The sequence below is a fragment of the Stutzerimonas marianensis genome (genome assembly GCF_022810315.1).
Taxonomy (GTDB): Bacteria; Pseudomonadota; Gammaproteobacteria; order Pseudomonadales; family Pseudomonadaceae; genus Stutzerimonas; species Stutzerimonas marianensis.
The window spans coordinates 342,280-447,230 of sequence record NZ_JALGRD010000003.1; the positions used below are offsets into that span (position 1 = coordinate 342,280).

General features: G+C 61.2%; 102 protein-coding genes and 3 pseudogenes (1 of these 105 running past the window's edge). 51 read left to right on the forward strand and 54 right to left on the reverse strand.

All coding sequences use genetic code 11. The features are described from left to right. A protein-coding gene (locus MST27_RS07235) for an AEC family transporter (RefSeq protein WP_243605326.1) crosses the window boundary here: on the forward strand, positions 1-676 show its 3' portion. Its footprint begins 254 nt before the window's first position; the window shows 676 of its 930 coding nt (coding positions 255-930); its start codon lies beyond the left edge, outside the window; the stop codon is at positions 674-676. A 48-nt stretch (positions 677-724) separates the two neighbouring features. Here the strand turns inward: MST27_RS07235 and MST27_RS07240 are convergent, their stop codons facing one another. From MST27_RS07240 to MST27_RS07250, 3 genes are read right to left on the reverse strand one after another with little or no spacing between them, the layout of a single operon-like run. Continuing rightward, positions 725-1,624 (reverse strand): helix-turn-helix transcriptional regulator, encoded by a 900-nt coding sequence (locus MST27_RS07240; protein WP_243605327.1) that lies wholly within the window; start codon positions 1,622-1,624, stop codon positions 725-727. A 2-nt stretch (positions 1,625-1,626) separates the two neighbouring features. Continuing rightward, positions 1,627-2,250, reverse strand: a complete 624-nt coding sequence (locus MST27_RS07245; RefSeq protein WP_243605328.1) for a nucleotidyltransferase family protein — start codon at positions 2,248-2,250, stop codon at positions 1,627-1,629. Continuing rightward, positions 2,240-3,205 (reverse strand): XdhC family protein, encoded by a 966-nt coding sequence (locus MST27_RS07250; RefSeq protein WP_243605329.1) that lies wholly within the window; start codon positions 3,203-3,205, stop codon positions 2,240-2,242. The genes MST27_RS07245 and MST27_RS07250 overlap by 11 nt, the downstream gene beginning before the upstream one ends. Positions 3,206-3,296: 91 nt before the next feature. On the opposite strand from MST27_RS07250, the gene MST27_RS07255 reads away from it, so the two are divergent. Further along, positions 3,297-4,076, forward strand: coding sequence for an alpha/beta fold hydrolase (locus MST27_RS07255; protein ID WP_243605330.1), 780 nt, complete (start codon positions 3,297-3,299; stop codon positions 4,074-4,076). A gap of 35 nt (positions 4,077-4,111) precedes the next feature. Here MST27_RS07255 and MST27_RS07260 read toward each other — a convergent pair whose 3' ends face one another. The 4 genes from MST27_RS07260 to MST27_RS07275 all read right to left on the reverse strand — a co-directional run bounded on the left by MST27_RS07260 (position 4,112) and on the right by MST27_RS07275 (position 8,800). Further along, a complete protein-coding gene (locus MST27_RS07260) occupies positions 4,112-4,744 on the reverse strand; it encodes a UbiX family flavin prenyltransferase (RefSeq protein WP_243605331.1) in 633 nt (210 codons plus the stop codon). After that, on the reverse strand, positions 4,731-5,681 hold the full coding sequence (locus MST27_RS07265) for a LysR family transcriptional regulator (protein ID WP_243605332.1): 951 nt from the start codon (positions 5,679-5,681) through the stop codon (positions 4,731-4,733). The genes MST27_RS07260 and MST27_RS07265 overlap by 14 nt, the downstream gene beginning before the upstream one ends. A 20-nt stretch (positions 5,682-5,701) precedes the next feature. Next, positions 5,702-7,144 carry an aldehyde dehydrogenase family protein gene (locus MST27_RS07270; RefSeq protein ID WP_243605333.1) on the reverse strand — a complete coding sequence of 481 codons (1,443 nt, stop codon included), beginning with the start codon at positions 7,142-7,144 and terminating at the stop codon, positions 5,702-5,704. A gap of 219 nt (positions 7,145-7,363) precedes the next feature. Beyond that, positions 7,364-8,800, reverse strand: coding sequence for a UbiD family decarboxylase (locus MST27_RS07275; RefSeq protein ID WP_243605334.1), 1,437 nt, complete (start codon positions 8,798-8,800; stop codon positions 7,364-7,366). 449 nt (positions 8,801-9,249) lie between these two features. On the opposite strand from MST27_RS07275, the gene MST27_RS07280 reads away from it, so the two are divergent. From MST27_RS07280 to MST27_RS07295, 4 genes are read left to right on the forward strand one after another with little or no spacing between them, the layout of a single operon-like run. Then, a complete protein-coding gene (locus tag MST27_RS07280) occupies positions 9,250-10,233 on the forward strand; it encodes a TRAP transporter substrate-binding protein (RefSeq protein WP_243605335.1) in 984 nt (327 codons plus the stop codon). A 52-nt stretch (positions 10,234-10,285) separates the two neighbouring features. Next, complete coding sequence (locus tag MST27_RS07285) at positions 10,286-10,858, forward strand: TRAP transporter small permease (protein WP_243605336.1); 573 nt, start codon at positions 10,286-10,288, stop codon at positions 10,856-10,858. Positions 10,859-10,861: 3 nt separating this feature from the next. After that, positions 10,862-12,124, forward strand: coding sequence for a TRAP transporter large permease (locus tag MST27_RS07290; RefSeq protein WP_243605337.1), 1,263 nt, complete (start codon positions 10,862-10,864; stop codon positions 12,122-12,124). A gap of 57 nt (positions 12,125-12,181) precedes the next feature. Beyond that, entirely contained in the window at positions 12,182-12,940 is a 759-nt protein-coding gene (locus MST27_RS07295; protein WP_243605338.1) for an SDR family NAD(P)-dependent oxidoreductase, read from the forward strand. Positions 12,941-13,378: 438 nt separating this feature from the next. Here the strand turns inward: MST27_RS07295 and MST27_RS07300 are convergent, their stop codons facing one another. The 13 genes from MST27_RS07300 to pdxR form a co-directional block, all read right to left on the reverse strand. Then, positions 13,379-15,013, reverse strand: coding sequence for a thiamine pyrophosphate-binding protein (locus tag MST27_RS07300; RefSeq protein WP_243605339.1), 1,635 nt, complete (start codon positions 15,011-15,013; stop codon positions 13,379-13,381). A gap of 60 nt (positions 15,014-15,073) precedes the next feature. Then, the gene (locus MST27_RS07305) at positions 15,074-16,066 is read right to left on the reverse strand and encodes a TAXI family TRAP transporter solute-binding subunit (RefSeq protein WP_243605340.1); all 993 of its coding nucleotides are present in this window, start codon (positions 16,064-16,066) and stop codon (positions 15,074-15,076) included. 40 nt (positions 16,067-16,106) lie between these two features. Continuing rightward, positions 16,107-18,065: a TRAP transporter permease gene (locus tag MST27_RS07310; RefSeq protein WP_243605341.1), complete on the reverse strand. Its 1,959-nt coding sequence runs from the start codon at positions 18,063-18,065 to the stop codon at positions 16,107-16,109. Positions 18,066-18,397: 332 nt separating this feature from the next. After that, complete coding sequence (locus MST27_RS07315; RefSeq protein WP_243605342.1) at positions 18,398-19,639, reverse strand: benzoate/H(+) symporter BenE family transporter; 1,242 nt, start codon at positions 19,637-19,639, stop codon at positions 18,398-18,400. Between the two features lie 99 nt (positions 19,640-19,738). Next, a complete protein-coding gene (locus MST27_RS07320) occupies positions 19,739-20,542 on the reverse strand; it encodes an enoyl-CoA hydratase/isomerase family protein (RefSeq protein WP_243605343.1) in 804 nt (267 codons plus the stop codon). A gap of 26 nt (positions 20,543-20,568) precedes the next feature. Continuing rightward, positions 20,569-22,101: an AMP-binding protein gene (locus tag MST27_RS07325; protein ID WP_243605344.1), complete on the reverse strand. Its 1,533-nt coding sequence runs from the start codon at positions 22,099-22,101 to the stop codon at positions 20,569-20,571. Further along, a complete protein-coding gene (locus MST27_RS07330) occupies positions 22,094-22,618 on the reverse strand; it encodes a (2Fe-2S)-binding protein (protein WP_243605345.1) in 525 nt (174 codons plus the stop codon). Before MST27_RS07330 ends, MST27_RS07325 begins: the two co-directional genes overlap by 8 nt. Beyond that, a complete protein-coding gene (locus MST27_RS07335) occupies positions 22,602-23,429 on the reverse strand; it encodes an FAD binding domain-containing protein (protein WP_243605346.1) in 828 nt (275 codons plus the stop codon). Before MST27_RS07335 ends, MST27_RS07330 begins: the two co-directional genes overlap by 17 nt. Then, positions 23,426-26,398, reverse strand: a complete 2,973-nt coding sequence (locus MST27_RS07340; protein WP_243605347.1) for a xanthine dehydrogenase family protein molybdopterin-binding subunit — start codon at positions 26,396-26,398, stop codon at positions 23,426-23,428. Before MST27_RS07340 ends, MST27_RS07335 begins: the two co-directional genes overlap by 4 nt. Before the next feature lie 446 nt (positions 26,399-26,844). Beyond that, a complete protein-coding gene (locus MST27_RS22510) occupies positions 26,845-27,141 on the reverse strand; it encodes a BPSL0761 family protein (RefSeq protein ID WP_338052429.1) in 297 nt (98 codons plus the stop codon). A gap of 273 nt (positions 27,142-27,414) precedes the next feature. Continuing rightward, positions 27,415-27,915, reverse strand: coding sequence for a hypothetical protein (locus MST27_RS07345; RefSeq protein ID WP_243605348.1), 501 nt, complete (start codon positions 27,913-27,915; stop codon positions 27,415-27,417). A 44-nt stretch (positions 27,916-27,959) separates the two neighbouring features. After that, the gene (locus tag MST27_RS07350; RefSeq protein WP_243605349.1) at positions 27,960-33,086 is read right to left on the reverse strand and encodes a RecQ family ATP-dependent DNA helicase; all 5,127 of its coding nucleotides are present in this window, start codon (positions 33,084-33,086) and stop codon (positions 27,960-27,962) included. A 445-nt stretch (positions 33,087-33,531) separates the two neighbouring features. Continuing rightward, on the reverse strand, positions 33,532-34,983 hold the full coding sequence (pdxR, locus tag MST27_RS07355) for a MocR-like pyridoxine biosynthesis transcription factor PdxR (RefSeq protein ID WP_243605350.1): 1,452 nt from the start codon (positions 34,981-34,983) through the stop codon (positions 33,532-33,534). A gap of 126 nt (positions 34,984-35,109) precedes the next feature. On the opposite strand from pdxR, the gene MST27_RS07360 reads away from it, so the two are divergent. Then, positions 35,110-35,736: a LysE family translocator gene (locus tag MST27_RS07360; RefSeq protein WP_243605351.1), complete on the forward strand. Its 627-nt coding sequence runs from the start codon at positions 35,110-35,112 to the stop codon at positions 35,734-35,736. Positions 35,737-35,875: 139 nt separating this feature from the next. Here the strand turns inward: MST27_RS07360 and MST27_RS07365 are convergent, their stop codons facing one another. From MST27_RS07365 to MST27_RS07385, 5 genes are all read right to left on the reverse strand, one after another. Then, positions 35,876-36,472: a nuclear transport factor 2 family protein gene (locus MST27_RS07365; RefSeq protein WP_243605352.1), complete on the reverse strand. Its 597-nt coding sequence runs from the start codon at positions 36,470-36,472 to the stop codon at positions 35,876-35,878. Positions 36,473-36,494: 22 nt separating this feature from the next. Then, complete coding sequence (locus MST27_RS07370) at positions 36,495-36,899, reverse strand: OsmC family protein (protein WP_243605353.1); 405 nt, start codon at positions 36,897-36,899, stop codon at positions 36,495-36,497. Positions 36,900-37,355: 456 nt separating this feature from the next. Beyond that, the gene (locus tag MST27_RS07375; RefSeq protein ID WP_243605354.1) at positions 37,356-40,424 is read right to left on the reverse strand and encodes a sensor histidine kinase; all 3,069 of its coding nucleotides are present in this window, start codon (positions 40,422-40,424) and stop codon (positions 37,356-37,358) included. A gap of 70 nt (positions 40,425-40,494) precedes the next feature. After that, on the reverse strand, positions 40,495-41,388 hold the full coding sequence (locus MST27_RS07380) for a pirin family protein (protein WP_243605355.1): 894 nt from the start codon (positions 41,386-41,388) through the stop codon (positions 40,495-40,497). A gap of 58 nt (positions 41,389-41,446) precedes the next feature. After that, positions 41,447-42,100: a hydrolase gene (locus MST27_RS07385; RefSeq protein WP_243605356.1), complete on the reverse strand. Its 654-nt coding sequence runs from the start codon at positions 42,098-42,100 to the stop codon at positions 41,447-41,449. 433 nt (positions 42,101-42,533) lie between these two features. Between MST27_RS07385 and MST27_RS07390 the strand changes: the two are divergent. The 8 genes and pseudogenes from MST27_RS07390 (at position 42,534) to MST27_RS07425 (ending at position 50,963) form a co-directional block, all read left to right on the forward strand. Continuing rightward, positions 42,534-43,242: pseudogene (locus tag MST27_RS07390) on the forward strand (hydrolase). 145 nt (positions 43,243-43,387) lie between these two features. Beyond that, positions 43,388-43,972: a putative antibiotic biosynthesis monooxygenase gene (locus MST27_RS07395; protein ID WP_243605357.1), complete on the forward strand. Its 585-nt coding sequence runs from the start codon at positions 43,388-43,390 to the stop codon at positions 43,970-43,972. Further along, the gene (locus MST27_RS07400) at positions 43,969-45,951 is read left to right on the forward strand and encodes an amidohydrolase (protein WP_476756130.1); all 1,983 of its coding nucleotides are present in this window, start codon (positions 43,969-43,971) and stop codon (positions 45,949-45,951) included. The genes MST27_RS07395 and MST27_RS07400 overlap by 4 nt, the downstream gene beginning before the upstream one ends. Positions 45,952-46,004: 53 nt before the next feature. Continuing rightward, positions 46,005-47,234, forward strand: coding sequence for an OprD family porin (locus MST27_RS07405; RefSeq protein WP_243605359.1), 1,230 nt, complete (start codon positions 46,005-46,007; stop codon positions 47,232-47,234). Positions 47,235-47,236: 2 nt separating this feature from the next. Then, positions 47,237-48,835, forward strand: coding sequence for an MFS transporter (locus MST27_RS07410; protein ID WP_243605360.1), 1,599 nt, complete (start codon positions 47,237-47,239; stop codon positions 48,833-48,835). A 16-nt stretch (positions 48,836-48,851) separates the two neighbouring features. After that, positions 48,852-49,604, forward strand: coding sequence for an alpha/beta hydrolase (locus tag MST27_RS07415; RefSeq protein WP_243605361.1), 753 nt, complete (start codon positions 48,852-48,854; stop codon positions 49,602-49,604). 153 nt (positions 49,605-49,757) lie between these two features. After that, positions 49,758-50,360 (forward strand): response regulator, encoded by a 603-nt coding sequence (locus MST27_RS07420; protein WP_243605362.1) that lies wholly within the window; start codon positions 49,758-49,760, stop codon positions 50,358-50,360. A gap of 102 nt (positions 50,361-50,462) precedes the next feature. Further along, entirely contained in the window at positions 50,463-50,963 is a 501-nt protein-coding gene (locus tag MST27_RS07425; protein ID WP_243605363.1) for a RidA family protein, read from the forward strand. Here the strand turns inward: MST27_RS07425 and MST27_RS07430 are convergent. The 5 genes from MST27_RS07430 to MST27_RS07450 all read right to left on the reverse strand — a co-directional run bounded on the left by MST27_RS07430 (position 50,960) and on the right by MST27_RS07450 (position 54,011). Beyond that, the gene (locus MST27_RS07430) at positions 50,960-51,532 is read right to left on the reverse strand and encodes a helix-turn-helix domain-containing protein (protein WP_243605364.1); all 573 of its coding nucleotides are present in this window, start codon (positions 51,530-51,532) and stop codon (positions 50,960-50,962) included. The two genes, MST27_RS07425 and MST27_RS07430, sit on opposite strands and share 4 nt — an antisense overlap. A gap of 135 nt (positions 51,533-51,667) precedes the next feature. Then, the gene (locus MST27_RS07435) at positions 51,668-51,934 is read right to left on the reverse strand and encodes a DUF2790 domain-containing protein (protein ID WP_243605365.1); all 267 of its coding nucleotides are present in this window, start codon (positions 51,932-51,934) and stop codon (positions 51,668-51,670) included. 297 nt (positions 51,935-52,231) lie between these two features. Further along, positions 52,232-52,540: an antibiotic biosynthesis monooxygenase family protein gene (locus MST27_RS07440; protein WP_243605366.1), complete on the reverse strand. Its 309-nt coding sequence runs from the start codon at positions 52,538-52,540 to the stop codon at positions 52,232-52,234. Positions 52,541-52,579: 39 nt separating this feature from the next. Beyond that, positions 52,580-53,554, reverse strand: coding sequence for a zinc-dependent alcohol dehydrogenase family protein (locus MST27_RS07445; RefSeq protein ID WP_243605399.1), 975 nt, complete (start codon positions 53,552-53,554; stop codon positions 52,580-52,582). Between the two features lie 154 nt (positions 53,555-53,708). Beyond that, positions 53,709-54,011 carry an ArsR/SmtB family transcription factor gene (locus MST27_RS07450; protein WP_243605367.1) on the reverse strand — a complete coding sequence of 101 codons (303 nt, stop codon included), beginning with the start codon at positions 54,009-54,011 and terminating at the stop codon, positions 53,709-53,711. A gap of 195 nt (positions 54,012-54,206) precedes the next feature. On the opposite strand from MST27_RS07450, the gene MST27_RS07455 reads away from it, so the two are divergent. The 3 genes and pseudogenes from MST27_RS07455 (at position 54,207) to MST27_RS07465 (ending at position 57,281) form a co-directional block, all read left to right on the forward strand. Beyond that, on the forward strand, positions 54,207-55,187 hold the full coding sequence (locus MST27_RS07455) for an IS5-like element IS1384 family transposase (RefSeq protein ID WP_031691316.1): 981 nt from the start codon (positions 54,207-54,209) through the stop codon (positions 55,185-55,187). Between the two features lie 276 nt (positions 55,188-55,463). Next, positions 55,464-55,586: pseudogene (locus MST27_RS07460) on the forward strand (GlxA family transcriptional regulator); the annotation flags it as partial. Positions 55,587-55,688: 102 nt separating this feature from the next. Continuing rightward, entirely contained in the window at positions 55,689-57,281 is a 1,593-nt protein-coding gene (locus MST27_RS07465; RefSeq protein ID WP_023100450.1) for a sigma-54 interaction domain-containing protein, read from the forward strand. Positions 57,282-57,316: 35 nt separating this feature from the next. Here MST27_RS07465 and MST27_RS07470 read toward each other — a convergent pair whose 3' ends face one another. Continuing rightward, positions 57,317-57,496, reverse strand: coding sequence for a hypothetical protein (locus tag MST27_RS07470; protein WP_162492206.1), 180 nt, complete (start codon positions 57,494-57,496; stop codon positions 57,317-57,319). Here MST27_RS07470 and MST27_RS07475 point away from each other — a divergent pair. The 9 genes from MST27_RS07475 (at position 57,495) to MST27_RS07515 (ending at position 65,936) form a co-directional block, all read left to right on the forward strand. Beyond that, a complete protein-coding gene (locus tag MST27_RS07475; protein ID WP_023100451.1) occupies positions 57,495-58,043 on the forward strand; it encodes an OsmC family protein in 549 nt (182 codons plus the stop codon). The genes MST27_RS07470 and MST27_RS07475 overlap by 2 nt on opposite strands. Before the next feature lie 23 nt (positions 58,044-58,066). Then, positions 58,067-59,206, forward strand: coding sequence for an acyl-CoA dehydrogenase family protein (locus MST27_RS07480; protein ID WP_023100452.1), 1,140 nt, complete (start codon positions 58,067-58,069; stop codon positions 59,204-59,206). Beyond that, a complete protein-coding gene (locus MST27_RS07485) occupies positions 59,203-60,540 on the forward strand; it encodes an FAD-dependent oxidoreductase (RefSeq protein WP_023100453.1) in 1,338 nt (445 codons plus the stop codon). The genes MST27_RS07480 and MST27_RS07485 overlap by 4 nt, the downstream gene beginning before the upstream one ends. A 27-nt stretch (positions 60,541-60,567) precedes the next feature. Further along, positions 60,568-61,962, forward strand: coding sequence for an ABC transporter substrate-binding protein (locus MST27_RS07490; RefSeq protein WP_023100454.1), 1,395 nt, complete (start codon positions 60,568-60,570; stop codon positions 61,960-61,962). 10 nt (positions 61,963-61,972) lie between these two features. Further along, the gene (gene ntrB, locus MST27_RS07495; RefSeq protein ID WP_023100455.1) at positions 61,973-62,824 is read left to right on the forward strand and encodes a nitrate ABC transporter permease; all 852 of its coding nucleotides are present in this window, start codon (positions 61,973-61,975) and stop codon (positions 62,822-62,824) included. Further along, a complete protein-coding gene (locus tag MST27_RS07500) occupies positions 62,814-63,719 on the forward strand; it encodes an ABC transporter ATP-binding protein (RefSeq protein ID WP_023100456.1) in 906 nt (301 codons plus the stop codon). Before ntrB ends, MST27_RS07500 begins: the two co-directional genes overlap by 11 nt. Before the next feature lie 25 nt (positions 63,720-63,744). Further along, entirely contained in the window at positions 63,745-64,194 is a 450-nt protein-coding gene (gene cynS / locus MST27_RS07505; RefSeq protein WP_023100457.1) for a cyanase, read from the forward strand. 108 nt (positions 64,195-64,302) lie between these two features. Further along, complete coding sequence (locus MST27_RS07510; protein ID WP_243605368.1) at positions 64,303-65,124, forward strand: sulfite exporter TauE/SafE family protein; 822 nt, start codon at positions 64,303-64,305, stop codon at positions 65,122-65,124. An 8-nt stretch (positions 65,125-65,132) separates the two neighbouring features. After that, positions 65,133-65,936, forward strand: a complete 804-nt coding sequence (locus tag MST27_RS07515) for an MBL fold metallo-hydrolase (protein ID WP_243605369.1) — start codon at positions 65,133-65,135, stop codon at positions 65,934-65,936. A 279-nt stretch (positions 65,937-66,215) separates the two neighbouring features. Here MST27_RS07515 and MST27_RS07520 read toward each other — a convergent pair whose 3' ends face one another. Next, complete coding sequence (locus MST27_RS07520) at positions 66,216-66,464, reverse strand: nucleoside 2-deoxyribosyltransferase (protein WP_224965662.1); 249 nt, start codon at positions 66,462-66,464, stop codon at positions 66,216-66,218. 219 nt (positions 66,465-66,683) lie between these two features. Between MST27_RS07520 and MST27_RS07525 the strand changes: the two genes are divergently transcribed. The 5 genes from MST27_RS07525 (at position 66,684) to MST27_RS07545 (ending at position 70,871) form a co-directional block, all read left to right on the forward strand. Next, a complete protein-coding gene (locus tag MST27_RS07525; protein ID WP_243605370.1) occupies positions 66,684-67,277 on the forward strand; it encodes a hypothetical protein in 594 nt (197 codons plus the stop codon). A gap of 43 nt (positions 67,278-67,320) precedes the next feature. Then, positions 67,321-68,271: a PDR/VanB family oxidoreductase gene (locus tag MST27_RS07530; RefSeq protein WP_243605371.1), complete on the forward strand. Its 951-nt coding sequence runs from the start codon at positions 67,321-67,323 to the stop codon at positions 68,269-68,271. 367 nt (positions 68,272-68,638) lie between these two features. Then, positions 68,639-69,520, forward strand: coding sequence for an ABC transporter substrate-binding protein (locus MST27_RS07535; protein ID WP_243605372.1), 882 nt, complete (start codon positions 68,639-68,641; stop codon positions 69,518-69,520). An 83-nt stretch (positions 69,521-69,603) separates the two neighbouring features. Then, positions 69,604-70,377, forward strand: a complete 774-nt coding sequence (locus tag MST27_RS07540; RefSeq protein WP_243605373.1) for an SDR family NAD(P)-dependent oxidoreductase — start codon at positions 69,604-69,606, stop codon at positions 70,375-70,377. 65 nt (positions 70,378-70,442) lie between these two features. Next, positions 70,443-70,871, forward strand: coding sequence for a heme-binding protein (locus MST27_RS07545; protein ID WP_243605374.1), 429 nt, complete (start codon positions 70,443-70,445; stop codon positions 70,869-70,871). Positions 70,872-70,912: 41 nt separating this feature from the next. On the opposite strand, the gene MST27_RS07550 is transcribed toward MST27_RS07545, so the two are convergent. After that, on the reverse strand, positions 70,913-71,353 hold the full coding sequence (locus MST27_RS07550) for a multidrug/biocide efflux PACE transporter (protein WP_243605375.1): 441 nt from the start codon (positions 71,351-71,353) through the stop codon (positions 70,913-70,915). Between the two features lie 91 nt (positions 71,354-71,444). Here MST27_RS07550 and MST27_RS07555 point away from each other — a divergent pair, with 91 nt between their 5' ends. Continuing rightward, the gene (locus tag MST27_RS07555) at positions 71,445-72,299 is read left to right on the forward strand and encodes a LysR family transcriptional regulator (RefSeq protein ID WP_243605376.1); all 855 of its coding nucleotides are present in this window, start codon (positions 71,445-71,447) and stop codon (positions 72,297-72,299) included. Between the two features lie 88 nt (positions 72,300-72,387). Here the strand turns inward: MST27_RS07555 and MST27_RS07560 are convergent, their stop codons facing one another. The 3 genes from MST27_RS07560 to MST27_RS07570 are packed head-to-tail and all read right to left on the reverse strand — an operon-like array spanning position 72,388 to position 75,405. Next, complete coding sequence (locus MST27_RS07560; protein WP_161612397.1) at positions 72,388-73,137, reverse strand: aspartate/glutamate racemase family protein; 750 nt, start codon at positions 73,135-73,137, stop codon at positions 72,388-72,390. Then, a complete protein-coding gene (locus MST27_RS07565) occupies positions 73,134-74,552 on the reverse strand; it encodes an amidase (protein WP_243605377.1) in 1,419 nt (472 codons plus the stop codon). Before MST27_RS07565 ends, MST27_RS07560 begins: the two co-directional genes overlap by 4 nt. Before the next feature lie 4 nt (positions 74,553-74,556). Then, entirely contained in the window at positions 74,557-75,405 is an 849-nt protein-coding gene (locus MST27_RS07570; protein ID WP_161612399.1) for a GntR family transcriptional regulator, read from the reverse strand. Between the two features lie 232 nt (positions 75,406-75,637). Between MST27_RS07570 and MST27_RS07575 the strand changes: the two genes are divergently transcribed. The 9 genes from MST27_RS07575 to MST27_RS07615 are packed head-to-tail and all read left to right on the forward strand — an operon-like array spanning position 75,638 to position 84,367. After that, positions 75,638-76,678, forward strand: a complete 1,041-nt coding sequence (locus MST27_RS07575; RefSeq protein ID WP_243605378.1) for an ABC transporter substrate-binding protein — start codon at positions 75,638-75,640, stop codon at positions 76,676-76,678. A gap of 13 nt (positions 76,679-76,691) precedes the next feature. Beyond that, positions 76,692-77,513, forward strand: coding sequence for an ABC transporter permease (locus MST27_RS07580; protein WP_161612401.1), 822 nt, complete (start codon positions 76,692-76,694; stop codon positions 77,511-77,513). Positions 77,514-77,518: 5 nt separating this feature from the next. Further along, positions 77,519-78,289 carry an ABC transporter ATP-binding protein gene (locus MST27_RS07585; protein WP_161612402.1) on the forward strand — a complete coding sequence of 257 codons (771 nt, stop codon included), beginning with the start codon at positions 77,519-77,521 and terminating at the stop codon, positions 78,287-78,289. 1 nt (position 78,290) lies between these two features. Continuing rightward, a complete protein-coding gene (locus MST27_RS07590; protein WP_161612403.1) occupies positions 78,291-79,298 on the forward strand; it encodes an NAD-dependent epimerase/dehydratase family protein in 1,008 nt (335 codons plus the stop codon). Next, on the forward strand, positions 79,291-80,094 hold the full coding sequence (locus MST27_RS07595) for an SDR family NAD(P)-dependent oxidoreductase (protein ID WP_202634137.1): 804 nt from the start codon (positions 79,291-79,293) through the stop codon (positions 80,092-80,094). Before MST27_RS07590 ends, MST27_RS07595 begins: the two co-directional genes overlap by 8 nt. Next, complete coding sequence (locus MST27_RS07600) at positions 80,094-81,455, forward strand: amidohydrolase family protein (RefSeq protein ID WP_161612404.1); 1,362 nt, start codon at positions 80,094-80,096, stop codon at positions 81,453-81,455. Before MST27_RS07595 ends, MST27_RS07600 begins: the two co-directional genes overlap by 1 nt. Then, the gene (locus tag MST27_RS07605) at positions 81,452-82,177 is read left to right on the forward strand and encodes a maleate cis-trans isomerase family protein (RefSeq protein WP_161612405.1); all 726 of its coding nucleotides are present in this window, start codon (positions 81,452-81,454) and stop codon (positions 82,175-82,177) included. Before MST27_RS07600 ends, MST27_RS07605 begins: the two co-directional genes overlap by 4 nt. 1 nt (position 82,178) lies before the next feature. Further along, positions 82,179-83,618 (forward strand): dihydropyrimidinase, encoded by a 1,440-nt coding sequence (gene hydA / locus MST27_RS07610; protein WP_243605379.1) that lies wholly within the window; start codon positions 82,179-82,181, stop codon positions 83,616-83,618. Further along, positions 83,615-84,367: a 2-keto-4-pentenoate hydratase gene (locus MST27_RS07615; protein ID WP_243605380.1), complete on the forward strand. Its 753-nt coding sequence runs from the start codon at positions 83,615-83,617 to the stop codon at positions 84,365-84,367. Before hydA ends, MST27_RS07615 begins: the two co-directional genes overlap by 4 nt. A gap of 192 nt (positions 84,368-84,559) precedes the next feature. Here MST27_RS07615 and MST27_RS07620 read toward each other — a convergent pair whose 3' ends face one another. The 7 genes from MST27_RS07620 to phnC form a co-directional block, all read right to left on the reverse strand. Next, entirely contained in the window at positions 84,560-85,033 is a 474-nt protein-coding gene (locus tag MST27_RS07620) for a hypothetical protein (RefSeq protein WP_243605381.1), read from the reverse strand. Between the two features lie 165 nt (positions 85,034-85,198). Next, complete coding sequence (locus MST27_RS07625) at positions 85,199-86,179, reverse strand: IS5-like element ISPst5 family transposase (protein WP_243605382.1); 981 nt, start codon at positions 86,177-86,179, stop codon at positions 85,199-85,201. Positions 86,180-86,403: 224 nt separating this feature from the next. Then, on the reverse strand, positions 86,404-87,273 hold the full coding sequence (locus MST27_RS07630) for a LysR family transcriptional regulator (protein ID WP_223920439.1): 870 nt from the start codon (positions 87,271-87,273) through the stop codon (positions 86,404-86,406). Next, positions 87,267-88,277, reverse strand: coding sequence for a phosphonate dehydrogenase PtxD (ptxD, locus tag MST27_RS07635; protein ID WP_003152798.1), 1,011 nt, complete (start codon positions 88,275-88,277; stop codon positions 87,267-87,269). Before ptxD ends, MST27_RS07630 begins: the two co-directional genes overlap by 7 nt. Positions 88,278-88,285: 8 nt before the next feature. Then, a complete protein-coding gene (gene phnE / locus MST27_RS07640) occupies positions 88,286-89,113 on the reverse strand; it encodes a phosphonate ABC transporter, permease protein PhnE (protein WP_003298907.1) in 828 nt (275 codons plus the stop codon). A gap of 8 nt (positions 89,114-89,121) precedes the next feature. Beyond that, positions 89,122-89,985: a phosphate/phosphite/phosphonate ABC transporter substrate-binding protein gene (gene phnD, locus MST27_RS07645; RefSeq protein WP_243605383.1), complete on the reverse strand. Its 864-nt coding sequence runs from the start codon at positions 89,983-89,985 to the stop codon at positions 89,122-89,124. Next, the gene (gene phnC / locus MST27_RS07650; protein WP_003117867.1) at positions 89,982-90,809 is read right to left on the reverse strand and encodes a phosphonate ABC transporter ATP-binding protein; all 828 of its coding nucleotides are present in this window, start codon (positions 90,807-90,809) and stop codon (positions 89,982-89,984) included. The genes phnD and phnC overlap by 4 nt, the downstream gene beginning before the upstream one ends. A gap of 594 nt (positions 90,810-91,403) precedes the next feature. Between phnC and MST27_RS07655 the strand changes: the two genes are divergently transcribed. After that, entirely contained in the window at positions 91,404-91,787 is a 384-nt protein-coding gene (locus MST27_RS07655) for a VOC family protein (RefSeq protein ID WP_231098776.1), read from the forward strand. A gap of 423 nt (positions 91,788-92,210) precedes the next feature. Here MST27_RS07655 and MST27_RS22410 read toward each other — a convergent pair whose 3' ends face one another. From MST27_RS22410 to MST27_RS07665, 3 genes are all read right to left on the reverse strand, one after another. Further along, positions 92,211-92,339 carry a hypothetical protein gene (locus tag MST27_RS22410; protein ID WP_255342263.1) on the reverse strand — a complete coding sequence of 43 codons (129 nt, stop codon included), beginning with the start codon at positions 92,337-92,339 and terminating at the stop codon, positions 92,211-92,213. A 68-nt stretch (positions 92,340-92,407) separates the two neighbouring features. Then, positions 92,408-93,070: a hypothetical protein gene (locus MST27_RS07660; protein WP_020309260.1), complete on the reverse strand. Its 663-nt coding sequence runs from the start codon at positions 93,068-93,070 to the stop codon at positions 92,408-92,410. 12 nt (positions 93,071-93,082) lie between these two features. After that, on the reverse strand, positions 93,083-93,820 hold the full coding sequence (locus MST27_RS07665) for a HupE/UreJ family protein (RefSeq protein WP_023083080.1): 738 nt from the start codon (positions 93,818-93,820) through the stop codon (positions 93,083-93,085). 459 nt (positions 93,821-94,279) lie between these two features. On the opposite strand from MST27_RS07665, the pseudogene MST27_RS07670 reads away from it, so the two are divergent. Continuing rightward, positions 94,280-94,714 (forward strand): annotated as a pseudogene (locus MST27_RS07670) (recombinase family protein); the annotation flags it as partial. Positions 94,715-94,766: 52 nt separating this feature from the next. Here the strand turns inward: MST27_RS07670 and merE are convergent. The 6 genes from merE to merT are packed head-to-tail and all read right to left on the reverse strand — an operon-like array spanning position 94,767 to position 97,914. Further along, on the reverse strand, positions 94,767-95,003 hold the full coding sequence (gene merE, locus MST27_RS07675; protein WP_001087809.1) for a broad-spectrum mercury transporter MerE: 237 nt from the start codon (positions 95,001-95,003) through the stop codon (positions 94,767-94,769). After that, positions 95,000-95,365: a mercury resistance co-regulator MerD gene (gene merD, locus MST27_RS07680; protein ID WP_003465059.1), complete on the reverse strand. Its 366-nt coding sequence runs from the start codon at positions 95,363-95,365 to the stop codon at positions 95,000-95,002. Before merD ends, merE begins: the two co-directional genes overlap by 4 nt. Positions 95,366-95,381: 16 nt before the next feature. Then, positions 95,382-97,028, reverse strand: a complete 1,647-nt coding sequence (gene merA / locus MST27_RS07685; protein ID WP_000136268.1) for a mercury(II) reductase — start codon at positions 97,026-97,028, stop codon at positions 95,382-95,384. Beyond that, the gene (gene merF, locus MST27_RS07690) at positions 97,025-97,270 is read right to left on the reverse strand and encodes a mercury resistance system transport protein MerF (protein WP_063542311.1); all 246 of its coding nucleotides are present in this window, start codon (positions 97,268-97,270) and stop codon (positions 97,025-97,027) included. The genes merA and merF overlap by 4 nt, the downstream gene beginning before the upstream one ends. A gap of 2 nt (positions 97,271-97,272) precedes the next feature. Next, entirely contained in the window at positions 97,273-97,548 is a 276-nt protein-coding gene (gene merP, locus MST27_RS07695; protein WP_000735441.1) for a mercury resistance system periplasmic binding protein MerP, read from the reverse strand. Between the two features lie 15 nt (positions 97,549-97,563). Next, positions 97,564-97,914, reverse strand: coding sequence for a mercuric ion transporter MerT (gene merT / locus MST27_RS07700; protein WP_001294667.1), 351 nt, complete (start codon positions 97,912-97,914; stop codon positions 97,564-97,566). Between the two features lie 71 nt (positions 97,915-97,985). Between merT and merR the strand changes: the two genes are divergently transcribed. The 7 genes from merR to MST27_RS07735 all read left to right on the forward strand — a co-directional run bounded on the left by merR (position 97,986) and on the right by MST27_RS07735 (position 102,762). Continuing rightward, positions 97,986-98,420: an Hg(II)-responsive transcriptional regulator gene (merR, locus tag MST27_RS07705; RefSeq protein WP_000429838.1), complete on the forward strand. Its 435-nt coding sequence runs from the start codon at positions 97,986-97,988 to the stop codon at positions 98,418-98,420. Positions 98,421-98,513: 93 nt separating this feature from the next. Then, positions 98,514-98,756 carry a hypothetical protein gene (locus MST27_RS07710; protein ID WP_023083082.1) on the forward strand — a complete coding sequence of 81 codons (243 nt, stop codon included), beginning with the start codon at positions 98,514-98,516 and terminating at the stop codon, positions 98,754-98,756. 163 nt (positions 98,757-98,919) lie between these two features. After that, positions 98,920-99,267 carry a DUF3703 domain-containing protein gene (locus tag MST27_RS07715; protein WP_063542315.1) on the forward strand — a complete coding sequence of 116 codons (348 nt, stop codon included), beginning with the start codon at positions 98,920-98,922 and terminating at the stop codon, positions 99,265-99,267. After that, complete coding sequence (lspA, locus tag MST27_RS07720) at positions 99,264-99,773, forward strand: signal peptidase II (protein WP_023083083.1); 510 nt, start codon at positions 99,264-99,266, stop codon at positions 99,771-99,773. The genes MST27_RS07715 and lspA overlap by 4 nt, the downstream gene beginning before the upstream one ends. Continuing rightward, positions 99,770-100,516 (forward strand): helix-turn-helix transcriptional regulator, encoded by a 747-nt coding sequence (locus MST27_RS07725; RefSeq protein ID WP_023083084.1) that lies wholly within the window; start codon positions 99,770-99,772, stop codon positions 100,514-100,516. The genes lspA and MST27_RS07725 overlap by 4 nt, the downstream gene beginning before the upstream one ends. A 68-nt stretch (positions 100,517-100,584) precedes the next feature. Next, on the forward strand, positions 100,585-101,493 hold the full coding sequence (locus MST27_RS07730; protein ID WP_023083085.1) for a sterol desaturase family protein: 909 nt from the start codon (positions 100,585-100,587) through the stop codon (positions 101,491-101,493). 21 nt (positions 101,494-101,514) lie between these two features. Continuing rightward, positions 101,515-102,762, forward strand: a complete 1,248-nt coding sequence (locus MST27_RS07735; protein WP_023083086.1) for a cytochrome P450 — start codon at positions 101,515-101,517, stop codon at positions 102,760-102,762. 157 nt (positions 102,763-102,919) lie between these two features. Here MST27_RS07735 and MST27_RS07740 read toward each other — a convergent pair whose 3' ends face one another. Both MST27_RS07740 and MST27_RS07745 read right to left on the reverse strand, forming a co-directional pair. Next, positions 102,920-103,504: a protein-disulfide reductase DsbD domain-containing protein gene (locus tag MST27_RS07740; RefSeq protein ID WP_017246245.1), complete on the reverse strand. Its 585-nt coding sequence runs from the start codon at positions 103,502-103,504 to the stop codon at positions 102,920-102,922. A gap of 17 nt (positions 103,505-103,521) precedes the next feature. Beyond that, positions 103,522-104,712, reverse strand: coding sequence for a protein-disulfide reductase DsbD family protein (locus tag MST27_RS07745; protein ID WP_017246246.1), 1,191 nt, complete (start codon positions 104,710-104,712; stop codon positions 103,522-103,524). Between the last annotated feature and the right edge of the window lie 239 nt (positions 104,713-104,951).

The window sequence follows — 104,951 nt, forward strand, 5'->3', positions numbered from 1 at the left end:
CCTGGTTCGCAAGGACAACCTCAGCGGCAGCGCTCTGGCGGGCCTGGGCATGTCGGTCTCTAATAGCGGTTTCGTCGGCTATCCCATCGTCGTGCTGGTCGTCGGCGGTCCTGCCGCGGTGGCGCTGGCCCTGGGCATGATGATCGAGAATGCATTGCTGATTCCCCTGGCGCTGACGCTGGCCGAACTGGGCCAACAGAACGGCGGCAATGTCGGTACGGCTTTGCTCGGCACGCTGCGCAATCTGGTCCGTCATCCGGTGCTGATCGCAATCGTCCTGGCACTGCTGATGGCCACGCTCGACGTCAGGCCGCCGACATTCGTCATGCGCGCGATCGACATGCTGGCGCAGGCGTCGGCGCCCGTCGCGCTGTTCGTCATTGGTGCCAGCCTGAACGGCCTGAAGCCGGGCGGCATGGCGCTCGACGTGGGGCAATTGCTGATTGGCAAACTCATCCTGCATCCGTTGCTGGTATGGCTGTGTTTCAGTCTGCTGCCGATATCCGACCCGGCACTGAGAACCGCCGGGGTGCTGATGGCTGCTGCACCGATGATGAGCATCTATCCGATTCTCGGTGCGCGCTATGGTCTGGAACAACGCTGCGCTGCAGGGCTGGTGGCCGCGACAGTGATGTCGTTCCTGAGCATCAGTGCGTTCGTGTGGTTGATGGCGTGAAGGTGCAGGGCTGCAGATCCGCCGTGCCTACTCCGGCCAATGAGCTCCCTATTTGCTGAGACGTGTCGGGAGTGAGCAATCAATGATTGAGCCATCGCATGCGTCATAGCTATCGACCACCCGTCGATACTGGCTTGGAGACGCACCGATGTGCTGGCGAAAAAAACGCGTGAAGTGTCCTTGCTCTGAAAAGCCCAGTAACTCGGCAAGCTGACCGAGGGTGCCGCTGCGCTCGTGTTCCAGCCAGATGAAGGCTCGCCGCATGCGCGCGTCGTTAACCACGAGCGTCGGCGTCATTCCGGTGTCCTGCCGGAACAGGGTGAAGAAATGCGCGCGCGAAAGCCCGGCGGCCTGCGCCGCATTGGTCAAGCAGTCCGGGTCATCGAGGTGGGTCTGCAGATAGTCGCAGGCGCGGCGGATGCGCGCATCACGAAAACCTTGGCGAACCTGGGCGCCAAGGCGGCGCAGTTGCTTCCACTGCGAATAGTCCTCGATCAGCTCGATGAGGAAGTCGAACAGCAGAAACTCGATGCGCTCGCGCGGCACCAGGCCAACGCTGCAGGCCTCCGCGATCAGCTGGTCGGCCATCGTCCGGTTCTTGCTGCTGAGCTCAATGCTCGGTTGGGAGAAGAACCCCGGGTGGGCGCTCAGCGCCAATGACTGCTGGGCATCGGCGAGCCAGGCCGGCTCTATGTACAGCGCCAGGATCTGCGTCTGCGCGGCACCGGGTTGGAAATCGTAGTAGTGCGGTTGCCAGGCATTGACCAGCACCGCACTGCGGTCGGTCAGCGGTACCTGGCGGCCGTTGACGTTGAAGAAGGTGTCGGCACCCGAGGCCTTTATCAGCACATGGCACTCATGATGCGAGTGGGTAACCAGCGGACGGTCCATGTCGAGTAGGGCAACTCGCCCAAACTTACCGTGGAAAACGCGTTGTGCGGTGGACATCGCTAGCTCCTTACGGGTAGGCGGGTGGAAGGAGCGGCGGGCGCCATGCGCTCGTCGAGGTCGGTCGGATGGTCGACGTCCTGCAGGATGCCAGGGTCGTCGACCGACAGCCGTAGGTAGTGAGCGGCATTACGGCTGATCAGACGGCGCGCACCCTCATCGCCGTCGAGTGCACACAGGGCCGGCCAGAAGGCGCGGCCGAACACCACCGGATGACCTGGCTGGTCAGCATGCCATGGTTGCACGATCCGTTGGTCGTCGGCCGCGCCGATCACCTGCGCATAGGTTTGGGGGCGAATCCAGGGCATGTCACCGAGCAGCACCGCAAGGGCATCGCCCGGGTGGGCTGACAGGGCTGCGACGCCTGCGGCGAGACTGGCACCCAGGCCACGCTCGGCGTGCGGTGTGCGCAGGACCCTTACTTGCGGCGGCAGGTGCAGGTCATCGAGCGTCTCGCCGGCACGTATGACCACCAGCAACTCGTCGAACGTGGCCGCGGCATTGGCAAGGCTTGCTTCCAGCAGTGTCCTGCCGTCAGCCAGGCGTGCCCGGCGCTTGTCGGCACCAAAGCGCCGGGCGGCGCCAGCGGCCAGTAACAGGCCTGCCACCTTCGTTTCAGAGCGCATCGCGGGCCTTGCCGTGGTAGACCCGCAGCACATCGGCGACTACCGACAGGGCGATCTCGGCGGGCGTCCTACTGCCGAGATCCAGGCCAATCGGCATGCGGATGCGGGCGATCTGCTCGGCCGCCAGACCGCCGACCCGTGCCAGGCGCTCGGCTCGCCGTGCGGACGTCTGCCGCGAGCCCATGGCGCCGATGTAGAAGGCCGGTGTGTGCACCGCTTCCATCAGCGCCAGATCGTCGATGCGCGGGTCATGGGTGAGGGCGACCACCGCGGTGGCCTCGTGGCAATTGCCGGCGGCGATGAACTCCGATGGCATCACCCGATGCACGCGTACCCCGTCGAGCGGGCGTTCATGCATCTCTTCGCGCGGATCGCAGGCGATCACTTCGCAGCCGATGGCACGGGCGAAGCTGGCACAGTATTCGGCCACCGGTGAGAGCCCAGCGAGGATCAGGCGCAGCACCGGTCCGATGCGCACCCGCGCCCGCTCGCCATCCAGCTGAGTCACCTCGCCACCGCGGTCGGCCACCAGGGCGAAGGCGCCGCTGGTGAGGTCGAGGTCACGGACCAAGCGGCGCTGGCCGAGCAGGGCGTCGTACAAATCCTGCAGGTGGTCAGCCCAGGCCTCGTCCGGGGCGCGATGCTCGACCAACACTTGCAGCACGCCGCCACAGGGCAACCGCAGCCGGTGGCGTTGGTCGTCGCTCTCGCCGTAGCGAACGATCTGCGTTGGCGCACGCAGCTCGCCGTCGGACAGCGCTTCGAGGAACGCCTCTTCCACGCAGCCGCCGGAGAGCGATCCGACGAACTGGCCGTCGTTGCGCGCCACCAGCATGGCCCCCGGCCCGCGCGGCGCCGAGCCGTAGGTGGAGAGCACGGTGCATAGCCAGACGGCGCGCCCCTCGCGGCCCCACTTTAAGGCGGTTTCTACCACCTGAAGGTCAAGTTGGCGCATTGTCAGAGTCCCCATAACGACGGATGCGGTCGCCGGTGGCGCCGCGCAAATCGGTTAACCTCCGAGCCCCAGTCACACGGGCCCGTACTCCATGACGCACCGACACTACCTCGAAACCGAGGCCGCCAGGCTCGAATACCAGCTCCTGCGCCCGGCCCGTTCGACCGGCCCTACGCTCGTCTTGTTGCACGAGGGCCTCGGCAGCCTCGCGCTGTGGAAGGACTTCCCGGTTCAGCTGGCCGAGGCCTGCCAGGCGCCGGTGCTGGCGTACAGCCGGCAGGGCTATGGTCAGTCCAGTCCGGTGTCCCTCCCGCGGCCGCTCGATTACCTGAGTGTGGCCGGGCCTGACGAGCTCGAACGTGTGCTCGATGGCCTCGGGCTGGATCAGGTGGTGCTGATCGGACACAGCGACGGCGCCTCCATCGCGCTCGCCTATGCGGCCCGCCAGGACCCGCGCGTGCGGAGCGTGGTGGTGCTGGCGCCGCACGTCGATGTCGAGCCGGCCAGCGTCGAGGGCGTGCGGCTCACGGTGAAGGCCTACGCCCGCGGCGATCTGCGCGAACGCCTGCATGCCTATCATGGCGACAACCTCGACGGCGCCTTCCTGGGCTGGAGCGAGGCCTGGCTGAACCCCGCATTCACCGCCTGGAACCTGCACCGGGAGCTGTCGTGTATCCAGGTGCCGCTGCTCGCCATTCAAGGCCGCGAGGACGAATTCGCCACCGCGGCGCAGCTTGAGACTATCGCTCGCACGGTCAGCGGACCCTGTCGGACGGTGATGCTTGCGCACTGCCGGCATTTCCCGCAGAACCAGGCTCGCCCGCAGGTGCTCGAGCTGATCAGCGAGTTCCTGGCGGCCTTGGCCCAGTGACGATGGCGGTGTCTGGCAGGCGGCCGGCATGCCCTTCAGCGCTCGCGGATCGTCATCTCGACTTCGTCGAGCGTGGGGAGGTCTTCCGGTGTCTCGCGCCAGCGTCGGACCACACCGAGTTCGATGTCTAACAGGTCGAGCACGCGGCCGAGGGTGTGGTCCACCATCTCCGCCAGCGATGCCGGCTTGGCATAGAAGGCCGGCACCGGCGGAGCGATGATGGCGCCGAGTTCGGCCAGCTCGGTCATGGTGCGCAGGTGGTTTCGGTGCAGCGGCGTCTCGCGCACCATCAAGACCAGGCGCCGGCGTTCCTTGAGGATCACGTCGGCGGCGCGGGTCAGCAAGGTGGACGTCACGCCACTGGCGATTTCAGACATCGTACGCACGGAGCAAGGCGCGACGATCATGCCCATGGTCTTGAAGGAGCCGCTGGCGACGGCCGCTCCGATGTCTTGGTTGGAGTAACACACAGTGGCCATCGGCTTGAGCTGCGACCAGGAAAGCCCTGTCTCGTGGGAGAGCGTAATCAGTGCCGACTTGGACACCACCAGGTGGGTCTCGATTGGGGTGTCGCGCAGCAGCTCCAACAGGCGTACCCCGTAGATCGCGCCGGACGCGCCGGAAATGCCGATGACGAGCCGCTGCGGGCGGGGACTAGCTGTGTTCATTTTCTGCATCCTGTAGTGCGCCTTCCTTGTAGAAATGGATGGCGTTGAGCGCGGTGCCCAGTGTCTTGCTGATGATGTCGATGAAGAGGGTCGCCGCCGGGGTCAGCGGGCGACGACTGTCGTGCACGCAGACCATGCGCCGGGTGATGCCCGGGGCGGCCAGGGGATAGGCCCGTAGCGCCCCATCCTCGAGGCCACGCTGCAGCACCGTGGCCGGTAGGACGCTGATCCAGTCGCTGCGGCGCAGGAAACTCTCGATCACCGTCAAGTCGTCTAGCTCCAGGTGCGGGGATAGGTCCAGGCCCTGCGCGGCGAGCGCCTGGTCGATGACCATGCGTAGGCCGTGTCGGCGCGAGGGCAGCACGAGCTTCAGCTCGCCCAACGCGGCAAGCGGGATAGGCGTGGGCAGGCGAAGACGGGTCGTAGCCCCGGTCGCCACCAGCAGTTCCTCGTCGAGGATGTCCCGGCGGTGCAGGTGTTCCTGCTGGAAGCTCTGGTTGATCACCGCGAAGTCCAGTGCGCCGGACAGCACCCGGTCGATCAGATCCTGGCTGTAGCCGTAGCTGACCTGCATTTCGACGTCCGGATGATGCTCAACGAAATAGGCCAGGGTGCTGGCCAGCGCCTGGTTGGCGGCCGAGGCGATCAGGCCGGCGTTGATCCTCCCTCCGATCTTGCCGCTGCGGTCGATCAACGTCTGCCGCGCCTCGAGCAGCTCGCCGAGGATCGGCATGAAAAGGCGATAGGCCTGCACACCGGCCTCGGTCGGCGTCATGCCCTTGGGTGTGCGCTCGAACAGGGGCTGGCCGAGTTCTTCTTCCAACTTGGCGATCTGCATCGACAGGGCCGGCTGGACGATGTTCAAGCGCTGCGCCGCCTTGGTCACAGACCCTTCTTCGTACAGACAGGTGAAGTACTTAAGCTGGCGCAGTTCCATATCGACCTCGACATGTCGGTCTACAGGGGTCCGACATTCTGGTAGACGTGCTTGAGCTCTGTAAAATCCAGCAGCGCGTCGTAGCCGTGCAGCCGACCCAGCCCGCTCCGGCGATAGCCGCCAGTTTCCGCTTCGGCGAACAGCTTGTTGTGGTCGTTGATCCACACCGTGCCGTTGCGCAACGCCCGGGCCAGGCGCAGCGCCCGAGCGCCGTCGGAGGTCCAGACGCTGGCAGAGAGGCCGAACTCGGTATGGTTGGCACGGTGTACCGCCTCGATGTCGTCTTCGAACGTCTCCAGTACCAGCAGCGGGCCGAAGATCTCTTCCTGGCAGAAGAAGGCTCCGCTGTCCTGGTGGGCGATCAACGTCGGCGACAGAAAGGCGCCGCTGTCCGGCATACCGCTCGGTCGTCCTCCGGCCAGCAGCACCTCGTCGCAGCTGTCCATCGATTCGCGAATGCGCTGGTCGACGAGTTCGCGCGAGCGCAGGTCGATCAGCGGCCCCATCTGCGTGGCGGCTTCGAGACCGTGCCCCAGACGGATCTCGGCCAACGCAGCAGTCAGTGCTTTCTTCATCTCCGTCGCGCGGCTGGCATGCACCAGCACGCGGCGGGCGGCGGTGCACTGCTGGCCGGAGATGATGGTCGCGGCGGCTGCCAGCTTCGGCGCCACCGCGGCGATGTCGGCATCTTCCAGCACTAGGCAGCAGGACTTGCCACCCAGCTCCAGCGACAGTTTCTTCATGGTCAGTGCGGCGTCCTGCATGATCCGCGTGCCGGTTGCCGTCGAACCAGTGAAACTGAGCACGTCGACCTCCGGTGTGGCGACCAGGTAGGCGGCGCCGGCATGACCGGTCTCGGCGAACAGGTTGACCACGCCCGGCTCGAGGGCCGGCAGCTCCAGCAGCGGCTCGAGGAAGGCGGCATTGAACAAGGTGGTCTGCGGCGCCGGCTTGACCACGCAGGTGCAACCGGCGGCGAGTGCTGGCGCCAATGCCCGGACCAGCAGCACCGCCGGGGCGTTCCAGGGAATGATCAGCGCGGCCACGCCGGCCGGTTCGCGCAGCATGGTGGAGAATTCACCCGGCGCGACCTCCAGCACGTGGCCGGGATTGTGTCGCGCCAGCCCGGCGTAATAGAGGATTTCCGAGATGGCACCGCCGATCTCGCCACGGGACTGTGCCAACGGCTTGCCGTTTTCGCGTGTGAGCAGCTGCGCCAGTTCGTCCTGACGGGACTTCAGCGCGGTCGCCCAGTCGAGCATGACCTGCTGGCGCAGGCGCGGATTCTGCGCCCATTGGGGGTTCTTGAAGGCGCGTGCGGCCGCCTCGACGGCGTAGCGCGCCTGGGCTTCGCCGCCGTCGGCGAAGCGGCCGCGGGGTTCGCCGTTGGCCGGGTCGAGGCTATCGGACCACTCGCCATCGTCGCACCACTGGCCCTCAATGAAATGTCGTGCCTGCTGCATCTCGATCTCCTGTCCGGCAAAGCTGCTGGTGCTTGTTTTTCAGCTGTGCGCAAGGGCTCCTGGCCGTTGCTTGTCCTGCCCTGAACGTGTGGCGTTTCGGGACCGGCACCTTGTAGGGCGGGTAGCGCCGGTGTATCGCCTGGACGCTTTCGCGTCGAGAGAAGGCGAGCCCTGCGAATGACCTTCGGGCCGTTCGCGCGGCGCGTTACCCACAGTCGATCAGCCGTTGTGCGACTGGCCGAACAGGTGTTGCCAATCGGCGCCGGCCGGCTGGGCGACCGCGGTGAGGTCGACCTCGGCTTCGCCCGGCACGCGGATACGCTTGAAGCGCATCGGCGGCGCCGACAGCGGCACAGTGGCGTCGAAGCCCATCTTCGAACCGACACCGTCACGGGTCGACGGATCGAGTTTGGAACCCTGCGATTCGTGAATCAGCACCAGGTCGCGGTCGGCCTGGAAGCGAGTGGCCACTGCCCACTCGACTTCGGTGGGGTCGTGGATGTCGACGTCGGTGTCGACCACCACCACATGCTTGATATCGTAGTGGCCACCGAGCGCGCCAAGAATGATGTTTTTCGCCTCGCCTTCGGAGCGTTTGTCGATCTGCACGTACAGGTGGTAACGGCACACACCGCCACGCGCCAGATGCACGTCGCGCACCGAAGGGAAGCTGCGGCGCAGGTGCGCGAGCATCGTCGCTTCGCGCGGAATGCCGCCCAGCAGCAGGTGCTCCAGACCGCCCCCCACGATGGTATGGAACATCGGTGCCTGGCGGTGGGTAACGGCATCGACTTCAATCACGTGGCGCTCGGCGCGCTCACCGTAGTACTGCGGAAACTCGCCGAACGGGCCCTCTTGCTCGCGGGTGTTGGCCAGCAACCGACCCTCGATGACGATTTCCGCCTCGGCCGGTACGCGAATACGGTTGGTCAGGCACTTGGCCACTGGCAGCGGGCGGCCATGCAGCGCGCCGGCAATCTCCAACTCGTCGTGGTCTATCGGCACGATGGCCTGCGAGGCCATCAGCGTGAGCGGATCGCAACCGATCACCACGGCCACTTCCAGATCTTCATTCTCGCGCTCGGTTTCCTGAAAGAATGCAAGTGCATGCCGGGGCAGCAGCAAAGCACCGAGACGGTTCGGTCCACTCACCTGCAGGCGATGGATGGACACATTCTGCACCCCGGTACGCGGGTTGCGGGTGATCAGCAAACCAGCGGTGATGTAGGCGCCACTGTCGTGTTCGTTGTGCGTCGGGATCGGCAACTGGGTCAGCAGATCGACGTCGCGGTGCACCACTTGCTGGCAAGGTGCGTCGTCGGTCAACGCCCAGGGCAACGGCTCCAGGCTGGCGTGCTCGAAGCGGGCAAGCACCTGGCTGGGCTCGACGCCCATCGCCTCGGCCATCCACTGCCGATCCGAGAGCAAGCCGGAGATCACCGGGATGTCATGCCCGCCGGGCTGCAGGAACAGCGAAGCACTTTGACCGTCCAGGCGGTTGGCGATCGCCGCGACACCAAAGCGCAAATCGGTACCCGGACGGATGACGCTCAGTCGCTGGGTTTGCTGCAGATGGTCCAGCCAGCCGCGCAGGCTGGCGCCGACCGGCAGAGCCGTGGGCGTGGAAGCGGCCGAAGAGGAGTGCATGGGCGGCATGGCGAATTCTCTCGTGGTTATTGTTTTGGCCATGCTAGGAGCGTCGCCAACGTCTGCCTATTAAGCTTTTCTGATGCAGCCCATCAGTGCCAACGATGCCTCGCTAGTTCTAACGAAAGTTGCTGGCGATGCTGGAATTCAAATTATTAGAAGTCTCAAGGGCGCATCTTCACCCCCATAACGATCGCTGATCCGACGCATCATTATTCCCTAATGGCTGCATTGTCCGTCCTTGGGCTAGGGTCCGGAATACACCCCGTTCCGCTGGCCGGCACCAATCTTCCAAATGGCCAGCTTGGCGGTGGAACAACAGGTTCTTTGTACAAAGTGCTGTGCGGTGCTGAGCGAAATGGCAAGTAAGTTCGGTCGCGCCCCACGGTGTCGCCTGCTTGATTCTGCCTTCGAAGAAGTTGCTTTAAACGAGCCTTACAACAACAAAAAGGTGAGCCATGAAAAAAGCGACAAGACTGCTGTATACCCTCTGTTCGATCGTCGGTTTGGTCTTCAGCGCGGGTGCGATGGCCAAGGATCTGCGCATGGGGCTGATCGTGCCGGGCTCGCATGCCTGGTCGCAGGCGGCGCAGGCCATGGGTGATGAGCTAAAGGAGCGCTCCGGCGGCAAGTACAACGTCATTGTCTTCCCTGCCGGCCAGCTTGGCAGCGAGGCACGCATGCTCCAGCAGCTGCAGACCGGTGCGCTGGACATGGCCTTCATGACCACCGCCGAGGTCGCCAACCGAGTGCCGGATTTCGGCGCACTGTTCGCCCCCTATCTGGTGCATGACGTGGTCCAGGCCGGTCAGCTGCTCAACGGGCCGGCCGCTCAGGGCATGCTGAACCAGCTACCGGCCAAGGCCGGGGTGGTCGGGCTCGGTTACGGTGTCGCCGGCATGCGGCTGATGCTCAACGCCTTTGCGACCGACAACGTCGGCGCGATCGATGGCCGCAAGATCCGCATCACGCCGTTTCCACCGGTGCAGGATTTCTACCGCCTGCTCGGGGCTGCCTCGACGCCGATGCCGGTCACAGACGTGTACGACGCACTCGCCAACGGTCAGGTCGATGGCGTCGATGCAGACCTTGAGCTGATCTGGAAATTGCGCCTGTACGAGCGCGCCAAGACCGTGCTGCAGAGCAACCACATGATGTTCCCCGTGATTGGCCTGATGTCGGGGCGCGTGTGGGCGCAGATGCCGGAAGACGACCGTTCGATGATCCGCACGCTCACCCGCAAGCATCTCGACAGCCTCAGCGCGCACTACGCCAAGTCCGAGGCCGACACCCAGGCCAGCATCGAGCAGGCCGGCGTGAAGGTGACGCCGGTGGGCCCCGAGTTCTTCGGTGACACGCTTGCGCAGTGGGAAGCCATCTGGCTGAAAAAGGCACCGGTGCTCGCCGACCTGCGTCGCGAAGCGGCCAGCCTGAAGCGGTGATGTCGAGCCTCGCGCTAGCGGGGCGTCCCGGAGTGTTCCTGCGGAGGTGCTTATGATTCGGGCGCTGAGTGATGCGATCAGCCGCGGCGAACGCGCCGCATTGCGTGTGTTGGTACTGGTGCTGCCACTGATGGTCCTGATCAACGTGGCCGGGCGTGCGCTCAAGTCACCGATCTTCTGGCTCGACGAGCTGGCGGTACTGATGATGGTCTGGCTGGCGATGCTCGGCCTGTCGGTGACCCTGCGGAGCCGTGAAGCGGTGGCGGTGACGCTGCTCACCGACGCCGTGCCGGCGGGTCTGGGCAAGCTGCTGCGCTGCGCCGCGGACCTGGTCGTGCTCGGCTTCGCCTTGGCCATGCTGGTGCTTTGCTACCTGTGGTTCGATCCGGTGACGCTGTGGCGTAGCGGGTTCGACTTCGACGCGTTCTCGGCCGAGTCCTTCAACTTCGTTTACCAGGAGCCGACCGCGACGTTGGGTGTGCCCAAATTCTGGTTCTGGCTGATCCTGCCGCTGGTGGCCTTCACCAGTGCCATTCATGCACTGGCCAACTTGCTCGACAGCCTGCGCGCGCCCTTTCCGGTGCCGGGCAGCGAGTCCGCGGCAGCCGTCGGTTCGGGGGAATAGAACATGGTCATTGGACTCTTCACTGTGCTCCTGTTCATAGGCGTGCCGATTGCGTTGGTGCTGGCCGTCAGCGCCATGGCCTACATCCAATCCAGTGGCAACGGGGTGTTGTTCCTGTCGTATCCGCAGCAGTTCTTCGGTGGGCTGGACAACTACGGGCTGTTGGCCATTCCGTTGTTCATGCTGGTGGGCGAACTGATGAACGAGGGCGGCATCACCCGCCGCCTGGTGGCATTCGCTTCGGTGTTCCTTGGCTCGGTCCGTGGCGGCCTGGCCTACATCAATATCCTCGCCAACATGATGCTGGCCTCCATCGTCGGATCGGCCAACGCCCAGGTGGCGGTGATGGCTCAGGTCATGGTGCCGGAGATGCACCAGAAGGGCTATGACCGCAATTTCGCCACCGCGACTACGGCTGCCGGAGCGCTGCTGGCGCCGGTGATTCCGCCGTCGATGCTGTTCGTGATCTTCGGCGTGCTGGCGCAGATCTCCATCGGCGACCTGTTCATTGCCGGCATCGTCCCCGGCCTGCTGATGGCCGGCGGTTTCATTCTTGTGATCGCGCTGCTCGGCTTCTTCTACCAGTACCCGCCGAACGAGCGCCTGACCCGCGCGCAGGTGTTGCACAACTTGGTCGGCAGCCTGCCGTCGCTAAGCGTGCCGGCGGTGATGATCGGCAGCATCATCGGCGGTATCGCTACACCGACCGAGGCCGCAGCGGTCGGCGCGGCTATGGCGGTGCTGGTCGGGCGTTTCGCCCATGGCGAGATGAAGGCCGAACGAATGGGCGACATGCTCCTGCGCGTCGGAATCAACAGTGCGGTGGTGCTGGCGTTGGTCGCAGCGGCCGCAGTGTTCGGCTGGGTCATCGTCTACGAGCAGATTCCGCAGCAGCTCGGCGCCATCATGCAGGGCATGACCGATGACCCGTTCATTTACATGCTGCTGCTGATCGCACTGCTGCTGGTGGTCGGCATGGTGATCGACGGCATTGCCGCGCTCATCCTGCTGGTGCCGATCGTGCTACCCGTGGCCGAATCGGTGTACGGCATCAACGCGTACCACCTGGGCGTGGTGATGTGCATCAACCTCACGCTAGGCCTGCTCACCCCGCCAGTAGGCGCGGCGCTGTACGTCGCCTCGCGTGTCACGGGCTGCCGGCCGGGCGAAATCATGCGGCCATTGCTGCCGTTCCTGCTGGTCACCCTGCTGGTGATGGTGCTGATCTCCTGGCAGCCGGGTTTGGTGACCGCGTTCATTTCATGAGACCTACAAGGTCGCAACGCTAGCCCGACCATCGGCCGGGCCTGACTGGAGACGTCTATGAATCGTATGAAAGACAAGGTAGTGATCGTCACTGGAGCGGCACAAGGCATCGGCGCAACGTACGCGCGGGCGCTGGCCACCGAAGGGGCGCGTATCGTGGTGGCCGACGTTTTGGACGGCACGCCTCTGGTCGCCGAGCTAGAGAGCATGGGTGCCGAGGCCATGGCCGTGACGACCGATGTGGCCGACGAAACGTCCGCGACCATCATGGCGGGCGCCGCGATGGAACGCTTCGGACAGATCGATGTGCTGGTCAACAACGCGGCGATCTACGCCTCGCTAAAGATGAAAGCGTTCGAGGACATCGACCTCGGCGAGTGGGACAAGGTGATGGCGGTCAACGTGCGCGGACCTTTCATCTGTGCGCGCGCTGTGGTGCCGTACATGAAGGCGCGCGGCTATGGGCGGATCATCAACATCTCATCGGGCACACCGTTCAAGGGTACGCCGAACCTCTTGCACTACGTCACCTCGAAGGGTGCCGTGCTGGCACTGTCCCGTGCCATGGCGCGCGAACTTGGAGACTTCGGTATCGCCGTGAATACCTTGGCGCCCGGGCTGGTGTTGAGCGAGGGCGTGGTGGCCAACGCCGAAATGCGCGAGCGGTTGACCGCCCCGGTGATTGCGAGCCGGGCCATCAAACGTGACCAGACGCCAGATGACCTCATCGGCCCTTTGCTGTTCTTGGCCTCGGACGACAGCGCCTTCATGACCGGTGAGACGGTAGTCGTGGACGGCGGGTCGGTGATGCACTGAACGGGGGTATGCCCGCCGGTGAGTCCGGCCACGATGTAGGCGCGACCTTGGTCGCGAAGGACCCGCTGACGTGGAAGCCTGTTCGCCGTCAAGACGTGGCGTCCCCGACCGCTCCCACCGGGCGCGGCACGGCCCCGTAGGGTGGAAAACCGCGCCAGCGTTTTCCACCAGCGCGCCTCCCTCAAGCTTTGCAGCGGCCCAAGCAGGCGGTAACTGAGGCTGTGCCGTCATCCACCCTACGCACATAATCTGACGCTACCCGCGGGAGCGGTCTTGACTGCGAGGGGCACTTTTGAGGCGCGCATCATTGCGAAAAGCTCGCGGTCGAGTTGGCGTCCCCGGTCGCTCCAACGAGAGCATCGCCGCGAGGGCGCGCCTCCCGCGAAGGCAGCGGGGCCCACCGACGTTTGTGGGAGGCCGGCCGTCGGGGCGATCGGCTCAGGGCCGCAGGATCGCCGGGTCGATCACCAACTCGATCAGGTAAGGCCGATCGGCAGCCAAGGCTTGCTCGAAGGCCTGGGCGAACTGCGTGGTGTGCTCCACCCGCGCCGCACCGGCCCCGTATGCGCGGGCGAGGGCGACCATGTCCGGGTTGACCAGGTCCGTGCCGTAGCGGCGACCAGGGTAGTGCTTGTCCTGATGCATGCGGATCGAGCCATAGGAGCCGTTGTTGACCACGATGACGATGACATTGGCACCGTACTGGACTGCGGTCGCCAGTTCCTGGCAGGTCATCTGGAAGCAGCCATCGCCGGCGAAGCACACGGCTGGTCGATCGGGTCGGGCAAGCTTGGCGGCAATTGCCGCGGGCAGCCCATACCCCATCGAGCCAGATGTCGGTGCCAACTGGCTGCCGAACGCGCGGAAGGGATAAAAGCGGTGCACCCAGAGCGTGTAGTTGCCCGCGCCGTTGCTGATCACCGCGTCCGCCGGCAGGCGCTCGCCGAGCCAGGCGACGATTTCGCCCAGTTGCAGCTGACCGGGCAGCTCGGTCGGCCTTTGCCAGGCCTCGCGCTTGCTACGTGCGCGGCTCACCCAGGCCTCGCGCTCGCTCGGAAGTGGCCCGGACGGCAGGCCGGCGGCTGCGTCGACGAAGCCATCCACCGAGGCGCAAATGGCCAGCGTGGGGACACGCACGCGGCCGGGCTCCTGCGGGTCGGGGTGGATGTGGACCAGCCGCTGGCGCGGCTTCGGCACGTCGACCAGTTCGTAATGGCGTGTGGTGATGTCGCCCAGGCGCGTACCAATTGCAATCAGCAGGTCGGCCTCGCTTATCAGTTTGGCCAGTTCGGGGCTCATGCCCAGGCCTGCATCGCCGGCATAGAGGGGGTGCTGGTTGTCGAATCGGTCCTGTCGGCGAAAGGCCGTGGCCACTGGCAGCGCATGAGCTTCAGCAAAGGCCTGCAGCTGTGCGCGGCAGTCGGCGTTCCAGCCGGAGCCGCCGACGATTGCCAGTGGCCGTTGCGCCTCGCACAACAGTTCGCGCAGCTGAGCCATGGCCTGCGGTGATGGGTAGCCCTGGTTGACCGGCGCCGGGCCGACATCAATCGGCGTGGTGCGCTCGAAAAGCAGGTCTTCGGGCAGGCCGAGCACCACCGGTCCCTGGCGGCCGGAGCGGGCGGTGGCGAAGGCGCGCGACAGGCATTCGGGCAGGCGAGCGACGTCCTGGAGGTCGGCGGCCCATTTGACGACCGAACCGAACAGCGCGGAAACATCGACCTCCTGCCAGGCCTCGCGGTGCTGCAAGCCACGCGGCACCTGGCCGACGAACACCAGTAGAGGGGTGGAATCCTGCGCGGCGACATGCACTCCGGCCAATGCGTTGGCGCTACCCGGTCCGCGGGTAACGAAGCAGACACCCGGGCGTCCGGTAGTCTTGGCATAGGCTTCGGCCATCATCGAGGCACCGCCTTCCTGGCGGCAAACCACGAGGGCAATGTCGGGCGCATCATGTAGCGCGTCGAGCACTGGCAAGAAGCTCTCACCCGGTACGGTGAACACCCGGTCCACACCGTTGCGCCTGAGCAGTTCGACGATGGCCTGTCCGCCGTTGGGCTGATTTTCGGCTGTCATCTGGTCCTCGCTGAGATCGGCACAAAATAGGCCGCGCGGCCAATGCCGCGCGGAACAGGGTTACTTGAGCAGGCCGGCTTCGCGGTAATACTTCTGCGCGCCTGGATGCAACGGGGCGGCCAGGTTAGCCGGGGCGAGAGAGCCTTCGGCTGTCCAGCCTTTCATCGAACCGAACGAGCGCTGCAGCGCCTCGCGGCCGTCCATCACCGCCTTGGTGATGGCGTAGGCATCGGCATCGGAAAGCGTCTGGTTGGCATACAGCGAGGTGCTGAAGCCGACGCCCTTGACCGGCTGGTCCTGCTTTTCGAACATGCCGGCCGGCATGGTGGCGCGGACGAAACCGAATTTTTCCAGGTGGCTGACGGCGTCATCGCTCAGGTCGAGGAAGCGTTGGCCGGGGGTGATTGACAGCTGTGCGGTGTTCGGATGGCCTGCGGTGGTGATGCCGATGATCATATCCAGCTGGCGGTCGCCGAACTGGTCCTGCAGGATGCTCAGGCTCGACTTGCTGATGCTGCCGCCGTAAGACTCGATATCCTCGTAGGTCAGGCCATTGGCCTCCAGGATCAGTTTGGCAATGTACTCGTTGAGGCTGCCTTGCGGACCGGTGCCGATACGCACGGCGAGCTTCTTCTCCTTGATCTCGGCTATCGACTGGATGGAACTGTCGTTCTGCACGGTGATGCGCTGGTAGTACTGATCGAGCCCGCCTACCAGACCGCGAATGTTCTCGATCTTGCTCTTGAAAGGACCGAACGGTTGCTGGGCCCAGGCGGCGACCGGCGGGAAGATCAAGCCGATATCGGCGCGGCGGGCAGCCAGCAACTTGGTATTGGCGATTGCCATGGGCGTGCCCTGAATGTCGACGGTCGAGCCTTCCGGCAGGCGCTGGAGCATTTCGCCGCGCAGCGCGCCGGCATAGGCGTACCAGGTGGTACCGGTCGGTCCGGCGGCGAACTTCACATTCACCGGTTCGGCGGCCATTGCGCTACCGCACAACCCGACGCTTCCTAGCAGGGCAACAGCAACATGCTTCTTGAGTGTCTTGATCATTTTGTTGTTCTCCTCAATTGAATTTGGAAGAGTCGCGGCGCTAGGCCCCGGATCTCCCCAGCACGCAGTCGGCCTGCATGGTCCTGCTCTTGCGGCTCTGCCAGGCCCAGACCGCACAGAGCAGGACGAGCCCACCCAGCGAGGCCTTGAGCACCGGCGCGATCAGCAGCGCTGCGGCCACGAAGAGCAGCACTGTTTCGAACAGCGAGCTACGGGCGCGCAGGTAGCCCACCACGCAACCGGCCAGCGCATAGCAACCGATCACCGCGGTGATCACCGCCGGAACGATGGCCTGCCAGTCACCCTGTAGCAGCAGCGCCGGGCTGAAGACGAAGGCGAAGGCGACGAGAAACCCGGCCAGGCTGTAGCGGAACGCCACCCAACCGGTCTTCCACACGTTGGCCTTGGCGATGCCGCCCGCGACGAAGGCGGCCAACGCCACTGGTGGCGTGACCATCGACAAGGCGGCGAAATAGAGCACGAAGAAGTGAGCCGAGAGGGCCGGCACGCCCAGCTTGTCGAGCGCCGGAATGGCGAGAATGGCGCCCATGATGTAGGCCGCAGTGGTCGGCATGCCCATGCCCATCACAATGACCATGAACATCACCAGCAGCAGCGCCGGGATCAGCATGCCGCCGGACAACGCAGTGACGAAGCTGCCGAAGGTCAGGCCCAGATTGGTGATCGAGGCGATGCCGACCACGATGCCAGCCCCGGCGCAGGGAATGGCCACCGCGATAGCGCCGCGCGCCCCGGAATCCAGCGCCTTCAGTGAGTCGCTTGCCACCGAGCCAGCAGCTTTCAGCACACCGTTGCCGCCCTGAGTACGGAAGCCCTCCCAGGCACGGGTGCAGAGACCGAACACCACGGTGATCCAGATCGCCTGAAGCGTCGCCGAGCTCAGCGCGCGGCCCGCCATGATCTGGTAGACCAGCACGAACACCGGGATCAGCAGGTACAGACGCTTGAGCACGCTCGCCCAGTTGGTGTTCAGTTCGTCGCGACTCAGGCCGGCCAGGCCGCGGCGGCGCGCCAGCAGATCAACCACGAAATACAGCGCGACGTAGAACAGCAGCGCCGGGATCAGAGCGGCAACCGCCACCTCGGCATAGGGGATGCCCATGAACTGGGCGATCAGGAAGGCTGCGGCACCCATCACCGGCGGCATGATCTGGCCACCGGTGGAGGAGGTGGCCTCCACCGCCGCCGCTTCCTCGGCACTCATTCCGGACTTCTTCATCGCCGGAATGGTGAACATGCCCATTACCGCAGCGTTTGCCGTGGCGCTGCCACTCACCGACCCAAACAAGGTGGATGAGACGATCGAAACCTTGGCCATCCCACCGCGGAAGCGCCCCACCAGCAGCACCGACAGGTCCATGAACAGCTGTCCACCGCCGAACAGCTGGAGAAAGGCACCGAACAGCAGAAAGTAGAAGACCTGGTTGTAGGACACGATGCTGGGAATACCGAAGACGCCTTCGTTCTGCATCGTCTGCATGTCGAGGAAGGTCTCGAAGAACAACCGGCTCGGCTCGCCGTCGTGGCCGATCAGGCTGAGCATCGGGACATCGCGCAGTTGCGGGCCAATGAACTGATAGACCAGGAACACCAGGATCACGGCCGTCAAACCCATGCCCAACGCACGGCGTACGGCCTCGATCACCAGCACGACGGTGGTAATGCCCACGACCATGTCCAGGGTAGACAGCGGATCGACCATGGCGATGCGCATGTTCAGCATTTCGCCGCTGCGCAGGTAGTGCAGGGCGATGGCTACGGCCACGGCGGCGAGCAGGTAGTCCGAAAGGCGCGTCACGGTGAAGCGACCGGCATCGTCTTTGCGCAGCGGATGAGTGATGAAGGTCAGCACGACGCCGAACATGATGTGAATCGGCACCGCGACGATCAGGTCCAGCGGGGTGCCGTAGACCATATAGATCTGGAACGCCGCCCAGCACAGTGCAACGAACGAGGCAGGATTGAGTAGGTTCTTCATGGGATCTGCCTCTGGGAAATGACGACCAGCAGCCTAGGCGACAAGGCGACAGACGCCCGCCAGGCGTCTGCGCCGGCGAACATCAGCCTTGAGTAGGTCGGAGCGGCGGCCGCTACGGACTGCGAACGAGCAGGGCCGGTTTTCGGCAGTGAAGCGAGGAGGGCGTGACGGGCCTGCAAACCCTGGGATGGACAGAAGATCATTCGATTCACCGTTTTTGTTCTTATCGGTTGACTGCCGTCCGCCAAGGGGTACGGAAGTCCGCTTTATCTTGTCGATTGCGGGGTGGCATGGCCATTAACGATTTTTGATGCAGGCCATCAGGCAGCGCTCTAGCTTGCGTTCGGGGTGTGACGAACCTCCCCGAGCAACCAGGACACCGCGACGCCGAACAGCAGTGCCCAGAACGGCGAACTGATGCCCAGCAGCGAGAACTGACTCATCGCCACGGCCAATGCCACGAAGGCGCCGATCTGGCACGCACCGCCTTTCTGGAAAGCCTGTTGCAACGCACCGAGCAGCACGCCGATCATCGCCAAGCCGGCCACTACGACGATCAGCGCTTTGGGAAAAGCGAGGATGAAGGGCACCGCAAGCCCGGCGAACAATCCGAACAGCGCGAACAGCGCACCATTGACCAAGGCGGCTCCATAGCGCAGGCGCGGGTCATCGCCAGCCTGCTCGGAGGAGCAGATGGCGGTCATGGGCCCGGCGATATTGGCATTGTGCCCGCCGAGCATGCCGGCCAGCATACCGCCGACGCCGCTGATCACGGTCATCGCATTGACCGGCGGGCGGTAGCCCTCGGTCAGCAATACGCCGGTGGCCTGCGCGTTCTCGGCACCGATCACCAGCGCGGTAAGTGGAATGGTGATGGCGAGAACGGCGTCGAGCGAGAAGGTCGGTGCGGTGAGCGACGGCATCACCCAGGCGATGTTCACGTCCGCGGGCTGCAACTGGCCGAGCGCAAAGGCAAGTACCAGCCCGACCACCCCGGCGACCAAGACCGGCGGCACCGCACGGGTGAAGCGGGTGACCAGGAAGAAGCTCAGGGCAGCGACACCGGCGATCAGCGGCGCGCTGACGATGGCATCGATGGCTCCCGTGGCGAAGCGAATCAGCGCACCAGCGATCATCGCCATCACGATCGGCATAGGCAGCCAGCGCATCAGCCGGCCGATCAGTCCGGTGATGCCGAGTAGGAACACCAGCACGCCGCTCAGGATGAATGCGCCCACAGCGTCGCTGAAGGGGATGACCGTGAGCGACGCCGCGAGGATGGCCGCGCCGGGAATCGTGTAGGCGCCGCAAATCGGTTGTCGGTAGCGTAGCGCCAGAAACAGGCTGATCAGACCGCCGAGCACGTAAACCGCGAACAGCCAGGCGACCGTCTGGGCGTTGCTCAGACGGCCCGCTTCGGCGGCATTGATCACCACCAATGCCGGGCCGGTGCAGCCGAAGAGGGCGGCGACCACCCCGGCGCTGATGGACTTGGAGTTGAGCGCCCGGCGCAGCGAGGGCTTATCGGCGGCAGTCGGAATATCGACTGCTGGGTGGGACAGGTTCTGGGTCATGGCAACGCCTTCGCTTGTTGTTGTTTGCGTTCGGTCGTTCGCCGAGTGCCGCCCAAGCGGGCGGCACGCGTGCAAGTAGCGGCTCAGGTGCCGCGCAAATCACTCGCCGCGGAACACGGCGGGGCGCTTGCCGTGGAACGCTTCGACGCCTTCCTTGAAATCAGCCGAGCTGCGCAGGCGGCTGTAACAGTGGCCTTCCATTTCGATGGCAACTTTCAGCGGCGCATCTTCGTTGTCATTGATCAGCTTCTTCGCCGTGCGCTGGGCCAGCGGCGAGAAGCGGCGCAGTTCGTCAACCAGCGCATCGACGGTGCTTTCCAGTTCGGCATCCGGCACGCATTCGGTGATGAAGCCCCAATCGTAGGCCTGCTGGCCGGAGACTCGCTTGGCACGCATGACCATGTGCTTGGTGCGGGCGATGCCGATCATCTTCTGCAGGCGCGCCGAACCGCCCGATCCCGGTATTTGCCCGAGGTTTTGCTCCGGCAGGGCATAACGGGCCGTCTCCGAGGCGATGCGGAAGTCACACGCCAGCGAAAGTTCGAAGCCGACGCCGAAGGTGTAGCCGCGGTTGGCGGCGATCACGGGCTTGCTGCAGCGCTCGGGCGCGGCCACGTTCCAGGCCAGCTTGGAGACGTGTTCCGGCGAGGCCTCGAGAAAGCCTCTGATGTCGCCGCCGCTAGAGAAGTGCTCACCCTGGGCGCGCAGCACGATAACGCGCACGCCGGGGTGGGCGTCCAGCGCCTCGAATACCTGGCGCAGTGTCTCGCGCTGGCTCATGGCTATGATGTTGTACGGCGGACGGCCAAGGATAATGTCGGCGCGCTCGCGGGCGGTGTCGACCTCGACGGTGAAGCCATCGAACTCGTCGTTCAGAAACTGCTCGGAGGTGTAAGTGTTCATGGTCGTTCCTCTTGTCGAATCGGGGGTTAGCTGGCGGCCTTGACCTCAACGCCGTACTGGGCCACCAGCACGCGGCGCAGGATCTTGCCGACGGGGGATTTGGGAATCTGCTCGATGAATTCGTAGCGGCGAGGGCGCTTGAAACGGGCTAGGCCGGAGCTCACGCAATGCGCGTCGAGTTCTTCTTCGCTTACCACGTAGCGCAGTTTGATGAAGGCGGCGATCAGCTTGCCCCATTGCTCGTCTGGCAGACCGACCACCGCGACTTCCTCTACCGCAGGATGCAAGGAGAGGGTGTTTTCAATCTCCGCCGGGCTGACGTTCTCGCCGCCGGTGATGATCAGGTCGTCAACGCGACCCGTAACGAAAAGGTCGCCTTCTTCATCGAAATAACCTGTGTCACCAGTGAAATACCAGCCGTCGTGTAACGATTTTGCATCCGCGTCGGGGCGCTTCCAGTAGCCCTCGAAGGCCTCGTCGCTGGCCAGGTCGGCGATGATCTGGCCTTCCTCGTTGGGCTCAGCCACTTGCACGGGCGACTGGGCGTCGAGCCCGACTACACGAATGCGCTGATTCAGTGCGCAGCGGCCGGAGGAACCAGGCTTGCGCGCGGCATGCTGGTCGATGGTGAAGGTATAGATTTCCGAGCTGCCATAGTGGTTGACGAACAGCTCGGGACTGAAGGCCGATTGCACCCGGCGCATCAGGCCATCGCTCATGGGTGCACCGGCGAAGCCGATCTTGCGCACGCTAGCGACCCGCTCGGGGCTGAATGCCGGATGCTCGATGAGCATGTGGTAGAGCGTCGGGACCAGGTAGAGGTTGCTGATCTTCTCGCGCTCGATGGCTTCCAGCGTGGTCTCGACGTCGAACTTCGGCACGCATACGAAGTGTCCATCTATCAGGGTCATCGACAGCAGCGAGCGCACGCCCATGGTGTGATACAGGGGCATCACGCCCAAGGTGCATTCCTCGTGGCCGTATAGGTTCTGCGCCACGTGCGCCACCGCCGCCGCGCGCTCGGCACGGTGCCGGCGCGGCACGCCCTTGGGCCGACTGGTGGTCCCGGAGGTGTAAAGCATCAGCGACCAGTCTTCGGGGCCGGCGCGCAGGATGCTCTCGCCCGGCGCCTCGGCACACAGTTGCTCGAAGCTCAGGGCGCCTTCGGCCACGGCATCGCCGACGCTGACGCAGGGCACCTGCAGGCGCCCGCAGGCCAGCACCGCTTCAGCCGATGAGTCGTCATGAACCAGTGCGCGAGCGTCGGCATCGGCCAAGCACCACGCCAGATCGTCCGCGGTGCAGCGCCAGTTCAGCGGGGTCATGACAATGCCGCTGAACTGGCAGGCCCAGTGCAGCGTCGCCATTTCCCAGCGGTTCTGCATCACCGCCACCAGGTGGTCGCCCTTGCCGAGCCCAAGGCGCTCCAGCCCGTGGGCGGCACGCTGGATGTCGGCGAACCACTGCTCATAGGTTTTCTTCAGCGCACCGTCGCTGATCGCTACAGCCCCTGGGCGGCGCTCGACTGCGGCGAGAAAGCTGCGTCCTAGATCAAACATGGGGGTTCTCCATGGCTTCTTGTTGTTGTGGGGAACGGCGTTGCCGCGAGACTTCGAGCACCGCCTGAACCATTCCCGAGTAACCGGTGCAACGGCACAGGTGGCCGGACAGCATGTCGCGCACCTGGACCTCGTCGGGTTCCGGTACGCGTTCGAGAAACTCCACGCAGGACATCAGGATGCCGCTGGTGCAGAAGCCGCACTGGAGTGCGTGATGGCGGCTAAAGGCCTGTTGCAGATCGTTCATTACATCGTCGCGGGCCAGCGATTCGACGGTGTCGATGCGCCGCTCGTGCGCCTGCACCGCGAGCATCAGACATGAGCGGGAGGCAACGCCGTCCACCAATACTGTGCAGGCGCCGCAGACGCCGTGCTCGCAGCCGACATGCACGCCGGTGGCACCGAGCTCGTGGCGCAGGAAGTCGCACAGCTGCATGCGCGGTTCGGCATGTCCCTGACGGTCGCGACCGTTGAGTTGCAGGCGGATGGGAAAACGTTGGTCAGCGGGCGCGCGCATGGTCCTGCTCCTCGATCAGTTGCCGGCCAAGCTCGCGCACCAGCTGACGCCGGTACGCCGCGCTGGCATGTATGTCGTCCTGTGCGCCGAGCGACCAGGCGAACGCGTTGAGTGCTTCAGGCAGACCCGCGCCACGCGGCAGGCGGCGCAGTACCGGACGGTCGGAGACGCCGCCAATGCCGAGCTCGACCGCGTCGTCGCGGATGCAGGCGGCTAGCGCCACCAGAGCGAAATCGCCGTGGCGCATGGCTATCTCGCGGAAGCGGTAGCGCACGGCTGGATCGGCCAGCGGGAAGCGCACCGCGCTGACCAGCTCGTCCGGGCGTCGCGCAGTGGTCAGCACACCTTGGAAGAACTCCACAGCTGGCACCTCGCGACGCTTGCCCTTGAGCGACTCGAGTACCACCTGGCCACCAAGGGTCACCAGACATAACGGGATTTCGGCGCTGGGGTCGGCATGCGCCACAGAGCCGCACACGGTGCCGCGGTTGCGCGTCTGGAAGTGGCCGATCCAGGGGAGGGCGCGAGCCAGTAGCGGCACTTCCTGCGCGAGACTGGGGCGCTCCATCAGCTCCACCTGGCGCACGGCGGCACCGACATTCAGGTGACCGTGCTCGATCACCAGGCTGTGCAGATCCTCGGCGTGGTTGATGTCGACGAGCACCTTCGGCTGTGCCAGGCGCATGTTGAGCACCGCCATCAGTGACTGGCCACCGGCGATGATGCGCGCCTGCTCGCCGTGCTCGGCGAGGATTTCAAGCGCTTCGCGCTTGCTGGCGACGCGGACGTAATCGAATGCGGCCGGTTTCATTGCGCACCTCCCTTGCCGAACAGGGCGAGCAGGCGCTGCCACAGCCCGCTGCGCACCGGCGCTCCGGTCAGGCGCTGCGCGAGGCGAGTGAATATCTGCCCGATGATCACCTTCGAGGCGCTCTGCAGCATGCGCCCGCCGACCGCTGCGACCTTGCCGCTGACCGCGGCGTCATAGACGTATTCGAGGCGGGTGTGGCCGTTGTGCAGCTCGACGAAGCGCACCCGCGCGCTGCCGGTGGCCGAGCCCATCGGGCTGTTGCCTGAGCCCGACAGCTTCAGCGAGCGCGGCGGGTCGAGGTCGGTCAGGCCGACCCGGGCGGCGAAGCGAGCGCGAATCATGCCGACGCCCACGGTGACGTCGGCGCGGTAGTGGTTCTCGCTTTCCAGTTCCAGCGCGTGGCAGCCGGGAATGATCGCCTTCAGCGTTTCAGGGTCGAGCAGGGCGTCGTAGACCTGCTGCGGCGAGGCGGGGATCTCCACCGAATCCTCGGCTTGCAGGCTGGAGCCGCCGGCCGTCTTGGGCGCCTCCTGCACCATGCCCTCGGGGGCCGGCGGCTCGTCGATGCCGATCATCGTGCGCACCCGTGACGGCGTTAGCGGCAGGCGAATGTCGGAACGCCCCAGCGCGTCGGCCACGGCGTTGGCGATGCACACCGGAGTGCTCATGTTGTTGCCTTCGCCGACGCCCTTGGCGCCCAGCGGGGTGAACGGAGAGGGCGTTTCCATGTGCAGAATCAACGGTTCGACCGCTTCCGGTGCGGTCGGGACCAGATAGTCGGCGAAGGTGCCGGAGAGAAAACTGCCATCGCTGGCGTAGGCGAACTCTTCCATCAACGCCACGCCCAGGGCCTGGGTGAAGCCGCCGCGAATCTGCCCATCGACCAGCATCGGGTTGAGGATGCGCCCCGCGTCGTGGCAAGTGACGTAGCGATCGATGTGCACTTCACCGGTGACCCGGTCGATCTCCACCGCGCAGATATCGAAGATGAAGCCGTAGCACAGCGAGCTGTTGATGCAATCCTCGTCGCTCGGCGCGGTTAACTGCGGCGGGCTCCAGAAAGCGGTCTCGCGCAGCCCGCCGAGTTCGCCTTCGGGCAGCAGACCGGGCGACCAGTGTGTAGCGCCTGCGATGCGGTGGAACGGCTGGCTCGGCCCGCCCTCGACGAAAACCTTGCCACCGGCGAAGCGCACATCCTCCGCGGGCACCTGCCACATGGCCGCGGCGATGCCGGCCATGCGCTCACGGATGCGCATCGCGGCGTTGTAGACCGAGCCGGCGACGGCGCCGGCGAAACGGCTGGAATAGTTGCCCGAGGCGATCGACCAGGCGTCCTTGCCGGTATCCAGCTCGACATTGACACTGATGCCTTCGAGCGCGACGCCGAGCACCTCGGCGACGATCTGCGCGACCACCGTCTGGTGCCCCTGGCCCTGGGGCGTCGAGGACACGTGCACGGAGACGTCGCCGAGTGGACCGACGCTGACGGTGGCGGTGCTCACCGCGCCGTTCTTCGGCCCGGCCTTGCGCCGCTCCTCGGGCGTCATCGCGGTGGTGATGTAGCCCATGTTGGAGATCGAAGGTTCCACCGCGGCGGTATAGCCGATGCCGTAGATTCGGCCCTCGGCGCGCGCCTGCTCGCGGCGGCGCAGCAGGTCATTGAGGCCGCCGTCGCGCACGGCCAGTTCGATCGCAGCCGGGTAGTCACCCGAATCCAGGAGGGCGCCGGCAGCGGCGCGGTAGGGGAAGGCGCCGGCCGGAACCAGGTTGCGACGGATCACCTCGAGCGGGTCGAGACCCAGCTCGACGGCGACCTGATGCATCAGCCGCTCGAGGGCAAAGTACACCTGACCGCCGCCGAAGCCACGGTTCAGGCCGCTCGGCACCTTGTTGGTCAGCACCACGCGGTTACGCACCAGCAGGTTGCGGATTGCATAGGCGCCGGTGAGGTTGCCATGCATGCGGTAGAAGGTGGCGGGCTCCGGTGCACGCAGGTAGCCGCCGCAGTCGTCTATCTGGTCATATTTCAAGGCCAGCACGCGGCCGTCGGCTTCCACTGCCGCCTCGATTTCGCAGACCCGGTTGGTGGCGCTGGAGGAGGCCTGCAGGTGCTCGAGTCGGTCCTCGACCCACTTCACCGGCGCGCCGACCTTCCTCGCGGCCAGGCCCATGAGCACGATATAGGTGAGCACACCCTGCTTGATGCCGAAACTTCCGCCCGAATCCGGTGGCGTACGCAGACGCAGGCGGTTCCCAGGCACATTCAGCGCGCGCGACATCACCGAGTGCAGCGCGTATGGGCCTTGGAAATTGGAGAGCACGTCATAGGTACCGGTCGCCGGTTGGTACTGGCCAAGCACCACGTAGCATTCGATCGGCGTGCAGGAGTTGCGCGGGTAGTGGACCTTGATCGATACACGCCGTGCGGCCTCGGCAAAGGCGCGCTCGGGTTCGCCATACCGGAAGTTGCGCTCGTTGACCACGTTGCTGCCGACCGCCTCGTGTAGGACTGGCGCGTCTTCCTCGGCGGCCGCTTCCGTATCGACAATTGCCGGCAGAGGCTCGTACTCGACCTTTACCGCGTCGAGGGCGTCCTCAGCGAGATAACGGTCATCGGCCATTACTACGCACACTGGTTCGCCAACGTAGCGGACCTTGTCCACCGCCAGGCACCAGTGTTCCATCGGTGCACGAACACCAACCGGAAATGGATTGGCCCAGCGTTTGACGTCGTCGCCAGTGAGCACGCCGTGCACCCCGGGCATGGCCAGAGCGGCGGCCGCGTCGACGGACAGTACGCGAGCATGCGCATGGGGTGAGCGGACTATGGCCGCATGCAGAGTGCCGGGCGGTGTGGCCACGTCGTCTGCATAGCGGCCGAGCCCGCGTAACAGCGCGGCATCTTCGACCCGGCATTGGCGTTGGCCGATATGGCCAGCTTTCGCTTCGGCGCTATGGGGCATGTTCATGGGCGGCTCTTGTTCTTGGATAGTGACGATGAGCCGATTGTGTGTAACGACCGAGGCCAGCGCCTTGCCAATGACTACGCGGTTTCACCGACGGGTCCGGGAATTTGCCCTGGAGTCTGATTGCGGCTGTGACAGGAACAGCGAGGACAACAACAGAGACGCCAGGAGGCCATCGAGCGTGAGTATTCTAATTTCGCATAAGCTATATTATGTTAAATCGCTATCACTTCGAGGTTCTTGCTTTCTGAGCTCTTGAGTACACCGAACTAAAGATAGAAAATTCCCAGCAGTAATCTTCAAAAATGGAGAACGCTTTACCTGTTTTGCTCTTCAGTATCCGGAAGTGAAGATCCAATAACCTGGATCCCGCTGGCTCAGGATCCGACGCCCTGATAACGTTTAGTGAGAAAGCGCTCAGAACTAAAACTCGGTATATCGTGGACTTTTTAGCTCGTGTTACTAATGGAGTCGACCTCGCGGCCACAGAAAAGAGGATCACTCAGCAGCCAGCTAACTAGCACTGGATGCATGGGACCATGCTTGTCTGCTAACAGCGAGAGTTCTTCCTTTGATCGCGCTTCCACCCGACCAGCCAACCAGATGGATTCTGCTGCTGGGTAGTGCCTAAGCAGTGTTTCTGCCTGACGTCGTATGCTCTCAGGAAGGCTCTTATCTTTGGACAGAACCTGCAAAAACTCACGTGTCCGCACAACGCTACGGGTACGTTCGTGTACCATCGTCATTGTTCTGCTCCCATATTTTCTACAGGTGATTCCCGCCTACTTTTAACATTCTCTACTGCTTGCTACTGGACGTGCCCATTTCTTAAGGCATTGATTCAGCTCGGGAGCTTGAGCTGTCGCCTGGACATAAGGCTTACATTGCGCGACCGCCACTGTCAGCGATCCGACGCAGCTACCCTCAGAAAGACTTACAGTCATGATGATGCGCATATGTGCTTGTAGCGGCGGCTCCGCGCCTGGCAATACCGGGCTCATGCTCACAGTAGCAAGCTGCTAAACAAACGCAACCGGGTCCGGATTTTTGATCACGTTAAGAGGTGGCAACGTGTTGTCGTGCTTCTGAAAATAGGCGTTTATAGCCAACGCTTCATACCAAAACAAACGCCCAGTTAGCATGTGGTCCAGCTCGGGCTGGATCGGAAAGAACGCAATCTGCATTTGAGCAGTCTCTCCTTGCGGCCAGCGCCAGGCTGCCGAATGGCCGGCATAACGGTCCTCCCAAAAGATTCCTGCCGATGAGGCAAACTGAGCCATGCGTGCTTTAAAATTTTTCGTTTGCCCGACGTATTGCAGATTCTCTTCATCTGGAGCAGGAATCGTCGTTATAGGTGCCCAAGCAATACAGTAGATACCCGCCGCGTTCTTAATGCTGGCCAAGCTCGGATTAATCGTATGTGACCGTCGCCCTCTGCCGGGCCAGAAGCACTCTTCGATTTCTGCCCAAGGGAACCAGCGCTTATCGTGTGGGACGAGGTCAAATAACTCTGAAGGCATGATCTTTCCAGTGAGTACCAGTTGTGGGTCAGGGCGACCCAAATTTATTCTCTTTGCCAGGCCATAAGCAGGGGCACCACCAACTCCCACTGCTCGCACTTGTGCCAGGCCCGGTACTGCTCATCACACCGATCGGTGTGGCGTACCAGAATCGCTGCCACTTCGCAGTGCTCGACATCGAGGTCGAGCTTGAAGGACTTGGCGGTGCGGCCCACGACTTGATTGTTGGTGTCCAGGATGAGGTAGCGGTCTTCCTGGGCCTTGAGCGTGAGCGGATCGCCTGGTTCCAGGCTCGCCAGTGCGTTGTGGACCGCTGCGCTCGGCGGCTGACGTCCCGCGAAGTCCAGATCGATGTCCTTGAGCGACAGCTGCAGGTAGCGCTTGTCGAGTTCATGCATAGGCTCGCCGACAAACCGCTTTCCCATCACTTCGTCGGTCAGGCTTCTTGCGAACGGGTTACCGCCTGGGAATTCACATAGGGTCAGCGTCTGCTCGGCACGGGTCATTCCGACGTAATAGAGCCGGCGCTCATCGCTTAGGGTGTCGGGTTGGGCGGACCATCCGCCATCCAGGACCACGACGTGTCGAAACTCCAGACCCTTGGCCGAGTGTACTGTGCCCAGGTACAGCCCCTGCTTCGGCTGCTGGCGCAGCTCGCGGGCGTAGTCGTATAGCCAGTCGATCAGCGCGTGGGCGGCGAGCGGGCATTGGCCAAACTCGGCGGTAAGCTGATCGAATGCGGTCATGAAGAAGCCGTACCAATCCGGAACAACGGCCGCCTCGCTCAGACGCGTCCATGCTTCGGCCGCCGTTACCGGTTCGGTGATCGCGCGTAGCCCTTCGACCGCGCGCACGAAGCCCCGCTGGGCCGTAAGTGGCAATGCACTGTCCTTGTCCGCGGCCAGGCAGTACGGCACGCCGTGCGCCTCGCACCACGCCTGAACCGGGAGCAGGTACTGATGGGTGCGCGCCAGTACGGCGCAGCCCTGCCAATCCTCGGTGTCCAGCGTGAGCAGCCGTTGCAGCTCGGCCATCGCCGCTTGGGCCTGAACGTTCGCGCGTGCATCGTCTTCGGCATCGACCCTCAAACGCAGCACCCGCCCTGCCCGCTCCGGATCCAGGCTCTCCCAGTCGCCACCTTTGGGTCGTTCACGACGGGCCGTGTCGATCTGAATGGGATGATCCTGTTTCAGGCGATCCGGGTTACGACCGATGACACTATTGGCGGCTTCGATGATCCGGGCGCTGGAGCGGTAGTTATCGATGAGATAGCTTTTCGCGGCCGAGTAGTCTTCGCAAAAGCGCTCGATGTAGCGGTTGTTGGTGTCGCGCCAGGCGTAGATGTTCTGGTCGTCGTCGCCCACCGCCAGGATGCACAGCCGTCCTTCCTCTTCGGCCTTGCGACCGGCCAGGGCACTGACCAGGCGGTACTGCAGGTCGTCGATGTCCTGGTACTCGTCGACCAAAATGTAGCGGTACCCGCGCATCAGTTGTTCGCGCAGGTCGTCTTCGCCTTCGACCTGGCGCTTGCCTTCGAGCAGCTCGACGGCCTCGCTCATCACCTGGGCCAGTCGCACCTCCTCCACCGTCTCGCCGCGCTCGAAGCGGGTACCGGTCAGACGCATGGCCATGCGGTGATAGGTCATGACGTTGACCCCGAACGCATCGGGTCCCACCAACCTCAGCAGGCGCTGCTTGATCTCGTTGGCCGCATGCCGGTTGAAGGTCAGGGCCACGATGCAGCGTGCCGGAACCCGGCGTACGCGTAGCAGATAGGCAATGCGGTGAACGATGACCCGTGTCTTGCCCGAGCCAGGGCCGGCCAGCACCAGGCGATTGATGTCATCGTCATCGGAGACGATGACTCGCTGGGCCGCGCTGAGTTTTTCGACGATGCTGCGCCAGGACTCCTCACTGGTGGCGAGCTTGAGCACCTCCTCGCGGCCGGCAAAGTAGCGGCGAATGAACTCCTGTTTGGCCAGGGTGAAGTAGTGTTTGACCAAGTCGCGGGCTTCTCGCATGGAGCCCAGCGCCACTTCGGCGTACTCGCGCATGACATGCACCTGAATACGCTTCTCGCGGTAGTGCTCGTCCAGGCGTTGATAGTCGTCCTTGAGGTAGCCGGTGCGCTTTTCCGGATCGACTTCGATGGTCATGGCACGACGCATCACCGTCATGCCGTGGTTGAGGGTCAGCACGTCTTGTTTGTGGAGATAGAGCAACACGTGCTCGATAGCACGGCGTTGCTGTGGCGGCTCGATGCGTGTGCGCAGTTCCAGGTCCCGGTCGATCAGGTCCATGAGCTCGCCGAAGGTGGTGTCGACCAACAAATCCTTGCTGCGTGATCCCGGCGGCAGCTTGCCAATCAGAAACGGCAGCACCACAGCAGCCAGGGCGCGACGGCGCTCCCCTAGCCCCTGAATGCCCCGCCAGTTATACCCACCGCGGATGCGCAGCTTGAGAAAGTCCTGGCTGATCTGACGCAGCTCGAAGCTGCTGCGCAGTTGCGTCTCGCTGTCGTGATCCTGACCCAGGCTCCGGAGCAGACGCAGCACCTGCAGCGGTATGAGTTCCTCATTGCCCGTGGCGGTTTTGAGCGCTGCGGTCAGCAGCGGCAGGTTCAGATCCTGCCAGTCGCCGCTCTCGGCCTCGGGTGCCTGCTCCTGCAAGAGATCGAACAGCGCCGACTCCAGCTCCAGCGTGGCTTGCAGACGTTGTGTGGACGGTCCCACCACACCGTGGCGCACGTAGAGGGTGAGTTTGGAGTCATTGACCAGCAGGCCCAGGTCCTCCATCTGCCGCAGGGTCGCGGTGACTTCTTCGGAGGTGAGGCTGGTCAGGGCCATCAGGGCATCGGTGTTGATGCGCTCATCGGCGCTCGCATCATAGAGAAAGCTCAGAATGGCCTTGAACTCTTCAAGCCTTCGGGCTGGAAGCTTGGCATTGGCCAGACGCTTGTCAGCCTCCTCCTTGGAGAGCTTCAGGCTCGCCGGGAAGATCTGGGTCTGGTTCTCCTCGCGCTTCAAGAACTGACCGCGCTCGAGCCAGGCCACGGCCGTGGCCACCTTGGTTTCGGCATCGCGCTCGCCAGCCTCGAAGCTGGTCTCGACCTGCTCATCCATCAGCACTTCGCCCGCGGTGATGACGACCTTGCCGCCCTTGCGCCGCTCACTCTCCTTGCGCAGTTTGCGCAGGATCTGCTGAATGTCGCGCAGGGTCAGTTTCGAGCCCTCGCACATGCCGAACTGGTTTTCGATGTCCTGGGCGTCGTACAGCAGGACGCAGCGGGCCTCGCCCTGGTCGCGCCCCGCTCTGCCGGCTTCTTGCAGGTAGTTCTCCAGCGAGCCAGGGATGTCGGCGTGCACCACCAGGCGAATGTCGGATTTGTCCACGCCCATGCCGAAGGCGTTGGTGGCCACGATAATCTTGAGCTCGCCGCTCTTGAATGCGTCCTGAATGTCCTTCTTCTCGTGCGGCTCGAGCCTGGCATGAAAGTACTTGCAGGCCCACCCATGACCGATCAGAAAGTCCGCGAGCTCCTCGGCGCCCTTGCGGCTGGAGACGAAGACCACCGCCCCGCCCTCGTGGCGGCCCAGTTCGTCTTCGAGCAGCGCCTGGGTGTGGTGGCGCTTCTCGGCCCGGGCACAGGGCAGCACCTCGAAATGCAGGTTGGTGCGTTCGTGGGTCCCGATGAAGCGCTCGAAGGTAATGCCAAGCTGGTCCTTGAAGTGCTGCTCGATGTCTTCGAGCACATCGGGCTTCGCCGTGGCCGTGAAGCAGCCGATGGCGGCCAGCTCACCGTCGCCGGTGAATTGCTTGATGAAGCGTGAGACGTACAGGTAGTCCGGGCGAAAGTCTGCGCCCCATTTGGACAGGCAGTGCGCTTCGTCGAAGATCCAGGCGCCGACCTGGCGCTGGGCAATGGCCCGGCGGAAGGCCTTGTTGCGAAACTGCTCGGGCGAGACCAACAGAATCCCCAAGTCCCCCAGCTGAATCTTCTCCAGCACCTCGGCCCGCTCGGGCATGGTCAAGAGGCCATTGAGGGTGGCGGCGCACTGGACGTTGCGGGCCAGCAGGCCATCGACCTGGTCCTTCATCAAGGACTGCAGCGGCGAGATGATTACGGTGAGGCTGCCATTGCGGTGAAAACGGTTCAGGGCCGGGAGCTGGTAGCACAGCGACTTGCCACCCCCGGTCGCCAGAATGGCCAGCACGTGCTTGCCCTGCATGCCGGCCAGCACCACGTCGTGCTGCAAGGTGCGGCCGTCGGGTTCGGTCCGAAAGTCGTCGAAGCCGAAGTAACGCTTGAGCTCGTGGCGCGGGTCGTGAGTGGTGCTGCAATAGCCGCAGTGCGCTTGGCCGCAAGGTATGTCGCGCAGCTCGGCGATCAGCCGTCCGACACCCGGAAACTGATGACGCACCCAGGGCGCCAGCACCGAGTTGCCGCCCGAGACGCGCAGCCAGGCCAATGCATAGGCCAGGGGCCAGTGCAGGGACTCGTCCAGCAGGGCGGTTTCGAGCAGTTGCTCCAGGCGGGTGCTGCAGACCTTGAGGGGACGGCTCAGGGTCGGGTCGGTTTCTTTGAGCAGCTCGGGGATGAGGCTGCGCAGTTCGGTGAGGCGCTTGGGTGCCTGGCCGGTGATCGAGGCAAAGAGTGAGCCCAGGTCGCTTTTGAGCGTTGGGGCCAGCAGCGCCTGGTAGCACAGGAGCTCGGCCTGGTGGCTCGTGTTGAGCTCGGCGAAAGCCTGGCGCTGGTCGTTGAACAGGGTGAGCGTGGAGCGGCAGTCCGACAGCGGTGAGTTGAGGCTGTCACGAATGAGTTTGTAGTCCTTGACCAAGCGGTGATACGGGTTCTGCGGAAAGGCCAACGGGGACAGACGCAGGGTGTCGATCACCGGAAGCTGGTGGAGAGCCAGCTGTGGCGCCCACAGTTTGAGGATCGGCAGGTCATGGTCGATGACGTTGTGGCCGAGCACGAAGCTGGCGCCCTGCCCTAGCGCGTCCAGAGCGTCGAGGACGCTGGGCAGGTCCTTGTCGACCTTGCGCTCGAGTTCCTCGCCCGTATCGGGGCGTAGGGCACCGACCATGAAGATGCGGTCGGGTTGGTCGGCTTTGCCGGGGGCGACTTCGAGATCGAAGATCAGGCTTTTGGGTTGAGACGGTGAAGCCATCCGGACGGCGATCCTTGCAACAGACTACGGGGCTGCCTGCACTGTAGCGGCAAACGCCGGGTGTAGGTAGGTGCGTGAGGTCGCGGTGGGGGGCGGGGGGCTCCGACGGGTGTGAGTTAGAGCAACAGCAAAAGAGCGAAAGAGCAAGATTAGACGTCACCCGGCTGGGCCGGGTCGCGCTGGCATGCTGCGCATCGAGCCGGCCGGTGCCGTCTTGACCCCCGGGCGCGTTCATCGCTGACGGGGGGCGATGGCTGGTTTCGGCCAAAAGCAGACTCTCGCCAGCGTTTGCTTGTGCTCAATAGCATCACTGGCTTAGCGGATGCACCTGATAATTGGTGCGATGCGAAGGACGGGAGATCAAGATGCCATTCCTTTGGATTTTCCCGTCTCGTGGGATCCTGCGCTGCGATCCCGAGCTATAAGCAATCGCCGCGTGTAGCCATCAAATTGCGTCCACCTGCAGCAGTTCTGCAAGCTTACACGAAGCGGTTTTTGCCTGTGCGCGAGTAAGGGCGGCAAAGCCCAGCACGAACGCCGGCGCCAACTCATGCTGATGGCAGAACTGGCTCAGGGGGTGCAGCAGTATGCCGGCCTGTTTCGCTGCTTCGATCAAACGAGGTTGGTTCTGACCAGGCGTGAGCCACAGGATCAGATGGAAACCTGCATGCTCACCACTGATGCGAAAGCACCCAGCGGCATGCGTTTGCAAGGTCTCCAGCAGGATATCGCGTAAGCCCTGGTACTCCTGACGCGCACGCCTTAGATGGCGAAGGAACGCAGGGCCTCGCATGAATGCCGCCAGACCCAGTTGCTCGGATACGCCAACGCTGCGCCCCACTGTATGCCAAAGTGTCAGAATCTGATCGTGTAGTTGCGGTGGTGCGATCAGATAGCCGAGCCGCAAGTTGGAGAACAGCGCCTGATTGAAACTGCCGCAGTAGATCACTCGCTGCATCGAGTCGATGGATTTCAGCGCTGGCAATGGCGCCCGGTGGTAGTTGAACTCACTGTCGTAGTCGTCCTCGATGATCCAGCCATCATGGCGCTGCGCCCAATCCAGCAGCTCCAGGCGCCGAGTGGCTGACATGATTACCCCAAGCGGCGACTGATGCGCCGGGGTGACATAGGCCAAGCGACAGTCAACCGCATCGGATAAACCACGCAGATCCAAGCCTTGCTCATCAATGGGTGCATAAAGCAACGATGCTCCCGCCTGGGCAAAGATACGGTGCACCGCCGGATAGCCCGGATCTTCAACAACCACGTGATCGCCTGGGCGCAGTACGCAACGCGCTACCAGATCAATGCCATGGCGGATACCGTTGGTGATTAACAGGTGCTCTGCTTGGCAAGCGATACCGCGGTGGTTACGTAGATACCGCGCAATCTGTTCACGCAACGCCAGCGTACCCTGGGGCTCGACGTTGCACATTTGATCAAGGGTCATCCCCGCCATGGCCCGTTGCAGATGTTCCGCCCATTCGGTGGGTGCCAGCAACTTCGGATTGGCCAGGCGGGCCACGAACGGGACGCCTACCTTGGCCCGATGGTCCGCCCCTGAATGCGTAGACTTGTCGCTAACACTGGCAGACGCGCCCAGTGCCCGGGCGGTGCCGCGGGAATCGCTTACCGCTTTCAGGTAACTGTCGGGGATGACCGCGCTGACCCGACTGCCTGAGCCGACCTGGCGAAGGATGTATCCCTCGAGCTGCAAACGTTCGAATACGGCTTCCAACGTGCCGCGCGCAATACCCCAACGCTGAGCGAGCAACCGGGTGGACGGCAGGCGATCCTCCGCCTGCAGCAGACCATTCAGAATCGCTTCACGTATGGCTCGATAAGCGCGCTCTTGTTTGGTCTTGGCGATGCCCTCTGCGGGCAGGGGAAGATCCAAGGGCGAAGTGGTTTTGCCTTTCCCCATAATGGTCCATACCCAGCTCGTTTATATGGCCCTGCCAAGTGAGCCAATGGGGTTCTAGTGTAGCCACTCCTCCACGGCTAATTCGGACAGTGGTATCCCATGTCGAACATAAACTATGTGCTATTCGTACTCATCGTCGTGGCTCAGGTTGGCTCACCGGGACCGTCGACCGTCTTTTTGATCAGAAACGCCGTGATCTATGGCCCCAGCCGTGCCGTGTGGATACTCACAGGCGACCTGCTGGCGATTGCTGTGCTCGCGAGTTGCTCGATGCTGGGCCTCGACGCGCTGCTGGTGTCCAACCCCCGCGTGTTTATGGCGATACAAGCTGCCGGTGCGGGATATCTGGTCTGGCTCGGCGTTCAGCAACTGCGTCTGGCGGGCCGCCGCGTCCTGAACGAGGACGCACTCGCGTCATCCGAGCGACTCGCCTCGCTATGGCGAAAATCCTTCGTAGTAGGCATCAGCAACCCCAAGGCGATTCTGTTCTTTGCCGCCCTGTTGCCTCAATTTGTGGATCCTGAGGACACCAATACCGGGGCGCTGCTGAGCATGATACTGCTTTTCCTGCTGATCAAGCTCATGGTCTCGGCGGCCTACGCGTTAGCCGCAAAAAAAATGTCGAAAAGCTTGGCCCGGCCCGGTGCGGCAGCGTTGGGCAAGCGGCTTACCGGGGCTGTACTGGTGATGTTCGGCGTGGCGATGGGGAGCAGTGCATTCGGCTGATCGACACCTCTTGCTTTCGCAACCGCAAGTTCTGGCCGCCGGGTGTCTGGCCTGGAGCAGCTTGTAGGCAGTGTGAGACGACCGGGGCCGGGGGATAGCCGTTGCGATGAGCGCCGCCTTTCGCGCCGGCCCTAGGCAGTTACTCCGCTCCCACGGTGAAGGGCGCTGTGTCTTCAGTCGTCTTTACAGTCCAAGAGCCAGACTGCCGAAACGACCGGGAAGAAGCATAGGTGTCTTCCAGGAACTGGAAATACGTCATCTTGCCATCTCGAACTTTGGCGAGGATGGAGAACGGTGAGGTGAATACTTGGCCGACCGTTACGGACCGGTAAGTGAACTTACCAAATATCGCGACATCTTCGCCGGAGGCGATCGTGTCAGTGACGGTGAAGTCTTCAATATCCCAGTAGTTTGCAACTCGCAGAAATGTATAGCTGTAGGCCTGCGGGCCCTTGCGTGTGCCTGTCCAGGGCAGAATTTCCTTGAGTTCCGGATTGTCGAAATTGAGGGAAACGTAGGTTGCATCTGGTGCGACCAGTCTCTCAGCAGCAGCTTCAACCTTATCGGGAGCGGTATTGGACAGAAATTCCATTACTACCGAGAGTGAGTCGGCAGACTGCGTTTTGCTGTTTGACTCTGACGCGGCGAGGGCAACCGTTGAAAGCGTCGCGACGGACACACCGGTGGCGAGCGCAATAACTGCAGCCAGCGACTTTGTTCGGGCAATCGTGATCATGAACTGTCTCCTGTATGAGCGCTTACGCGGCGCCTTCATAACTTGTAGTGATTATTGTTTTGTCAGTTGTCATCAGCTTATGAATAGGGCACTTGGCGGCAACATTGATGAGGCGTTCCCTCTGGCTGGGATCCAAGTTCCCTTCTAGCACCAGATCAACCTGCAATTGGTATTTGCCAGATCGCTCTTCACTGCTATCCCGATTGATGGTGATACTTACATTATCAAGCGGGATGCTAGACCTCTCGGCAAACATAAATAAGGTGATTGCCTTGCATGCAGCAAGCGCTGCATCGTATAGATCATGGGGATTGGGCCCACCGTCCGACTCCGAATCAAACCGTGCGTCGGCGTTCAGTTCATGCTGATCGATCTGGAGCAGTTGGCGGAATTTTCCCAAATCGCTTTTTGATAGTTTTATTGCCATTACATGGCTCCTGACTTAGAAATACAGGACGACGGATAGACTATTTATCGGACCGATGCGTGCCGCATGTCAGGCACATCGTTGGCACGCCTACCCGCATGGTCTAAAACCAACTTGGCGAAACAACGAACGAAGCGACTACGAAAGCGTGAACGGTTAAGCAAACGGACCGTTACTTTCCCAGGGCGCACGAGGCCGATTAACAACAGGGAGAGATTCGAACTTCAGGGTCGTGCTTCGTGGCTGTGGCCGATGGTGCGCTAAGCGCGCCATCGACCCCACTATGGCAGCGAGGCCAAACGTGGCACAGCCCAAAAACGGGGGGCGCCGATCACCACTAAAGTGGGGTTCACGGCAGATTTTCAATGCGAGAGTTCGATGATCTAAATACCCTCGCGTATCAGCGAATGGTCTCCACGACCAACCGTGATGGGGATGTTGAAGCCGGCCATAGCTTCACCCTACCCTGCTGAAACGGGTTTGCGCGTTGCCGACCCCACGCTCGTAGGCGGCGGAGCCAGGCAATGACAGGCTGATGTGCGTGCCTTTTCCAGCATCGCTTTTGATCGATAGCGTCGCCTCTATTCTCTCGGCACGTTCGTACATGCCCCTCAGGCCGCCATGCTCGGGTCGCCCGCGCATTCGCTGGTAAACCGGATCGATGCCTATCCCATCATCGGCAACAAGCATTTCGAACCGATGCGGCGTGTAGGTGAAGGTGACGGAAATCTGGGTTGCCTGGGCATGGCGAAGCGAATTCAAAACCGCTTCCCTCCCCACCTGATAGAACGCATCGCGAACGGCGCTCCTCAACAACGCTGGCTGACCTATATTGCTGACCCGGTAAGCAGCAGAACCTGACCTTTCATCCCGCTGCAACGTTTGGAAAGCGGCAGCCAGGTCTTCTGCGGGGGCCATTTGTCCCCGCAAGCCGGTGATCCGGTCGCGCCCCTCGGCAATTACCTGCTCGGCCCGGTCCAGCGCCCGCTCCATTGAACGGCGAGCACGAGAATCCTCGGGCAGGGTATCGGCGACCGCCTGGAAGCTGAGCATCATGCCCTGCACGCTTTGCAGCAAGGTGTCATGCAGCTCGCGTGCGATGCGCTCGCGCTCCTGAAAGCGCTCTTCCAGGCGTGTTCTGAGCGCCATCTTTTCCCGCCGCGTATAAATTCGGGAGATCCAGAACGCCAGCGTCAGCAGCGTTGCTGTAACGACCAACAAGAACGCCGGGCGAAGGTAGAAAACCTGGGGAATGATGATGGTTAACGTCGCGTCAGGAAGATTAAGGCCTTCACCCCCGCCAAGTGCACGGACCTGAAACTCGTAGTCACCCGGATGCAAGCGTGAGAAAACCGCTTGCCTGGAACGCTCAGCATCGACCCACTCAGAATCATGGCCTTTGAGCCGGTATTGAAACCTCACGGCCTCGGGTGCGGCGATATTCAACGCCGAATAGGAGATAACAAGTTTTTCAGGCGCTGCTGAGAGTCGAACGGCTGCGCCGGATAGATCAAGATCGACCCCGTCCGCTGTCAGCGACTTGATCGTGACGGTCGATGGTTGCGTCATTCTGCTTGCTTGGTATGGATCAACGGAGACGACCCCATTTCCGGTGGCGAACCACAGCAAGCCTTCATTCGTGTAGACAGCTGTAGGCACCGGCAATACCTTGTAGGGATCCATGGGTAGCCGGCCGATGTGGTCATGGGAGCTGTACAAGAGCGTGTCACCACCGGCCAATACCCGCTCGATCTCGGCCGCCGGCAGTTTGAAGATGCCGCCACGGCTGTGTACCCAGATATCCATTCCGGATCCGCCAGCGTGCTTTTCAGCCGGTACGGCGACCAACCCGTAGATGTTCTGAAAGGGCCCGGCAGCGGGCAGCTCCAGACGATAAAAGCGTCCGTCCTTGAGGTATGCCAAACCGTGCTGACCGCCAACCCAGGTGCGGCCAGGCAGATGCAGCATCGCCGTGACATGACCTATGTCCAGCCCTTGCTGTTCGCCCCAGCGCGTTAACTTTCCATCATCAACGGACACCAGAAGATTATCCCGGTAGCCGAACCATGGCCGGCCTGCCAAGTCGAGGGAGGCGGTGACGGGCATCACCTGCCGCTCGGCATTGCTCACCGGCTCAATGCGCCGCCATTGCTGATCAGCCCAGACGTAAAGCCCCGCCCGGTTGATCGAGACCCATATGGCGCCATCCTCATCTACCGCCATCGCCCTTACGGCGGCCTCACGAGCGGATACGAGCGGTAACGGTGCGATGCGCACCGGCCCGTCTTCGGAAAGCGAGAAAATTCCCCGATACCCTCCAGCCAACAAGCCGTGATGCTGGCTATTTACCAACGCGGTGATTGGCATATCCAGTTCAAAGGTGAAATGGCTGTCGCCCCGCCAGCCGATCAGCTGACCATTATCAGTGCCGACCCATAACGCACCGTCACCGCTGACCGCCAATGCATGGCTCCCCGCGCCTACCGGCAACGCCAGCGGAGCCAACGCGATACGCCTGAGCCGATCCAGGCCGGCATCCGTGCCTACCCAAAGGGTCCCATCGCGGTCGATGAGCTGGGCCAGCACCTTATCGGAGCTCAGACCGTCACGACTGGTGTAAGAACGGAACGGATCCTTATCGTCCCGCTGCCCCTCAGCCAGGTAATGCACCCCGGCTCCTAGCGTGCCCAGCCAAGCCCCGCCCTGCTCGTCCAGCACGATGCTGACCGAGCGTGGTGCCGCCATCTTTTCAATTTGAACGGTGGCATGGCCTATTTTCTTCAGACGTAACAAGTGATCGCTAGCACGATCGGTTATCCATATGTCCCCTGCTGGGGATGAAGTTATCTTGCTAATAGATTGGCTCTTGATAGCGACTGGAATGAAGGCAGACGCCCCAGGAGGGAGCATGAACAACTGCTCTTCGCTCGCTGCCCAGACATGGCCATCTGCATCCACGTGCACCGCTCTGGCATGGCGCTCTGCAAAACCCGCCTCCTTGCCAACCGGGTGCCAGTCCGTGCCGTCATGTCGGGCGAGCCCATCATCCGCCGCAGCCCAGACTTGACCTAGCGGGTCCTCGGCCATGCTGTAAATCACCCCGCCCGGAAGGCCGGGATCAACCGGCTGCAGCTCGCCGTTTGCGCTGATCAGACGGACTCCACCGGCACGAAGCCCCACCCATAATCCTTTGGGGGTGCTGAGAAGCGCCGAGACCACACCGAGCGGCTCGCCTTCTGCAGAGATGAATTTCTCGAACTCGAACCCATCGAAGCGATACAGGGAATCATGAGTTCCCAGCCACAGGTATCCATCGGCGGTTTGCGCAAGCGCACCCACCGAGCTGGGCCCGTGGTCGCTGGCAGTCCAGCGATGATGGTCCATGACGTCCGAAACGCGCGCCGATGCGCTCGTGCACGCGATGCAACCAAGCGCGAGGCTCAGCAGCAGGACTACGTAAGTCCGCACAATATTCAACTCAGGCCTAAGCCTACCGAGACTGATGGGATGGCTTGAGTTAGTCATGTTAGTTACCGAGTCAGAACAATGCGCGGTAACGAATTGCGTAACGCCCGATCACCTATGGATCGTCTCCTCAGCGGGCAGCCCGTAATGTTGGCAACGGCTCGTCTGGCAACGGAATGAATTCGGCATCGTCGGCGTCTGGCAGCTTCATCGTTCCCGCTTTCCAGTCCGTTACTGCCTGCACGAGCCGGTCCTTCGAGGACGAGACGAAGTTCCAGTAGATGTAACGCTCCCCCACGGAGTCGCCGCCAAGGACCATGACTCTGGAGCGTTCCAGCGCACGAACACGCGAAGCGCCCGCTCCCAGCACCAGCATCTTCCCGCTCTCATAGCGCGTTCCAGCGAACTCCACGGCCCCGGTCGCCACGTAGATTGCACGCTCCTCGTAACCGCCCGGAATCTCGGCGACGGCGCCCTGGGCCATGTCGAGATGCGCGTAGAACAGCGGCGAATGCGTTTCGGCCCCGGCAGTCAAACCGTAGGCGCTGCCGGCAATGAGCTGCCCTGCCACGCCGTCGTGGTCCCACTGCGGCAAGTCGATACCTGCATGATGGGAGAAAGAGGGAGCGGTCTCCTCCTGCTCGGCAGGCAGCGCTACCCAGGCCTGAATCCCGTGCAGATGATCGCCATGGACGCGGGCATGCTCGAACCGCTCGCTATGTGTGATGCCGCGCCCCGCGGTCATCCAGTTGACTTCCTGCGGCCGGATCGCCTGCTCGTAGCCCAGGCTGTCCCGGTGCATCACGTCGCCAGAAAACAGATAGGTCACGGTCGACAGACCGATGTGTGGATGCGGGCGAACGTCTACTTGGCCACCCACTCCTGGTGGGAGATCGAAGGGCCCCATATGGTCGAAGAAGATGAATGGACCCACCATGCGCTGCTTGGCAAACGGCAACACACGGCCCACTTCCAAACCGCCGCCGAGGCTGCGTCGCCGCTGCTCAATGATCATCTTTATCATTCTTCTCTCCTGATCGAACGCCGGCATCGTCAACATGCGATGCCGGGCCTCGTCATGCTCAGACTGCCTTTGTAGGCACCGGAGTATTGAGAAGCTGCTGCTCCCACAGAAAGGCGATACCACTACCGCCGGTATGCTCCTTCATCACCCCGATCATTCCTTCCAGGGTATCGGTCCGGGCCCAATCGCGCTGCCACTCAGCTGCCACAGCCAACCAGGTCATCATGTTCACGCCAGCGCCGATCATGCGTTGGATTGCAACCTCGTGAGCCTCGACAGAAACCGCACCTGACGCATCGGTTACCACCGTTACGTCCCAGCCCTCTCCAGCAGCTTGGATGGCTGGCATGGCGACGCAGATCTCGGTCCAGAGTCCGGCGATGATCAGCTGCTTTCTCCCGGTGGACTTGACCAGGTCCACCACTGCCGGGTCCTCCCAGGTATTGATCAGCGTCCGGTCGATTACCTCCTGGTCAGGGAACACGTCGGTGATCTGGGGGAAGATCACGCCGCCCTGAGCAGCCAGCACGCTGGTCAGGATGGTGGGTACCTTGAATGCCTTAGCGGCCTTGGCCAGCCCCGCCGAGTTGTTGATCACCATCAGTGGCTCATGGCTGTTCAGGTTCGCCAATTGGAACGGCTGGTGGTCGATGAGCACCAGTACCGAGTCCTCAGGACGAAGAAGCGAAGCAAGGCCGTTACGAAAAGTCATGGATTTATCCTTTGGTTGTGAGCTCATCCGAACTGTCGCCAGATGCGACGCGCGGGGGGGGGTCGTAAAACGCCCATTTACTGTCCCAAAGCAGCCTTGTTTCTTATTGGATGACTGTCTGGGGTTGGGATGAGTGTGCGGTCGGGATCACTTTTTTATCGGCCTCGCCACCCGCCCGAACGGCCGCACCTCGGGCGCTAGCTACGCCGAAGCAATGCCTATCCCCCCGTCCGGCAGCACGCACCCGCTGCTTCAAGCATGCATTCGCAGCATGCGCGTACCAGAACGGCACCCTCGTCCAATTAACCCCAGCCGGCCCCTGCGATAGTGCCGACACGTCTCCAGCAATGCCCGACCCAAGCATTAGCGGAGGGGTAAGTGCGCAGCCGAATGCTCGCAAATAGAAGAAAACAGTTAGAAAAAGGTGACCATGATGACCAATCCAAAACTTGAAGTGCTGACACCCAGTAACTGCCAGGTGATCTTTATTGATCAGCAACCGCAGATGGCCTTTGGTGTGCAGAGCATTGATCGCCAGACACTCAAGAACAACGTCGTGGGCCTGGCCAAAGCCGCCCGCATATTCTCGATTCCGACCATCATCACCACCGTCGAAACCGAAAATCACCACCGTCGAAACCGAAAGCTTCTCCGGCCACACCTATCCCGAGCTGCTGGAGGTCTTCCCCGACGCCCCGATTCTCGAGCGAACTTCGATGAATTCCTGGGATGACCAAAAGGTGCGTGATGCACTCAAGCGCAACGGCCGCAACAAGGTCGTGGTTTCAGGGCTCTGGACCGAGGTGTGCAACACCACCTTCGCCCTGTCGGCGATGCACGACGCCGGCTACGAAATCTACATGGTGGCCGATGCCTCTGGCGGCACCAGCCAGGCGGCGCACGACTATTCAATGCAACGCATGATCCAGGCCGGCGTTGTGCCGATGACCTGGCAGCAGGTTTTGCTGGAATGGCAGCGTGACTGGAAAAACCGCGACACCTACGACGAGGTGATGAAGGTCGCCAAGGATCACTCCGGTGCCTACGGCATGGGCATTGATTACGCCTACACCATGGTGCACAAGGCCGACGAGCGCGTCAGCCATGGTCCGATCCTGGCGCCTGTAGCCGCCCCCGTCTGACCGCTCACCTCGACCGCAATGACCGGCGCGCCTGCGCTCGGCCCCACCAGTAGGCCGAGACTGCACCCACCCCCGAGGCAGTCGGTCTGCCACAGGCGCGCCTTAGTAGCAAGCCACTGCCATGGCAAGGGCTGGAGCGATAGGCATGAACACAAGCGCAGCAAACACCGCTGAAACCGTCACCCTGGTCGTGCGCCATCGCGTTCGGCGTGGCCAGGAACAGGCGTACGAAAGCTGGCTGAGACGCATCGTTGCCGTTGCCAGCCAGAGCGCTGGCCATCTGGGTGTCGATGTGGTCCGCAGCACCAGCGGCGGCCTTCCGCTATTTACCTGCGTGCTTCGCTTCAGCTGTTCGGAACGCCTGCGCAGCTGGCTTGAATCAGCTGAGCGAAGCCAGCTGATCGAGGAAGCAAAACCCCTGCTTGCCGATGGGGACCTGACCGAGGTCAGCACCCTCAATGATTTCTGGTTCGTGCCGGCTGATGACCAAAGACAACCTCCGCGGTGGAAACAGGCGTGCCTTACTTTCGTCGTGATCCTGCCGTTGAGCCTGCTGATACCGCAGCTCTGGCAACCCCTGTTTGCCCGTCAACCTGCACTGGGCGCCTACCTGCCGAGCAATACGCTGATCACCCTCAGCATCGTACTGCTAGTCGTGTATCTGTTCATGCCGATGGCAACGCGGCTGTTCGCCAGTTGGTTGAACAGCACCGAGGAGAAACGGACATGAGCACAGATAAACCCAGCAAAAGCCGTCGTCAATTCGTTGCTACAGGTTCGGTACTTGGCGCCGCCGGAATGCTTTGGGCCGCCCTGCCCTTCGCGGGCCACGCCGGCCGAACGTTTGCCACTACACGAGGAAGCGACATGACTGCCGACACCATTCTGTTCAACGGCCGCATACATACCGTAGACAGTGAGAATCCCCAGGCCAGCGCCGTGGCCATCAAGGATGGACGATTCCTGGCGGTGGGTGACGACGCGACCGTGATGGCAACTCGCGGCGACGCAACTCAGGTCATCGACCTGCAACGCCGCTGCGTCATTCCTGGCCTCAACGACTCCCACCTGCACCTGATCCGAGGGGGGCTGAACTACAACCTCGAACTGCGTTGGGAAGGCGTACCGTCGCTGGCCGACGCGCTGCGCATGCTCAAGGAGCAGGCCGACCGTACGCCGACGCCGCAGTGGGTACGGGTGGTCGGCGGCTGGAGCGAATTTCAGTTCGCCGAAAAGCGCCTGCCGACCCTCGACGAGCTGAACAGGGCCGCACCCGACACGCCGGTATTCGTCCTTCACCTGTACGACCGCGCCCTGCTCAACCGCGCCGCTCTGCGCGCGGTTGGCTACGACAAGAACACGCCAAACCCGCCCGGCGGCGAAATCCAGCGCGATGCTAGCGGCGAGCCGACCGGCATGCTGATCGCACGTCCCAACGCGCTGATCCTCTACGCCACCCTGGCCAAGGGGCCGGCTCTGCCACTGGAGTATCAGGTCAACTCCACCCGCCAGTTCATGCGCGAACTCAATCGACTGGGCGTGACCAGCGCCATCGACGCAGGTGGCGGCTACCAGAACTATCCGGACGACTACAAGGTGATCCAGGAACTGGCCGACAACGACCAGTTGACCGTACGCATCGCCTACAACCTGTTCACCCAGAAGCCGAAGGAAGAGCTGCTCGATTTCAAGAACTGGACCGGCAGCGTCAAGCTGCACCAAGGCGACGATTTCCTGCGCCATAACGGCGCCGGCGAGATGCTGGTGTTCTCCGCCGCCGACTTCGAGGACTTCGTCCAGCCGCGCCCGGATCTGGCGCCCAGCATGGAGGACGAACTTGAGCCGGTGGTGCGTCATCTGGTCGAACAGCGCTGGCCGTTCCGCCTGCATGCCACCTATGACGAGTCCATTTCGCGCATGCTCGACGTGTTCGAGAAGGTCGACCGCGACATGCCGTTTAACGGCCTGCCCTGGCTGTTTGATCACGCCGAGACGATCAGTCCGCGCAACATCGAGCGCGTGCGTGCACTGGGAGGCGGCATCGCCATTCAGCACCGCATGGCGTTCCAGGGCGAGTACTTCATCGACCGTTACGGTGCCAAGGCCGCCGAGAACACGCCTCCAGTCCAGCGCATGCTGGCCGAAGGCATTCCGGTCGGCGCCGGCACCGATGCGACCCGCGTGGCCAGCTACAACCCATGGACGGCGCTGTACTGGCTGGTCAGCGGCAGGACCGTCGGCGGCACGCAATTGCACCCGCAGGGACTGCCGCGGGACACCGCGCTACAACTGTTCACCCATGGCAGCGCCTGGTTCTCCAGCGAACAGGGCAAGAAGGGCCAGATCAAGGTTGGTCAGCTCGCCGATCTGGTGGCGTTGACGGAGGACTTCTTCAGCGTCGAGGAAGAGCAGATCAAGTGGCTAGAGTCAGTGCTCACCGTGGTCGGCGGCAAGGTGGTGCATGCCTCCTCCGATTTCGGCAACCTCGCCCCGCCTACGCTGCCCGTCATGCCGGACTGGTCGCCGGTAGCTAAGCTACCCGGGCACTGGAAGCCTGTGGCTGCTTCGCTGTCCGCCAGCATTCACCAGTGCATCGGTGCCTGCTCGGTGCATGCACACCAGCATGACAGAGCGCGCCGCAGCAGCATTCCGGTCAGTGACCATCAAGGCTTCTGGGGTGCGTTCGGGTGTTCGTGTTTTGCCTTCTGAATCCTGCCAACCAACGGCCGGCCCTCCGGGGCTGGCTGCTCGGCGCAGCCCTGATGGGTGCAGGCAGTCCTGCTGTTGCCAACGGCTCAGACGAACACTGCCGTTGGATTCTGCTGCTGCGCAACTATTTTCTGCACAACGATCTGCGCGACCGCCCAGGCCCGAGCTACCAGCAGGAATGGGCGCAAGGGTTCATCGGCAACCTGCGTTCGGGTTTTACGGAAGGAGCGCTTGGGCTCGGCCTGGATGCCCATGCCTTCCTCGGCATCAAGCTCGACGGTGGCCGCGGCCGTGCCGGTACTGGCCTGCTGCCGGTTGATGCACAGGGGCACGGTCAAAACTACGCCTCCGCCGGCGGCGCTATCAAACTGCGCATGGGCGACCATTTGCTGCGCTATGGCGAGATGACAGTCGAGGCGCCGGTATTCGATACCGGCGACAAGCGTCTGCAACCCGAATACGCCAGCGGGGTGTTGCTGGACAGCAGGCTGTCACCCGACCTGTTGTTCCAGGCAGGACGCTTTACCCGATTCAAGAACCAGGACGGCAGCTCGCCCCATGACGACTTCAGCGGCTATGGCGCCTCGACCCGGGCAACCGCCATCTCCCTCGCCGGGATACGCCTGTTCAATAGCCGGGACCTTAGCGCTGCACTCTATGCCTCTCGCCTGGAAGACACCTGGGACCAGGGCTATCTCAACCTGAAGGCCCGGCGCGGCAGCTGGACCCTCGACGGAAATCTTTACCGCACCCGCGATCAGGGCACTGCACAAGCGGGCGACATCGATACGCTGGCCTACAGCGTGCTGGCGAGCTACCGCCGCGATGCGCAGACCTTCACCCTGGCTTATCAACGAGTTGATGGCGACACCCCGTTCGACTTCGTCGGTGGGGACTCGATTTACCTGGCGAACTCGGTCAAGTACGCCGACTTCAACGGGCCCCAGGAACGCTCCTGGCAGGCCCGCTACGACCTGGATTTCACCGCACTGGGCATTCCCGGCTTAAAGCTGACGGCACGTTACGTCCGGGGTCGTGGGATCGATGGTTCACGTGCGCCAGCCTCAGGCGCCTACGCACCCCAAGATCCTCAGCGCGTTACGTCTGGCGGTCGCCATTGGGAGCGGGACATCGACCTGCACTACACCGTTCAGCAAGGCTCGGCGAAAGGCCTGCAAATGAGCCTGGCCCATGTCAGCCACCGCGGCAATGACGCACAGGACACCCGCGACATCGATCGGCTGTACCTCATTTTCGAATTCCCATTACAAGGCCTGCTCTGACCATGACTACTGCCAAGCAATCCCCCTGGAGCGCGCTCAACCACAAGGCCTTCCGCTGGCTGTGGCTGGCCAGCATCGCTTCGAACATCGGCACCTGGATGCACGAGGTGGGCGCCGGCTGGTTGATGACCTCCCTCTCGGCCAGCCCGCTTAATGTGGCACTGGTGCAGGTCGCCGGGTCCGCGCCGATGTTCTTTCTGGCGCTGCCAGCCGGCGCGCTGGCCGATATCGTAGACAAGCGACGCTATCTGCTCGGCGTGCAACTGTGGATGGCAATCGTGGCCATGACGCTCGCGCTGCTGACCCTGAGCGGGCTGATGAGCGTTATGCTGTTGTTGCTGTTGACCCTCGGCATGGGTGTTGGCACGGCGTTGATGATGCCGGCCTGGTCGGCCCTCACGCCCGAACTGGTTGGCAAGCGTGACCTGCAATCAGCAATTTCTCTAACGAGCCTCGGCGTTAACGTGGCGCGTGCCCTGGGACCGGCGATCGCCGGAGTCTTGGTTAGCTTGAGCGGCCCCTGGGCCACCTTTGGACTGAATGCACTGTCGTTCTTTGCCGTAATCGCCGTACTCGTATCATGGAAGCGCGAGCCCACCACATCAGTTTTCCCGGCAGAGCGATTTTTCGGCGCGATGCGTATGGGCTGGCGCTACAGCCGCAGTTCAGTGCCGCTACAGGCCGTGCTGGTACGGGCAGCGGCCTTCTTCGTCGGCGCCAGCGCCGGGATGTCGCTGCTACCGCTGATCGTACGTGGCGAGCTGCAAGGCAGCGCAGCTGATTTCGGCTTGATGTTAGGCAGCGTCGGCATCGGTGCAGTGGTTGGCGCGATTTTGCTGCCCCGGTTGCGGGAAAAACGGAGCTCGGACGCTCTGGTCGCCACATCCAGTGTCATCTATGCCCTTGTGCTGTTTGCGCTGGCGTCGCTGCGCACGCTCTACGCGCTCATCCCTGTGATGCTAGTAAGCGGTGCCGCCTGGATTGCGGTCTTGTCCAGCCTGCAATTGGCCGCACAGACCTCGGTGCCAAGCTGGGTCCGGGCGCGGGCGTTGTCGGTCTATATCCTGGTGTTTTTCGGCAGCATGGCTGCAGGCGGTGCGCTGTGGGGACTGGTTGCCAGCCGCAGCTCGATCAACATTGCCCTGCTCAGCGCCGGCGCAGTATTGCTGCTAGGTATTCTCCTGACCACACGATTCCGTCTGCCGGTGACCGACGCTGATGATCTGGCGCCTTCACTGCATTGGCCGACTCCGGTGCTGAGTGATGATCAGGACCAGGAACACGGCCCGGTGATGGTCACGCTCGAATACGACATTGCGCCGGAACGGGTGGCCGCCTTTCGCCAGGCCATGCTGGAGGTCCGAGGGATGCGACAACGCAACGGTTCCTACTCCTGGGGGCTGATGCAGGACAGCGAGAACCCTCGGCTTTGGCAGGAATTTTTTTTCGATGAATCCTGGCTCGAACACCTTCGTCACCATCATCGAGTGACCCGCGCCGAACAACGTATCGAAGCCGCCGTCAGACAGCATCAGACCGATGGCATTGCGGTGCAGATCCGGCACCTGATCTCGCCCGCCCTGGATAAACGCGGCCTTTAGCAGTAGGACGCTTCCCTTGAAAAAATTAGTGGTTTTTATCCACGACGCCTGGTTGACGCCGGCCAGTTGGGATCATTTTCAAAGCCGCTTCACCGCCTGTGGCTATGTTTGTATGGCGCTGCCATGGCCAATTTTGAACGACTCGCCGGCGCACTCGCTCGGCTTGGGTTTGTCGGAGCTCGTCAAACATCACGCGGTACTGATCGCTGCCATGCCGCGGCCCCCGCTGCTGGTTGGCCATGGTTTTGGTGGCTTGATTGTTCAGCTATTGATTGACCGGGGCTACGGCAGTGCCGGTATTGCAATTGCCCCGGTACCGCCGCGCGGCATTCGTCCTGGCGTTCTGGCCCTCGATCTGCTTCCGGTGCTGTTAAGAGCGGGCTTGAGTTCGCAGGTCAACCTGAGTCTCAAACAATTTGCGAACGTTATCGCGCCGAACATGCCGCTCGCCGAGCAGCTCACGATGTTCCAGCGGCACGTGGTGCCAGCCCCAACACGAATCTTCTATGAGGCCGCATTGGGGATCGGCAGCAGGGTCAACTTCGCCAACGATCTGCGACCACCCCTTCTGCTATTGACTGGCGCGGATGACCGAAGCATTCGGGCAAGCCTCGTTGCCTCTAGCTATGGTCACTATCAATGTTCGGTCGCACCTACTGCATACAAGTGTTTTGCCACCCACAGCCATTTGTTGATTACCGAGCCGAACTGGGAGGAAGTGGCGGATTACGCGATCGAGTGGGAACAGGCTCAATCAGGGCGATTTTGACCAGGTGCCAGGCCACAGGCATGACACATCAGTACAGGCAGGACGGAAGTTGACCGGTGTGGTTTGACGGTCACGCGGCGCATGGAGTGGTTGTGGCATCGACCTACATCAAGAAGGAGAGCTGTCGTGAAAATGGATCAACCCATCCGCGTGATGGTTGTCGACGACCATCCGCTGCTTCGCGAAGGCATCGCGGCTGTTCTCGAAGGCCAGCCCGATATGTTGCTGGTTGGAGAAGCGGTGGACGGACGCGAAGCTATGGCGAGGTTTGAGGTGCTACGGCCGGACGTCACGCTGATGGATCTGCAGATGCCGGACATGAACGGCATCGAGACTATCCGCGCGATCCGCGAGCGATGGCCAGAGGCGCGCATCGCCATTCTCACCACGTATCGAGGCGATGTTCGTGCGTTGCACGCGATCAAGGCCGGAGCCATGGGCTACCTGCTCAAGAGCACGTTGCGCAAGGAACTGGTGGAAGCCATCCGCTTGCTCGCGGCTGGCAAGCGCCACTTTCCTCCTGAGATAGCGTCCGAACTGGCCGCCCACCTGGACAGCGATGGCCTGACGCCGCGCGAGATCGAAGTGCTGCAGTGCGTCGCGCTGGGCAAGCCAAACAAGGTGATTGCCAGCCAGCTTCAGATCTCCGAAGACACGATCAAGGGCCACTTGCGCAGCATCATGGATAAGCTGGGTGCGAATAATCGTACTCATGCGGTTGCCATCGGCGTACAGCGTGGCTTCGTCGAGCTGTAGGTACTGCACGGTACGCGAGTACAAATAGCGTACATCGATACAAGCTAGACACGCCGAGCTCGGTCATTGTTGGCCACGACGACTTTTCCTGGAGTGAACGCGATGAATGCAGGCCCGATCCAGACGCTGGGATATCTCAATCCACCCTGGATGCCAAATTACGGCTACGCCCAGGTTGAGCAAATCGATAACCGGCTGCGCATCGTCGGCCTGATTAGTCTCGACACTGCCGGCAACCTGGTCGGCCCCGCACCGGTGGATGCCAAGGGCCTGCCCACCGACCACTCGAACATGGCGTTGCAGATGCAAGTGGCGTACGCCAACGCCAGCAAGCTGCTGATGCTTCTCGGCGGAAGCCTGGATGATGTCATCGAGGAAACGCTTTACGTAGTGGAGTTGGAGCAGGCGATCCAAGTGGTTACGGGCGTACGGCGTCAGGCCTATGGTAATCCCTGGCCTCGATGCAGAAGCAGGTTGGTCAGGGCGCCCCGGTTGCTGTTTTCAGAGCAGCTTGTAGAAATAGCGCTGACCGCCGAGGTCTCCATTTGCCTTTCGCTCCTGAACCCAGCCCCAATGAAAAAGAAAATGGTCGGTACCAATTAATTCCGGGCGCCGAACATTCGGCGCCATGTCTTCGGCGACAACCCCACCTCACGACGAAAGGTCCGGCAGAAATGCGACTGGTCGCAGAAACCATGACCAAGCGCGATCTCGGTGAGCGAAGCAGAGCTGACCAGCATGACCTGACGCGCCGCCTCGATCCGCCGACGCGCCACATACGCAAGCGGCGCCACACCAAGGGCCTGCTTGAATGCATGGGAGAAATGACTGACGCTGAGGTTGCAGGTGGCTGCCAGTTGCGGCGTACGGATGGGGCTTTCCAGATGCTGGTCGATGAAATGATCCACGCGTTGAATCTGCCACCCCACCAACCCGCCGCTACCCCGTGCGCTCGGGGGTAGCGCTGGCGTAACTGGCTGGAGCAGTCCGATAGCCTGCACAAGTCGAGCAGACGCCCTTTCGCTGTCGTCATGCATCACGGCCAAGGCGTCGCCCAGCAGTTGCAGTACCGCTTCAATTTGCTCTGGCAGCCTCGCTTCGAAGCATCGATCGATTACCGGATCGTCCAGTGTCTTGGGAAACATGCCCAGGGGATGGCTCATCATGTTCATGTTGTCTGTCTCCGGATTGCCCGAAACAGATGATGTTGCCCACTAGGCACGGCGCAAAAGCCCACTCCGTGGGGCACGCATCCCCCCCCCGAAAGTGGGGGCTAGGGCGCCTCATGGGCGCCCCGCTATCCTGCACTAGCGCCCCTTATGGCACTGCTTTGGAAGAGCTCTGTAATTTAAAACTTGTTTCTTTCCAGCCGAATCTATGTATTCCATTCTATGGTCTACTGGTTTGCAACCAGAGCCATCTTTGGCTGATATTGATAAAACCTTTATCACATCAACTTTATCTCCATACTTATATGTCACTGAGCGATTTTCAGCGACTGCACTAACGGACAACAGCATGCCAAGACTGGCGACTATGACGCGTGCTGTATTGCGAGTTTTATTACTGATCATATATTAACTCCGAGAAATTGAGAGACGCGGTGGTAATCCCATGGAAAGCGATACGCCAAATGGTTCGCCTAACAATCGCTATAGACATACCCGCCTTTGTGAAACGGATAGCGATTAGTAGCGACCAGTCGATTTGGTCTACTAGAGGGGATTTATTAAGCTAAACCAATGACTCTTACATTGAAGAAGCTGACGACCTGACAGTCCTTGGCGTTTAGATTGGGACTGCCAGATTTGATTTATCAATTAGCGACTTCAAGGCTGAATAACCGTCATTAATCCACTGTAAAATTCATCTCAAAGATGTTCTTCGGTAGCGAATGGTGCACCTTCGATGTGATAGACCGTCGGCTCTTCCGAGAAGTATTCCTCCAGACCGTCCATGAACACCTGATGGTCTTCACCCGCTTCGAAGACCTTGTGGTCCTCAAGTGAGCGCCACCGCACGATGAGGTTGAGTACCTGGGGCGTTTCGATGCCTTGCGCGAGCATGTGGCCGCCATAACCCGTTGCGCGTTTGAGCAACGGTTCGACGTCGGCAAATGCACGTTTGAAACTCTCGACGCGTTCTTGGTGAATGGGGAGCACAGCGATCTCGTAGATCATGATTTTTCTCCAGCGTGACGTGAGCGGTTGAACATGGGCTTACGGGATGAGCGATGGCTCGACGGCAATTGCGATTTTTCCGCGAAGACCGTTGTTGGGGGTCTCCAGCAACGCATGCGCTCGCGGAATGTCGGCAAGAGAAAAGACTGCGCCGACGTGTGGCCGCAGTTGGCCGCGGTCGATCAATGCAGCTAGCTCATCGAGCTTGCCGCGGTTCTGCCGGGTGAAAACGAAGTGATAACTGGCGTTCTTGCCCCAGGCCTGGATGACGTTTTGCGGCTGGGCAATGTCCACGATCGAGACCACGCGGCCCAGTTGTGCAAGCACGTCGGGGCTGCGCGTCAGAGTGTTGCCGCCGATGGTGTCGAACACCACATCGACGCCCTGGCCATCGGTTTCGCGCAGAATTGCGTCGACGTAATCCTCTTGCTCGTAGTCGATGACGACGTCTGCACCCAGACCCCGAGCGAATTCGAAGTTCTCTTCGCGCACGGTAGTGAACACTTTGGCGCCAACGGCTTTTGCCAGTTGAATCGCCACATGACCGACGCCACCCGCGCCGCCGTGTATCAGGGTGCTTTCGCCCACTCGGAGCGCTGCACGCACGACCAGTGCTTCCCATGCCGTGCCGCCCACCAACGTCAGGGTGGCCGCTTCGAGATGGCTCAGCGAGGCAGGCTTCTTGCCGATAATGCTTTCGGATGCAACGTGGTACTCGGCGTAGCTGCCAGGGCCGTCGAAAATTTGCGGGGTGTACCAGACTTCGTCGCCTGGCACGAAGCTCGTCACGCCTGGGCCGACGGCTTCGACGACACCGGATACGTCATGCCCGGTAATGCTCGGCAGGGGCACGTAGTCAACGTAATCGCCACGGCGGATCTGGAAATCTAATGGATTGATAGAGGTGGCGTGGACACGGACCAGCACTTGTCCTGCCTGCGGTACGGGCTTGGGTACGTCGCTAAGCTTGAACGCTTCTGGGCCACCAAAGGAATTCAGTATCTGAGCTTTCATGGTAAATCCTCGTTTCGCTAAAAAGGGATATAGGGAATTATCGATATACAAAAGCAAAAGAATGCTCGGGTTTCTCTATGGGTCTCAGGTCATAGCAAGTCCTCGCTTCGGCAAAAAGGGATATCGGTATTTACCGATACTTGGAACTAAAAAATTACAGCTCCTTGCCTATGAGCTCGGCAAGACCACGGATGTTTGCTTCGTTGCGCTTGTAGTAGGTCCACTGCCCAATGCGACGGACTTCGACCAGGCCCACTCGTTGCAGCGTCGCCAGGTAATCGGACACCGTCGACTGCGACAGACCGACGCCTTCCTGAATGCTGCTGACGCAGACGCCCACCGTGTGAACGTCCCCTTCATCCTGTGGAGGGAAGTTCTTTACCGGGTCCTTCAAACCTTCCAAGATCTTGAGACGTGTTGGATTTGAGAGGGCTTTAAATACTTCGATCAATTGCATGGGTCGATAATATCGAGATTTACCGATAAGTCAATTCTGCGTTCGACCGCTCGTCCGCCAATCTGCGTCACCAAAAAAACTTACGCTCCCCCTGTCCAACTCTTCAGGCTCTCACGAAGCATTTTGTTAGGGAAGGTCTGAAAAAGACTTCCCGAATCTGGTGAAATACGCCGATCCCGCCAGCCGAGTTTCCCGATGAAGCAGATGACCTTCGTCGACGCCGAGTACGCTGGCAAGCGCAAGCAAACCCGCAAGGAGTTGTTCCTGATCGAGATGGATCGGGTGGTGCCGTGGAAGGGCTTGATTGCTTTGATCGAGCCACATTATCCGAAGGGTGAAGGTGGCCGTCCGGCCTACCCATTGATGGCGATGCTGCGTGTGCATCTGCTGCAGAACTGGTTCGGCTACAGCGATCCAGCGATGGAGGAAGCGCTGTACGAAACCACGATCCTGTGCCAGTTTGCCGGGCTGAACCTGGAGCGCATCCCCGACGAAACCACCATTCTCAACTTCCGCCGCTTGCTGGAGAAACACGAGCTGGCGGCCGGCATCCTCGCTGTCATCAATGGCTATCTGGGCGACCGCGGCCTGTCGCTGCGCCAGGGCACCATCGTCGATGCAACGCTGATCAATGCGCCCAGTTCGACCAAGAACAAGGACGGCAAGCGCGACCCGGAAATGCACCAGACCAAGAAGGGAAACCAGTATTATTTCGGCATGAAGGCCCACATCGGCGCCGATGACGAATCGGGTCTGGTGCACAGCGTAGTGGGCACGGCGGCCAATGTGGCGGATGTCACCCAGGTGGACAAATTGCTGCATGGCGACGAAAACGTGGTCTGCGCCGATGCAGGCTACACCGGTGTCGAAAAGCGGCCCGAGCATGAAGGACGTGAAGTTATCTGGCAGGTGGCGGCACGCCGCAGCACCTACAAAAAACTCGATAAGCGCAGCGTGCTGTACAAAGCCAAGCGCAAGATTGAAAAGGCCAAGGCTCAGGTGCGCGCCAAGGTCGAGCATCCGTTCCGGGTAATCAAGCGCCAGTTCGGTTACACCAAGGTGCGCTTTCGCGGCTTGGCCAAAAACACGGCGCAACTGGTGACACTGTTCGCTCTGTCGAACCTGTGGATGGCGCGCCGACATTTACTGACGAATGCAGGAGAGGTGCGCCTGTAATGCGGGAAATGGCCACCGGAGTGGGGTCCGGGTGGCGAAAACGTAAGAAATACTCGTCGAATTGATTGTTTTTTTGATCATTTGGCGAGTTTAAAAGTTGCGCTAGGTGGTATGCCGGGGAAATACATGGCTACTTCAGACCATCCCTAGCTGCCGAAAGCGCGCGACAAGCGCCCGCCGTTAAGGCTGAGTTTGGTCGTTGACTTGAAGACTTCCTAACTGGACTTGAGCAGCAGTCGCTGCTTGACGATCACACACAGTGTCGACAGCAGGCCCTTGGACGTCATTGCACGCGAAACGGGTTTTCGCGACCGACGCCATATGCGCGAGGTTTTTGTCCGCGGATTCGGCGTGCCACCTCAGGCCGTCAGAAGAGATGTGCGAAAAATGCCCGCTTGATACCGCAGGTCCGCTAAGGGGGGTTTTTGCGACGAGCACGAACATTGCTTCGCTTAACCCCAATACTGACGCATCGTTAACGCCTTACGAGGAACGCCGACCATGACCAGCGGCGACAAGGAACCGGAGAACTCCCCCGTTTTCTGGCGAACTCAGGAAATGTTGCTGCTGCAACAGGTAACCGCACTGGCGGGGCGAGATTTCTCGCCCGACACCGTGCTGCGGGAGATGCTCCACCTGCTGTCCGAGCTCCTCGGTTTGAACCGTGGGCGAATCGTGCTGCTCGACGAGTCAGGGCAATCGAGCCAGATCCGTTATGCCTATGGCTTGACCGCAGACGAAATCAGTCGTGGCCGCTATACACACGATGAAGGCGTGACGGGGCGAGTGCTGGCGCGCGGTCAGTTGATCATCGTTCAGGACATCGATAACGATCCGCTGTTTCTGGGCCGCATGGTCGCGCGTAACAACCTCCCCTCCGGGCCGGTTTCCTATATCGCATTACCGATCCAGATCGGCCAGCGCACCATCGGCGTACTGGCCTGCCATCGCATCCGAAGCCGCGCACGCCCATTGGCAGATGACCTCACCATCCTGCGAATCCTGGCGACGTTTGCCGGGCAGATCCTCCATTTGGAGCAGCACCTGCGAGAAAAGACCGAGGCGCTCGAGCAGCGCAACGCCCTGCTGGCCCGGGCACTGGAGACCCGCACCAGCCGCTACGGGATTATCGGCAGCGCGCCCCAGCTGCTGCGCGCGCTTTCAGAACTGGAACGCGTTGCCAATACCACCGCAAGCGTGTTGCTGCTCGGCGAGTCGGGCACCGGCAAGGAGCTGTTCGCCCGTGCGCTGCACCTGTCCAGCCCCAGACGGGACAAGCCGTTTATCCGCGTCAATTGCGCAGCCATTCCCGATTCGCTGTTCGAGTCTGAGTTGTTCGGCTACGAGCGGGGCGCCTTCACCGGGGCGCAAACGGCCCGTGCCGGCTGGTTCGAGCAGGCAGATGGCGGCACCATTTTCCTCGATGAGATTGGCGAGCTCCCGCTGGCCATGCAGACCAAGCTGCTTCGCACGCTGCAGGAGGGCACCATCACCCGCCTCGGCGCTAAGCGGGAGCTGCACATCGACGTCCGGCTGGTGGCGGCCACCAACCGTGATCTGGAAACCGAAGTCGCTGCCGGCACCTTCCGCCAGGACTTGTACTACCGGCTGAACGTTATCCCGATACGGCTGCCCTCGCTGGCTGAACGCCGGTCTGATATCCCCGTGCTGGTGCTGCACTTCCTCAACCGGATCAACCAGGCCAACCAGCGAAACGTCAGCCTAAGTGCCGAGGCGATCAAGCGTCTGCAGCGGCACGCGTGGCCGGGCAACATTCGCGAGCTGTCCAATGTCATCGAGCGAATGGTGCTGCTGGCCGATCACGCCCTGTTGAGCGCAGCGGACGTCGACCGTTACCTGCCGCGGGAGAACGAGCAAGCTGCGCCGACACCTGCCCTGGCCACTCCACCACCCAGCCCCCCGGCCTATATCGAGGACATCCGACCTTACGTCTCGGTCGCCTCCCATACGGCCGATGCGCTGCGCCAGGCGCTGGACCGCTGTGGCGGAAACAAGACGCGCGCCGCTCAGCTGCTGGGCATGACCGCGCGACAGTTCCACTATCGCTGGCAGAAGCTGGTAGCCCATCGCTGAGACCGAACACAATGTCGACATTGTTCACGTTGTGTTCAGTCGCAGGCCGGCTCGGCAAAGTAAGTGCTCGGGCGAGAGCCAAACACAGAAATTATAACCGATTGATTTAAAAGTACTTTTTCGAGAATTTCGACAGCTGGCATGGCAGTTGCAATACCCCGTTCAGCCAGGGCTGACATTGCGTCGGTTCTGATGAACTGAATGGAGAACACCATGAACGCACCTGCACCTACCACCGTTAAATCCTACCTGCGACCGATCGATCGCGACGGCCTGCTGGCCTTCGCCGAGAAAGGCCGCAACAACCCGGCCAGCCGTGGCACCAACAAGGTCCATACGGTCATGCAGGGCATCTACCGCAGCCTCAGCTATGTCGGTGACCACGAGGCCGTTGTGGTCGACGAGCCGCTGCACCTGTTCGGCGAAGACACCGCGCCCGCTCCGGGGGAGATCGTGCTCTCCGGGCTGGGTGGCTGTCTCGCCGTAGGGATTACAGCAGTGGCCACCTGGAAGCAGGTCAAGCTCAGCAAGCTGGAAATCTTCCTCGAAGCCGACATCGGCAACCCGGCGGCGTGGGGCGCCGGCGGCGCGCCGATGCAGCCCGAGCAGATGGGCTTCCAGGAGATTCGCGTAAAGGTCCTGGTCGAGGGTGACGCCACTCGCGAAGAGCTCGACGAGATCGTCAAGCACGCCAACTTCTACTCGCCCGTGGCCAACAGCATGCGCAACCCCATTCCGTTCAGCATCGCGCTGGCCGACTGAGTCACGCATCCCAGGAGGTCGCCATGAACAGTGTCGCCGCGCCCGTTGCTGGGCTAACAACCAGCACGAACGACAAACCCATGCTCCAGCGAGTATCCGAGATAGCCGGCGGGCCTCTCGCCGAGGCCGCCAGCCGTATCGACCGGGAGGGTTACTACCCGCTGGACATCATGGCGCGCCTCGCCAAGGTGGGCGCGTTCGGCGCGCATCTGGACCGGCGCGGGGCCGACTTTGGGCTTGCGCTGGCAGCTACCAGCGAGATCGCCCGCAGCTGTGGCTCCACCGGTTTTCTCGCCTGGTGCCATAACGTCTGCGGCCTGTACATGGAGCAATCGGAGAACCCCGCTCTGCTGGCTCGCTTGAGCGATCACGTCGAAGGCCGTCGCTTCGGCGGTACCGCCCTGTCCAACCCGATGAAGGCCATGGCCGGCATCGAGCCGATGCTGTTGCGCGCACAGCGGGTGCCAGGCGGCTACCGGGTGAGCGGTTCGCTGCCCTGGGTCAGCCACATCGCCCCAGGGCAGTACTGCGGCGCGATCGCAGGTGTCGACCGCGCCGATGGCAGTCGGTCCCACGAGATCATGTTCCTGCTCGATCTGGATGAGCGGGTCGAGCTCAGGCATTGCCCTGAGTTTTCCGGGATGGAAGGCACCAGCACCTGGGGTATCCGCCTGACCGACTACTTCATCGGTGAGGACCAGCTCATCGCCGACCCCGCCGGGCCCTTCGTCAACCGTGTACGCGCCGCCTTCATTCTCCTGCAGGTCGGCATGGCGACCGGCCTGGTGCAGGCCAGCCTGGATGCAATGAACGAGGTCGAGCCGGTACTGGGGCACGTCAACCAGTTTCTTCATGACCGTCCCGACGTGCTCCAAGCCGAATTTGCAGAGCTCAATTCACGGGTCGCCGAGCTGGTGCGTACCCCTTACGAAACCGACAAGGACTTCATGCTCGACGTGCTCGATGCGCGCGTGCAAGGCGCCGAGCTGGCGCTGCGTGCGACCCAGTCGGCCCTGCTGCACCAGGGCGCGCGCGGTTACCTGATGAGTGCCGGGCCACAACGGCGCATCCGCGAGGCGCACTTCGTGGCGATCGTCACCCCGGCGATCAAGCACCTGCGCTACCAGATGAACCGCCTGATGCAGGAGGCCCAACCAGCATGAGCGCAATCACCCAAGCCTGGCGGCAGTTCATCTGCCGCGCCTGTGGCCTGATCTACGACGAAGAGACCGGCGATCCGGACAGCGGGCTGGCGCCCGGCACCCGCTTCGAGGATATCCCGGATGACTGGGAATGCCCGCTTTGCGGCGTGACCAAGCTGGACTTCGAACCCTACGTGATGCGCGAGGCGCCGGTTGCCGTGGCGATGCCGGTCGGCCCCCGCGAGACAGGCATCGTCGTGGTCGGCGGCGGTCTGGCCGGCTGGTCGGTCATCGAAGCCATCCGCGCCATCGATCAGAGCACCCCCATCACGCTGGTCAGCGGTTGCAAGGGCGACCTTTATCACAAGCCCGAACTGTCCGTTGCGCTCAGCCGCGGTCAGTCAGCCGACAAGCTGGTACGTGAGCGCGCCGCCGAGGCCGCTGTTCGGCTTGGCGTGCGCCTGCTGCCGGAAACCTTCGCCGTAGGCCTTTCCCCGCGGCTCCGTCAACTGCGCACCACACGCGGCAACCTGAGCTACACCCGGCTGGTTCTCGCTCAGGGCGCCCGCCCCGCCCTGCCGGCCGCGCTGCCGGCCGAGCTCTGCTGGCGCGTCAACCACCTGCACGGCTGGGCCGGTCTGCAGGCGCGGCTGGCCGAGCGCAGCGCCCAGGACGTGGCGGTTATCGGTGCCGGGATGATCGGCTGCGAGATCGCCGAGGATCTGGCGCGAGCGGGTCACCGGGTCACGCTGGTGGATCGTCAATCACTGCCGCTGGCGACCCTGTTGCCCGAGCCGGCGGCCCGCCGTCTGCACGCCGCGCAACGCCAGTTGGGCATCGAGCTGCTTGGCAACGTCGAAATCGCCTCGCTGACCTCGCTTGGAGACGGCCGCAAGCGCCTGCTGACTCGCTGTGGTCAGCGCCGCGACGTGGATCAGGTGATCGCCGCTACCGGCCTGGCCACCGAACCCCGCCTGGCGCGCCTGGCAGGCCTGGACTTCGCACGCGGCATCAGCGTTGACCCCGCCACGCTGCAGACCAGTGACCCCGACATCTATGCGCTGGGTGACTGCATCAGCCTTGGCGGTATGCCCTGCCGCTTCATCGAACCCATCGCCCGTCAGGCGCGAGCGATCGCCGCCCATATCGCCGGCGTGCCGGGCGCGCCCTACTGCCACAGCGACCCCGTCATCAGGCTGAAGACCGCCTCCTTGCCCATCGCCCTGCACGGCATGCCTCGTGCAGACGGGCAGTGGCATGTGGTGCAGGAAACCGAGGGCTTTCTGCTCATGGAACAACGAACCAATGGCACGAGTACGTCAACGCTGCGGGTTGGCCGCGCCGACGCCGCGTGACTGCAGACCAAACTGGAGGGTACAGACATGAGCGACGATAACTTCTTCCGCCCCTATTCGGAGCACACCACGCTGACCGGTTGTGCCTGCGGCAAGCACGAAAGCCCCGAAGCGCATGACCGCGCTGCGGAACAGGCGCGACTGGCGCGATCGCTCGACCGGGATCTCCTGTCTCAGGACTTCGTCGAGGCCGCGGCGGTGCGCGCGCTCTTTCCCAACGACGTGACGCGCCGGCGCTTTCTTCAGGCGGTAGGTGTCGGCACGGCAATGGCCGCGATCTCCAGTGTGCTGCCGCTGACGTCACTGCAGGCGATGGCCGATGAGCGCGGGCCGCTGGAAAAGACCAACCTGAAGATCGGCTTCATCCCGATCAACTGCGCCACGCCGCTGATCATGGCTGACCCGCTCGGCCTGTATCGGGAGCAGGGCCTGTCGGTAAGCCTGCAGAAGACTGCCGGCTGGGCACTGGTGCGCGACAACATGCTCAACGGCGAGCTGGACGCATCACACATGCTCGCTCCCATGCCGTTGGCGATCAGCATGGGCCTGGGCTCGAATCCGCAACCGATGCGGGTCGCCACCATCCAGAACATCAACGGCCAGGCCATCGTGCTGGCGCTCAAGCACAAGGAAAACCGCGACCCGAAGAACTGGAAAGGCTTCAAGTTCGCCATTCCCTTCGAATATTCGATGCACAACTTCCTGCTGCGCTATTACCTCGCCGAGCACGGGCTGGACCCGGACCGCGACGTGCAGCTGCGGGTGACGCCGCCGGCCGAGATGATCGCCAACCTGCGGGCCGGCAACATCGACGGCTTCTTCGGCCCCGAGCCGTTCAACCAGCGCGCCGTGTATGACCAGGTCGGCTTCATTCACGTGCTGTCGAAGGATCTCTGGGATGGCCATCCCTGCTGCTCCTTCGGTGTATCCGAAGCCTTCATCAAGGAAAACCCCAACACGTTCGCCGCGCTCTACCGCGCCATTCTCAACGCCGCCGCCATGGCTCAGGACAAGGCCCAGCTGCCGACCATCGCCAAGGCGATCTCGACGCCGAATTACCTCAACCAGCCGGAGACGGTGATCCTCCAGGCGCTTTCCGGGCGTTATGCCGATGGCCTGGGCCAGGTACAGAACGAGCCGCAACGCTCCGGCTTCGATCCCATGCCCTGGTACTCCATGGCCACCTGGATGCTGACCCAGATGAAGCGCTGGGGTTACGTGAAGACGGATGTTAATTACAGCGCGCTGGCCGAGCAGGTGTTTTTGCTCACCGACGCCCGCCGACAGATGGCTGCGCTGGGCATGGCCGAAGCCGAGGCTCAGCCGGCCAGTGGCTACAAGCCGTTCGAGGTGATGGGCAGGCCATACGATCCGACGGACCCGGACGACTACCTGGCCGGCTTCGACATCCGCCACGCATGAGGACCCGACCATGAACAATCATCTTCGCCTGAAGGCGGCGCTGGTCTCAGTATTGTTGTTGGCCGTGCTGTTGCTGGTCTGGCACGCGGCCACCCATACGCCCGCCCAGCAGACCGAGGCAAGCGCGGCTGACGCCGAATACGCCGCGCTCATGGGGCAAGCGGCCGAAGCGCCGAAGAAGGACGGCTTCCCCACGCCGGCGCAGTTCTTCGAACTGGCTGGCCAGCAGCTGAGCGAACCCTTCTATGACCGTGGCCCGAACGACAAGGGCATCGGTATCCAGCTTGCGCATTCGCTGGGCCGCGTCGCGCTCGGCTATCTGATCGCACTGGCCGTGGCGATTCCGCTCGGCTTCGTGATCGGCATGTCGCCGCTCCTGTATCAGGCACTCAACCCCTTCATTCAGGTGCTCAAGCCCATCTCGCCGCTGGCCTGGATGCCGATCGCGCTCTACACCATCCGCGATTCATCGGTTTCGGCGGTGTTCGTGATCTTCATCTGCTCGATCTGGCCGATGCTGATCAACACCGCGTTCGGCGTAGCCGGGGTGCGCAAGGACTGGCTGAACGTCGCCCGCACGCTGGAGGTATCGCCGCTGCGCAAAGCCTTCTGCGTGATCCTGCCGGCCGCGGCTCCGACCATCATCACCGGCATGCGCATCTCCATGGGTATCGCCTGGCTGGTCATCGTCGCGGCCGAGATGCTCATTGGCGGCACCGGCATCGGCTACTTCGTCTGGAACGAATGGAACAACCTCTCCCTGGCCAATGTGATCTTCGCGGTACTGATGATCGGTGTCATCGGCATGCTGCTCGATCTCCTTTTCGCACAACTGCAAAAGAAGGTGACCTATGTCGACTAAAACCTTCCTCAAGGTCGAAGGCCTGAGCAAGCGTTACCAGCCAAGCCAGCCTCCCGTATTCGAGAACATCAACTTCAGCCTGGAACAAGGCGAGTTCGTCTGCGTGATCGGCCACTCCGGTTGCGGCAAGAGCACCATTCTCAACGTACTTGCCGGCCTGGAAGAGCCGAGCAGCGGCGGCGTCGTCATGGCCGGCAAGGAGATCGCCGGGCCCAGCCTCGACCGCGGTGTGGTGTTTCAGGGGCATGCGCTGATGCCCTGGCTGACGGTCGAGCAGAACATCGCCTTCGCCGTGAAGTCCCGGCACCCGTCCTGGTCGCGCCAGCAGATTGCCGAGCATGGTGCACGCTTCATCGAGATGGTCGGCCTGACCGGCGCTGCGCAAAAGAAGCCGGCGGAGCTGTCCGGCGGGATGAAACAGCGCGTCGGCATCGCCCGAGCCTTTGCCGTCGAGCCGAAGATGCTGCTGATGGACGAGCCATTCGGCGCACTCGATGCGCTGACCCGCGGGGTGATCCAGGACGAACTCGTGAAGATCTGCGCGGCGACCCGGCAGACCGTGTTCATGATCACCCACGATGTCGACGAGGCCATCCTCCTTGCCGACAAGGTAATGCTCATGAGCAATGGGCCCAAGGCCCGGATCGCCGAAATCGTGATCAACACGCTACCTCGCGAGCGAACCCGCGAAACCATTCATCACGACCCGCAGTTCTACCGAATCCGCAACCACCTCGTGGACTTCCTGGTGCGTCGCTCCAAGACCATTCAGCAAGGTGGCGAGGGCTTGGGCGGTGACCAGCCGCTGATCGTCCGCCCAGGCCTCGACGATACCGACCCACCTCCACCAGACCCGCGAACGCAGCAACCGCTGCGCCGCATTCACGCTGTTTGAATTCACCTACAGAAGGAACCGATCGATGATTACCGACCGCGCACAAGTTACCCAAATGATCATCTCCGCCAAGGTGACGCAGGGCATCAAATGGAGCCAAGCCGCCGAGGCCATAGGCAAGAGCAAGGAGTGGACCACGGCCGGCCTGCTTGGGCAGATGGCCTTCGACAAGCCCCAGGCCGAAACGCTTGGCAAGCTGTTCGGCCTCACCGACGAGGCCGTGGCCTGGCTGCAGATCGTGCCGTACAAGGGCTCGCTGCCTACCGCCGTGCCGACCGACCCGCTGATCTACCGCTGGTACGAGATCGTCAATGTCTATGGCAGCACCATCAAGGAGCTGATCCACGAGGAATTCGGCGACGGCATCATGAGCGCCATCGATTTCTCCATGGATATCCAGCGCCAGCCGGACCCGAAAGGCGATCGCGTGAACGTGGTGCTGTCGGGCAAGTTCTTGCCCTACAAGAGCTACTAACCGCGCGGCCTTCCGACCCCCTCGAGCTTCCGTATGCAGGTTCAGCGCGCCGCGGCCATCGGCTGCAGCGCCGATCCGGCGTTCATCCTGGCCCAGCGGAGAACCCGTATGGATCCACTATTGCTTGGCGGCTTCGCCGGCATGCTGGTTGGCCTGAGCATGGGGCTGACCGGGGCTGGCGGCGGTGTACTGGCGGTTCCGGCCCTGACGATGGTGCTGGGGCTGGACGTGCATCAGGCCGTACCGCTTGGCCTGCTCGCGATCGGCAGTGCCGCGCTGCTGGGAAGTCTCGATGGTTTGCGCCACGGCTTGGTGCGCTACCGGGCGGCCCTGTTCATGGCGGCGATCGGTGTGCTCACCGCATCGCTCGGTACCCGCCTCGCCCAAAGGCTGCCGACCGACGCGGTGATGCTGCTGTTCTGCCTCGTACTAATCAATATCGCCGTGCGGCAGTGGTCGCAGGGCATGAAGCCGATCGCATCCGGCATCGCTGACGCTGCCCTGTTCAAGCCGTGCCGGCTGGCCCCGGACAAGGGGCGCTTCCGCTGGACGCCCCGTTGCTTCATGCATTTTGCCGCGATCGGCGCCTCGGCCGGATTGCTCACTGGGCTACTCGGGGTCGGCGGAGGATTCGTCATCGTTCCGTTCATGCGGCGCTACTGCGAACTCGGCATGCAAGGGGTGGTAGCCACCTCGCTTGCGGTCATCGCGCTGGTTTCGCTGGTCAGCGTCGGACAGGCGTTGCATGCCGGGATCATCGTGCCCCCGGCAGGCTGGCTATTCATCGGCGCGTGCGCGCTCGGCATGGCAGCCGGGCGTCTGGTGGCGGCGCAGTTCAGGGCGCGCACCCTCCAGCTCGGTTTCGCCGCGCTTGCCGCTGGCGTGGCCCTGGCGCTGGGCGCGCGCAGCCTCATCCACCTGCTCGCTTAGGAACCCTCATGAGTCTGGTTATTCGCTCGTTCTTCGATCCGGTCACTTCGACCTTCACCCATGTAGTTCATGCGTCAGGCCAGGCGCAATGCGCCGTGGTCGATGCAGTGTTGGGTTGCGACCCCGTCACTCGCCTGACCGATACGCAAATGGCTGATCAGGTGAAAGCCTATATCCAGACCAGTGGGCTGCAGCTTCAATGGTTGCTGGAAACCCATGTGCATGCCGATCACCTGTCGGCCGCCAGCTACCTGCGCGCCGAACTTGGCGGGCGTATCGGCATCAGCGGCCGCGTCATGGAGGTACGCTGCACGCTCGCCGATCGGTACGGCCCGTTCCAGCAGAGGCCGTACGACCACCTGTTCGCCACCGACGAGGTGTTCTACATCGGTCCGCTGCGGACACAGGCGCTCGCCGTGCCGGGCCACACGCCCGCTGACATTGCCTACCTGGTGAATGATGAGGTTGTGTTCGTTGGCGACACGCTTTTTCCACCGGACGTCGGCACAGCGCGTTGCGACTTCCCAGGGGGCAGCGCCAAGATACTGTATCGTTCCATCCAGCGTCTGCTGAGTTTGCCCGCGCATGTACGGATGATGATGTGCCACGACTACCCACCTCACCACCGCGCCCTCATTGCCGAGTGCACCGTTGCCCAGCAGCGTGAAGGAAACATCCATATACGCGATGGAATTTCAGAAGCAGCATTCCTAGCGATGCGTACAGAGCGCGATGGGAAGCTATCAGCCCCGCGTCTCTTGGAGCCATCCATGCGAGCAAACTTAGGCAGCGAACAACCTGAGCGATATTAGCCGAAGCAAAATGCCGCTTTTGTTCGAGACACTAAGCGAAGCTTAAGCTGGGAGTACCGTAAGCTACACGCCGAACTCAGCTCGCGTGGCTCAAGCAGGCAAGCGCCAAGGAAGTCCATGCCTCCGGACAACAGCAACCCTGTCTTCATAGCTCCACTGCTCCCCAGACCATCTGATAAACCGCACTGACGTAGTCATCAGTAATGGTGCAGTCGGAGCCCTCAATCATTTTCTGACCCTGCTCGGACTCATTCTCGGCATAGAAAACGACGGGCTTGTTCAAAGCTCGGGCGTAACCAATCTCGAAATCGTGCCCGAGTCGAGGCCATCGCCGATTGCAAAATGCACATCGCAGTTGCGCAATCCTTCGAAGTCTTTTTTCACAACGTCTTCTGCGGTGCCCAGGCCGACATCGTGGTAGGGAGAGAAGACATCGAGGCCCATGGCTTTCAGGTCCCGGCGAGCCTGCCCGACTACCCAGGGTTCTTCGAGCGTGAAGAACGGGCCAGCAAGGTAGACTTTCGGCACGTAGCCATCGCGGTACCGCTGAACCGTCGCTATCCGGCCAATAGCTGCCGCTGGCAAGCGGGTGAATGGCTCAGGCGGGCTCCAGTTCGGCCTGTCGCTTAATCAGCAGAACCATTTCCCGGATGAGGGCATTGTCGAAGTGCTTCTCTTTGTATGCGACGTAATGTTGTGTGGATAGATGGGCAGGGCAACAAAGACGAGACGACGACTCGCTACTGGATGCAGACCAAGGACTGGCATGCCGACTTAAGTATCAAGAATGAGCGGCCAGATTTTGCCAATGTAGGCTGCTTGGAGGAGTGCAGTCAGGAGCAGTTGGAATGGCTGTGCAGCAAGCAACAAGGGTTTGCTGGCATTACTCGCCTCAGCGGGGATTTATGCCACTGGGATCGCCAGTACGACTCCTCCCTTCGAACCACGCCTGATGTTGGGCAAATGCGTTTCGACGCCAACGGTGTGCATGAAAGTGGAGTCCTGTCGACGCTATACGAATACTGGGAGCGGATGCCTCTAAGCGTCGGCGGCACAGAATTCACCGTTAAGGGCTCTGCATCCCCTCGTACGGATACCCTGCTGCTGGTTCGCGGTAGCTACTTCATGTTCATGAGGGAGAGACCAACAGCTAGCACCACTCTGCTGGCAATTCAGCGGCGCATTACTGAAGCAAAGGCCTGCCGGGCCGATCTGGAGCGATTCGCGGACTTTGAAATGTCCTTTGGCTGCATTGATAACTCAACCTGGTTGGTTTTGCACTCAACACTTCCTTGGTGTGAGGGCTTACCCCTGACGTTGAAGTCGCCAGCCATCAGTTAACTTCCGCCACACCTCAACTTCGATTTATCGAAGAGGGATTTCTATGCCCAGAATTAGCGTCAGAGTTGCGCAAAAAATCATCGAGGCTGATTCAGTTGTCCGCTACGTTCTTGTGAGCGCCTCCGGACATGCGCTACCGAGCTTTGCTCCTGGCGCTCACATTGATGTTGAGGTGACTGATCGACTGATCAGGCAGTATTCGCTATGCAATACCGATGGATCAGACTCGGATAATTATCACATAGCAGTCCTGAAAGATAAGAGTTCTCGTGGCGGGTCGGAGTTGCTGCATACGCTGAAGGCCGGGCAGCGAATAAAAGTTAGCCCCCCGAGAAACAGCTTTCCGCTAGGCAATCATCGCAAAACCGTTCTGTTAGCTGGCGGCATTGGCATAACACCATTGATTCCCATGGCACATGAGCTTGCGCGAGCTGGGAAAGAGTTTGAACTCCATTACAGCTCTCGCAGCAAGGAGTCTGCGGCTTTCTACGTCGACCTTCTGGAGTGGAAATTCGCAGGCAGCGTGAGATTTTACTTTAGTGATGGACAAGATCATGAGCGCGTCGATTTCCGGGCAGTTCTTTCCTCGCAATGTGAGGGGGCGCATTTTTATGCGTGTGGGCCGATCACATATATTCGGGCATTCATTGAAGCTGCGGAAGATTTAAGAGTTCCTAAAGACAGAATTCATACTGAGTCATTTCAGCCAGTTCAAGACAGCACGCGAAATGCGACATTTCAGATACAGATCGCTAGCTCTGGAGATATATTCGATGTTCCTGGCGACAAAAGCATTTCGGATGTTCTGCAAGAAAATAGTATAGATGTGGCAACCTCCTGCGAGCAGGGAATTTGTGGCGCATGTTTGATGCCTGTGCGCTCTGGGGAAATTGATCACAGAGATAGCTACTTGACCGATGCTGAGCGTGATAGGAACGACCAGATGACGATCTGCTGCTCTCGTGGCGAAGGAATTTTAGTCCTAGATTGTTAAGTGCCTGGTCGGGGCGCTGATACATTCCCATAACAATTTAATATACCGACGTTTTATTTAATTAAGTCGGAGATCAATTCGGTGCTTGTTGAGTGCCATTAACTGCCCCTGATTCATCAAGAACACTTAAACAGGACGCGAACTCTAAGCGTACGCCAGGCTTGCCAGGTGGTTTATATGCTTTGAGTTTGGTTTGTTAAATGCATGCACTTGAGTGCTAATGGAAAGGGGAAAACTATGTTTAGTTCGCATTTTACGAGGTCAGTCAAAAAGGCTCTAACCCAAGGCTGCTTCGCATTGCTGACAGTTTCAGTCACGTTCTCGGCTCATGCAGTAGAGAACATCAAGCTTGGGACGGTGAACTGGATTGGGTACTCTCCGTTTTTTGGTTGCGAGCAAGCTGGATCTCTACAAGCAGTATGGTCTAAAGGTTGATCTGCAATTCTTCAGCGATCCTGCGCTGGTTCCTCCGGGCGTGGCGAGCGGCGGCTTGGACGGTGCAATGTTTACCTACGATCAGGTTTTGGGAGGTGTTGCCCAAGGCTTCGATTACAAAGTGGTTATGCCAATTGACTTCTCCAACGGCGGAGATGCAATCGTCGCCAGTACCAACATCAATTCCGTCGCTGACTTCAAGGGAAAAACAGTCGGATATAGCCGTCTCGCAGCGGCAGACTACCTGCTGCAATACGCTCTTGAGCAAAACGGCTTGAGCGAAAGTGATATCAAACCGGTAAACGTGGACGGCGACAACGTTGCCGGTGCTATGGCATCAGGAAGTATGGAGATCGGTGTGACTTATCAGCCCAATGTTGATCGCATCGTGTCTATGTCTGGCGACAAGTTCCATGTCGTTTACTCGTCCAAGCAGGCACCTGGGCTTATAACTGATGTGCTTACCTTCAAAGCTTCCTACATTGCGAAGAAGCCAGGCGTAGTTAAAGGTGTAATGCAAGGCTATCTCGCCGGCCTCGACTACATGAAGACCCATCCGGAGGAGTCCGCAAAAATTATCGCCGACACACTGGGAATCACCCCTGAAGAGGCGAAGTTGCAGCTGCAAGACACCTACAACATGCCCCTTGAGGAGATGCCAAAAAGCTTCGAGAAAAATGACTCGACTACTTCGTTTTACGGTAGTGGAGCCATCATTGGCCGCCTCCTGCTGAACAGCAAGCAGATCAAAGCAGTGCCAGATATTGCCGACACTCTGGATATGGCCATCCTGCAAGAGCTACTCCCTAAGTAACAGTACGTCCTGAGTTTCAGGCCGAGAGTTTTTCTCGACCTGGAACTCAGATTTTCGCTCATACGAAACCTAGGTGCGCGACGATGATCGACTACCGCAATAAGCGCGTTCTCATTACTGGAGCTGCCAGCGGCATCGGACGAGGCCTTGCTCAGGCATTTGCACAGCAAGGTGCGGATCTGGAGCTGCTTGATTTGAACGGCGACGCTTTGGATGAGTTTTCAAGCTCACTGGCCGGGCTCGCTAATGTTAAGGCCGTTGCGTTAGATCTCAGAAGTCACGCAGCCGTTTACGCGTTTGCTCAAGACCGTCAGCAGGCACCCATTGACGTTCTTATCAACAATGCTGGGGTGGAATATCCGACCCCACTGTCCGACACCGGCGCAGAGGCTGATGAGCGCTGGCAGGCGTTGCTGAACAACAACGTAACATCAATGCAGCGGCTTATTCGTGCGCTTCACCCCAGTGTTGTTGATGGAGGCAGCATCATCAACCAGGCCTCAGTGTGGGGTCTGATGGGTGTACCTGATTTCTCGTCCTATGTAGCTAGCAAACATGCGGTGATTGGCCTAACGCGTTCGTTGGCATGGGAGCTGGCACCTCGCAACATTCGTGTTAATGCCGTATGCCCTGGCTGGACGGCAACAGAATCGGCCATGCGCTCTCTGGCGGCCATGGCCCAGAAAAGTGGTCGAACCGAGCACGAGGAGTTGGAAATCATTCTGTCGCGGCAGGTGAAACCGCAACTCCTGACCCCCGGCGATCTGGCAGGGACTTACCTGTTCCTTGGAAGTGCTCTAGCCACACCTATTACTGGTCAGGCTATTTCTGTCAGCTATGGCGAGATGATGCACTAAGGAATTACTCGACCTCTTTCACTTAACAAAAACCGCTTCGATTCAACATTGAACTGGTAGGGGCTATGCAAACTAAATTGGCTCTCGCGTATGACGATGCTGCCGAGGTGATGAAAGCTGCGCGCGCTGAAGCACTCGCTAACGGATGGTCGGTCGGTATTGCTGTCGTTGATGATGGAGGCCATCTAGTCGCGTTCGAGCGAATGGATGGGTGCGCACCGATTGGGGCATACATCGCCCTGGAGAAGGCAAGAAGCGCTGCACTGGGTCGTCGTGATACCAAAGTCTACGAAGACATGGTCAATGGTGGCCGGTTCGCTTTCGTCGGGGCGCCTCAGATCACACCATTGGAAGGTGGAGTGTTGATCAAAGTCGGCGAGGAGGTCGTTGGCGCAGTCGGAGTGTCGGGGGTTAAACCAGATCAGGATACAAGGGTTGCTAAAGCAGGGAGCAACGCCCTGCATGCTTCAAAGTCCTATCAAGTTGCGGGCTGACTCCCCCGACTAAGACGTTTTCTAGACTTGGGCAAGGGGCGTCAAGCTATCGCCCTTTCTGTTCGCAAGAAGCGGTAGCTGATCTTGTCGAAGCCCCAGTTGTAAGCGACGGTGTACGGGAGGATGAAAGCGAAGAAACCCAGCTCTACGAGGAATGCCTGCCAGAGAGTGATGTCCAGCATCCACGCTGCCAGGGGCACGCACATGGCAATCACCCCAGCTTCGAATCCCAGGCCATGGAGAAGCCGAACGGTGATGCTCCAGTTAATTCTTTCAGAGGTCGTGCAGCGATCAACAATTGCGTTGAATGCCATGTTCCAAAGCATCGCGATGATCGAGGTGACTATGGCCAAGGCGCCTGCGCTTTCAATGGGCTTATCTAGCCCCCATGCCAGTGCGGGTGCAAAGATCAGGACTGCAATCAGCTCGTAGCCGACTGCATGAATTATGCGCTCGGTTACAGACGCGTTGTTGGTAGCCATGTGAATGCCTTATTCGTTGAAGTCAGGCTTCACATGCTCTTTGATAAAACTGATACTGACTATATAGCACCCATCGGTTTTATCTATACATATGCGCTACTCACCAGAGTCCCTAATTGCTTTCGTGGAGGCCGCCGCACTGGGTTCGTTCTCCGCCGCGGCTCGGAAACTCAAGAAAAGCCAATCGACCATCAGCATCGCAATCGCCAACCTAGAGGCGGATATCGGGTGCACTTTATTTGATCGAGGTGGCCGTCACCCTGTGCTCAATGACGCAGGTCGGCTGGTACTGATCAAAGTCGAGGCAATCCTCGCCGAGAGTGAGCGATTGGACGCACTGGGAGTTCGCTTGGCGGGTCAGGTGGAGCCTCTGCTCTCCGTGGTCATGACGGATATCTACAACTTCGTTTTCTACAGCGAAATCATGGCCGGCTTCGATGCCAAGTTCCCTGATACAGAGCTTCGCTGTGGCCCCTCCGAGGATGCGGATGTAATCCATATGCTCCAGCGGGAGCAGGTGCACATTGGAATCCTTGCCTCGCAACCTGAGTACCCACCAGATGTAGCTGTGGCACGACTTCCTGTCAGAGCGGAGTTCGGTGTGTATGTCAGCGTGAATCATCGCCTGGCAAGCATTTCAGACGTTCGTGCCAAGCACCTTAAACCGGAGCGTCAGCTCTGTATTCGTACCTATGCGCCTAGCGCTCAGCGAAGCCGAGGACAGGCATGGTCAGCCCCTGACTACCTCACACTCATGGAGTTTGCAGGGCGTGGATTCGGATGGGCAGAACTGCCTGTGGCTATGGTCGACAGGTTCGGGAATGGATTAGTAGAACTCAAAATCCCTGGCTACCCACGACGCGTGGATATCGACGTTGCTTGGTCTCGCCGTACCCCGCTAGGGCCGGCTGGACAGTGGCTGGTTGAGCAGATGCTGATTCGCTGAAGGGGTTGCCACGTCAGGCAAGTTTGAACGGCTGCTATTGGCCGGTCGTGACCAGCAGCTCTTCAAGGGAAGCGAACCACAGCCCAGATCAGGCGTTCTGATAGTTCAATAAGGTAACGATCGCCGATTGCAGGCCAGCATTATCCTTAATCGGCTGGCGCGCGAAGCTCCCTTGCCTAGCAATGCCAGGCTTCAACCGCACGAGTAATTCAGCTTGGCAGACCCCGCTCGATACCCCATCTACGACAGGAACCGGCAACTGGCCGACCAGACTACGTGCCAAACCCGCCAGGGGCGCGCCCGCTAGGATCAGCACGTCTGCACCGTCCTCCGAGACTGCCTGCCTGCAGAGTTCTAGCAAACGGGCGGCATGGTCAACTTGGACGGTCCCTGGATCGCTTAGGGGATCGTTCAGGTGGCGGATGCATGCCAGGCGTGACAACAGCCCGTACTGGTCGACGCACTCGCGGTACCACGCGGTGATGCGGTGGGAGATGGCGATGATGCCGATGCGCTGGCCAAGCTGGGCCGCCGTCATCAGGGCCGCCTCGGTCATCCCGACGACGGGTACGTCCAGCGCCTCCTTCAGCGCCTGCAGGCCTGGATCGCCAAAGGCCGCGACGAGCAAGGCATCGTATTCGCCAAGCCGCTCACCGGCGATGGTGGCCACGGCGTGCGCCCCTAGTAGGGCTTCGAAGCGCGTCTCGATGTAGGCCACGCCGGCAGCGGCCGTAGCCATCGTAATCACCGTGTCGGGGGCCGCTACGCGCCGGGCTTCCGCCTCGATCAGATCTGTGACGCTCCGGGAAATGTTCGGATTGACGATCAACAGTTTCATGCCTGCTCCAACGTGTCGGGCATCTGGGAGAAGCCGAGGGGTGCCATTTCCAGGGCTAGTGTGTCCTCGACGAACGCTCCCAGGCGGAGCACGTCGTCATCGTGAAAGCGTGGCCCTACGATTTGCAACCCCAGCGGCAATCCCTGCGCGCCCACCCCACAGGGGACCGACAGCGCGGGAACGCCAGCCTGGTTGAACAGCGGAGTGAAGACCGCATGACCACGCGGGCCGGCCGGCCGGCCGCCAATGGTCGGAGGCCCGAGCAAATCCAGTGACCAAGGCTCGACCGGGACGGTCGGGCACAACAGCAGGTCCACCGTTTCGAACAGGGTCGCCGTGTTGCGGACGATGGCGTCCCGCAGCGCGGCCAGCGCCACCATCCGCGTCGCAGGTACCGCAAAGCCGGCTTCGATCTGCTCGGCGATGGCCGGATCGAAGCGGGTCGGATCGGAGCGGTAAGCCTCACCGAAATGCGCGGCGAGTTCCGCATGCTGCGCTTCCAACAGCGGGGCGGCGGGCACCCCCTGCGGCCAGCGGGGCGCGAACGGCCGTAGCTGCAGGCCGGCCGATTGCAATCGACTCACTGTCTGCTCGAACAGCGCGGCAACATCCGCATCGACGGTATAGCCCAGCCCAAGGTCGAGACTGTAACCGATGCGCAAGGTTTCGAGCGGGCGGGCCGCCACCGTTGGCATGGGCGTGGAGAAGCGGTCCGCCGAGTGCACGCCGGTGAGCACGTCGAGCATCAGTGAGACGTCGGTGACACGTCGTCCCAATTGGGCGATCACATTCAGTTCGCGCCCGATGACGGGAAAGCCCCAAGGATCGGCGATCCGGCCAGCGCTCGGTTTGAAACCCACGACACCGCAGTGTGCCGCGGGCCGACGCGAGGAGCCACCGGCGTCGGTGGCCAGGGCTAACATTCCCAGTCCGGCGGCCACTGCTGCGGCGGCGCCACCGGATGAGCCGCCAGGCGTGCGGTTCAGGTCCCAAGGGTTGCAGGTCGCGCCATATACGCGGTTGTCGGTCACCCCCTTGCAGGCGAATTCCGAACAGTTGCTCACGCCCACCAGCAGGGCGCCGGCCTGCCGCAGGCGGGCAACGGCCCAGCTGTCACGCGGCGCACGGTGGTTGCGGTAGAGCCAGGACCCACAGGTGCTGATCTGCCCTTGCAGCCACAGATTATCCTTGATAGTGACCGGAACGCCGGCAAGCGGCAGATCTTCACCAGCGGCGCAGCGCGCGTCGATAAGCGCTGCTTGGAGCCGTACGTCTGTGGCATCCACTTGCACAAGTGCGTTAAGTGACGGATTCAACGCAGCGATCCGTGCCAGTTGGCGCTCGGCAATCGCGACGGCGCGAGTCTCGCCGGAGCGGACCCGCGCCGCCAGTTTCAATGCGCTTGGTGTGCTCACCGGCTCAACCGAATATCGCTTCGAGGTCCACTTCGGTGTCCTCGGGCAGCGAAAGATCTAGCGTGGCCTCGATGTGATCGAGGTGTCCGATCATCAGCGCAATGGCTTTCTCAATATTGCCTTCTTCCATCGCCGCGATGATGTCGGTGTGCTCATGGTTCGGGCAGGCCGGGACGTTGGGCGAGTCGTAGAGCAGGATGATCAGGCAAGTCAACGATGACAGTTCACGCATCAGTTTGATCAGCGGTGGGCTGGCGACCATTTCGGCGATCAGCAAGTGGAACTCTCCAGATAGTCTGATCACTGCGCGCTTGTCACCGCGCTCCCTGGCGTCGCGCTCTTCGGCGACATGTGCATGCAGCTTCTGGAAGTCCTCGTCGGTGCCCTTGTCTACCAGGCTGCGAATCAGCGCTGGCTCCATGATTCGGCGCGCCTGAAAGATGTGCCGGGCCTCTTCCACCGACGGGCTGGCAACAAAGGCGCCACGGTTCGGAATGGTGGTCACCACCCCTTCATAGGCCAGCCGGGACAGCACCTCGCGGATCCGGGTCCGATTCACGTGGAACACGCTGGCGAGCTTCTCCTCGACTAGCTTGGTTCCGGGAATCAGGCGGTGCTCCATCACGGCAGCCAGGATTCGCTCGTATATTGCGTCCAGTTTGTCATTCGTTCCCAGTATCTGTCCGGCGCTGCGCGCTTTGCGCGAGCGTGAAGGTTCTTTCTCGGTCAACACATCGATTCCTTGCACCTGCCCTTCGCCTGTTACATCGGCGAAGAGGATTGTCACAAAAAATTGAGTAATTGTGCAAACTTGCACCGCTGGGGAACATTTCTCTGCAACTTGCACCTTCATCGCGCATGAGGTGTCCGCGCTTCACCTCACATGTACGCCTCCCAGCCAGCCAGATCGCAGCGGTCGAGATCATATATCGACGTGCCGCAATGCCCTGAATACCGGCGCTGCAGCAAGATCGCGAATGGTCCGTGCCAAGCCTGACCCGGAAGTTTCCACAATGGTGGCATAGCGGTTGCAAACGTTTTGCCACAACGAGACATAATTTTTGTGACAATCACGGAGCCTCGACATGCGACCCATCCACTCGTCCTATGCTGTACTCAAGCGCGCTGCCGGCGCCCTGCTGGCGCCATTGATGTTTACTGCCGCCCTGTCCCCTGCTCTGAGCCAAGCGCAGGAAGCCGAACCGATCAAGCTGGGCTACGCCAAGTGCGCCCACTGCACGCCGCTGTCGCTCACTCCGCAAAACACCACGGGCGTGAAACTAGACGCTATCTCTTTCAACACCGGCAACGACGTGCTCACGGCCCTGCTTTCCAAAAGCATTGATGTAGCGCAGGTCACCTATCTGCACTACGCCACCGCACTCGACAAGGGCTTCGACATCGTGGGGATTTCTGGCCAGATCAATGGCGGGTCCCAGATTCTCGTGGGCAACGACCTGGCCGTCGAGCCGGGTGACTGGGAAGGCCTGAAGCGCGTGATCGCGCAATACAAAGACGAAGGCAAGCCCTTCCGGGTCGCGGCTTCCCGTGGCAATGCGCAGGACATCCATATGCGAGGCGCGTTCCTGACCCATGGCATCGATATCAACAAGGATGTGCAGTTCATCAATATCCCCAACCCGTCCGACCATGTACAGGCGCTGCGCCGAGGCGAAGTCGAGCTGATCACGTCGGTCGATCCGTTCGCCACCCAAATCCGGGAAGTGAAGGCCGCCAAATTCTTCGATTTTCCATATGAGCAGGCCGCTGGAAAACTGACCAACCTGATCGTCACCCGCTCGGACGTGATCAAGAACAACCCGAAAGGCGTTGAGGAGGCCGTACGCGCCATCGTTAAGGTCAACGAGATGATGGCCGACGACAAACCGCTCTTCGTCGACACCATTCAGAAGGTCACAGGCCTCGACAATGCCATCGCCACCGGCGCGGTCGACAACCTGTATCCCGACTACAGGATGTACCGCGAGTCCGCCGTGGCCATCGCCGAGATGATGCGCGACCTGAAGTACATCAACACGGACGTCACCGAGGCGGTCGAGAAGAACCTCGACTACAGCTTCCTGGAAAAAGTGACCGGCAAGTCCAAGACCGACCTCGGCTATTGATTCAGGACCCGTGATGTCTTCTTCACTCTCGCAACGCCTCTATAAAAGGATCGAGCGCTTCATAGTGCCGGTCCTGCTCCTCGCCGGCTGGGAGACCTTCTCCCGCTCAGGCATCCTGCCGCCCGCGCTGTTGCCGGCCCCGTCCCAGGTCATGCTGGCCTGGGCGGACTGGATCTTCTCCACGGACGGCAACACCCAGAGCTATTCCGGGCGCTGGCTGTCCGATATTGCGGCGAGTTCCGGCCGGGTGTTCGCCGGGTTTCTGATCGCAACGGTACTGGGCGTTGGCATCGGCATGGCCATCGGCTGGTCGCGCCAGGTCGAAGCGCTGATCGAGCCGACGCTGCAGACGCTGCGACCGATCCCACCGGTGTCCTGGATCCCGCTGGCGATCATCTGGTTCGGCATCGCCGACAAGCCTGCCATCTTCCTGGTGTTCATGGGCTCGTTCTTCCCGGTATTGCTCAGCACCATTCACGGCGTGAAGACCTGCGACCGCAACCTGCTGCGCGCCGGCGCCATGACTGGCGGCACGCCGTCGAAGCTGCTGCGCCACATCGTGTTCCCTGCCGCCTTGCCGAGCATCTTCTCCGGTCTGCGCATCGCCATCGGCTCGGCCTGGATGCTCACCGTGACGGCCGAAATGGTCGCGGTGAAAAGTGGGGTCGGCTATGTGCTGTGGGATTCGTACTACTTCCTGCGCTACGACATCGTCATCGCCTCGATGGTGAGCATCGGCCTGCTCGGTTTCCTCAGCGACTACGTAATCAAGTACATCGCCGGTCGTGTCCTGCGCTGGCAGCGCGGCTCCACCCTGCAAGCGAAGGAAGGATGAAGACCATGGCTCTGATTACCATCGACAACGTGTCCCGCGTGTTCGAAGACAGCCAGCGCAAGCAGGTCGTCACCGCGTTGGATAACGTCAGCATTCAGGTCAAGCGCAACGAGTTCCTCTGCTTGCTCGGTCCGAGCGGCTGCGGCAAGTCCACCCTGCTCAACATGATCGCTGGCTTCGACAAGCCGTCGTCCGGTACCGTCACCGTTGGCGGTCAGGTCATCACCGAGCCGGGAGCCGACCGAGGCGTCGTGTTCCAGCAGGCCAACCTGATGCCATGGCTGTCCGTCTGGGAAAACGTCGCCTTCCACCTGAAGATGCGCGGCGCCAGCAAGGCCGACCGGCGCGAAAAGGCTCAGCGCTACATCGAGATGGTGGGCCTGAGAGGCTTCGAGAATCACTTCCCGAGCGAGCTTTCCGGCGGCATGAACCAGCGCGTCGGTATCGCCCGTGCGCTATTGATGAATCCGGAAGTGATCCTGATGGACGAGCCGTTCGGTGCGCTGGATGAGCAGACCAAGATGGACATGCACGGTGAGCTGATCCGCATCTGGCGCGAAAGCCAGAGCACCATCGTGTTCGTCACCCACGGCATCGATGAGTCACTGGCGCTCGGCACCCACGTCGCCGTGATGTCGGCTCGGCCGGGACGAATCCGCGAGCTTCTGCCCATCGAGCTCGAGCGGCCACGCGACCCGACCAGCGCTGCGTTCAACGACTACAAACGCCACATCCTCTCGTTGTTGCGCCCGGAAACGGTGAAGGAATCGGCCTGAGATGACCACGCTGATCACTGGAAGCAGTGGCTTCGTAGGCCTTGCGCTCGCCGAGCACCTGCTAGCGACGGGCGAGACGGTAATCGGTTTCGATCGTTCACCGCCGACCGAAGCCGCCAACCGCGCGTTCGCAGCGTTACCCGGTCGGTTCGTGTCCACCATCGGTGACGTACGGGACGTCGATGCACTGCGTGCCGAGATGAGCCAGCACCGCCCGCAGCGCGTCGTTACGCTGGCCGCGATCACTGCCGACGAGGCGCGCGAGCGGCATGCCGCGCAGACGATCTTTGAGGTCAACGTCGGCGGTGTGCTTGCTGCACTCAACGCGGCCGCCGATACGGGGGTCGAGCGTGTACTGCATGCCAGCTCCGGTTCCGTATACGGACGAAGCGGGCGTTCGCCGGTGGCGCTACGCGAAGACGACACCCCGCTGTTGCCGGAAGGCCTCTACGGCATGTCCAAGCGTGCCGCCGAAGAGGCCGCCATGCGGCTGGCGTCCATACGAGGCCTGCCACTGGTGGTTGGCCGTCTGGGCACCTGCTTCGGCCCTTGGGAGGCGGACACCGGCGTACGGGACACACTGAGTCCGCCACTGCAGGTTCTGGTACGCACCCGAGACGGCGAAACGGCCATCCTTCCCCGTGCTGGCCGACGCGACTGGCTGTACGTACGCGACGTAGCGGCTGCCATGGCCACGCTGCTGGATCAACCAAGCTGGGCCTATCCGCTCTACAACCTGGCGGCCGGATTCGAATGGAGCCTGGCCGACTGGTGCGCCTGCATCGCGGCTCGCTATCCGGACTTCAGCTGGCGCCTGGCCGAATCGGGCGAACGGGCCAACATTGACTATTTCGCTGACTACGACCGCGCCTCCATGTCGATCCAGCGGCTCCTTGGCAACAGCACCTTCCGGCCCCGCTTCGGGCTGACCGAGGCGGAAGCGGACTACCACCATTGGATCAGGGAGCACGGCACCGATCTATCCGGCGCCAGAGCACACCATGACTGAGCACATCCCGTTTCCCTCCGCCCGGTTCGACATGAGCGGCAAGGTCTGCATCGTCACCGGCGCAGCCTCCGGCATTGGCCGTGCCATTGCCCGGCAGCTGGCTGCCAATGGCGCCGACGTGGTGATCGCCGACGTGACGACCGAAGTCATCGAAGGTGGCGATCCGACAGCCGAGCTCATCGCCCGCGACGGCAACAGCGCCACCTTCTTCCGCACCGATGTCGCCGATACCGCTCAGGTCGACGCGCTCGTGGCGCAGACCGTGGCACGTTTCGGCCGCCTGGACGTGCTGATCAACAATGCCTGCATTCGCCATGCACGGCCGCTGCTGGAGCTCGACGAAGCCGACTGGCAGCGCCTGCTGGACGTCAACCTGACCGGCGTCTACCGCTGCTGCCGCGCCGCCGTGCGTCAAATGGTGAAGCAGCCCCCCGTCAATGAGGTGCGCGGCCGGCTTATCAACCTGTCGTCCCAGCACGGCCTGATCGCCGCGCCCGGAGACCTGGGCTACGGCACCACCAAAGCGGCGATCGACTACATGACCCGGCAGATCGCCACGGACTACGCGGCCGACCTCGTGGTCTGCAATGCCGTGGCGCCGGGCAAGATCCAGACAGGTGCGGGCGGCCGTGCGGTGGCCTCGGACGTGCTTGCTCGTGCGTCCAGCCGCACTCCCTGGCCTCGCCTGGGGCGCCCTGAAGATATCGCTTTGGCTGTGCTGTTCCTCGCCAGTGACCACTCGACTTTCATGACCGGCACCACCCTGATGGTGGACGGCGGATGGATGGCTGCCTGATGACCGACGACATGCTCGACCTGCTGATCACCGATGCGACATTGCTGCTGGCTGGCGGCGTCGCGCGCACGACCAATCTGGGTATCCGTGGCAAGCAGATAGCCTTCATCGGCGACGAACGCCCGGCAGCGGCTCGGACCCTCGCCTTGCCCGGCCGGGTCGTCACCCCTGGCTTCGTCAACACCCATTACCACGCTGGCCTGAATTTCGTCCGGGGTGTGGCGCCCGATTGCGGTTTTGCCCCGTCCTACACGCCGGGCCTGCCCCAGGCGTCCTGGCTGAACGAGGACGAAGCACTCGCCCTGTCGCGCCTCGGTGCGCTGGAAGCGCTGCGCGCCGGCTGCACCACGTTGGTGGACAGTTTCGTCCACGCCGAAGCTACCGTTGCCGGCATGGCAGAAACCGGTGTGCGCCTGTTCGCCAGCCAGCGCCTGGCGGATGTCGATTTCGCCTCGGTGCTGGAAGGCGACCGTCGCTTCGATCGCGCCCGTGGCGAGCGGCAATTGGAGCGCGCCGCCGCGTTCGTCGAACGCTGGGCTGGGCAGGCCGATGGCCGTATCCAGGTGCACCTGACCGCCCACGCACCGGATACCTGTTCGGTCGAGTTCCTGCGTGAGATTGCTGCCCTCGCCGAGCGGCACGATCTACCCATCAGCACCCACCTCGCGCAGAGTCAGGACGAGGTGGACTGGGTCCGCGCACGGCACGACCGTTCCCCCGTGGAGCTGCTGGATGAGCTGGGCCTGTTGAACGACCGCCTGCTGGCTGGCCACTGCATTCACGTCGACGAGGCAGATATCGCGCGGCTCGGCCGCAGCGGCGCGCACGTGGTACATATCCCGGTGGGCAATGCAATGTCCGGGCGGATCGCGCCGACCCGCCGTCTGATTGATGCCGGCGCGCCGATCTGCCTCGCCACCGACACCATGCACGGCGACATGATCGAGGTGATGCGCTGGACCCTGGCCATCGGCCGTCTGCAAGCCGGCTTCGTGGCAGACGACTGGCAGCCTCGTGACGTTTTCGCCATGGGCACCGGCAACGGCGCCACCGCCCTGGGCTGGGCGGATCGCCTTGGCCTGGTCGCCGTGGGCATGCTCGCCGACCTCGCCATCCTCGATTTTCGTCAGCTGCACCTCACGCCCTGCATCGACCCGCTGGGCAGCCTGATCCACAACGCCACCGCTGCCGACGTGGAAAGCGTTCTTGTCAACGGCGAGCTGGTCATCGACCAGGGCCGCGCCACCCGTGTCGACGATGCTGCAATACGCGCCGAGGCCGACCGCGTCTGTCAGGCCCTGTGGAAGCGCTGCCCGAAGCCGCTCCGTCCCTATCCGTCCGTCGCTGGAACTCCCCGATGAGCCAACGTATCCGCCTGGGCATCCTCACGCCCTCTTCAAATACCTCGCTCGAGCCGCTGACCCAACGGCTGGTCTCCGGCCTGCCGGAAGTCAGCGTGCACTTCGCGCGGTTTTCCGTGACCCAGATCGCCCTCAGTCCCGACGCGCTCGGGCAGTTCCAGCAGACACGCATCTTGGATGCCGCGAAGCTGCTCGCCGACGCCCATGTCGATGCGATCGGTTGGAGCGGTACCTCCGCCGGCTGGCTGGGGTTCGATCAGGATGAAGCGCTGTGCGCGGCCATCACCGAGGCCACCGGCGTGCCCTCCAGCACATCCGTCCTTGCGTTGAACAAAGCGCTGGAGGCTTTCGGCATCAGGCGGCTGGGGCTGGTTTCCCCGTACCTTGCCGACGTGCAAAGCAGGATCATCGCCAACTACGCCACGGTCGGCATCGACGCCCGCGCCGAAAGTCATCTGGGGATCCAAGAAAACTTCGCCTTCGCCCTGGTCGATGACGCCACGCTGGACCGCCAGGTCGCGGACGTGGTCGCGGCCGGCGCGCAGGCAATCACCACCTTTTGCACCAATCTCTATGCCGCTCACAGGGTCGCCCACTGGGAAGCCGAACACGGCGTCCCGGTGTTCGACACCGTGACCACGGTGATCTGGGACATGCTGCGCCACGCTGGGGTGGATACCCGTCGCATCACCGGCTGGGGCCGGCTACTTCAGGAAGCCTGACATGCAACCATTCGATACCGTCATTCGTAACGCCCGCGTGGTCACGGCCGCGGACACCTTCACCAGCGACATCGGCATCCGTGACGGGCGCATCGCCGCGCTGGGCTTCGACCTGCCGGCCGGTGCCCGCGAAATCGATGCGAAAGGACGTCACGTCACACCCGGTGGCATCGACAGCCATGTACATCTTGACCAGCCCACTGGTGATGGCTCGGTCATGGCCGATGACTTTCTTAGCGGCACCGTTTCGGCAGCCTGCGGCGGAACCACAACGGTGATTCCGTTCGCCTGTCAGGAAAAGGGCAAGAGCCTGCGCGCCGCCGTGGAGGACTATCACGGCCGTGCTGGGGAGAAGCCGGTGATCGACTATGCCTTCCACCTGATCGTCACCGACCCGACACCCGAGGTCCTTCGCGACGAACTGCCGGCCCTGATTGCCGAGGGCTACACCTCGTTCAAGATCTACATGACTTACGACGCACTCAAGCTCAGCGACCGTGAAATCCTCGACACCTTGTCGGTCGCTCGCCGTGAGGGCGCGATGGTGATGCTGCATGCCGAGAACGCCGACTGCATCGCCTGGCTCACCGAGCGTCTGCTTGCCGCCGGGCACACGGCGCCCCGCTACCACGCCACGTCGAGACCGATGCTGGTGGAGCGCGAAGCGACCCATCGCGCCATTGCTCTGGCGGAACTGGTGGACGTACCGATCCTGATCGTCCACGTTTCCGGCCGCGAGGCTGTCGAACAGATTCGCTGGGCGCAAAGCAACGGCCTCAAGGTTTACGCCGAGACCTGCCCGCAGTATCTGTTCCTCACCGCCGACTCGTTGGGTTGCGACGACAGCTTCGAGGGTGCCAAGTGCATCTGCAGCCCGCCACCACGGGACAAGGCCAACCAGCAGGTCATCTGGGACGGGCTGGAGAACGGCTCGTTCGAGGTGTTCTCCTCGGACCACGCGCCGTTCCGCTACGACGGCCCGGGCGGCAAGAAAGCGCATGGCGAGCAAGTGTCGTTCGACCAGGTCGCCAACGGCATTCCCGGAGTCGAGACGCGCATGGCCCTGCTCTGGTCCGAGGGCGTACGTACCGGGCGAATCACGCCCCAAAGCTTCGTCGCCCTCACATCGACCAACGCCGCCAAGCTCTACGGTCTTTATCCGCGCAAGGGCAGCATTGCCATCGGTTCGGATGCGGACCTGGTGATCTGGGACGAAGGGCAAACCTTCCACCTGGACAATGACCGCCTGCACCACAATGTGGACTACACCCCTTATGCCGGCATGCATCTGAGCGCCTGGCCAGCGATGACGCTGTCCCGGGGTGACGTCGTATGGGACGGCGAACAGCCACGCGGCGACGCAGGCCGTGGTCAGTTCCTGCCCTGTGCCCGGCCCGAGCCGGCCAAGCCGCGCCGCCGGCAGACCGAGATCCCGATGTGAGCGAGGCTCACATCGACGCCGTTGCCAAGCGCTTGATAACCGCCTGGCGCACGGGCCAGCGCCAGCCTCTCAGCGGGCTGGCTTTGCCCGACACCGCCGCGGCCTACGCTGTACAACGCCGGGTCGGTCATGCCCTAGGTTGGTTCGACGGCGCGCGTCCGGCCGCCTGGAAACTTGGGGGCTCCCCTGGCGGCATGATCAGCGCGGCGGCGGTCCAGGCTACTGCGATCCATCGATCAGGCTGGCACGTACCGCCCGGTTACGTCACCGCACTCGGTATCGAGGGTGAGCTCGTTGTCCGTCTAGGGCGGGATCTTCCCAACGCCCCTGATCTGACCGAAATCCGCTTCGCGATTGATGCGTGGTTACCAGCGATTGAACTCTGCGACACACGTCTGGAAGGCGGAATAGATGCCGATCCGTTGCTTCGACTTGCCGACCAACAGCTCAACCGCGCTCTCATTCTTGGCGATGCCGTACAGCTATTGGATCTGCCAAATTGGTCACACCAAACCGCGAAACTATGGGTTGATAGCCACGAAGTAGTCAACGCTAAAGGCTCGCATCCTTTTCTCGATCCACTGTCGTCTCTGCCGTGGCTAGCGCGACACGCTGCAGCGCAAGGCACGCCTTTGCGCGGCGGCGACCTTATTGCTACAGGCAGTTGGACTGGTATTTATTGGGCTGATCCGGGACAGACGATCACTTTCGGTCTGGCTGGAGTTGGAGAGGTCAGGCTGAACGTCTGATCCGTCCGGTGCCGCTATGGTTTCTGGTCTTGTTTCGGGCTTGGAATGACTAAATCGTCGAGGCAAAGACGGACCGCGAAATAGATGAATCGTTTATCTGCCGAATGCTGAGTGGCGGCAATCGGCCAATATGAGTCACTCGACTCCCGTATCTCACGCTGCTTTCAGACTTGGATTGGTCGGGCTCGATATTCATGTACGGTGGGTGCGACTCTTGACCACCGTTTGCTGGACTATCCGGCGATTAATCTTCTCTTTCCATGCTAATTGGCTGGGTGACAGCTTTCGGCTGCGCATGGTTTGAAGGAGGAAGATGTACTCCTTTTCTCCATATAGATAGCCCATCTTCCACGCATGCTCAATCAAGTCATGATTGGCATTTGCCTTGAGGTCACTAGCTATTCGCTTGAGGCCCTCAAACAGGTTGCCGGTGTTGATCTGGAGGAAGCGATTGATACAGACGTTGCCGACATACGTTTGATTACCGTTCAGGCTGTTCCTGATATAGCAGTGCTCTTTGATGTCCTGCCCACAGGGGCATTGATCGAACTCCTCGGTTACCTCGATAGTTACCAGACTCCATTCTCGGCGCGCTACCTCAAAGTCGTCCGAAACGGAATGCATCAAGATGTGGGCTTTTAGCCTTTCGAAATTGTGTCCGTCCATCACATCGTCTCCCGTCCTAGGGATGGTCTGAAGTAGTCAGGTATTTCTGGCTGACTCCAGCCCTTGCCGATTTCAAAACGGTGATTCGGCTAAAAAACGATCAAATCATCCCCTCTTTCCGGATTTATAGCCGGCGCGAGCACCTCGCGCCGGCCATTTCCCGCTTTACAGACGCACCTCTCCTGCATTCGTCAGCAAATGTCGGCGCGCCATCCACAGGTTCGACAGCGCGAACAGTGTCACCAACTGCGCGGTGTTCTTCGCCAGGCCACGGAAGCGTGTCTTCACGTAGCCGAATTGGCGCTTGATCACCCGGAACGGGTGCTCGACTTTGGCGCGCACCTGGGCCTTGGATTTCTCGATCTTGCGCTTGGCTTTGTACAGCGCACTGCGCTTACTCAGCTTCTTGTACGTACTGCGGCGGGCCGCAATCTGCCAGATCACCTCCCGGCCTTCATGTTCCGGGCGTTTCTCTACGCCGGTGTAACCCGCGTCGGCGCCGACCATGTTTTCCTTTCCATGCAGCAGTTTGTCGACCTGGGTAACGTCAGCAACGTTGGCTGCCGTCCCCACCACGCTGTGCACCAGGCCAGACTCGGCATCCGCGCCGATGTGGGCCTTCATGCCGAAGTAATACTGATTGCCCTTCTTGGTCTGGTGCATTTGCGGGTCACGCTTACCGTCCTTGTTCTTGGTCGAACTCGGCGCATGGATCAGCGTGGCATCGACGATGGTGCCCTGGCGCAGCGACAGGCCCCGATCGCCCAGGTAACCATTGATCACCGCCAGAATCCCGGCCGCCAACTCGTGCTTCTCCAGCAGGCGACGGAAATTGAGGATGGTGGTTTCGTCGGGAATACGCTCTAGGTTCAGCCCGGCAAACTGGCGCAAGATTGTGGTCTCGTACAGCGCCTCCTCCATCGCTGGATCGCTGTAGCCGAACCAGTTCTGCATCAAATGTACGCGCAGCATCGCCATCAGCTGATACGCCGGACGACCACCTTCACCCTTGGGGTAGTGCGGCTCGATCAGGGCAATCAAACCCTTGCACGGCACCACCTGATCCATCTCGATCAGGAACAACTCTTTGCGGGTCTGCTTGCGCTTGCCGGCGTACTCGGCGTCGGCGAAGGTCATTTGCTTCATCGGAGAACTCGGCGGGTGGAGTCCGGACNTTTGCGGGTCTGCTTGCGCTTGCCGGCGTACTCGGCGTCGGCGAAGGTCATTTGCTTCATCGGAGAACTCGGCGGGTGGAGTCCGGACATTTTGCCAAAATCAGGAAGTCTTCTTCAGAGTTTCCCTAAGCCGTGTTTCAGCAACCTTCTCTCTAGGCTGACAAGCCAAGCGCTGGATCGCAACCATCCATCACCTTATCCAGCTAGATCTGCCTCTTCCAATAAGTGCCGCACAAATCCCGGCGGGTGCAGATTTCCGGGCGGTTTGCGCCAGATCAGTTGGAGACGCTTTTCAAGCCCCGGGATGGGAAGAGCTACCAGCGCGCCACTGCGAACTTCGTCTTGTACTGCGGAAGCCATCACCAACGACACGCCGAGTCCCGCCCTGACTGCTTGTTTGACTGCCTCGGTGCTGCCTAGCTGCATACCGCTGCGAGGCACGCCCAGCTCGCCAAAGTATTCGGTCAGAAGCCGTCCGGTACCGCTACCCGGTTCACCTCCCAGCATCGGCAGGTCCACCAGACGATCGCGTTCTATGCACCCTGCTTCAGCCAGCGGATGGTCGGGGCTGACGATAAGTACCAGCGGCTCGACCCGCCAGAGGCGGTGTTCGAAGTCGGGGTGAGGTAGCCACCATTCCATGATCGCGGCGTCGAGCTGGCCCGCCAGTAGCTGGTCGGCCACATCCGGGTTGGCGGCGATGCGCAGATCCACCTCGCCCCTCTCATTTGCGGTCGTCAGATAGCTGCGCACGAATGGCTGGAGAAGGTAGGTGCCGATGTTGGAGCTGGCCCCGACGCGCTCACTATTTCCATGCAGGGCTTCTAGCGCCCGGGCGTGCATGTCGAGCAAGGCGGTCGCATGCGGCATGAAGGCCAGCGCACGTGTGGTAGGCTGGCAGCCGCTACGACTGCGCTGCACCAGCGTTACGCCGACCTGCTCTTCAAGCTTCTGCAAGTGCTGCGACACCGTCGGCTGGGCCAGCCCCAACGCCCTCGCCGCGCTCTGAAAACTGCCTGTTTGAACGATCGCTACCAGGCTCTTCAGCCAGACCGGATTCAACATGCGGCAGGCTCGGCCTGGGGCAGACGGTTCGCAGCGTTGATTGGGCGCGCACCTGCCAACGCCTGGATGATGCTCTGCGCTGCACAACGTTCAATCTCCAGGCGCACCGCGCGCACTGCCGACCCTATGTGCGGAGTGAAGAGCGTATTCGGATGCGCGAGCAGCGCAGGATCGATCAGCCGCGGCCGGTCCGCGCGAGCCCAGTCTTCCATTTCGAATACATCCGCCGCATACCCGCCGAGCTGGCCTCGCTCAAGCGCCGCGAGCACGGCGGCTTCATCCACTACCGAACCACGACAGGGGTTTACAAGCAGAGCGCCCGGCCGTACGAGGGCAAGCAGCTCGGCGTTGACCAGATGCTCAGTATCGGCATTCAAGGGAAGCGCCAGCAGGATGAAGTCCGAGCTGGCGAAGAGTTCGCTGCACGCCACCTGGCGCAGGCCGAGCCGTTGCTCGGTTTGTGTATCCAGAGCCTTCGCCTCGTGGTACTGCAGGGTCGCGCCCCATCCCTGCAAGCGCTCAGCCATGGCCTGTCCGATGGCGCCCATGCCAAGGATGCCGACCGTCGCGTTATCCAGCCCCGTGCCGTAGAACTGTGGTTGCCAGCCCTGGAACTCGCCAGAGCGGACGAACGCATCTGCTGCGCGCAGATGCCGCCCCAGCCCCACCGCCAGTCCGATCGCCAGCTCGGCAGTCGGGACCGTCAACAGATCAGGCACGAAGGTCAACCAGACCCCGCGGGCAGTACAGGCGTCCACATCGAAATTGTCGAAGCCCTTGAGCGCGCAGCCGACCACACGCAGCTCGGGGCAGGCTTGGAGAAATTCTGCATCGACCCGATCGGGCATGAACGCCATCATCGCCTGAGCATCGCGGCAGCGGCGCAGAATTTCCTCGCGCGTCAGCGTGCTGTCGCTCTGGTTGGTCATCAGCTCGCAATGTGGCGCCAGCAGTTGCAGGATCTCATCGTGTACTCGGTGAGTTATAACGAGTTTCGGCAGCATGGTTTGTCCTATTTGAAACGTTTGCGCAGCACGCCACTGAAGGCGTCTACTAGCGTGACCATGGCCAGGATGACCAGCAGGATTGCTGCAACCTCCTGGTACTGCATGATGCGCAGCGAGCCCATGAGTTCGAAGCCGATACCGCCGGCGCCAACCATGCCCATCACGGTGGAGGCGCGAAAGTTGTATTCCCAGCGGTAGATCGCCACGTCGGCGAACTGCGGAGTCACCTGTGGCAAAACCGCGTGCAGCAGCACTTGCATCGGCGTAGCCCCCGCCGCCCGAGCGGCTTCCACCGGCGCTTCGTCGACGTGCTCGATGGCCTCGGCGAAGAACTTGCCGACCATGCCGATCGAATGCAGACCCAGGGCAAGCACGCCCGGCAAGGCGCCGAACCCTACGGCTGCAACGAAGATGATGCCCATGATCAGCTCCGGCACCGACCGCAGGGCATTGAGCAGCACCCGGGCAACACCGAACACAAGGGGGTGCGGCGCCGTATTGCGCGCTGCAACGAAGGCCACCACCAGCGAGAACACCACTGCGATGGCCGTGCCGGCGATGCTCATCGCCAGCGTGTCGATCAACGGGCGAATCCAGCTTCGATAGCCCGAAAAGTCTGGCGGCATGGCCTCGCCTGCCAGGGTCGCGATGGAGGGCAGCCCGTTCAGCAGCGTGGTGGCATCGAGCAGCCCCACGTACCAGCAGGCCAACAGCACCACTCCGAGTACAATTGCCACCTGCCCCAGCTGGCGCCACCAACCGAGGCCGAAGCCTCGAAGGATGTGCTCGCGTTGCTCTGCAGGCAGCGCCTGCACGTCATGATGAGTAGACATATCGGTGCTCACATCTTGGCGAAGTCGAGGCCGAGCAGCGATCCCATGTTGCGAATCACATCGTAGTCGGCGTCAGTGATTGGCGCGAAGGCCTCGGCTTTGAAGTTGCGCAGCACTTCGGGATCGTCGATACCGACGAATACATCCCGCACCTTGGTTTTCAGCTCGGGGCTCAGGTTCGAGCGCATCGCCCAGGGGTATTGGGGATATTCGCCGCTGTAACCAAGTACTTTCACCTTGCTCGGATCGATTAGGCCACGTTCGGCTACTTGATTGAAAATTACCTCCGACAGCCCACCCGCATCGGCGTTTCCGTTCGCCACGTTGACGGCAACGGCGTCATGCGTGCCCACAAAATGTTGTTCGTAGTCCTGCCCACCCGTCAGCTCGGCCGTCTCAAGAAGCACGGTTTTGGGAATCAGATGGCTGGACGTCGATGCCCGGTCACCATAGGCCATCTTCTTGCCCTTAAGGTCGGCATACTCATTCACGCCTGACGCCACATTGGCGATAATCACTGAGCGATAGGTCGGCTTGCCGTCGATGACCATGGCAGCGAAGGGCTCGATGTCGCTTTTGCTTTTGGCCATGACGTAGGACAGCGGACCGAAATACGCCAGGTCGATACGGCCAAAGCGCATCGCCTCAATCATCGAGGAATAGTCGGTGGTTACGATCAGCTGCACCTTCTTGTCCAGATGCTCTTCCAGATAATCCTTCAGCGGCTGGTTTCGCTTGATCAACTCCGAGGCGTTTTCGTCCGGCAGCAGCGCAACCTTTAGCACATCCGGATCGGCATCGGCCGCTACGGCGGACAGACTTGAAACAGCGGACAGCAAACAGGTCAATAAGAGAGCGGATAAGCGTTTCATCGGGACATCTCCAGTGAAGGTGCGAGCATGACAGGGGTTTCAGCCGGAGCAGTTGCTGGCTGAGTCGTAGAGCGGCCTGCATAGATGCGCTCAAGCTGCGCATCGGTGAGTTCCGAGGGCGCGGCATCGAAAACGATCTGAGAATCGGCCAGCCCGACGACGCGATCGGCGAAGCGGCGGGCATATTCGAGTTGATGCAGCGAAACGATGGCGGTGATGCCGTCTTCCTTGCAGATGTCGCGCAGCAGTCCGAGAACACGGACCGAAGTGGCCGGGTCGAGACTGGCTACCGGCTCATCGGCAAGAATGATCGCGGGCTGTTGCGCTAGCGCACGCGCGATGCCTACCCGCTGCTGCTGGCCACCGGACAGTTTGTCCACCCGGCTTAGCGCCTTGTCTGCCAGACCGACCCGAGCGAGGCAACTGAGCGCAATCTCCTGATCGGCACGCGGCAGAGGAAACAGCGAGCGGAGCGTGTTGTGAAAGGCCAGCCGACCGGTAAGCACATTAGCCAGTGCGCTTTGACGTTCGATTAGCTGGTGGTGCTGAAAGATCATGGCGGTACGCCGACGATGCTGACGCAAGGCCGAGCCGCTGCCGAGCTCACCGAGCTCGCTGGTGACACTGCCGCGAGTGGGCGTGACGAGTCGATTGAGGCTACGGAGCAAGGTCGACTTGCCTGCGCCCGAGAGACCAAGCAGCACGGTGAACTCACCACGCCGAAATGCAATCGAGGTATCGCGTAGGGCTGTCACGCCGCCTGGGTAGACGACGCTCAACCGGTCGACCCGCAGCACGGCGTCCTGTATCGGATGGGGCGTCATTTGATCACCTTTCGCAATATTGCTGGCCGCACAATTGCGGTTCGCGATGCAAAGGGTAGAAATTCCTTGTTAACGCACTGCTTCTAAATGATGACATTTCGATGAATGCTTCGAATCTGCCGTAGCGGGGCGGCAAGCGAAGCCGTGGAAGAACGGGCGCAACGTAGCGTCTTTCTTCACGCGGGATACAGGAGGCTTTGATTGATACTGCTGCGGATTCGCTACAGTAACGTTGGGCCAGAACGTAATGCCATCCAAGCAAGAGAGCGCACACTAGCGGACTATAGGAGACATTCTACTCTTGCCCGTCGATTGACCCAGGCCGTTATGTGGCTGGTCGAAACCTTCAGGTGCCGCCCAACTAGATGTCTGTTGTCGCGCCCAGCTTAATGCTAGCGCAAGCCGCTTATTCTTCTAGCAACGCCGCGCTAGTCTTGAATGATGTTTCCTCAGTAGACTGATCATGCGCGGTATCTGCTTCGATGCCTTGAAGAGAACGCCTTCGGCTAAATGTCATATGACCAGCGCTTTTTACACTTCGGTTATTACTCCTTTTTTCAGCGAGATTGGGAGGGAAGGATGATTGCATATACAATGGTCGGAACGACCGATCTGAACCGTTCAGCGCGTTTCTACGAACCTATATTCTCAGCAATGGGGTTGGAAATTTCGTGGAGGGACGAGCGATCGGTTGCTTGGGGAGTTCCGGGCAACCGGACCCCCACCTTTCACGCTTGTCTTCCTTATAACCAAGAGGAAGCACGCCCCGGCAATGGAACCATGACGGCGTTACTCACGGAGAGCCCAGCGCTAATAGGGCGACTCTTTGAACTCGCGCTTGAGAACGGAGGTACTGACGAAGGCTCTCCTGGCCCCAGACCTGAGTACGGAACGGGATTCTACGCAGCCTATGTTCGTGATCCTGACGGCAACAAGTTGGCCTTTGTCTATTTCGACGATAACCAGTGTGGCGGTTAGCGTTACCACTAAGTCTTGGTCGCCTCTATATAGATGAATCATTTATATGAACAAGCGACCAAACAAACATGTATTAGCTACTCAAGATAGCAATCCGATATATCCTGCACTTAGTGACCAAATCGTCTTAGCTCCTTTTGACCCCTTCGGCGATATTCGCTGGCATGCCCCGGCTGGCGTCACCCCGGTAAATCTCATGCCGTTTCTGGTTCGGGGTCGACTCGGAACGCTTCGTTAGCTGAACGATGCCACTTGATACGCTACCGGCCAGTACGAGGAGTTACAGTACTAGACGACCGCTTTCGGCCAAAAGCAGCCACTTAACAGATCTTAGATATGATGTGGCCGGCGCCTAAAACTTACCAATTGTTACGTGCAAGCGATTAGCGAGTCATTGCACGTAACAAGACAACTTTCCGCCTCTTAGTCGTGAGAATGACCGTGACTTTCGACTTCAGCTTGCGTCTCCGGCTCGCTGCCGCCACATGCCGACAGCAGACCTAGTAAACAAACCAGCAGCAGGGAGCGGCTCAGCGTAATTGAATTCGTCATGATGTATTCCTTCAATATCGATCAGGGATGTAAAAGCCCCGGCGCCCATGACGCTGGGGCTATTTCTCTTAGATAACGCGTTTGACGCTCAGGTACTCACCCTTGGTCTTGAGCGTAATCGTCACGTCACGGTTGCTACGGTTTCGCCAGAACCAGCCGTGGGTGCCGTCGAAAATGGCAGTGAATTCGCCTTTATCACCTTTGACCTGCTTGGCCTTGCTGTAGCTGTGGTAATAGCCCTTCGGGCCGTTATAGGGCTCGCCATGGGTGTCGTGATTGACCGGAACGCCATCGGTTGCCCACTCGTAGCTGACCGTGGCCTTGTCCAGCATCTCCAGCTTAATTTCACTGGCCTCGCCCGGCTTCAGCGTGACAGTCACTTCATCGGACTTCAGGGCGGGCTGCGGCTCTGCAACCGGCTCAGCCACAGTTGCTGCCGCAACTTGCTCCTGAGGCGCCACCTGACTAGACGCGGGGGCTTGTACGACCGGGGCCGCTGCTGGCGGGACAGCTGCATCCGCAGCCGCTTCTTCGGCGAGAATTTCTTTCATTTCACCCATCTGAGTCAGGCCAAGTACACGGCCGACGCCCGTGGGGTCGATGGCATATTCAGAAGGCATCACTACGGTGACCAGTAACGCTGCGGCAACACCCACGGCGATCACAGTGGAGCGCAGCAGCTGGCGGCTGGTTGGCAATTCACACTGGGTTGGAAGCTTGGTATTGAACATGCTGAGAATTCCTTACTGAGAGACGATCAGGCCGGTGAGCTGGTAACCCATCAAGAGGAAACCGGCGCTCATCATGGCGACGTTAGCGGTGTAGGCATGGCGCCAGAAGCTGGCGGTTCGTCGCCAGTAGCCCATGACGATCAAAATGGCGCTCAGCGCCAGTAGCTGGCCAATTTCGACTCCGACGTTGAAGGCGATTAGGTTGGCGACCAGGCCATCCGCGGAGATCTCGTACTCCTGGATTTTGGTTGCCAGGCCGAAGCCATGCAGCAAACCGAAAATCAACGTGGCCGCTTTGGTGTTCGGCTGGTGGCCGAACCAGCGCTGGAAGGCGCCCAGGTTATCCAGGGCCTTGTACACCACCGAGAAACCGATGATGGCGTCGATCACATAGGAGCTGATGGTGATTTCCGCCAATACACCGAGCAGCAGCGTCACGGTGTGGCCCACGGCGAACAGGGTGACGTAGAGCCCCACGTCTTTCAGGCGGTAGAGAAAGAAGATCACCCCAAAGAGAAACAACAGATGGTCGTAGCCGGTGATCATGTGCTTGGCGCCCATGTAGATGAACGGCAGCACCATCACCCCGGAGCTTTCCTGGATAAAGCCCTTGTCGCCCTCGGCAACAGCGTGGGCCAGCGCGTCAGGCATGCCGAGAAATAGCAATGCGGTGAACAAGAGCAGCAGTATTAGCGAGCGGTTTGGGCGCGCGGAAAATGCGCCCATATCGCACATGGATAGCGAATGCATAGTTGAGTCCTACGTGACAGTGGTATTGGCCGCATAGCGGCCGTTGTCAGAGTGCGAATCTTGGGCGTGGTGGCCGCTCGATCAGGAAGATCGGACTGGGAGGGATGACGTAGCGCGTGGCTTCTATCGGCTGCGGACGCTCTGGCAGCGTACTGACGGTGAGAAGCGTACTCAGGTATGGCGTTTCGTGCACGTGGTCGGCGGTAAGCGTGGAGTGGTAGTGATCCGCGCATCTGGCACAGACCGAAATACCCGTGCTTTGGGAATGAGCATGAGCATGGTCCCCGCCGTTCCACCCACCTTGGCTCACCCCAGGGCCAAGTGCGGCGCTATGCCCGGCCCATGCCATTAGCATGACGAGGGCAAGGACAAACGTTAACTGAGCGCTGACCGGTTTACTGAGCATGATGTGTCTTCGATTGCAGATTCGGCTGGCCGCCCGACGACAACGGCCGGTTTACACTGGTCGTGTGGAAACTGGATCGGCTCGGACGCGACCTGCGACATCTCATCAACACCGTGCACGACCTGACTGGGCGCGGCATCGGCTTGAAGGTATTAACCGGGCACGGCGCGGCCATCGACACCACGACCGCCGCCGGCAAGCTGGTCTTTGGCATCTTCGCCGCCCTGGCCGAGTTCGAGCGCGAGTTGATCGCGGAGCGCACGATTGCCGGCCTAGCCTCGGCCCGCGCGCGCGGGCGGAAAGGCGGCCGGCCGTTCAAGATGACCGCCGCCAAGCTGCGGCTGGCGATGGCGGCAATGGGTCAGCCAGAGACCAAGGTCGGCGACCTGTGCCAGGAACTTGGCGTCACGCGGCAGACCCTGTATCGGCATGTTTCACCCAAGGGTGAGCTACGTCCAGATGGCGAGAAGCTACTCAGCCGAATTTGATGCCGGCATGAGGCAACGTAGCGACAGCGTGGTTTGTCTCAATGGGAAGCGCTCATGATCGATCTTTGAAGGCCCGCAGCAGTCGTGTCACAGACAGGACGAACAAACCGGTCAGCGTGAGGGCTGCGATACCCCAGTACTCTCCGATGAACGCGCCGGCCGTCGTGCCGGCCAGCACAATGGCGAGAATCGGCAAATGGCAGGGACAGGTGAGCACGGCCAGCGCGCCCCACAGGTAGCCGGTGATCGGTTTGTGCGTCTCGGACGGCAAGCGCTCGGGGCTGTTCATGGCAGACTCTCCGCGTGCTGTGCCGGCTCGGTCGGCATGGTGGCCAACTGCACCTCCAGATCGGCCAACGCTTCGCGCCGACGCTCGACGAACTGGCGCAGAACGGCAAGCTGCGCGGCCGCTTCATCGCCGTCCGCAGCATCCAGCGCCCGGCACAGCCGCGCCAGCGCGTCCAGGCCGATGCCCGCCTCGAAGGCCGCCCGCACGAAGCACAGCCGTTGCAAGGCGGCATCATCGAACAGGCCATAGCCGCCCGGGGTGCACGCCACCGGACGCAGCAATCCGCGCAGCAGGTAGTCGCGCACGATATGCACGCTCACCCCGGCATCAAGGGCCAGCCGGGACACGGTGTAGGCGCTCATTGAAAACGTCCTTTTTTTATCCAGCGCAGCAGGAAAGCTGCTTCACGTCCTTGTTGAAGGTCTGCGCCGCAAGCTTCAACCCCTCGACCATTGTCAGGTAGGGGAACAACTGGTCGGCCAGTTCCTGCACCGTCATGCGGTTGCGGATGGCGAGCACCGCCGTCTGGATCAGTTCGCCCGCTTCCGGGGCCACCGCCTGCACGCCGATGAGCCGTCCGCTACCTTCCTCGATGACCAGCTTGATGAAGCCGCGTGTGTCGAAGTTGGCAAGCGCTCGCGGAACGTTGTCGAGTGTCAGCGTGCGACTGTCGGTCTCGATGCCATCGTGGTGCGCTTCCGCCTCGCTGTAGCCCACGGTGGCGACTTGCGGGTCGGTGAACACCACTGCCGGCATCGCGGTCAGATTGAGGGCTGCGTCGCCGCCGGTCATGTTGATCGCGGCACGGGTGCCGGCGGCCGCTGCCACGTAGACGAACTGCGGCTGGTCGGTGCAGTCGCCGGCCGCGTAGATGTTCGGGTTGCTCGTGCGCATGCCTTGGTCGATAACGATGGCCCCTTGCGCATTGACAGTGACCCCCGCCGCGTCCAGCGCGAGGCTGCGCGTATTCGGTGCCCGACCGGTGGCAACCAGCAACTTGTCAGCGCGCAATTCACCGTGTCCGGTGGTCAGCACGAATTCGCCGTTCACATGGGCGACCTGGCTGGCTTGCGTGTGCTCCAGCACCTCGATGCCCTCGGCGCGGAAAGCGGCTGTCACGGCCTCGCCGATGGCCGGGTCTTCCCGGAAGAACAAGGTGCTGCGTGCCAGGATCGTGACCTGGCTGCCGAGCCGGGCAAAGGCTTGCGCCAGTTCCAACGCCACCACCGACGAACCGATCACGGCCAGGCGTGCGGGAATGGTGTCGCTGACAAGCGCTTCGGTGGAAGTCCAGTAGGGTGACTCTTTCAGGCCCGGAATCGGCGGCACGGCCGGACTGGCACCGGTGGCGACCAGGCAGCGGTCGAACGTTACCTCGCGCTCGCCACCCTCGTTCAAACGGACGACCAGGCTCTGGTCGTCCTTGAAACGCGCTTCACCGTGCAAAACGGTGATGGCTGGATTGCCGTCCAGGATGCCTTCGTATTTGGCGTGCCGCAGTTCATCGACACGGGCCTGCTGCTGGGCCAGCAGTTTGCTGCGGTCAATCGCAGGCACAGTTGCCGCAATACCGCCGTCGAACGGACTTTCCCGGCGCAGATGGGCAATATGGGCAGCGCGGATCATGATCTTGGACGGCACACAGCCGATATTGACGCAGGTGCCGCCGATGGTGCCGCGTTCGATCAGCGTGACCGTCGCGCCTTGCTCGACGGCCTTCAGCGCCGCCGCCATCGCGGCCCCGCCGCTGCCAATGATGGCGATATGCAAACCGGCGCCCTCAAGTGCATCACGGATTTTTGGTTCATCTTTGAAATCACCAACCCGGATCGAGCCTTGATAACCCAATGCGGCGATGGCGGCCAGCAGTTGGTTGTGGCTCACGGCGGTGTCTGCCATGACTTGCGCGCGGCTTTCTGGATAGGACACCACAGCGGCATTCACGCCGGGAATCTTTTCCAAAGCATCTTTGACATGGGTGGCGCAGGATGTGCAGGTCATGCCATTCACGGTGATTTCGGTCATTTTTTTACTCCATTGAATTTCGGGGTGCAGCAGGCATCGGCTTGGCGTTTTCGTTGGATGGCGTAGATGGTCAAGCCGATGAAAATCGCCAGCGCAGGCAGCAGCACATAGTCCAGATAGCCGGTCAGCGCGGACAAGCTGACCACACCGAGCAAAATGACCAGAACAGGGGTGAAGCAACACAGCGCCACGAGGGTTGTGCCAATGATGCTGACCCGCACCAGTGTCTTCGGGTCTTTCATGATCAGTTCTTGACTGATGATGGGTAGCCCGCATCCTCGGTAGCCTTGGTCAGTTTCTGCACGCTGGTCTTGGCATCATCGAAGGTGACCACCGCTTCGCGCGTCTCGAAGGTCACGTCAACTTTACTGACGCCATCGACCTTGGAAATCGCCTTCTTGACAGTGATCGGACAGGCCGAGCAGGTCATGCCCGGTACGGACAGCGTAACGGTCTGGGTGGCGGCCCACACGGGGGCAACAACGGCAGCGAGGGCAAGGGCGGAAAGCAGCTTTTTCATGGTGAACTCCTGTGATCAATAGAAAAATGGTACGACGTAGGGAAATCCGAGCGCGACCAAAACCAGCACGGCCACGCCCCAGAAAATGAGCTTGTAAGTAGCTCGCACTTGGGGAATCGCGCAAACCTCACCCGGTTTGCAGGCGGCTGACGGCCGGTAGATGCGCCGCCAGGCGAAGAACAACGCCACCAGCGCCACGCCGATAAAGATGGGGCGATAGGGTTCCAACACCGTCAAGTTGCCGATCCAAGCGCCGCTGAACCCCAAGGCGATCAGAACCAGCGGCCCGAGGCAGCAAGCCGAGGCGAGGATGGCGGCCAGCCCGCCAGTGAAGAGCGCGCCGCGCCCGTTTTGAGGTTCAGACATACGTTTGTCCTTTCGAATCTGAATTGGATAGCTTAAGCTTACTTCCGTAGTTATGTACGGAGTCAAGCGATATGGAAAACAATTTGGAGAACCTGACCATTGGCGTTTTCGCCAGGACGGCCGGGGTCAATGTGGAGACCATCCGGTTCTATCAGCGCAAGGGCTTGCTCCCGGAACCGGACAAGCCTTACGGCAGCATTCGCCGCTATGGCGAGACGGATGTAACGCGGGTGCGCTTCGTGAAATCAGCCCAGCGGTTGGGCTTCAGCCTGGATGAGATCGCCGAGCTGCTGCGGCTGGAGGATGGCACCCATTGCGAGGAAGCCAGCAGCCTGGCCGAGCACAAGCTCAAGGACGTGCGCGAGAGGATGGCTGACCTGGCGCGCATGGAGGCCGTGCTGTCTGATTTGGTGTGCGCCTGCCATGCGCGGAAGGGGAACGTTTCCTGCCCGCTGATTGCGTCACTGCAAGGGAAGAAAGAACCGCGCAGTGCGGACGCGGTGTAGCCCGAGGGAACTACGCCTTAGCGTGCTTTATTTTCCGTTTTCTGAGGCGACTCCAACGTCAGAAAAGACCGTGCGGTCGACTTTTGATATTTCGTGCTGTCGCCTTCTGAAAGTGACAAACGGGCCAAGGAGAACATCGAGCGCTACTGCCTGGAACCCTACGGCATGAAACGGCTGGAGTCGGGCCACTACGAGTTGGCCATTTCGTATCGAAGCGACGACGAGCTGGACAAGACCGTGCACGACCTGCTGACCGAGATCAGCCAGGAAGCCGACATGCGCAACTGCTTCATCGAGGCGGATGCCTGGGAAGAAGGCACCGAGCGCAGGTGGTAGGGCTTACGTTGGTTTTTGGTTCCATTGCTCCCCAAACCCCACAAACCTCTTTCGTAATCCGGCATAAAGTCATTTTTGCGTCGTCTTGAATCGCCCATAGCGCTTGACCCTATAGCAGCTATAGGGTGTTCACTCGGGCATCTACTGCGTAAGTGAGATCCAGATGAATACCGCTCTCAGCATTGCCATTGATGAGGCCTTCTTCCAGGCTAGGAAAGCACTTAATGAAGAGGCGCCAACCGAGGCTTTCTCCTGGCTGGAGCGAGCCCACATATTGAGCCAGCGAATGCCTATTCTTCATGCTCAGAGCCATTGGCTGATGCTGAGGGCCGGCTGGCAGTTGCGCGACTTACGAAAGGTGCTCAGCCAAGTACCGCGAATCATGGCGGCCCTGCTGTTCTCGAAGATCTGGGTGCCGCTCGGAAACAGCGGGCGCGCCAGGGTCAGTGCTTTTGCGCCGATGCCTATTTCACCGGAGCTGCAGCGACTTCTTCACGGAGAAATGCAATGAGGTCGTCTCCTAGATCACCTCTTGTTGCTCCTGGGTTCTGGTGGATGCTATCGCTAGCCATTGCCTCGGCCGACCTAGCGTTGAAAAGCGCAATTACGGGTTCGCTCCCGGTCGGCACCGTGATTCCTCTCACCCCGTTCTTCAACCTGGTTCACTTCTGGAATACCGGTGCAGCGTTCAGCTTCCTGGCTGACGCGGGTGGTTGGCAGCGTTACTTCTTCATTGTCATAGCTTTGGTCGTTTCGATCGTGCTGGCTCTGATATTGCGTAAACGCAGAGCCAAAAGCGAAGCCCTAGGCTATAGCCTTATCTTGGGCGGGGCAGTTGGGAATCTGATTGATCGCGCATTTCGAGGCCATGTAATCGACTACCTGGATTTTTACTGGCTGTCCTGGCATTGGCCTGCGTTTAACCTGGCGGATATTGCTATCGTCGGTGGCGCCGCCATGTTGATCCTGAGCAGTTTGCTAAGCCCAAATGCGGAAGCCGGCCGAGTCAACGAATGAAAGGCTCGCTCTCAACGGATACCGTACGCTGGGCAGGCCAGGCCTGGATAGGGCCCGGCATCGGCATCTTTCATGGCCGTGCCGGCCACCAGGAGTGGCACCACCATCAGGCGCATCAGATTTCAGTGGGCCTCGATTCACCTGTATCGGTTGAAACCCCGTTGGGCATTCAAACAGGGGCTGCCATCTTCATCGCCGCGGGCCTGAAACACCGGATCAGTGCTGGTCGAGTGCTGTCGATCTATCTGGATGCACTATCCGATGAAGCCCCAACTATGCGGGGTACCGAAGAAGCAAGGGTAGTCGTGATCGCCCCGGCGGACGTAGTAGCGATTATCGATATGCTGCGCGAGACAGGACATACCGCTCTCCAGGTTAGGACGGGGGTGCGCCAGGCACTGCGGCTACCCGATCCACCGATTCCAGATCCTCGCTTGACAAAGGTGATTGAAGCGCTGCATAGAGGCCAAATGAGGCGCGAAGAAATGGCCGCGTTGGTGCATTTATCCCCTACACGGTTTTCCCATTGGTTCGTGGAACAGACAGGCTTGCCGCTGCGCAGCTATGCGAAATGGTTACGTCTCACACAAGCCCTACAGCACCTAGCCAAAGGGGGTCTACTCACTGAAGCGGCCCATGAGGCGGGCTTTTCTGACTCGGCACATTTCTCCCGGACATTCCGGGCACTGCTGGGCATCGATCCTTCCTCCGCCCTGGCTGAAGTCGATCTTCAGGGGTCGTAGCTCTTTCGTTCAAGCCGAAAGCGGACCTTCCCACATACAGTCATGGCTCCCTACTCAGGAGCTGAGCGATGTCTATTCCCTTGCGATTCGCCATACGGTGGCTGAGCTATCCACTTGTGTTTGGCGGCTGTGCCTCCTTCATGATTTGGGCGCTGTATGCAGGTATACCGTATTGGCCCACCACACCCATAGTCGCCGCGGCGGGGCTGCTACTCATTGCTGGCTTGGAGCGCATCCAGCCTTTTCGGCGAGCCTGGCTGGAAGATCATCAGGACACCCTGACGGATCTGCTGCACATGCTGGTGAACCTGTCTGTCATTCAATTTACTGCAGAATTTCTGGCTAAGTTAGGCGATGCGGTACCGGCTTCGGTTCGGCTCTTTCCGATCGAGAGCCCATTGTGGCTGCAATTGCTACTAGTCGCCGCCGTGCTCGACTTGAGCCTGTATGTGATGCACCGCATCAGCCACCGGGTGCATTGGCTGTGGCGCTTTCACATGATCCATCACAGCGCTGAGCGGCTCTACTGGATGAACGGAGAACGTCGACATCCTCTGCATGCGGCGTTGATGGCCGGGCCGGGGCTGGTGGTTTTGCTCATATCTGGAGCTCCGTCTGCCGTAGTCGCAACGTGGTTTGGGATCCTAACCGTCCATCTGGCCTTTCAGCATTCGAACCTGGACTACAGCGTGGGTTGGCTGCGGCATGTGCTAGGGGTTGCTGAGGTCCATCGTTGGCACCATAAGCGCGACTTCGAAGACGCTCAGGTCAACTTCGGTGAGTTTTCAACTGTGTGGGATCAGATGTTTGGAACCTTCTACGACAGCGCCGGGAAGCTGGGCGAGGCTGAGGTTGGATTGCATGAAAAGGACTACCCCAGAAATTATTTCGGGCAATTTATTGATCCTGTTCATCCAACATCTGCTTACCCGGCCGGTCACAATTCTTCAGAGCAGGATGAAATCCGCAACACGTAGCTAGAACGGGTGGAGTCAGCAATGCCAAACATACCGCGTGACACCGGATTGGACAGTACTTGGGCCTTTTTGCGAGATCCCTACCGATTTATCTCCACGCGCAGTAAGTTTCATCAATCGCCTGTGTTTCAAACTCGCTTGATATTACAGAAAACTCTGTGCCTAACAGGTGCCGAAGCTGCTCGCTTGATTTGCGACCCTGACCGATTCGTTCGCCAGAACGCTGCGCCCAAGCGACTGCAAAAAACCTTATTCGGACAAGACGGTGTCCAAGGTTTGGACGGTGATGCGCATCGTCACCGAAAGGCCCTCTTCATGGGAGTGCTCACACCCGCGAACGTGCAGGAACTAGCAGAGTTGAGCGAGGTTCGTTGGAGGGAGTATGCGCGAACTTGGCGTCCCGGTGAGTCAATCGTCCTCTACGAGATTGCTCGCGAAATTCTATGCCGCACCGTATGCGACTGGGCCGGTGCTCCAATCGCTGAAAGAGATGTTCAACAATGGACTCAAGATCTTGCAGCTCTCTATGAGCACGCCGGCGCGATCGGTCTGCAGCACTGGCAGGCACGGAAGGCACGTCGCCGATTGGAGCAATGGGCGGCAGAGCTCGTCGAGTCCACTCGCGCCGCTCCCCCTACACCCGAGCAATCGCCTCTCGAACGCATCGCCCATTACAAGGACCAGCACGGACAGCCGTTGGATCTACATACCGCATCAGTGGAACTACTAAATCTGCTGCGGCCGACGGTAGCCGTCTCTGTATTCATAACCTTTGCAGCGCTAGCGCTGCACAAGCACCCGTTCTGTCTGAGAAACCTGCAGTCGGGAGATGAAAGAGATATAGGTTGCTTTGTGCAGGAAGTGCGGCGTTTCTACCCCTTCTTCCCAGCGATCAGCGCTCGCGTGAAAGAAGATTTTCTATGGGAAGGATTTGCCTTTGGCAGGGGCACCTTAGTCCTGCTGGACTTATACGGAACCAATCACGATTCCCAGCTCTGGGAGGAGGCAGATCGTTTCAAGCCTGAGCGCTTTCGATCCAACTCTCCGTCGCCATACTGCTTCATCCCACAAGGACCAGGCGACCCGCATGTTAACCATCGCTGTCCAGGTGAAGGCGTCGCCGTCGCATTGATGAGCGTTGCTGTTCGCTTCCTGGCTCGCTCGCTCCAATATGAGGTTCCCGAACAGGATCTATCAATCACCTGGGACCGATTGCCGGCACTGCCCCGAAGCCACTTCGTCATGCGGAATGCGCGAATCACAATGTAAGTTTGGTGTTTAACGAAGCGAGTCTCGCCCATCTCAAGATATGAACGGTGGGGCATGGCGTTGAGCTGCCCAGCGCAACCACGGCAATCGGGGAATACTCAGAATAAGCTGTTCACAGTCATTCCCCAATTGAGTCATTTCCGAGGGCCGTTCTGACTTATTGTCGCTTGGTATCGTCCAGATTCAGCGCAACGGGCAGGTCAGTCGGTGCCAGACAAATGCCCTCGTCACTGCAGGCCTGCACCCGTACAATCATTTCGAGCCTGCCTACCTTTTCCAGCACGGCGGTCTGTTTTTCGTCGGGCCGCAGCCGAATACTTGCACCGTCGTCATACACCTCTAGGGCGGTGTCACTCAGCACAATGTCACTGACCCGGCCGCGCGGGTACTGCGTCGGGATTATAAGCGCCTGGCCGTTGACTGAAGAGCTGACGACGGTGGGAATCAGGAATTCCATGGAGGCCGGATTTGCATTCACATGCCAGCCCGGTTGAATGTTCAGTGTTAAAACGAAATCACCCGTCTTTCCCGCCATTGCTGCGGCGCCTCCCGCAACAGTGAGGCGGACCTTATCAGCGGAATTTGCCAACCCTGCTCGGGTCGGCACCGGGACTTCAAGACCGGCACGTTCAGTCTGGGCAGCGTCGAGGTTGTTTCCGTTGGTGTCGATCAACATGAACGCAGCGATCGCGATCGCAAAAACCACTACTCCAGCTAGCAATCCTTTTTGTCGAATCACCATGATTGGGTCTCCAGTATCTAAGGTTGTGGGTTTCCGGTGCGATTGATAGCTTCGACCAAGCTGTCGGTGTCAAAAAGCCCCGTGAAACGGGCGATAACGGTGTCGTCACGGTCAACAACCACTGCGAAGGGTAAGGCCTGCCCGCCGGTCGCAGTTAATAGCGCATCTTTTTCTGGGTTGCTCGCTGTCACGTCAACTTGTATGGGCACCATCTTGGTGCGCCGCACGGCTTCGGCCACAGCGGCCTCCTGGTAGACCGTGCGCTCAAGTATCTTGCAGTTGATGCACCAGTCGGCGGTGAACTCCAGCAAATAGGGTGTGCCCTGGGCTTTTGTCTCCGTCAGTAGTTTTGCGGAGTAGGGTTGCCAGACGAGTTCGTCTTCGCTGTTGCCCAGCGGGGATGCGAATTCCACAGTCATCGCAAGGGCAAGGCCTGCCGCCGTTGTGGTGATCACACGCACGGTACCATTACCCTGGACGAAACGGCGGGCACCCCAGGCCAGCACCAGGGCCAGCCAAGACCACCATAGCCAGGTATAAACCGCTTTGGGCACCAGGCTCGCGCTGAAAAAGACGGCTGCGGCCAGCAAGACCAACGCGAGCACTTCTCTAATGACCAGGGTCCAGGGCCCCGCCTTGGGCAACCGGCTCAGCCAATCGGGTTTGAGCATCAATGCTGCGTAGGGCAGCGACAACCCCAGCCCGATACTGCCGAATATCCCCATACTTACCGGCGTCGGCTGGGTAACGGCAAAGGCTAGGACTCCACCAAGGAAAGGACCGGCGCAGGGTGCGGCCAAAACCGCACTCAATAACCCAGATACGAATGCTTCAAAGTAGCGCCGGCCATGGACCGAGGCGGCGAACGCCGGGATCGGGATGGGCAAATCCAGCCAGGTGACCACCGCAAACCCGACCATCAAGGCAACAAGGACACCAACGAACACCGCAGACTGAAACAAAGTGCCCCAGCTCCACTGCAGAAGTGCGGTCAGTCCGCCCAACGTCAGGAAAAACGCGAGCGTTCCTGCGGTGAACGCCAATGCCGCCAGCACGCGGTGCGATCGTTGGCTGCCCGCCTCTCGTAAGATGGTCCGGACCTTAATGGGAATTGCAGGCAAAACGCAGGGCGTCAGGTTGAGCAGCAAACCTGCCACTATCGCCATTAAGAGCTGGCCGGCGATGAGTAAAGAGGGAATTTGATCCATCACTCAGCTATTCCCAGCCCCTTCCCACCCTTCCTGGCCGGAACGTCCGGTCTGACCCCGCCATTGGCTGCTTGCATACTTAAACAGCAGATTTTTTGAGTGCTCATATCTCTTCTCCATATAGACCCCGTCCTTTGAGTTATTGGCAAACGTCAGCTATCGGTAACGATTATCGCATCGGCTTCAGGCATCGCGAAGAGCTGAGATGACATTAAGGAGACGCTGAACAATTAGCCAAT

Excerpts from the sequence above, each read along its gene's own strand:
- MST27_RS07305 (WP_243605340.1), bottom strand. The coding sequence starts at position 16,066 with ATGATCAAGACACTCAAGAAGCATGTTGCTGTTGCCCTGCTAGGAAGC.
- merE (WP_001087809.1), bottom strand. The coding sequence starts at position 95,003 with ATGAACAGCCCCGAGCGCTTGCCGTCCGAGACGCACAAACCGATCACC.
- MST27_RS07365 (WP_243605352.1), bottom strand. The coding sequence starts at position 36,472 with ATGATCACGATTGCCCGAACAAAGTCGCTGGCTGCAGTTATTGCGCTC.
- MST27_RS07270 (WP_243605333.1), bottom strand. The coding sequence starts at position 7,144 with ATGCAGCAGGCACGACATTTCATTGAGGGCCAGTGGTGCGACGATGGC.
- phnE (WP_003298907.1), bottom strand. The coding sequence starts at position 89,113 with ATGTCTACTCATCATGACGTGCAGGCGCTGCCTGCAGAGCAACGCGAG.
- MST27_RS07275 (WP_243605334.1), bottom strand. The coding sequence starts at position 8,800 with ATGCCGCCCATGCACTCCTCTTCGGCCGCTTCCACGCCCACGGCTCTG.
- MST27_RS07295 (WP_243605338.1), top strand. The coding sequence starts at position 12,182 with ATGAATCGTATGAAAGACAAGGTAGTGATCGTCACTGGAGCGGCACAA.
- merR (WP_000429838.1), top strand. The coding sequence starts at position 97,986 with ATGGAAAACAATTTGGAGAACCTGACCATTGGCGTTTTCGCCAGGACG.
- MST27_RS07410 (WP_243605360.1), top strand. The coding sequence starts at position 47,237 with ATGACTACTGCCAAGCAATCCCCCTGGAGCGCGCTCAACCACAAGGCC.
- MST27_RS07375 (WP_243605354.1), bottom strand. The coding sequence starts at position 40,424 with ATGACTAACTCAAGCCATCCCATCAGTCTCGGTAGGCTTAGGCCTGAG.
- MST27_RS07600 (WP_161612404.1), top strand. The coding sequence starts at position 80,094 with ATGACCGACGACATGCTCGACCTGCTGATCACCGATGCGACATTGCTG.
- hydA (WP_243605379.1), top strand. The coding sequence starts at position 82,179 with ATGCAACCATTCGATACCGTCATTCGTAACGCCCGCGTGGTCACGGCC.
- merP (WP_000735441.1), bottom strand. The coding sequence starts at position 97,548 with ATGAAAAAGCTGCTTTCCGCCCTTGCCCTCGCTGCCGTTGTTGCCCCC.
- MST27_RS07315 (WP_243605342.1), bottom strand. The coding sequence starts at position 19,639 with ATGACCCAGAACCTGTCCCACCCAGCAGTCGATATTCCGACTGCCGCC.
- phnD (WP_243605383.1), bottom strand. The coding sequence starts at position 89,985 with ATGAAACGCTTATCCGCTCTCTTATTGACCTGTTTGCTGTCCGCTGTT.
- MST27_RS07265 (WP_243605332.1), bottom strand. The coding sequence starts at position 5,681 with ATGGAACTGCGCCAGCTTAAGTACTTCACCTGTCTGTACGAAGAAGGG.
- MST27_RS07325 (WP_243605344.1), bottom strand. The coding sequence starts at position 22,101 with ATGTTTGATCTAGGACGCAGCTTTCTCGCCGCAGTCGAGCGCCGCCCA.
- MST27_RS07300 (WP_243605339.1), bottom strand. The coding sequence starts at position 15,013 with ATGACAGCCGAAAATCAGCCCAACGGCGGACAGGCCATCGTCGAACTG.
- MST27_RS07665 (WP_023083080.1), bottom strand. The coding sequence starts at position 93,820 with ATGCATTCGCTATCCATGTGCGATATGGGCGCATTTTCCGCGCGCCCA.
- ptxD (WP_003152798.1), bottom strand. The coding sequence starts at position 88,277 with ATGCTGCCGAAACTCGTTATAACTCACCGAGTACACGATGAGATCCTG.
- MST27_RS07380 (WP_243605355.1), bottom strand. The coding sequence starts at position 41,388 with ATGATAAAGATGATCATTGAGCAGCGGCGACGCAGCCTCGGCGGCGGT.
- MST27_RS07400 (WP_476756130.1), top strand. The coding sequence starts at position 43,969 with ATGAGCACAGATAAACCCAGCAAAAGCCGTCGTCAATTCGTTGCTACA.
- MST27_RS07340 (WP_243605347.1), bottom strand. The coding sequence starts at position 26,398 with ATGAACATGCCCCATAGCGCCGAAGCGAAAGCTGGCCATATCGGCCAA.
- MST27_RS07595 (WP_202634137.1), top strand. The coding sequence starts at position 79,291 with ATGACTGAGCACATCCCGTTTCCCTCCGCCCGGTTCGACATGAGCGGC.
- MST27_RS07465 (WP_023100450.1), top strand. The coding sequence starts at position 55,689 with ATGACCAGCGGCGACAAGGAACCGGAGAACTCCCCCGTTTTCTGGCGA.
- MST27_RS07625 (WP_243605382.1), bottom strand. The coding sequence starts at position 86,179 with ATGAAGCAAATGACCTTCGCCGACGCCGAGTACGCCGGCAAGCGCAAG.
- MST27_RS07550 (WP_243605375.1), bottom strand. The coding sequence starts at position 71,353 with ATGGCTACCAACAACGCGTCTGTAACCGAGCGCATAATTCATGCAGTC.
- MST27_RS07245 (WP_243605328.1), bottom strand. The coding sequence starts at position 2,250 with ATGCGCTCTGAAACGAAGGTGGCAGGCCTGTTACTGGCCGCTGGCGCC.
- MST27_RS07285 (WP_243605336.1), top strand. The coding sequence starts at position 10,286 with ATGATTCGGGCGCTGAGTGATGCGATCAGCCGCGGCGAACGCGCCGCA.
- MST27_RS07530 (WP_243605371.1), top strand. The coding sequence starts at position 67,321 with ATGCCCAGAATTAGCGTCAGAGTTGCGCAAAAAATCATCGAGGCTGAT.
- MST27_RS07560 (WP_161612397.1), bottom strand. The coding sequence starts at position 73,137 with ATGAAACTGTTGATCGTCAATCCGAACATTTCCCGGAGCGTCACAGAT.
- MST27_RS07395 (WP_243605357.1), top strand. The coding sequence starts at position 43,388 with ATGAACACAAGCGCAGCAAACACCGCTGAAACCGTCACCCTGGTCGTG.
- MST27_RS07590 (WP_161612403.1), top strand. The coding sequence starts at position 78,291 with ATGACCACGCTGATCACTGGAAGCAGTGGCTTCGTAGGCCTTGCGCTC.
- MST27_RS07545 (WP_243605374.1), top strand. The coding sequence starts at position 70,443 with ATGCAAACTAAATTGGCTCTCGCGTATGACGATGCTGCCGAGGTGATG.
- MST27_RS07350 (WP_243605349.1), bottom strand. The coding sequence starts at position 33,086 with ATGGCTTCACCGTCTCAACCCAAAAGCCTGATCTTCGATCTCGAAGTC.
- MST27_RS07450 (WP_243605367.1), bottom strand. The coding sequence starts at position 54,011 with ATGCAATTGATCGAAGTATTTAAAGCCCTCTCAAATCCAACACGTCTC.
- MST27_RS07435 (WP_243605365.1), bottom strand. The coding sequence starts at position 51,934 with ATGATCAGTAATAAAACTCGCAATACAGCACGCGTCATAGTCGCCAGT.
- MST27_RS07370 (WP_243605353.1), bottom strand. The coding sequence starts at position 36,899 with ATGGCAATAAAACTATCAAAAAGCGATTTGGGAAAATTCCGCCAACTG.
- MST27_RS22510 (WP_338052429.1), bottom strand. The coding sequence starts at position 27,141 with ATGACGATGGTACACGAACGTACCCGTAGCGTTGTGCGGACACGTGAG.
- MST27_RS07475 (WP_023100451.1), top strand. The coding sequence starts at position 57,495 with ATGAACGCACCTGCACCTACCACCGTTAAATCCTACCTGCGACCGATC.
- MST27_RS07480 (WP_023100452.1), top strand. The coding sequence starts at position 58,067 with ATGAACAGTGTCGCCGCGCCCGTTGCTGGGCTAACAACCAGCACGAAC.
- MST27_RS07630 (WP_223920439.1), bottom strand. The coding sequence starts at position 87,273 with ATGTTGAATCCGGTCTGGCTGAAGAGCCTGGTAGCGATCGTTCAAACA.
- MST27_RS07735 (WP_023083086.1), top strand. The coding sequence starts at position 101,515 with ATGCCAAACATACCGCGTGACACCGGATTGGACAGTACTTGGGCCTTT.
- MST27_RS07620 (WP_243605381.1), bottom strand. The coding sequence starts at position 85,033 with ATGGACGGACACAATTTCGAAAGGCTAAAAGCCCACATCTTGATGCAT.
- MST27_RS07260 (WP_243605331.1), bottom strand. The coding sequence starts at position 4,744 with ATGAACACAGCTAGTCCCCGCCCGCAGCGGCTCGTCATCGGCATTTCC.
- merD (WP_003465059.1), bottom strand. The coding sequence starts at position 95,365 with ATGAGCGCCTACACCGTGTCCCGGCTGGCCCTTGATGCCGGGGTGAGC.
- ntrB (WP_023100455.1), top strand. The coding sequence starts at position 61,973 with ATGAACAATCATCTTCGCCTGAAGGCGGCGCTGGTCTCAGTATTGTTG.
- MST27_RS07525 (WP_243605370.1), top strand. The coding sequence starts at position 66,684 with ATGCAGACCAAGGACTGGCATGCCGACTTAAGTATCAAGAATGAGCGG.
- MST27_RS07335 (WP_243605346.1), bottom strand. The coding sequence starts at position 23,429 with ATGAAACCGGCCGCATTCGATTACGTCCGCGTCGCCAGCAAGCGCGAA.
- merF (WP_063542311.1), bottom strand. The coding sequence starts at position 97,270 with ATGAAAGACCCGAAGACACTGGTGCGGGTCAGCATCATTGGCACAACC.
- MST27_RS22410 (WP_255342263.1), bottom strand. The coding sequence starts at position 92,339 with ATGACGAATTCAATTACGCTGAGCCGCTCCCTGCTGCTGGTTTGTTTA.
- merT (WP_001294667.1), bottom strand. The coding sequence starts at position 97,914 with ATGTCTGAACCTCAAAACGGGCGCGGCGCGCTCTTCACTGGCGGGCTG.
- MST27_RS07440 (WP_243605366.1), bottom strand. The coding sequence starts at position 52,540 with ATGATCTACGAGATCGCTGTGCTCCCCATTCACCAAGAACGCGTCGAG.
- MST27_RS07585 (WP_161612402.1), top strand. The coding sequence starts at position 77,519 with ATGGCTCTGATTACCATCGACAACGTGTCCCGCGTGTTCGAAGACAGC.
- MST27_RS07250 (WP_243605329.1), bottom strand. The coding sequence starts at position 3,205 with ATGCGCCAACTTGACCTTCAGGTGGTAGAAACCGCCTTAAAGTGGGGC.
- MST27_RS07745 (WP_017246246.1), bottom strand. The coding sequence starts at position 104,712 with ATGGATCAAATTCCCTCTTTACTCATCGCCGGCCAGCTCTTAATGGCG.
- MST27_RS07360 (WP_243605351.1), top strand. The coding sequence starts at position 35,110 with ATGTCGAACATAAACTATGTGCTATTCGTACTCATCGTCGTGGCTCAG.
- MST27_RS07655 (WP_231098776.1), top strand. The coding sequence starts at position 91,404 with ATGGTCGGAACGACCGATCTGAACCGTTCAGCGCGTTTCTACGAACCT.
- MST27_RS07320 (WP_243605343.1), bottom strand. The coding sequence starts at position 20,542 with ATGAACACTTACACCTCCGAGCAGTTTCTGAACGACGAGTTCGATGGC.
- MST27_RS07405 (WP_243605359.1), top strand. The coding sequence starts at position 46,005 with ATGGGTGCAGGCAGTCCTGCTGTTGCCAACGGCTCAGACGAACACTGC.
- MST27_RS07660 (WP_020309260.1), bottom strand. The coding sequence starts at position 93,070 with ATGTTCAATACCAAGCTTCCAACCCAGTGTGAATTGCCAACCAGCCGC.
- MST27_RS07330 (WP_243605345.1), bottom strand. The coding sequence starts at position 22,618 with ATGCGCGCGCCCGCTGACCAACGTTTTCCCATCCGCCTGCAACTCAAC.
- MST27_RS07255 (WP_243605330.1), top strand. The coding sequence starts at position 3,297 with ATGACGCACCGACACTACCTCGAAACCGAGGCCGCCAGGCTCGAATAC.
- merA (WP_000136268.1), bottom strand. The coding sequence starts at position 97,028 with ATGACCGAAATCACCGTGAATGGCATGACCTGCACATCCTGCGCCACC.
- MST27_RS07730 (WP_023083085.1), top strand. The coding sequence starts at position 100,585 with ATGTCTATTCCCTTGCGATTCGCCATACGGTGGCTGAGCTATCCACTT.
- MST27_RS07240 (WP_243605327.1), bottom strand. The coding sequence starts at position 1,624 with ATGTCCACCGCACAACGCGTTTTCCACGGTAAGTTTGGGCGAGTTGCC.
- MST27_RS07280 (WP_243605335.1), top strand. The coding sequence starts at position 9,250 with ATGAAAAAAGCGACAAGACTGCTGTATACCCTCTGTTCGATCGTCGGT.
- lspA (WP_023083083.1), top strand. The coding sequence starts at position 99,264 with ATGAGGTCGTCTCCTAGATCACCTCTTGTTGCTCCTGGGTTCTGGTGG.
- MST27_RS07605 (WP_161612405.1), top strand. The coding sequence starts at position 81,452 with ATGAGCCAACGTATCCGCCTGGGCATCCTCACGCCCTCTTCAAATACC.
- phnC (WP_003117867.1), bottom strand. The coding sequence starts at position 90,809 with ATGACGCCCCATCCGATACAGGACGCCGTGCTGCGGGTCGACCGGTTG.
- MST27_RS07290 (WP_243605337.1), top strand. The coding sequence starts at position 10,862 with ATGGTCATTGGACTCTTCACTGTGCTCCTGTTCATAGGCGTGCCGATT.
- MST27_RS07425 (WP_243605363.1), top strand. The coding sequence starts at position 50,463 with ATGAATGCAGGCCCGATCCAGACGCTGGGATATCTCAATCCACCCTGG.
- MST27_RS07470 (WP_162492206.1), bottom strand. The coding sequence starts at position 57,496 with ATGGTGTTCTCCATTCAGTTCATCAGAACCGACGCAATGTCAGCCCTG.
- MST27_RS07580 (WP_161612401.1), top strand. The coding sequence starts at position 76,692 with ATGTCTTCTTCACTCTCGCAACGCCTCTATAAAAGGATCGAGCGCTTC.
- MST27_RS07570 (WP_161612399.1), bottom strand. The coding sequence starts at position 75,405 with ATGAAGGTGCAAGTTGCAGAGAAATGTTCCCCAGCGGTGCAAGTTTGC.
- MST27_RS07385 (WP_243605356.1), bottom strand. The coding sequence starts at position 42,100 with ATGACTTTTCGTAACGGCCTTGCTTCGCTTCTTCGTCCTGAGGACTCG.
- MST27_RS07430 (WP_243605364.1), bottom strand. The coding sequence starts at position 51,532 with ATGAACATGATGAGCCATCCCCTGGGCATGTTTCCCAAGACACTGGAC.
- MST27_RS07310 (WP_243605341.1), bottom strand. The coding sequence starts at position 18,065 with ATGAAGAACCTACTCAATCCTGCCTCGTTCGTTGCACTGTGCTGGGCG.
- MST27_RS07740 (WP_017246245.1), bottom strand. The coding sequence starts at position 103,504 with ATGGTGATTCGACAAAAAGGATTGCTAGCTGGAGTAGTGGTTTTTGCG.
- MST27_RS07725 (WP_023083084.1), top strand. The coding sequence starts at position 99,770 with ATGAAAGGCTCGCTCTCAACGGATACCGTACGCTGGGCAGGCCAGGCC.
- MST27_RS07420 (WP_243605362.1), top strand. The coding sequence starts at position 49,758 with ATGGTTGTCGACGACCATCCGCTGCTTCGCGAAGGCATCGCGGCTGTT.
- cynS (WP_023100457.1), top strand. The coding sequence starts at position 63,745 with ATGATTACCGACCGCGCACAAGTTACCCAAATGATCATCTCCGCCAAG.
- MST27_RS07510 (WP_243605368.1), top strand. The coding sequence starts at position 64,303 with ATGGATCCACTATTGCTTGGCGGCTTCGCCGGCATGCTGGTTGGCCTG.
- MST27_RS07485 (WP_023100453.1), top strand. The coding sequence starts at position 59,203 with ATGAGCGCAATCACCCAAGCCTGGCGGCAGTTCATCTGCCGCGCCTGT.
- MST27_RS07455 (WP_031691316.1), top strand. The coding sequence starts at position 54,207 with ATGAAGCAGATGACCTTCGTCGACGCCGAGTACGCTGGCAAGCGCAAG.
- MST27_RS07715 (WP_063542315.1), top strand. The coding sequence starts at position 98,920 with ATGAATACCGCTCTCAGCATTGCCATTGATGAGGCCTTCTTCCAGGCT.
- MST27_RS07490 (WP_023100454.1), top strand. The coding sequence starts at position 60,568 with ATGAGCGACGATAACTTCTTCCGCCCCTATTCGGAGCACACCACGCTG.
- MST27_RS07445 (WP_243605399.1), bottom strand. The coding sequence starts at position 53,554 with ATGAAAGCTCAGATACTGAATTCCTTTGGTGGCCCAGAAGCGTTCAAG.
- MST27_RS07500 (WP_023100456.1), top strand. The coding sequence starts at position 62,814 with ATGTCGACTAAAACCTTCCTCAAGGTCGAAGGCCTGAGCAAGCGTTAC.
- MST27_RS07345 (WP_243605348.1), bottom strand. The coding sequence starts at position 27,915 with ATGCCTTCAGAGTTATTTGACCTCGTCCCACACGATAAGCGCTGGTTC.
- MST27_RS07515 (WP_243605369.1), top strand. The coding sequence starts at position 65,133 with ATGAGTCTGGTTATTCGCTCGTTCTTCGATCCGGTCACTTCGACCTTC.
- MST27_RS07555 (WP_243605376.1), top strand. The coding sequence starts at position 71,445 with ATGCGCTACTCACCAGAGTCCCTAATTGCTTTCGTGGAGGCCGCCGCA.
- MST27_RS07540 (WP_243605373.1), top strand. The coding sequence starts at position 69,604 with ATGATCGACTACCGCAATAAGCGCGTTCTCATTACTGGAGCTGCCAGC.
- MST27_RS07575 (WP_243605378.1), top strand. The coding sequence starts at position 75,638 with ATGCGACCCATCCACTCGTCCTATGCTGTACTCAAGCGCGCTGCCGGC.